Source organism: Streptomyces sp. NPDC043876 (genome assembly GCF_056435825.1).
Genome location: NZ_JBWKDV010000005.1, coordinates 1 through 114,311, shown reverse-complemented (window position 1 = coordinate 114,311; position 114,311 = coordinate 1). Strand labels below are relative to the sequence as shown.

The following is a 114,311-nucleotide window of genomic DNA, read 5'->3' as shown; positions in this document are numbered from 1 at the left end:
ACCGTGGCCCTCGCGGTGTGCGCGGCCGGCCTGGTCGGATGACCGGGCTTCCGCGCACCGCGGGACGTCACTGACCGGCTCCGACGAGCGGCGCGGCACCCCCGCCCGCCCCCGCCCTCCCCGGGTCCCGCGCCGGCTGGCAGGATGCTGCCCGCCCGTCAACGCGACCCGGGGAGAGCGCAGATGACCGCAGAGAAGCCCTACCTCGTCCAGCCGGCGCCCGGCGTCTTCGCCTACATACAGCCGGACGGCGGCTGGTGTCTGAACAACGCCGGGCTCGTGACCGGCGGCGGCCGGAGCCTGCTGGTCGACACCGCCGCCACCGAGCGCCGGGCGCTGGCGCTGCGGGACGCCGTCCTGTCGACCGGGTCACCGCTGCCGCGCACGGTGGTCAACACCCACCACCACGGCGACCACACCTACGGCAACGCCGTGTTCACCCCCGAGGCCCTCGTCCTCGGCCACGACCTGTGCCGCTCGGAGCAGCTCGACGCGGGCCGCCAGCTCGAACTGATCTGGCCGGAGACCGACTTCGGGGCCCTTCCGCTGACCGCTCCCGACCTCACCTACAGCGAGCGCGTCACCGTGTACGTGGGCGACACCGAGGTGGAGGTGATGCACCCGGGCGTCGCGCACACCGTCGGCGACTCCGTGGTGTGGCTGCCCCGGCAGCGGACCGTCTTCACCGGGGACCTGGTCTTCGCCGAGGGCACGCCGTTCCTGGCGATGGGTTCGCTGGCGGGCTCGCTGCGGGCGCTGGAGCTGCTGCGGGCCCTGGACGCGGAGACCGTCGTACCGGGGCACGGGCCGCTGACGGACCCGTCGGCGTACGGGGCCACCGAACGCTACCTGCGCTACGTCGACCACCTCGCCCGGGAGGGCCGCGAGCGCGGGGACACCCCGCTGGAGACCGCGCGCCGGGCGGACCTCGGGGAGTTCGCGCACTGGAGGGAGAGCGAGCGGCTGGTGGCGAACCTGCACCGGGCGTACGCGGAGCTGGACGGGGGCGTCCTCGGGGAGCCGCTGGACATCATGGCGGTGCTGCGGGACATGACGGTGATGAACGGCGGGGTGCCGGTCGCCTGCCACGCGTGACGGCGGAGTGCGCACCGGGCCGCGGCCTCGGGGGCGAAGTTCCGGTCCGCACCCTGGACGGCATACCGACTGGTCGGCATGATGGCTCCGAGACACCTGCCCCCGGCCGACCGGCACCCGCCCACCCTTCACGGAGGTCCGCACCATGACCACACCACCGGCCGACCCCCGGGGTCTCGACCTGGAGCGGCTGCGCGGCCACCTCGACCGCGCGCGGCCCGGACTGGTGACCGGGCCACTGAGCGGCCGGCTGATCGAGGGCGGCCGGTCGAACCTCACCTACGAGATCACCGACGGCGCCGGCCGCTGGGTGGTCCGCCGCCCGCCGCTCGGGCACGTCCTGGCCACCGCGCACGACATGCGCCGCGAGCACCGGGTGATCGCGGCGCTGGCGGGCACGGCCGTGCCGGTGCCCGGAGCGCTGCTGCTCTGCGAGGACGAGTCGGTGCTCGGCGCCCCGTTCTACGTCATGGAGTACGTGGAGGGGGTGCCCTACCGCACGGCGGACCAGCTCGCCGCGCTCGGCCCCGACCGGACCCGGCGCGCGGTGCTCGGCCTGGTGGACACCCTGGTCGACCTGCACGCGGTGGACCCGGAGGCGGTGGGCCTCGGCGACTTCGGCCGCCCCGAGGGCTTCCTCGACCGGCAGCTGCGCCGCTGGGGCAAGCAGCTCGCGGCCTCCCGGGGGCGCGAGCTGGCCGGGATCGACGAGCTGCACGGAGCGCTCGGCCGGGCCCTGCCCCGCTCCCCCGCGCCGACCGTCGTGCACGGCGACTTCCGGCTCGACAACGTGCTGATCGGCGGTCCTGACGACACCATCCGCGCGGTGCTGGACTGGGAGATGTCCACCCTCGGCGATCCGCTGACCGACCTCGGGCTGCTGGTCATGTACAGCTCCGACCTGGGGCTGACCGAGTCCCCGGTGAGCACGACGAGCGGCGCGCCCGGCCACCCGGCGCCCGCCGAGCTGATCGAGCGGTACGCGGCCCGCTCGGGCCGGGACACCGGGGCGATCTCCTGGTACACGGCCTTCGCCTGGTTCAAACTCGCGGTGATCCTCGAAGGCATCCACTACCGCTTCACCCTCGGCCAGACCGTGGGAGCGGGTTTCGACCGGATCGGCGAACTGGTCCCGGTCTTCATCGCACACGGTCTGACGACCCTCCAGGAAGGCTGAGGCACGCGCTCATGGACTTCGCATTCGACGCCCGGACCGAGGAACTCCGCGAGCGGCTGCTCGCGTTCATGGACGAGTACGTCTATCCGGCGGAGGCGGTGGCGGCCGAGCAGCGGGCGCTGCTCGCCTCGCCCTGGGACACTCCGGCGGTCTTCGGCGAGCTCAAGGCCGAGGCCCGCCGCCAGGGCCTGTGGAACCTCTTCTTCGTGGACGGGCACGGCGCCGGCGGACAGGGCGCCGACGGCGAGCGGTACGGCGCCGGGCTGACCAACCTCCAGTACGCGCCGCTCGCCGAGATCACCGGCCGCAGCCCGCACCTGGCCCCCATGGCCACCAACTGCGCGGCCCCGGACACCGGGAACATGGAGCTGCTGGCCCAGTTCGGCGACGACGAGCAGAAGAAGCGGTGGCTGGAGCCGCTGCTGGCCGGGGAGATCCGGTCCGCGTTCGCGATGACCGAGCCGGAGGTGGCGTCCTCGGACGCCACCAACGTCGAGACGCGGATCGAGCGGTCCGCCGACGGCGCGAGCTACGTGGTCACCGGCCGCAAGTGGTACATCTCCGGAGCCATGAACCCGGACTGCGCCGTGTTCATCGTGATGGGCAAGACCGACCCGGACCACGCCGATCCGCGCCGCCAGCAGTCGATGATCCTGGTGCCGCGCGACGCCCCGGGCGTCGAGATCCGGCGGGCGATGAGCGTGTACGGCTACCAGGACCACGACCACGGCGGCCATGCCGAGGTGGTCTTCGACGGCGTACGGGTCCCCGCCTCGCACCTGATCGGCGAGGAGGGCGGCGGCTTCGCGATCGCCCAGGCCCGGCTCGGCCCGGGCCGCATCCACCACTGCATGCGGCTGATCGGGATGGCGGAGCGCGCCATCGAGCTGATGTGCCGGCGCGCTCTGGCGCGGACCGCCTTCGGCAAGGAGCTGGCCGCGCAGGGCGTGGTGCAGAACTGGATCGCGGACGCGCGGGTGACCGTGGAGCAGCTGCGGCTGCTGGTGCTGAAGACGGCCTGGCTGATGGACACGGTGGGCAACCGGGGCGCGCACACCGAGATCCAGGCCATCAAGATCGCGACCCCGCGCGCGGTGGTCGGGATCCTGGACCAGGCGGTGCAGCTGCACGGGGCGGGCGGGGTCAGCCAGGACTTCCCGCTCGCGGAGCTGTGGGCGGCGGCGCGGACGCTGCGCCTCGCGGACGGCCCGGACGAGGTGCACCAGCGCTCGCTGGCCCGGCGGGAGCTCAAGCGCTACCGCTGACCCGCCGGGCGCACACCCGGTGCCCCCGGCCCGCCGGCCGGGGGCACCGGGGTCACCGGGCGTCAGGGGCGCAGGGCGCGCAGCAGCAGGTCGGCGAGGTGGTCGGCGACCTGCTGCGGGGTGAGCGGGCCGTCCTCGCGGTACCAGGTGGACAGGTGGTGGACCGACCCGAAGTGGTAGTCCACGATCAGGTCGGCGGGGGTGGCGGTGGCGAAGACCCCGGCGAGCTGGCCCTCTTCGACCAGGGCCCGGAAGCGCTCGTGGTAGCGCCGGCGCTCGGCCCGTACCTGCTTGTACTTCTCCGGGCTGAGCTGGTGCATCGACCGGAAGAAGATCATCGCGTCGTCGAGGTTCTCGATCGTGGTGACCACCACGTCGGCCGCGGCCGCGCGCAGCCGCTCCTCGACCGGGGCCGGCGAGTCGGCGATCGCGTCGAGCCGCTGCTGCTGGAGACGCAGCATGCGCGCGTACACCTCGTGGAGCAGGTCGTCCTTGGAGCCGAAGTAGTGGTAGAGCGCGCCCTTGGTGACCCCGGCCGCCTCCACGATCTCCTGGACCGAGGTGCGGTCGTAGCCCCGCTCGGCGAAGAGCCGGGTGGCGACGGCCAGCAGCCGCTGCGGGACCGGCGCGTCCTGCGCGGCGGCGGACTCCTTCGGCCGTGCGGCCCCCTCGGGCGGCCGGTTGGACTCCTGCGGGCGTGCGGACTCCTGCGACCGCGCGGGCTCCCTGGTTTCCATGGCCTTCGCCTTCCCTTCGGCTTCACCTACGACATGACGCGCGCACCGCTGGTTTTCAGCCGCGCTCGCGCAGTTCCCGTCGCAGGATCTTGCCACTGGTCGTCTTCGGGAGAACAGGCAGGATCTCGACCTGGCGCGGGTACTTGTACGCGGCGATCCGCTCGGCGCAGTACGCGGACAGCTCGGCGGGCTCCACGGACATACCGGGGCGAAGACTGACGTACGCCTTCACACTCTCCCCCCTGTACGGGTCCGGAACGCCCACGACGGCCGCTTCGCGGACCGCCGGATGGGTGTAGAGCAGGTCCTCGACCTCGCGCGGCCAGACCTTGAAACCGGAGGCGTTGATCATGTCCTTCTTGCGGTCGACCACATAGAGCCAGCCATCCGCGTCCATGAACCCCACGTCGCCGGTGCGCAGCTCGCCGTCCGGGAAGGCCGTCGCGGTGGCGTCGGGCAGCCGCCAGTAGCCCGGCACCACCTGGGGGCCGCGGACGGCGATCTCGCCGCTCTCGCCGAGCGGCACCTCGGCGCCCCGCTCGTCGAGGATCCGGACGAGCGTCTCCGCGCCCGGCAGCCCGACGGAGAGGGTGCCGGAGGCGGGGTCGACCGGCGCTTCGAGGTGCGGGGGCACCGAGGCGCAGGGGGCGGTGCACTCGGTCAGCCCGTAGCCGTTGCGGAGGTAGCAGCCGAAGGCGGCGCGCAGCCGCTCGACCAGCGCGGGCGGCAGCGGGGCCCCGCCGGAGGAGACCACCAGGAAGGAGGCGAAGTGGTCGCGGGTCACGTCCGGGTGGGCGGCCAGGGCCATGAAGGCGGTGGCCGGGCCGACGGTGTAGGCCGGGCGGTGTTCGAGGAAGGCGTCCAGGACCACGCCGGCGTCGAAGCGGTGGGCCAGGGCGAGGGTGCCCGCGTTGCGGAAGCAGGCGGCGAGTTCGCAGACCAGGCCGGTGATGTGGAAGAGCGGGGCGAGGGCGAAGTAGGTGGCGCCCTCGGGGACGGGGTGCCCGGTGACCTGCCGCTCGGCGTTGTAGGTGACCGCACCGTGCGGGTTCATGGCGCCCTTGGGGGTGCCGCTGGTGCCGGAGGTGTAGCTGATCAGGGCGGTGTCGGCGGGTCCGGTGCCGGGGAGGGCGGGCGCCGGGTGACCGCGGCGGGCCACGGTCAGGAAGTCCTCGGCCGGGGCGCCGGGGGGCGGCGGCTCGTGCTCCGGCTCCGGTGCCAGGACCCGCGTGTCGCCGCGGCTCTGGAAGTCCAGGTCACTGGCGGTGAGCACGGTCCGCACGTCCGTGCCCGCGGTCGCCGCGGCGAGGTACGCCGACCAGGCGCGGGGCTCGCACACCAGCGCGGCGGCGCCGGAGTCGCGCAGGATGTGGCCCACCTCGGCGGACTTGTACATGGGGTTGAGCGGGACCACGACGGCCCCGGCCTTCCAGACGGCCAGGGCGGCGAGCGCGAAGTGGGGGGTGTTCTGGAGCATCACCGCGACCCGGTCCCCGGCCCGCACCCCGCGCTCCGCGAGGTACCCGGCGACGGAGTCGGAGAGCGCGTCGGCCTCGGCGTAGCCGATCCGCCCGTCGAAGTAGGCGAGCGCGGTGCGGCCCGGGGCCCGGGCCACTGCGGCGCGGAAGGCGTGCAGCACGGTGGGCGGCGGATCCACCGGGGCCCGCTGCGCGGCGGTGAGCCGGCCGAGCCAGGGGCGCGCGGCGTACGGCGAGGCGGGCGCGGGGGGCTGCGTCGGGCGGGCACCGGAGGGCGCGTCCGGGGCCGGGTGCGCGTCCGGGTGTGCGTCCGGGGTCGGGGCCGGGCGCGTGTCCCGGGTCGGGTGGGCGTCCGTAGGCGGCTGCGCGTCCGGGGTCACTCCGTCTCCCACTTCTGCTGGAGGTGGTTCATCCCGGCGAGCCAGCGGTCGGGATCGGCGGCGCGGGCGGCGGCGTACCCGGCGACCTCGGGGTGCGGGAGGATCAGGAACCGGTCCCGCGCCATGCCCTCGAAAAGGGCGTCCGCGACCGCCTCGGGCTCGATGGCGGTCGGCGCGAGCACCAGCTCACCGGCGGACCCCGCGGCCGTCAGCATGTCGGTGCGCACTCCTTGCGGGCAGATGGCGTGGACCCGGATCCCGCGGTGGCGGTAGGTCAGCGACAGCCATTCGGCGAAGGCGAGTGCACCGTGCTTGGTGACACTGTACGGCGCGGCCCCGATCATGGTCAGGAGCCCGGCGGCCGAGACGGTGGAGACGAACCGGCCGCTCCCGCGCTCCAGCCAGTGCGGCAGCAGCGCGCGGGCCGCACGGACGTGGGCCATCACGTTCGTCTGCCAGGCCGCGTCCCAGACCGCCTCGTCGGCGAAGGCGTCGCCGCCCGAGGCCAGCCCGGCGTTCGCGCAGTAGACGTCCACCGTCCCGCCGAGCGCCTCGCGGGCCGCCTCCGCGACGGCCGAGGCGTCACCGGCCAGCGCGGTCGCCCGGGGGCCGATCTCCGCCGCGACGGCCGCGGCCTTGACCGGGTCGAGGTCGTTGACCACGACGGTCGCGCCCTCGGCGGCGAACCGGCGCGCGAGGGCGGCGCCGATCCCGCCGCCCGCGCCGGTGACGACGACGCGCGCCCCCTCGTGGGCGTTCCGGACGCCGCCGCCCCGGGTGTCCTCCCGCTCCTGCGCCTGCCCGCGCTCCCCTCGGCCGTCGTCCCCGTGTCCGTCGTGCCGGCCGTACTGGTCCGTGCCCACTGGATCGCTCCTCGTCGCCTGCCGCGGCCCGCGCCGGATCGCGCCGGTCGACGGCAGACTAACCAGTCGGTATGCCGGGACGGAAGAGTGCCGACGCCCAGGGGGTGTCTGGTGGGTCTGCGTGGGGAAGGAGCGGCGTCCGGTGCGTGCTCTCGGTGTGCCGGCCGGAAGCCTGCGTACTGGGCGTACTTGGCTTTCGGCCGGTGCGGCGAGAGCGCGTGTCGGGCGTCGCGACGCCGCGGAGACCCACCAGACACCCGCTAGCGTGGGCCGATGGAACTGTCGCGGCGGGGACTGCTGGGAGTGGCCGGAGCACTGGGCGCCGCCGGGGTGGTGGGAGCCGCGCCGCCCGCGCGGGCGGGCTCGGAGCAGTCCCCGGAGCAGGTGGTGACCGGGCTGGAGCGGCTGATGGCCGACGGGTACGCGGAACTCGCCGGTCAGCGGGTCGGCGTGCTCACCAACCCCACCGGGATCACCGCCGACGCGCGCCACCTGGTGGACGTACTGCACGCGGACGAACGGGTGCGCCTGGTCGCGGTGTTCGGGCCGGAGCACGGGTTCCGCGGGACCGCGCAGGCGGGCGGGTCGGAGGGGACCGCGCGCGATCCGGCGACCGGGCTGCCCGTGTACGACGTCTACGGCAAGAGCGGCCAGGCACTGGCGGACGTCTTCACCGCGGCCGGGGTGGACACGGTGGTCTTCGACGTCCAGGACGTGGGGGCGCGGTTCTACACCTACATCTGGACGCTCTACGACTGCATGCGGGCGGCGGCCCTGGCGGACAAGGCCGTGGTGGTGCTGGACCGGCCCAATCCGGTCGGCGGGGCGCGGGCCGCCGGTCCGGTGCTGGAGCGGGCGTACGCGAGCGGGGTGGGCCGGGAGCCGATCGCGCTCGCGCACGGGATGACCGCGGCCGAGCTGGCGCTGCTGTTCAACGGCGAGTTCCTGGCGGCGCGCCCGGCCCGGCTGCGCACGGTCCAGATGTCCGGCTGGCGGCGCGGGGCGCGGTTCGGGGCGACGGGGCTGCCGTGGGTGCCGCCGAGCCCCAACGTGCCGACCCCGGAGACGGCGCTCGCGTATGCCGGGACCTGCCTGTTCGAGGGGACGAACCTGTCCGAGGGGCGGGGCACCACCACCCCCTTCCAGCTGCTGGGCGCGGAGGGCGTGGACCGGCGGTGGGCGCGGGAGGCGGAGGCGCTGGGGCTGGCGGGGGTGTGGTTCCGGGAGGCCTGGTTCACGCCGTCCTTCTCCAAGCACGCGGGCCGCGTGTGCGGCGGGGTGCGGCTGCTGGTGCACGATCCGGAGGCGTTCGACCCGGTGCGGACCGGGGTCGGGCTGCTGGTGAGCGCGCGCCGCGCCTGGAGCGGGTTCGCGTGGCGGGAGGACCACTGGATCGACCGGCTGACCGGCTCGGACCGGGTGCGGCGGATGGTGGACGCGGGGGCCGGGGTCGCGGAGATCGCGGCGGACTGGGAGGCGGGGCTGGCGCGGTTCGCGGCGGTGCGGGAGGGGTACCTGCTCTACCGCTGAGCCCGGCCGCGCGCGGGGCGCGTACGGCGGTCCGGCCGGGGGTCTGGCCGGACGGGGGCGGCCGCAGGATGCTGTCGGCACCGGCCGCGCGGCGGCCCGGCGGTGCGACGCGGAGGGGGACGTCATGGCGGGTGCGGGGATGGCGGGCGCGGGGGTCGCGGGGATGGGCGTACGGCCGTACGCGGAGCTGGTCTTCGACGCGGACGGGGACGTGGATCCGGCGAGCCGGGACGCGGTGGCCGGGCTGGACGTGACCGACCTGCTGGTCTTCGCGCACGGCTGGAACAGCTCCCGGGCCACCTCGACCCGGCTCTACGACCGCTTCTTCGCGCCGTTCCCCGGACTGCTGGGGCCGGGGGTGCGGCCCGGGTACGTGGGGGTGTTCTGGCCGTCGACGGCCTTCTCCGACGAGCCGGCACCGGACTTCGAGCACCAGGGAGCGGCCGTCGGCGCCGGCTACGCGATACGGCTGGATCCGCCGACGCGGCGGGCGCTCGGGGAGTTCTGGCCGGGCCGGGACGCCGAGCTGGACCGGGTGGCGGAGCTCCTGGACGAGCAGCCGGAATCGACCGCCGCCTTCGTCGAGTTCGGTGCGTTGATACGGGAGTTGAGCGGCACGGACGGAGCGCCGGGCCAGGATGCCGCCGTATCCGGTGGGGTGCCCCTGATGTTCACGGCGGACGTGCTGGAGGTGTGCCGGGCCTTTACGGACGCCCTCGCGGAGACCGGGGCGCTGGACGGCGCGCCGCCGGAGCCGGGGGCGCGGGGGCTGTCGCCCGGCAGCGCCGCGCACTCGCTCTGGAACGGGGCCAAGGAGCTGCTGCGGCAGGCCGCCTACTACCGGATGAAGAAGCGCGCGGGGGCCGTCGGGGAGCACGGGCTCGGCCCGGTCCTGGCGGGTCTGGCCCGGACCGCGGGCGGCGGGACCGGCCCGCGGGTGCACCTGATCGGGCACAGCTTCGGGGCGCGGGTGGTGGCGTTCGCACTGCGCGCGATGCCCGAGGGCGGCCCGCTGCCCGTGCGCTCGGTGACCCTGCTCCAAGCCGCCTTCTCCCACTACGCGTTCGCCGCGCGGCTGCCGTTCGGCCGGGGCGCGGGGGACCTGCGCGGCCTGCAGGCGCGGGTGGACGGTCCGGTGGTGGCCTGCCATTCGGACTTCGACACGGCGCTGAAGGTGTTCTACCCGCTGGCCTCCCGGCTGGCCGGGGACGCGACCGGTTTCGCGGGTTTCGACAGCCGGTGGGGCGCGCTGGGGCACGACGGCATCCAGGAGGTCCCGGGAGCGGCGCGGCTGACCCTGGAGGCGGCTCTGCGCGGCGGGCTGCCGGCGGCCGGATGCGTCAGCGTGGACGCGGCGTCCGTGGTGCGCCGCGGAGGGGCGCCTTCCGGGGCGCACAGCGACGTCTGCCACGAGGAACTGGCCCGTCTGGTCACCCTGGCGGGGCGCGTGGGGCGCTGATTTCCGGCCATGTGCCACCCACACGCATCGACCGCCCCCGCATGCGCCTGCGGATGGGCGGGCATGTTGGGCACATCAACGACATGTGACGTCACTCGATGCCCTATGCGAGCACGAGCGCGACGGAGGTGCAGGTGAGATGGCGGGTTTCCGTAGTCTGGCGTACCAGGTGCGCGACGCGGCCAACGACCGGGCCCTGCGGCGCCATTCCCTGCGCCGCTGCCTGGAGCGGTTCGCCCCGTACGGGCACCGGGCGACCTGGTCGCACCTGTGCGACCGGCACGGGATCGGGCCCGACGACCGGGGCGCGGACCCGCTCCGGCTGGTCGCGGCGCTGGAGGAGCTGGAGGACGCCCGGGCGGTGTGGCTGGAGTACGAGCGGCACTTCGCCGAGCGCAGGCGGCGGGAGAAGCACGACGGGCTGCGCCGGCCGGAGTGGGCGTGGAGCGGCGAGGCGGTGGTGCGGTGCGCCGACCCGGACGTCCGTCCCGACGGCGCGCTGGGCGAGGTGCTGCGGCGGCTGGTGAAGGCGCTGGAGTCGGAACCAAGCACGGGGTGCCCGGTGTGCGGGGACGAGGAGCTGCGCTGGCAGGCCCCGGCCGGGCCGGGGCACTGGGTCGGGCCGGTGTGCGCGGGCTGCGGAATCGTGGTGCCGAGACCCGCGCTCGCGGAGACGGCGTGAGGGGCTGCCCGTAGGTTGCCGCGTTGTGCGGACGGGGCTGCCCGTACGGGGTTACCGGGGCGTGACGTAGAGGCGGGAGCCGGTGATGCGGTCGCCGAAGACGTCGCCCGGGTTGGACAGCACGCAGGTCTCCAGGGAGAGGCAGCCGCAGCCGATGCAGTCGCTCAAGTGGTCGCGCAGGCGGCTGAGCTGCTCGATCCGCTGATCGAGTTCGGCGCGCCAGTTCTCGGACAGCCGGGCCCAGTCCTCGTGGGTGGGGGTGCGCTCCTCCGGCAGCTGGGCCAGGGCTTCGCGGATGGTGACCAGCGGGATGCCGACGCGCTGGGCGGCGCGGACGAAGGCGACCCGGCGCAGGGCGTCACGGGTGTAGCGGCGCTGGTTGCCCGCGGTGCGGCGGCTGCTGATCAGGCCCTTGGTCTCGTAGAAGTGGAGCGCGGAGACCGCCGCGCCGCTGCGCGCGGACAGCTGGCCGACGGTGAGTTCGTGGACGTTTTCGGGAATCTGCGGCACCCGGCCGAGCGTAGTCGGTGCCGTCGGGGGTGCGGTGGGGGTGCCGGAGGCCGTGGGGGGCGGTGGGCCCGGGCGTCCGTTGACAGAGCCTTGCGGCCCCAGCATGCTGAGCAAGCGCTTATTCCGTTGATCGACAGCTGTTGAGAGGCAGGGGCACCCGCATGGCCGAGCCCAGGATCTTCACGTCCGCCGAGGAGCTGCGCGCAGGGGTCGGTGAGCCGCTCGGGCCGAGCGAGTGGCTGGAGATCGACCAGAAGCGCATCGACCTCTTCGCGGACGCCACCGGCGATCACCAGTGGATCCACGTCGACCCGGAGCGGGCCGCGTCGGGGCCCTTCGGGACGACCATCGCGCACGGCTACCTGACGCTGGCGCTGCTGCCGACGCTGGTGCCGCAGACCATGCGGGTCGAGGGCATGAAGATGGGCATCAACTACGGGGTGGACAAGGTGCGCTTCCCGGCGCCGGTGCCGGTCGGCTCGCGGCTGCGGTCCACCGCGGTGATCACCGCCGTCACGGAGGCGGGCGGCGGGGTACAGGTCGCCGCGACCGTGACGATCGAGCGCGAGGGCGGCGACAAGCCGGTGTGCGTGGCGGAGACGGTGTCGCGGTACTACTTCTAACGGCGGCCGGGGCGGGCGGCCGGCGCGGGCGGCCGGCGGTCGGCCGGCGCGGCGGATCAGGGAGGCGGAGGCGCAATGACCCGGGCGGCGCTACGGCGTCACGGGCGCGCCCCGACCATGCGGAGCACGAGGCCGGCATAGAGGGCGCCGACCTCCTCGGGCGTGCGCTGCCCGGACGCGCTGAACCAGCGGGCCACGTCGATGCACAGCGACAGCACGGCGAGGGTGGTGCCGGGCACGTCCGGGACGTCGAACTCCCCCGCGCGCACCCCGTCGGCGAGGATCCGGCGGACGGCGGCGTCGCTGCGGCGGCGCAGAGCCACGATCTCGGAGCGGTGCTCCGGAGCGAGAGCATCGAGCTCGTACTGGACCACCCGCGCGGTGGTGTGGTGCGCGGCGTGCCACAGCACGAAGGACCGGACGGCGGCGTCAAGCCGCTCGGCGGCGGTGCCGGCGCCGTCCGCGGCCGTCTCCAGGATCTCCAGGGCCTTGTCGTGGCCGATCCGGCTGATCCGGTGGAGCAGCTCTTCCTTGGTCTTGTAGTGGATGTACAGCGCGGCCGGGCTCATCCCGGCCCGGCCGGCGATGTCCCGCGTGGTGGTGGCGTGGTAGCCGCGCTCCGCAAAGGCCTCGACGGCCGCGAGCAGCAGCCGGCGCGCGGCGTCGGGGGTGACCTCCGACCACGGCCGGTAGCCGCCGGTCGTCGCCTGGTCCGCGATGTCCATCGCCCGCTCACCCTCTTCGCCCTGCTCGTCCCCGTGTGGAAGTGAACACCTTACCGGAGGGTGAGCAAGCGCTTAGGTCGTCCGGCGCCGGCACGGCGATGACGCTCCGCGGCCGGCGCCGCGCTCAGCGCTCCTGCGCGGGCTTCGGCGGCCGCGGCGTGAAGGGGTCGTACTCCGTCATGATCTTCTCCATCCGCGCCTGGTCGACCCGGGTGACGATCTGGGTCACCTCCTGGCGGTCGCGGACCACCTTGGCGAGCGTGAAGGCGGAGGTGGTGAGGTAGAGCACCGCGATGCCGAGGAAGGCCCGGACCCAGGCGTTCGCCTCCAGGTTGTAGATCCCCAGGGCGACGGCGCCCATCGCGACGCCGAAGGAGGCGACGGCCTGGCCGTAGTAGGCCCCCGTGTTCTGCTGCTTGACCGGTGTCTCGTTCATGGCTCCAGCATCGCGAGCCGGGGCGGCGGGGGTAATCCGCTCGCGTACTCATGTGCGTACTCAGGAACGGCTCGCGGGAGGCCGCGCGGCGGGCGCTCAGAAGGCCGAGACACCGGTGAGGGCGCGGCCGATGAGCAGCTTCTGGATCTGGCTGGTGCCTTCGTAGAGGGTCATCACGCGGGCGTCGCGCAGGAGCTTGCCCGCCGGGTACTCGTCGATGTAGCCGTAACCGCCGTGCACCTGGAGGGCGTTGCTCGCGGCGCGGACGGCGGCCTCCGAGGCGAAGAGCTTGGCGGTGGAGGACTCGGCCGCGAAGGGGAGCCCGCGGTCGATGAGGTCGGCGACGCGCCAGGTGAGCAGCCGGGCGGCGTCCACGTCCACGGAGATGTCCGCGATCAGCTCCTGGACGAGCTGGTGACCGGCGATCGGCTTGCCGAACTGCTCGCGCTCGGCGGCGTACGCGAGGGCGGCGTCCAGCGCGGCCTGCGCGATGCCGACGCAGCCCGCGGCGACCGACATCCGGCCCTTGGCCAGCGCGGACATCGCTACGGAGAAGCCCTTGCCCTCGGGGCCGAGCATGGCGGTGGCGGGCACGCGCACGTCCTCGAAGGCGAGTTCGGCGGTGGCCTGGCCGCGCAGGCCGAGTTTGCCGTGGATCTCGCGGCGGGTCAGGCCGGGGGCGTCGGCCGGGACGAGGAAGGCGGAGACGCCGCGGTGGCCCGGCTCGTCGTTGGTGCGGGCGAAAAGGAGGACGACGTCGGCCCAGGTGCCGTTGGTGATGAACTGCTTGGCGCCGTTGACGGTGTACGTGCCGGTGGCCGGGTCGAGGACGGCGCGGGTGGTGAGGTTCCCCGCGTCGGAGCCGGTGCCGGGCTCGGTGAGGCCGAAGCAGCCGAGGGCGTCGCCGGAGCACAGCCGCGGCAGCCAGGACCGCTTCTGCTCCTCGTCGCCCCAGGCCGCGATGGTCTTGGCGACCAGGCCGAGGGAGACGGAGACGATGCCGCGCACGGCGGAGTCGGCGCGGCCGAGTTCCTCGGTCACCAGGACGTAGGAGAGGTGGTCGCCGCCGGAGCCGCCGTACTCCTCGGGGACGGTCAGGCCGAGGAAGCCGACGGAGCCGAGCTTCTCGACGATCCCCCGGTCCACGCTCTCGGCGCGGTCCCACGCGGCGGCGTACGGGGCGATCTCGCGGTCGGCGAAGTCGCGCGCGAGCCGGCGGACCGCCGTCTGCTCCTCGCTGAGTTCCAGGTTCATGGCCACCCCTCGCACGTCGCTCGGACGCATGGGACGACGCCTTAAATTAGCGCCGCTAGTTTAATTCGGGCAGGCCCTACTATGTGGCGCATGGCCAGACCGCGCAAGCCCCTCCTGAGCAGAGAACGCATCGTCGAGGCGGCGGGCGCGCTCGTGGACGCGGAGGGACTGGAGGCGGTCTCGACCCGGCGGCTGGCCGCGGCCCTGGGGGTCAGCGGCCCCTCCCTCTACAACCACTTCCGCACCAAGGACCAGATCCTGGAGGCGGTGGCGGACGCGGTGAGCGCGCGGGTCGACCTGTCGATGTTCGAGGCCGGAGACCCCCGCGACTGGCGCACGGCGCTGGCCGACTGGGCGCACTCCTACCGGGACGCACTGGCCGACCACCCCCACATCGTGCCGGTATTGGCCCGGGGGCCGGGGCGGCGGCCGGCCGGCCTGCGGGTCGCCGACGCGGTGTTCGGCGCGATGACGCAAGCGGGCTGGCCGCCCGCCCAGGCGACCCGCATCGGCGCCCTGATGCGCTACTTCATCCTGGGCTCGGCCGTCGCCTCCTTCGCCCGAGGTTTCGTGGACGACGAGGCGGCGTACGACCCGGCGGACTACCCCCACCTCGGCCAGGCCCACCTCCTGGCGGACCGCCAGCGCGAAGTCGACCAAGGCGCCTTCGAAACCGGCCTGACGGCCCTCCTGGACGGCCTGACCCTCCAGTACGAGGCCTTGCGGGGCGAGTAGACCAGCCCCGCCGGCGTACGAGGGACCACGGAGGCAGCACCGGCCCGGCACCTACGCGCAGGCGCACGCACCGGGCCAGGGCCAGCCAAATCCAGCCCCGCCGGCGTTTGAGGCGCCGCCGGAGGCAGCACCAGCCCAGGACCCACGCGCAGGCACACACACCGGACCGGGGCCAGCCAAATCCAGCCCCGCCGGCGTTTGAGGCGCCGCCGGAGGCAGCACCAGCCCGGCACCCACGCGCAGGCACACACACCGGGCCAGGGCCAGCCAAATCCAGCCCCGCCGGCGTTTGAGGCGCCGCCGGAGGCAGCACCAGCCCGGCACCCACGCGCAGGCACACACACCGGGCCGGGACCCCTCGCCCGAGACCGGGGCCCGGGCCGGGGGGCGGGCCCGGGGTCGGCTAGAAGACGACCAGGGACCGGCCCCCCTTGCCCGCCAGCATCGCCTCGAAGGCGGCCGGAATCCCGTCGAGCCCGATCCGGTCGGTGACCAGCCCCGAAAGATCCAGCCGCCCACCCCGCACGTGCGCCGCCAGCACCGGCAGATCCCGGGCCGGATCACTGTTGCCGTAGACGCAGCCGGTCAGGGTACGGGCGAAGTGGAAGATCTCCAGGGCGTGGAAGGAGACCTGCTGCTCCTTGCCCCCGATCCCGACGACCGTCGTGCGCCCACCCCGCCGGGTGGAGTCCCAGGCCCCCCGGATCGTCTCGGCCCGCCCCACGCACTCGACGGCGACGTCCACCCCCCGGCCCCCGGTGAGGCCGCGGATCTCCTTGGCGGTGGTGTCGGAGGCCAGCACGAACTCCGTGGCCCCGGCCGCCCGGGCCAGTTCCTCCTTGGCCGGGGAGACGTCCACGGCCACGATCGGCCCCGCCATCGCGATCCGCGCCGCCTGGAGCGCGGCCAGGCCGACCCCGCCGACGCCGAAGACGGCGACGGACTCCCCCGGCCGGACCTGGGCGCTGTGGTGGACGGCCCCGTACCCGGTGAGGACGGCGCAGCCCAGCAGCGCGGCCTCCGCGAGCGGGACCCCGGCCGGCGCCGGCAGCACGCAGCGGGCCGCGACGACCGTCTCCTCCGCGAAGGCGGCCACGTTGAGCCCGGGATGCAGTTCGGTGCCCCGCGCGTCGTGGGCGTAGACCGCGCCGACGCCCGCGAGGGCGTTGACGCAGAGCCAGACCTCGCCGATCGAGCAGTGGTGGCACTGCCCGCAGGACGGGGCCCAGTTGAGGACCACCCCGTCGCCGGGCGCGACGTGGGTGACGCCCTCCCCGACGGAGAGGACGGTCCCGGACCCCTCGTGGCCGAGGACGGCGGGTACGGGCACCCGCATGGTGCCGTTGGTGAGGGAGAGGTCCGAGTGGCAGACCCCGGCGGCAGTGAGCTTGACCCGGACCTGCCCGGGTCCGGGGTCGGGGAGCACGATCTCCCGGATCTCCAGGGGTGCTCCGATGGCGGGCAGAATGGCGGCGCGGACCATGATCGTCGTCTCCGTGTTCGCGGGGCTCAGAACTGCAGGGACTTGGTCTGGAGGTACTCGGCCAGGCCGTGCGGGCCCAGCTCGCGGCCGACGCCGGACTGCTTGTACCCGCCGAAGGGGGCGCGCGGGTTGAACCGGCCGCCGTTGATGTCCACCTGGCCGGTGTCCATGCGGCGCGCGAAGGCGACCGCGCTCTCCTCGTCGGCCGCCCACACGGCTCCGCCCAGCCCGTAGACGGTGCCGTTGGCGATGCGCAGTGCCTCGTCCTCGTCGGCGTAGGCCAGGATCGACAGGACGGGGCCGAAGATCTCCTCCTGCGCGATGGTCATCTCCGGCGTGACGTCGGCGAAGACGGTGGGCGCGACGAAGTAGCCGCGTTCGGCGGGCGCGTCGGGGCCGCCCGCGACCAGGCGGGCGCCCTCCTCGACGCCCCGGGCGATGTAGCCGCGGACGCGCTCGTGCTGCTTGGCGTTGACGACCGGGCCGAGGCGGGTGGCCGGGTCGCGCGGATCGCCGATGGCGTACTTGGCCACCGCGGCGGCGGCGAGGGTGACGGCTTCCTCGTAGTCGTCGCGGTGGACGAGCATCCGGGTCAGGGCGTTGCAGCTCTGGCCGGCGTTGTTCATGACGTGGCCCACTCCGGCCGCGACCGCCTTGGCGAGGTCGGCCCCGGGCAGGATGACATTGGCCGATTTGCCGCCCAGTTCGAGGGCGACGCGCTTGACGGCCGCGCCCGCGGTGGCGCCGATCTGCTTGCCGACGGCGGTCGAGCCGGTGAAGGAGACCAGGTCCACCCCGGGGTGCGCGGCGAGTGCCTGCCCGGCGACCGGGCCGGTCCCGGTCACCAGATTGAAGACGCCGGCGGGAATGCCCGCCTCGTGCACGGCTTCGGCGAAGAGCTGTGCGGTGAGCGGGGTGTCCTCGGCGGGCTTGAGGACGACGGTGCAGCCGGCGGCGAGAGCGGGTGCCACCTTGGCAACGACCTGGTGCAGGGGATAGTTCCAGGGGGTGATGGCCCCGACCACGCCGACCGGTTCGAGCAGGACGGTGGAGTTGCCGATGCGCTCCTCGAAGGCGTACGTCGCACCCAGTTCGGCGTAGGAGTCGGCCACGGCGATGGGCGCCCCGACGTGGACCATCTCGGAGAAGCCGAGCGGGGAGCCGAGCTCCGCGGTGATGGTCTGCGCGATCTCGCCCTTGCGGGCGATCAGGACGTCCCGCAGGGCCGCTATCCGTGCGGCCCGCTCCGCGGGCGGGGTGGCCGCCCAGCCGGGGAAGGCGGTCCTGGCCGCCCGGACCGCCGCGTCCACGTCCTCCCCGGTCCCGGCCGGGACGGTGGCGATGACCTGCTCGTCGGCCGGGTTGACGACCTCGATCCGGTCCTGTCCGGCGGCGGGCCGCCATTCCCCGCCGATGTACATCCCGTCGTGGGCCTTCATCGCATTCCTCCCGAGCACGAGCGCGTGAACCACATGGACCGCTTGGACCGCATGGACGTCGCGGCCACCCTACAAACTAGCGTCGGTAGTTTTCTGTGCGCCAGGGTCAGACGGTGCCGAAAAGCATCCCCGCCGCGAGGACGACGAGCGACGTGAGGGCCGCCCACTTCACGGTGAAGCGGGTGTGGTCGCCGAACTCGACCTTGGCCATGCCCACGAGGACGTAGACGGCCGGGACCAGCGGGCTGGACATGTGCAGGGCCTGACCGGCCAGGGAGGCGCGGGCGATCGCGAGCGGCGAGACCCCGTGGGCGGCCCCCGCCTCCGCCAGCACGGGCAGGACGCCGAAGTAGAAGCCGTCGTTCGACATGAAGTAGGTGAGCGGCAGGCTGAGCAGTCCCGTGACCAGCGCCATGTGCGGGCCCATGCCGTCCGGGATCGCCCCGACCAGCCAGGCCGCCATGTCCTTGACCATGCCGGTGCCGGTGAGGACACCGGTGAAGACGGCGGCGGCGAAGACCATGCCCGCGACGTTGAGGACGTTGTCGGCGTGCGCGGCGATACGGGCCTTCTGGTCGGCCATCTTCGGGTAGTTCACGGTGAGGGCGAGGGCAGCGCCGAGGAGGAACAGCACCGGGATGGGCAGCAACTCCATGATCATGGCGGTGAGCAGGACGACGGTGAGGGCGGCGTTGAACCAGTAGAGCCGGGGCCGCAGGGTGGCCCGCGCGGTATCCAGCCCCTGGAAGGCGTCGTCGTCGGGCGCGCCGGGACCGGCGGCCGCGGCATCGACAGCCCCCGCCTCCGCTCCGGCTCCGGATCCGGCTCCGGCTCCGGCTCCGGCTCCGGCTCCGGCTCCGGCTCCGGCTCCGGCGTGAGCCTGTCCCGCGGGTGCGGTGGCGCCCGTACCGGCCGCCACCAGCCGCCCTGCTTCGACGTGCGAGCCGACCTCGGCGTCGGAGTCGGAATCGGAGTGGGCGTCGGAGTGGGCGTCGGAGTGGGCGTCGGCCGCGCCGGGGAGCGACAGCGCGCCCACCCGGCGGCGCTCGCGCAGCCCGAGGACGTACGCCAGGACGAAGACGCACAGCAGGCCGACCGCCAGGGCCGGGATCATCGGTACGAAGATGTCCGACGCGTCGAGCTTGAGCGCGGTCGCGGCGCGGGCGGTCGGGCCGCCCCACGGGAGGGTGTTCATGACCCCGTTCGCGGTGGCGGCGACCCCGGTCATGACGACCAGGCTGAGGCCGAGCCGCTTGTAGAGCGGGTACATCGCCGACACCGTGATCATGAAGGTGGTCGAGCCGTCCCCGTCGAGCGAGACGATCGCGGCCAGCACCGCCGTACCGACCACCACCCGCATCGGATCGGCCTTGCAGAAGCGCAGGATGCCGCGGACGACCGGGTCGAAGAGGCCCACGTCGATCATCACGCCGAAGTAGACGATGGCGAACATGAGCATGGCGGCGGTCGGCGCGAGTTTGCCGACGCCGTCGATGACGTAGTCGCCCAGGTGCGCGCCCTTGCCGGCGAACACGCAGAAGAGCGCGGGAATGAGGACGAGCGCCGCGATCGGCGACATTTTCTTCATCATGATCAGGACCAGGAAGGTCGCGATCATGGCGAAGCCGAGGAAGGTCAGCATGCTGGGAAGGTAGGTGTCCCCCGGTCACCCCAACAAGACGTCGGCGCGTGAGCAATACGAGCAAAACCCCAGCTCAGGGCAGGGGCGCCAGCTCCACGGGAAAGCCGTTGAGCACGGCGGTCCCCGACAGCGGGTCGAGCCGGGAGCCGTCGAGGAGCTGGTTGACGTTGGCTCCCGGCACCTTCGCCGCCGCTCCCGTGCGGGTACCGGGCCGGTCATGGCCCCAGCCGTGCGGCAGGCTGACCACCCCGGCGCGGACGGTGTCGGTGACCTCGACCGGGACCTCCAGGCTGCCGCCGTCGGCGGTGATCCTGGCCCGGCCGCCGTCGGCGAGGCCGAGGCGGCCGGCGTCGTCGGGGTGGACGTGCAGGGTGCAGCGGTTGGAACCGCCGGTCAGGGCGGGGACGTTGTGGAGCCAGCTGTTGTTGGACCGCAGGTGGCGCCGGCCCACGAGGACGAGGGCGGTAGGACGGTCGGCGAGCGCGGCGCGCAGCCGGGGCAGGTCGGCGGCGATCGGCTCCGGCAGCAGCTCGATCCTGCCGCTGCGGGTCTTCAGCGGGCCCGGCAGCCGGGAGCCGAGGGGGCCGAGGTCCACGCCGTGCGGAGCGCGGCGCAGGTCGTCGAGGGTGAGGTCGTAGGGGCCCAGCCGCAGCATCATGTCGAGCCGCCGCTCGGGGCCGGTCCCGCCCGCGAGGGTCCGCGCCCATGCCTGCGGGTCCGCGCCGGCTAGCGGTGAGCGCGGATCTGCGGCGGCCCGCGCCGCGGTGTCGGCGATGACCAGGTCGTCGACGGCGCCGGGGTCCGCGCCGTGCTGCCCGGAGACGGCGAGGATCAGCCGGGCGTGGATCTCGCACTCGTCCATCCGCCCCTCCTCCAGCGGGATGGCGGGGGGCGAGTAGCGGGCCTGGTTGTGGACGGCGAAACCGTTGAACGCGAAGTCGAAGTGGGCGCTCTGGGCGGGCGGCGGCGGGGGCAGCACGACATGGGCGTGGCGCGAGGTCTCGTTGAGGTAGGGGTCCACCGAGACCATGAAGTCGAGCCCGGACAGGGCGCGGTCGAGCCGGTCCCCGTCGGGCGCGGACAGCACCGGGTTGGCGGCGACGGCGATCACCACCCGGACCTGCCCCTCCCCCGGGGTCTCGATCTCCTCCGCGAGGGCGGTCATGGGCAGTTCGCCCTTGGCCTCGGGGTGGCCGGAGACCCGGCTGGCCCAGCGGCCCAGCGCGAACCCCCGGCCGGGACCGGCCGGACGGGGCGCCGCGGCGGTCGCGGAGAGCGGGAACAGCGCGCCGCCGGGGCGGTCGAGGTTGCCGGTGAGCACGTTCAGTACGTCGACCAGCCAGCTGGCCAGGGTGCCGTGGGCGACGGTGCAGCTGCCGATGCGGGCGTAGACGGCGGCGGTCGGGGCGGCGGCCAGGTCGCGGGCCAGCTGCCGGATCTCCTCGGCGGTCAGGTCGCAGGCGGGGGCGACCTCTTCCGGGGTGAACGCGCGGAGGGCTTCGGAGAGTTCCTCGAGTCCGTCGAGGTGTTCGGCGAGCGCTCCGGGGTCGGTGAGCTTCTCGCCGAGCAGGGTGTGCGCGAGCGCCGCGAGCAGCAGGGCGTCGCTGCCGGGGCGGGGCGCGAGGTGGCGGTCCGCCAGGCGCGCGGTGCGCGTGCGGCGCGGGTCGACGACGACGAGGGTGCCGCCGCGGGCGCGCAGGGCCTTGAGCCGCCCGGGGAAGTCGGGGGCGGTGCACAGGGAGCCGTTGGATTCGACCGGGTTGGCGCCGATGAGCAGCAGGAAGTCGGTGCGGTCGAGGTCCGGCACGGGGATCGCGAAGGGGTCGCCGAAGAGCAGGCCGCTGGAGACGTGCTTGGGCATCTGGTCGAGGGTGCTGGCGGTGAAGAGGTTGCGGGTGGCGAGCGTCTTGAGGAGCACGGGCGGGTAGAGGGCGCCGGCCATGGTGTGGGTGTTGGGGTTGCCCAGGACGACGCCCACGGACTGGGGCCCGTAGCGTCCGGTGATCGCGGGGACGGCGGCGGCGATGGCGTCGAACGCCTCGTCCCAGGTGGCCTCCCGGAGTTCGCCGTCGCGGCGGACGAGGGGGGTGCGCAGCCGGTCGGGGTCGGCGTCGACGGCGCCGAAGGCGGCGCCCTTGGGGCAGATGAACCCGCGGCTGAAGATGTCGTCCCGGTCCCCGCGGGCGCCGGTGACGGCCGTTCCCTCGATGGTCAGGGTGAGGCCGCAGGTGGCCTCGCACAGGGGGCAGATGCGCAGGGCGGTACGGGGCATGGGCCCTCCAGGGGCGGCAGGCTGCGGCGGCACGCGGGCGGCCCGAGCATACCGACCGGTACGGAGGCTGGGGAGACCCTGGTGCGCGCGGACCGGAGGGGGCGGGGCGCGCGTGTCCCGTCGGCCGGGTCGCGGGGCCCTGCCGGCCGGGTCGCAGGGCCCCGCCGAACCCGCCGCGAGCGGTTCCGCCGGCGGGTCAGGGGGCCCGGTCCCCTCAGTCCAGGACCCGGGCGAGATAGGCGTGCATCATCGCGCGGATCTCGTCGATGATGGCGGGATCACCGGCGGGGGCGGCCCGGAAGGCGAGGTGGACGAGGGCGTCGGTGGCCTCGACGGCGACGAGGACCGTACGCCGCAGGGCCGGGTCGGCGGTGCGCCCGAGGTGGAGGCAGAGCAGGTCGGTGAGGCGGCCGGCGACCATGCCGTTCGGGTCGGCGGGGTCGGCGGCTTCGCTAGGCGGCGGCGGGGGCACGCCGAAATCGACCAGGGCGAAGCCGGGAACGGTGCGCTTCATCACCAGGTACTCGTCGAGGACGGCGTCGACCACGGGCCGCCAGTCGGCGTCCGGGAGCGCGGCGAGCCGGGCGGTGATGCCTTCGGCGTAGCGGTCGAGGTTGCGCTCGGCCAGGGCGTAGGCCATGGCGCGTTTGTTGCCGAAGAAGCGGTAGACGGAGCCGATCGGGACCCCGGCCCGGAGGGCGACGGCCCGGGTGCTGAGGTTCTCGTACCCCGTCTCGTCGAGGAGTTCGGCGCAGGCGTCGAGGATCCGGGCGAGCCGGTCGGCGCTGCGCTGCTGGATCGGGGCGCGGCGCAGGGGGTGGGCTGGAGGCACGGGGTCCATCATGCCGGTCCGCGGTCCTCAGTTCAGCAGGAGGCTCAGCCCTCCGACGGTGTACGTGATCATCAGGGCGAGCAGGGGCAGTTGTCCGGCCACGGCCCGGGCGGGCGGAAAGAGGCGCACGGACCGGTCGTGCGCGGCGACCACCCCGAGGACGTGGCCGGTGACGACGGCGATGACCTGCAGGGCAGCCAGCCCGCCGGGCTCCAGGGGCGGCGCGGGAGCCGGAACGGAGGCGTTGTCAGTGCCGCCTGCCATCATGACTGTGCGTGCCGATTCAGTCGCGAAGAGCGAGAAGTAGTGGGCCACGAGATACCCGACGGCGATCGGGAGGAGGGAGGGGGCAAAGGCGGTCAGCGGACGCGGCAGCGGGCCGGCGACCAGGCGGGTGGCCCCGGCACAGAGGCAGTAGAGGAGGGCGACGAGGGTGACGGACCCGAGGAGCCCGAGCGTGGCCGCGGGGGTGCGGCCGAGGGGGGAGGTCTGTACGACGTTGATCCACCAGGGGTGGTCGGAGAAGCCGTCGTAGGCGGTGGAACCGAGCAGGACGCAGACGACGGCGACGAGTCCGGGCCGCTCGGGCGTCGCGTCGAGTCCGTGGAAGGGGTTACGGAGGACCAGGCGGCCGTCGTCGCGGCGGCCGAGGGGGGAGAAGCGGGCCAGGAGGGTCGAGTACGCCTCGAAGGGGTCTCCTTCGGCGAACCACGATGCGCCGAAGCGGGCCGCGAGTCCGAGTTGGACGGTGGCGAAGACGATGAGGGCGGTCAGGAGGGTGGTGCGCGAGGCGGGGCTACGGGACACGAGTTCGAGCCAGGTGAAGCAGAAGAGGCCGATGGCGGCGGGCCAGAGGCCGAGCCGTGGCGGGAGGGGGTGCGGGGGCCGGACCGGGCCGCGACGGGCGGGCCGCAGGCGGCTCCGCAGCCGGGTCAGCAACCGGTGCAGGGTGCGCAGCGGGTTGAGCAGGCTCCAGACGGGGCCGAGGAGAAGGGAGGCGGGGACGAGCCCGACCCAGAGCAGGACATAGACGGCGCCGGGAGCGGGGTTGCGCGCGGGGTCGTCGGGACCGAGGAGGAGGTGCACGAGGAAGAAGAAGGCGGCCGCGAGTCCGAGGACCCGCAGCGCGGTCCGGGTGGCCGGCGCGTCGGCCACCCGCTGGACGGCGGCGGGCAGCGGGCGGCCGGAGCGGTTGCCGCGGAAGCGGGAGGCGGACCAGAGGAGGCCGAGCGCGAGGAAGGAGACGAAGAGCGCGGTGAAGGCACCGGCGAAGGCGTAGAAGGGCGAGATGGGGAGGTCGTGCTGGGAACCGATGCCGTGGGCGAGGGGGGTGGGCGCCGGGGTCACCGGACGAGGAGTTGGGTCAGGACCAGGTCGGACTCGTGGGTCTCGACCTCGAAGAGGCCCGGGCGGTCGACCGTCAGGACCAGGGTGGCCTCCTGGCCGGCGGGGAGCGTCAGTTCCTTGTCGTAGCCGTGGACGTGGAGGGTGTCCGCGCGGTCGCTGGTGACGCGCAGTGCGACCCGTTCGCCGCGCTTCAGCTCCGTCCGGCCGGGGGCGGGGGTGACCTTGCCGTCGTGGACGGTGAGGGTGACGGTCCGGTCGGCGGTGGCGGCCGGGTCCGGGGACGGGGCCTGAGCGCTGGGCGGGGACGTGGACGGGGCTCCGGGGGTGGCGTGGTCGTGGCCCGCCGCGCCCGGGGCGGGCGCGATCAGCGGGACCGCGGCCTCCACCGGCTTGCCGTCGACCGCCCAGGCGGTGTGGTCGTCCGCGTACAGGCGGGCGGTCAGGGTGTGCGCGCCCTGGGGCACCTGGGTGGCGGACAGGTGGAACCAAGGGCCGTACAGCCGGGCCACCTTGCGGCCGTCGAGCAGCAGGTGGGCGTGGCCGCCGCCGGCGAGGGCGGCGCCGCCCACGCTGTCGGGGGTGAAGCGGAAGTTGCCCACCTCCAGCTGGAGGTTCCAGCCGTCCTCGCTGTCGGGGCGGAAGGCGAGCTTCACCTCGGGCGCACCCTTGGCCGGAACTTGGCGCAGCCGGTGGCCGGCCTCGTCCCGGGCGTCCAGGAGGGTGCCGACGGAGCCGGAGGCCTGCTGGTGAGTGGTGCCGGGCTTGTGGTGGGTGGTGGCCCGCCCGCCGCAGCCGGCCGTACCGGCCGCGGCAAGCAGGAGCAGCACCGCGCAGACCGCCGCCCGCCGCCCCCGCCCGACCCGGGGGCGGGGGCGGCGGCGCGCGCTGATGCTCGGGCTCGGGCTGGTGCTCGGGCTCGGGCTCGGGCTCGGGCTCGGGCGGGAACCCTGCCGCCCGGGCAGCGTCGCCCGCTCCCCGGCGCTCACGCGGCACCGCCGGGGGCGAAGGCGGCGGCGCCGCCCTGCGCCTGGGCCGGGGCGTCACCGTGCCCCGGAGCGGGGGCACCGCCCTGCGCCGAACCCGGGGCACCACCGCGCCCCGAAGCCGGAGTCTCCCCCGGCCCGGACGCCCCGCCAGCCGGTCCGGACGCCCCGGCACCGGCCGCGGATGCCCCGGCACCCGGCGCGGACGCCTCGGCACCGGGAGCGGGCGCCTCGGCACCGCCCCCATCCGAGTCGTCGGCCGTCCCCGGCCCTGGTTCCCGGGCCGGGCCCGGGCGAGCGGAGGCGGTGACGGCCCACAGGCACCACACGACCGCCACCAGGGCGCGGATCCAGGCGGGGCTCAGCGGGATCCAGGGGATCATCAGCACCGCCTTGTCGAAGGCGTCGAGCAGGGTCAGGGCGCCGAGCAGCAGGGTCAGCCGCGCCAGCCAGGGGCGGGTGGGCCGCAGTGCGATCCCCGTGCCCGTCCACCACAGCCCGAGCAGGAACAGCGCGAGCGCCGGTACGAAGGTGCTGGTCAGCGCCATGGTGGAGCCGGCGACGTCCAGGGCGAGTCCGGCCAAGCCGAGCAGCGCCGACACCGTGCCCAGCCGTGATCCGCGCAGCCTGCGCCACCACAGCACCCCGCCGACCAGGGCCAGTACCACCGCGACCGCCAGCGCGATCTGGGTCTCCACCCGTTCCAGACCCCGGGCGCCGTACCAGTCGCAGCCGGCCGGGAGTTTGCGCGCCTGGACGCTGTAGTCGGCGCAGACGAGGAGTTGGGCCAGCTTGACCGGTTCTCCCGCCAGCCGGGCCGAGCCGCCCGACACCGCGCCGCGCGCCGCTCCGCACTGCGGGAGCGTGCCGGGGGTGGAGCCGTCGGGTCCGTCCTGCCAGCAGTTGCCCGTGCCCTGGCCGTCCCACCACACGTCCGCGCCGTTGGGGCGGGAGGCTCCGCTCTTGTCCTTGCCCAGGACGTTCCCGGCGTACCGGTTGTGGTGCGAGGTGTCGGTCTGCTTGCCCCAGGCCGACTCGCCGCGGATGAAGGCGGGGACCGCGCTCAGGAAGAATCCGGCGCGCCGGTGTCCGTAGACCCAGTTGTTCTCGTAGATGTTCCAATTGCCGCCCGCGGTGATGATGCCGGTGCCCGGCGGCATGGAGATCTGCGGGCAGACGACGCCCTGCTCGTAGCCGCGGTCGACGGGGGCCTTGGCGCAGGTGCCGTCGGCGACGTAGGGGTAGAAGTCCGCGTTGTTGTCGTGGATCAGGTTCCGCTCGAACAGGGCGTGGTTCTGCGGGAGTCCGGGGTGGCCGGGGAAGGCGCTGTCCATCGAGGCGCCGCCCATGTTGGCGTCGAACTCGTTGTCGTGCACCCACACCGAGTCGCCCGCGGTGCCCGAGTACCCGACCATGTTGTGGTGGCTGCGGCAGCCGGTGATCTCGATGGAGTGGCGCGGGACGTCGTAGCCGCGGCCGTCGTTGATGTCGGAGGCGCTGCCGGGGTAGATGCCGGAGTCGCCGTTGCCGTAGGACTCGCAGTTCTTGTACAGGCCGTGGTCGCTGGCGAAGGTGAGGAAGCCGTATTCGTCGTTCCACCGGGTCAGGACGTCGTCGATGACGAAGCCGTCGCCCGCGAGCACGTACAGCGAGTTGAAGGTGGTGCGCTGGGCGGTGAAGTTCCGGAAGTAGATCCCGTCGGACTTGTCGGCCCGGATGGCGTTCAGCTTCTGGTACTTCGCGTCGATGACGACGTCCTGGCGGGACGCTCCGGTGCCCTCGATCTGCAGGTTCTTCTTGCCGAGGATGGCGACGAGGTTCTGGTTGTGGCGGCACGCCACCTGCTGCTCGTAGGACAGGATCTGGTAGCCGAGCGAGGAGTTGGGGGCTTTCAGCGCCGCGCACGCGCCCGTGGGCTTGGGCAGCGAGGGCTCCTCCTCGTACAGGCCGGGCAGGATCGCGATGTTCATCCCGGGCCGGTCGACGGCGTCGACGGCGGCCTGGAGGTCGCGGAAGCCGTTCTTCTCGCACCGGTCGTACAGGGCGAGGTTGCGCTGCCTGAGCGGCTCGGGGAAGCCCGCGGTCCGGCGCTCGAAGTCGGGGCGGCCGGTCTTGCAGACGAGGAGGTCGGGTTCGCCCGCGCGGTACTGCGGCACGCTGCCGGAGCCGTCGGGGAGGGTGATCGGGCGCTCCTCGTGCGCCTGCGCGGCGGGCGCGGCGGCGAAAAGGACCACGAGGGAGAGGAGGGCGGCTGGGAGAGCCGCCGGAACGGCTGGGAACCTGCGGATCCACGACATGCGCGGAAGAGTAGAGCAATGTTCATGTTTTGGGATCCCCGCGCGCAGGAATCGTTGATCGGCAGTGCCCGTTGACGGCGGCGGCGCGGAATCCTACTGTCAGCCATAGGATTCCTTCGACGGAGCGGGAGCAGCGATGAGCGAGCAGGCCAGGAAGACGGCGGAGGGGCTGGAGTACCTCACCGGCTTCGGCAACGAGCACAGCTCGGAGGCGGTTCCCGGCGCCCTGCCGGTCGGCCGGAACTCGCCCCAGCGGGCCGGGCTCGGGCTCTACGCCGAGCAGCTCAGCGGCAGCGCCTTCACCGAGCCGCGCCCGCACAACCACCGCTCCTGGCTCTACCGCATCCGCCCTTCCGCCGCGCACCCGCCCTTCACGCGCACCGGCAACGGCGCCCTGCGCACGGCTCCCTTCACCGAATCCGTCCCGGACCCCAACCGGCTGCGCTGGAACCCGCTGCCGGACCCGGCGCCCGGCACCGACTTCGTGTCCGGCCTGTGGACCCTCGGCGGCAACGGCGACGCCACCCAGCGCACCGGCATGGCCATCCACCTCTACGCCGCCGACACCTCCATGACCGACCGGGTGTTCAGCGACTCCGACGGCGAGCTGCTGATCGTCCCCGAGCGGGGCGCTCTGCTGCTGCGCACCGAATTCGGCCTGCTCGGCGTCCGCCCCGGCGAGATCGCCCTCATCCCGCGCGGGATCCGGTTCCGCGTGGAGCTGCTCGACGCCACCGCCCGCGGTTACGTCTGCGAGAACTACGGCCGCCCCTTCGAGCTGCCCCACCTGGGCCCGATCGGGGCCAACGGGCTGGCCGCGGCCCGGGACTTCCAGGCCCCGGTGGCGGCCTACGAGGACGAGGACCGGCCGGTCGAGGTGGTCAACAAGTTCTGCGGCAACCTCTGGTCCGCCACCTACGACCACTCCCCGCTCGACGTGGTCGCCTGGCACGGCTCGCACGTCCCCTACGTCTACGACCTGCGGCGCTTCAACGTCCTGGGCAGCATCAGCTACGACCACCCGGACCCCTCGATCTTCACGGTCCTCACCGCGCCGTCCGACACCCCGGGCCTCGCGGGCGTCGACTTCGTGGTCTTCGCCCCGCGCTGGCTGGTCGGCGAGGACACCTTCCGGCCGCCCTACTTCCACCGGAACGTGATGAGCGAGTACATGGGCCTGATCGAGGGGGCCTACGACGCCAAGGCGGAGGGGTTCGTTCCGGGCGGCGGGTCCCTGCACAACATGATGTCCGCGCACGGCCCGGACCGGGAGACCTTCGACCGCGCCAGCGCCGCCGAACTCAAGCCGCAGAAGATCGAGGACGGCCTGGCCTTCATGTTCGAGACCCGCTGGCCGGTCACCGCCACCGCGCAGGCGGCCGGCGCCGGTCACCTCCAGCGCGCCTACGACGACGTCTGGCAGGGGCTCGAACGCCACTTCCGCGCCTAACATCGCAGCACGCCGCCCCTGCCCGACCCGTACGGAGACCCGCCGTGACCGCCTTCGCCCCCGATTCCCTGGTGCTGAACCGGAAGCTCCCGCTCTGGTACCAGGTGTCGCAGTCACTGCGCGCGTCGATACTCGGCCGCACCCCGGACGCGACGCTGCGCCTGCCGACGGAGGAACAGCTCGCCGGGCACTACGGGGTGAGCGTGCTGACCATGCGCCAGGCGCTCAAGGAGCTGGAGCAGGAGGGCCTGATCAGCAGGCACCGGCGGCGCGGCACCTTCATCGAGCCGGGGGCGCGGCGCGGGGCGCCGGTGCGGCTGCTGGGCTCGGTCGACGCGATCGTGGCCCAGCAGTCGGGCGAACGTACGACGATTCTCGGCCATACGCGGACGCCGGTGCCCGGGGAGCTGCTGGAGTACTTCCCCGGCCTCGCCGAGGTGGTGACGTACCGGCGGCTGCGGCACGACGGGGAGACCGGTGAGCCGACGAACTGGGCCGAGAACGCGGTCCGCCCGGAGCTCGCCGACGCGGTGGACCTGGCCGATCTGGAACGGTGGCCGATGACCAAGGTGCTGCGCGACGTGGTGGGCGTGCGGATCAGCCGGATCACGGACACCGTCGAGGCGCGGCTCGCCGACCCGGCCACCGCGGAGCTGCTCCAGGTGCCGCTGCTGAGCCCGATCCTGCACTACACCGGGGTGACCTACGACGAGGACGGCCGGGTGGTGGACGTGGCCCGGATCCGCTACCGCGGCGACCGCTTCTCCTTCACGGTGACGATGGACGCGCATTAGGCAGACCCGCACCCCCTGGGCGGGCCCGCAGCCCTAGCATCGGGTGCTGTGAGCGAAGACGTACCTGAGCCCGCCGCGCCCCTGCTGGACGAGCTGATGCCCTGGTCGGTGGCCGGCCTGCGGCTCGGGCGGGACTGGGTGGCCGCGCCCGATCCCGGCGCGCTGCGGGCCCGCTGGGCGGCGCTGACCGCCGCCGAAGGCGCCGAGCGGGAGCGGCTGTTCCGGCCGAGCCGCTCGCGCGGGCCCGCCGCCGGGGCGGCCGCGCTGCCCGGGCAGCGCACGGCCACGGGCCGGTTCGGGCGGGAGCCCGGCGCTTGCCCGGACCCGGTCCGGGTGCTGTACGAGCCCTTCGACGAGCAGTGGCTGCTGCCCGACCAGCGGCTCATCGACGCGGCCCGGCCGGAGCTGTGGCGGGTCCTGGACGACCGGCAGCTGTTCCTCCTGGAACCGCCCGGCCTGCCGACCCCACTGGTCACCGCGCACCTCCCGGCGGGGCGGCTCGGCCGGATCCGGCCGCTGCACCGCCGCCCCGGGGGCGCCGAGCCCAATCTGGCGCCGGGGCTGCTGCCGCTGCTGGGCGAGTGGCACCGCGGGCGGGTGGCCCCCGAGGACGTCCTGTGCTGGATCCTCGCCGCGGCCCGCCCCGGCCCGCGGGGGTGCGAGGTACCGCTCCCGGCCGACCCGGAGCGCTGGCGGTCCGGGCTGGAGCTGGGGCAGCGACTGCTGGCCGTCCAGGTGCGCGGGGCCCGCGGGGGCGGGGCGCCACGGCTGCCGGGCGGGCGCCGCCCGTACGTCCGCTCGGCGGTCGCGGGGTGGCCGGCCGGGCTGTCGTACGACGCGGAGGGCGAGAGCCTGCTGCTGGGCGACGGGAGCATCGCGCCGGTCCCGGCGACGGCGTGGACGTACGAGGTGAACGGGGTGCGCGTGCTGGAGCGGTGGTTCGCCGCCCGCGGCGCGCACCGGACGCCGGAGGCGGCGGGCCTGGCCGCGCTGGGCCCCGCCGCGTGGCCGCAGACCTGGACCTCGGAGCTGCTGGCCCTGGTCTCCGCCCTCGCCCTGCTGGCCGATCTGGCGCCGGAGCGGGCCGCGTTCGAGCCGGGGCCCGCGCTCCCGGCGGAGCGGCTGCGCGCGGCCGGGGTGCTGCCGCCGCCGCGCTGGTCCCGCCGGCCGGCCTCGGTGCTGAGCCACCAGGAGGAGGGCCCGGGCGGCCAGTTCGCGCTCCCGTTCTAGGGCCGTGAGCGGCGCCGGGCGTACGGGCTTCAGGGGGCCGGGGGTGACAGGGCGCGGACGGGACGGTAGGACCGGGGCATGAACACCGCACCCGAACCAGCACGCGCACCCGAACCCGCGCCCCCTGCGCCCCCGCTCCCCCTCCCCCTCGACGGGATCACCGTCGTCGCCGTCGAGCAGGCCGTCTCCGCCCCCTTCGCCACCCGGCAGCTCGCCGACCTCGGGGCCCGGGTGATCAAGGTCGAGCGGCCCGACGGAGGGGACTTCGCGCGCGGCTACGACACCGCCGCGCACGGGCTCGCCTCCCACTTCGTGTGGGCCAACCGCGGCAAGGAGTCCGTCGCGCTCGACCTGAAGGACCCGCGCGGCCGGGAGGCCCTGCACGGGCTGCTCGCCGGCGCGGACGTCTTCGTGCAGAACCTCGCGCAGGGGGCCGCCGCGCGGCTCGGGCTGGACGCCGCCGCGCTGTGCGCGCGCTACCCGCGGCTGGTCGCCGTCGACATCTCGGGGTACGGGGCGGAGGGACCGTACGCGCACAAGCGGGCCTACGACATGCTCGTGCAGTGCGAGGCGGGCCTGGTCTCGGTCACCGGTACGCCCGGCCGGCCGGTCAAGGCGGGCATCCCGGCCGCCGACATCGCCGCGGCCATGTACGCCTTCTCGGGGGTCCTCGCGGCGTTGCTGCGGCGCGGCACGACCGGGCGCGGGGGTCCGGTCGAGGTCTCGATGCTGGACGCGCTGGCCGAGTGGATGGGGCATCCGCTGCACCTGGTCCTGCACGGCGGCGCGGAACCCGCCCGGACCGGTCTGGCGCACGCCGTGATCGCGCCCTACGACGCCTACCCGACGGCCGACGGGGACCGGGTCCTGCTGTCGGTGCAGAACGACCGCGAGTGGCGGCGCCTCGCCGAACAGGTTCTGGAGCGGCCGGAGTTGGCGGATGACCCGGCGTACGCGACGAACGCGGCACGGACCGCGAACCGGGAGAAGACCGATGCGGTGGTGGCCGAGGCGCTGGGCCGCCACGGGGCGGCCGAGGCGCTCGCGCTGCTGGAGGCGGCCGGGATCGCCTGTGCGCGGCTGAACTCGGTGGCCGGGCTGGCCGGGCATCCCCAGCTGGCGGCCCGGGACCGCTGGCGGGAGATCGGTTCACCGGTGGGCCCGCTGCGGGCGCTGCTGCCGCCGATCGGGCTGCCGGGGGGCGCGGAACCGCGGATGGGTGCGGTTCCCGCGCTCGGCGAGCACACCGACTGCGTGCTGCGCGCCCTGGGGATGACGGACGCGCAGCTCACGGAACTGCGCCGGGACGGTGTGATCGCCTGAGGCCGGGGGTTACGGGACCGGATCCGGCAGCCGTCGCAACTGCCCCGGATCCGGAGGAGGTTACGAGCGGCGGCTGCCGAAGAGCGTGCGACGCAGCCGTCGCAGCGGTGCGAAGAGCGAGACGCGCGCGCTCCGGCTCCGCAGTACGTGCGTGTGGTCGCGCGACGTCAGCTCACGCATCAGCAGCGTGGCCTCGGCCGCGTCACCGTGCGGGACGGCGGGTCCGCCGAGCACCGCGAGGTGACGGTCGAGGCGCGAACTGGTCGCGCCGCTTCCGCAGGTGATGGCAGGCACGCGGGGCGGCCTGCTGCGCATTGCTATCTGTTCCATGTCTCTCCCCACCCGTACGAGGGCACCCGGCCCGGGCAGGTTAACCCTATCCCCCCCGGGCGGCAGCCGGGTATCCCGGTCGTGTGAATTACCCCTGCGCACAGCGGCAGTTGACGGTTACTCAGCGCAGTTGACGGTTACTCTCCGAAGTGATCGCGCGTCAAGGGGCCGGTCGCCCGCGGCCGCTGGGGCGAGAGGGGAAGCGACGACGCGACAGGGGTCACACCGGCCGACGTCGGTTAACTTGGAGTGATCGACCCGTTACGCGGATGAGGGGGGCTCGCGTGAGTGGAGGACCGGGCGGCGACGCACGGATGATCGCGGGACGGTACCGGCTGCTGGGCCCGCTGGGCCGCGGCGGCATGGGGATCGTCTGGCGGGCCCGGGACGAGGTCCTGGGCCGCGAGGTCGCCGTGAAGGAGGTCCGGGCCCCGGCCGGCCTGGACGAGGCCGACGTGCGGCGGATGTACGCGCGCCTGGAGCGCGAGGCGTGGGCCTCGGCCCGGGTCACGCACCGCGGGGTGGTCACCGTCTACGACGTGGCCACCGACGGCGGGCGGCCCTGGATCGTGATGGAGCTGGTGCGCGGCCTCTCGCTCGCGGAGGTACTGGAGGCCGACGGCCCGCTGCCCCCGCAGCGGGCCGCGCACATCGGCGAACAGGTGCTGTCGGCGCTGCGCGCCGCGCACGCGGCGGGCGTGCTGCACCGCGACGTGAAACCCGCCAACGTGATGATCGCCAACGACGGCCGGGTCCTGCTGGGCGACTTCGGGATCGCCCGGCTGGAGGGCTCCTCGGCGCTCACGATGACGGGCGAGGTGGTCGGCTCCCCCGAGTACCTGGCGCCGGAGGCCGCGCTGGGCGCCGCGCCCGGGCCCGCGTCGGACCTGTGGTCGCTGGGCGTGACGCTCTACGCGGCGGTCGAGGGGCACACCCCCTTCCGCCAGGACACTCCGGTCGCCACCCTGCAGGCCGTGGTGGAGCGGGACGCGCCGCCCGCGCGCCGCGCCGGGGCGCTGGGGCCCGTACTCGAAGGCCTGCTGCGCAAGGACCCGGACCTGCGCATCGGTGCGCAGGAAGCGGCGCGGATGCTGCGGGTGGTGGGCGCGGGCGGGACCGTACGGGCGGAGGGCGGACCGGCGTCGGGTCCCGGCGCGCCGACCGCCGCGGGCCCGTACGGAACACCCGCGCCCACGCTGCCGCTCCCCGCTCCCCCGCCCCGCACCCCGGGCGGGCCCGCGCCCCGCACGGGGTACGGACCGGCCGCGGAGTCGCCCCGTACCGGGCGGGCGGGCCTGGTCCTGGTCCTGGGGATCGCGGTCCTGCTGCTGGCACTGGCGCTGCTGGGCTGGCTGCTGGCCAGGGACCGCGCGGACGGCGCCGGCGGCAGCGGGGCGGCGGGCCCGGGCGGTCCGACGGGCGCCTCCGCCTCCTCCCCCGCCTCCTCCGCGCCGACGCCGTCGGCCACCGCGTCGGACAGTCCCTCGCCGAGCGGTTCCTCTCCGGCCGCCCAGAACGTCACCGTGGCCGTGCACGCGGTGCGCGACCGCTACGTGGGCCCGTGCCCGCCGCCGGAGGCGTCCGCGCCCGCCTTCACCGCGGCCCTGGAGGTGGTCCGTACGCCGGTGGTCGTGGAGTACCGCTGGGCCACGCGCAGCGGGATCAGTTCGGCGCCGGACTGGCAGGCCGTCACCTTCGGGGCGGGCGGGCCCGCGCTCCGGGAGGCGGCCTTCACCGAGCTGAGCCACCGGCCGGACGGAACGCTGGACGACGCGGTCCGGCTGGAGGTGCGGCGGCCCGTTGCGGTGAACACCGATTGGGTGAACTTCTCTGTCAGGTGCGAGCGGGGGACCCCGTCGGGCGGGGCCCCCTCCCCGGGCGCGTCCGGCACGTCCGGTACGTCCGCGACGCCGGGCCCGTCGTCCGGCACGGGCCCGGCGCCGTGAGCGGGGCGCTCGGGACGGTCAGACCGCGCCGGTGAAGACGGGCAGGTAACCGCCGGACTGTCCGGCGGCGGTCGGGTGGTAGGACTCGCCGATGTTGGCCCAGTTGAGGCTGTGCAGCCACTCGTTGCCGGAGCAGATCTCGTGCCCGGTGAAGGCGCCGGTGACGGAGGCGAAGGCGAAGCCGTGGTTGGCGGCCCGCTTGGCGAGGGCGGCGTTCAGGTAGTCGGCGGCGCCGTCGATCGCCGAGCGCTTGCCCTCGGACAGGCCGGCGACGCAGCCGCCGCCCAGCTTGTAGAAGCGCGGGTAGCCGAGGACGACCACGCGCGCGTTCGGTGCCCGCGATCCCACCGCGTTGTAGAGGGCGTCGAGTTTGCCGGGGAGGGTGGAGTCGACGTACGCCCTGGCCTGGTTGACGCGGTTGATGCAGGTGGTCTCGGACTGGAGCACACAGGTCGTCATGACGTCGGAGAACCCGGCGTCGTTGCCCCCGGCGGTGAGGCTGACGAGGTCGGTCCCCGTGTTGAGCGGAGCGAGCTGGCCCGAGAGGACGTCGTCCGTCCGGGCGCCGGAGCATGCGGTGAACGAGAAGGTCTGGGGCGCGTGCGCGGCGGCCCAGAGGGCTGGGTAGGCCCGGCTGGACCGCTTGCAATTGCCGCTGGCGCTGTCGTAGTTCCCGGATCCGACGCCCGAGGAGTAGGAGTCGCCGAGCGCGACGTAGCCGAAGTCGGCTTGGGCGGCGGAGGCCTGCCCGGCGCCGAACAGCGCGGCGCCCGCGGCGAGGAGGAGTGACGAGGTTAATGCGGCAAACCGTGACAATCTCATGTACGGCTCCTTGTGGGGGTTTCCTGTCCGTTCTGTGGTACAAGGAGCGGAGGCCTTCTGGAAGTGTTCATGCCAAGAATGTTCGGGGTGGACTTCCGGTCCGAATCTTCACCGCGGATGCGTTTGAAGAGGGAACTCACCCACCCGTTCCGGCGAAACACGGGTGCACGGGGGCACTTCGTGCCGGATCATGGGCGCCATGCCAGCCAACCCTCATGACGCGCTGCCGATCCGGCTCAACGTCGACGACAGCGACTCGCCGTCGGACGTCGTCGACGCCCTGTTCCTCGGCCGGTTCGCGTCGGGCGAGCAGCCGTTCTCGCACAGCGTGTCCATCGAGCGGGTGAAGGCGGGGGCCGAACTCGTCCCGGCCGCCGCCACCGTGCTGCGCGCGGCCCGCGACTCCGACCGCAGCGCCACGCTCGCCGAGGGCGAGGGGTGGACCATGCTCGTCTCGCGCTGGAGCCGGGGCGCGGACGTCACCGTGACGGCCGTCAGCGACGAACTGGCCGCCAGCGTCCTCGGCGAGGCGACCGAAGGCGTCCAGGACGAGCCCGAACCGCAGCCCGAGAACGTCACCATGGGGTTCTGGTACGTCTCCCCGCGCCGCGGCCCGTACCGCACGACCCGCCAGATCGCGGCCGGCACCTGGGCCGAGGTGCGGCCCAACTACACCGCGCCCGTGGCGGCCTCGCTGGACCGCCTCATGAAGGTGACCCCCGATGACATCGCGGGGCGGCTGCTGCTGCTCCACGGGCCGCCCGGGACCGGCAAGACCTCGGCGCTGCGCACCCTCGCCCGCTCCTGGCGGGACTGGTGCCAGGTGGACTGCGTCCTCGACCCGGAGCGGCTGTTCAACGACGTCGGCTACCTGATGGACATCGCCATCGGCGAGGACGAGGGCACGGCCAAGGGCCGCTGGCGGCTGCTGCTGCTGGAGGACTGTGACGAGCTGATCCGCGGCGAGGCCCGGCACACCGCCGGACAGGCGCTGTCACGGCTGCTGAACCTGACGGACGGCCTGCTGGGCCAGGGCCGCAACGTCCTGGTCGGCGTCACCACCAACGAGGACCTGGAGCGGCTGCACCCCGCCGTGGTCCGGCCCGGGCGCTGCCTGGCCCGGATCGAGGTGGACCGGCTGACGCACCGGGAGGCGGTGGACTGGCTCGGCACCGACGAGGGGGTGCCGCGCGAGGGGGCGACCCTGGCCGAGCTGTTCGCGCTGCGGCGCGGCGCGGGCCCGGCGTCCCTGCTGCCGCCCCAGGGGCACGGGGCGGACGCGGGGCTGTACCTGTAAGTACCTGTAAGGGCGGGCGCCGCCCCCGGGAGCTGTCAGCCGCCGTAGCGGGCCCGGAGCGCGGCCACGGCGGCCGCCTCGGCGGCCTGCCGGGTCAGGCCCAGGCGGTGGGCGCGCTCCGCGTACGCCTGGGCGGCCGCGGCGGCCTCGCGGTCCGCGGCGCCGCCCTCGGCGGCGACGAAGGTGCCGCCCCGGCCTCGGGTCTCGATCACCCCGTCCGTCTCCAGCGCCCGGTAGGCCTTGGCGACGGTGTTCGCGGCCAAGCCCAGCTCCTGCGCCAGCCCGCGCACCGTCGGCAGTTTGAAACCGGCCGGGAGGCGCCCGGAGCGCGCCTGCGCGGAGATCTGCGCGCGCACCTGTTCGTAGGGGGCGGGCGCACCGGCCGAGTCGTCGAGGGCGAGCTTCAGGTTCGTCGAGGTCACGGGCCCGATTGTCGCCCATGCGCCGCCCGTCGGCGGGAAATCGGGAGGCGGACCGGGCGGGGCCGCCCGTAGCGTCGCCGTATGACCGTAACGATTCGTGACCTGCGTCCCGGTGACGCGGCAGACGCCGAAGCCGTCGTCCGCGTCCGCCGGGCCGCGCTCCCCTACATGATCACGACCCCCGAGGGCGTCGCCTACGAGCTGGCCGGCGCCCACCCCGACCGGCACTACCGCCTCCTGGTCGCGGAGGCGCCCGACGGCACGGTGGTGGGCAGCGCCCAGGTGGGCATCGCCCATGACAGCCCCGAGCCGGGTCAGGGATTCCTGAACGCGTACGTCGACCCCGCCCACCGGGGTCTGGGAGCGGGCGGCCCCCTCGTGCGCGCGGCGGAGCGGCACCTCGCGGAGCAGGGTGCCACCGACGTCTTCGCATGGGTCATGGACCGGCCCGCCGACCGCGCCTTCGCCGAGCGGCGCGGGTACGCGGCCCGGCGCAGCGCCCATTTCCTGCGTCTGGACCTGACCGGCGCGGCCCTGCCGGAGCTGCCCGCCGTCCTCCCGGACGGGATCGGACTGCGGACCGCCGTTGACTTCGCGGACGACCCGCGGCCCCTGTTCGAGGCCGACGCGGAGGTCGCCGCCGACGAACCGGGCGACGTGCCGACCGACCTGGACGACTACGAGGACTGGCTGGCGCACGTGTGGCGCGCCCCCGCCCTGGACCGGGAGCTGACCACGGTCGTCCTCGTCGACGGCGAGGTGGCGGCCTTCACCGCCGCCCACACCGACGGCTCCACGCGCTACGCCTCGGCGATGACCGGCACCCGGCGCCCCTTCCGCGGCCGGGGACTGGCCACGCTCGCCAAGACCGCCTCCCTGCACCGGGCGCGGGCGGCGGGCTACACGGAGGCGTTCACGGGCAACGACAGCGGGAACGCCCCGATGCTCGCCGTCAACAAAGGCTTCGGCTACCAGATCTGCGCCTCGGAGGTCCGCTACACGAAGACCCTGTCCGAGCGGCGGCCGGGATGCTGACCGTGACCCTGCTCAAGGGCGGCGCGACCAAGATCCGCTATCCGGCCGAGCTGCTGAGCGACGACGGCGTGCGCGTCTGCGTACGGGCCCCCTGGGCGGCCCCGGGCGTCCGCGACTTCGGCTTCGTCCGCTTCGAGCCGGGCGACGTGTTCACCGAGTACTTCTGGCGGGACCGCTGGTACGCGGTCAAGGAGGTCAGAAGCGGCGCGGGCGTCCTCAAGGGCTGGTACTGCGACATCACCCGGCCCGCGGCCGTCCGGGACGGCGAGGTCGTCGTGGAGGACCTCGACCTGGACCTGTGGGTCTCGGCGGACGGGTCGCGGGTCCTGCGGCTGGACGAGGACGAGTTCGCGGCCGGCGGCCTGGCGGAGCGCGACCCCCGGGCCGCGGCGCGCGCCGTGGAGGCCCTGGACGCGCTGGAGCACCAGGCCAACTCGGCGGCCGGCCTGACCGCTTTGCTCGGCTGAGGGGTCCCGCACGGAGCCGTTCCTGAGGGGGTGCTTACCGGCGCCTTAAGCGGGCCCTAAGGATCGGCTCCAGGGCGGCCGAGGCCCCGGAACCGCGGGTTCCGGTGGCTAGCTTGGGCGGGCCGGAGCGGGTCGGAGGCGGCGTCGCCACCCACACGGGGGGGGTGACGCCGCCTCCGGCCCGCAGCACCGGTCCGTACGCCCGTACGCCCCGCCCAGAGGAGTTCCGCCCATGTCCGCATCCCGCTCCCACGCCGCCCCGCGCACCGCCGTCCGGGCCGCCGCCCGGATCGCCGCCCTGGGCCTCGCCCCGCTCGCGGTGGCCGCGTACGCCGCCGCGCCGGCCGCCGCGCACGGTTCGATGACGGACCCGGTCAGCCGGGTGGCGGCGTGCTACGCGGAGGGGCCGGAGTCGCCCGCGTCGGCGGCGTGCAAGGCGGCCGTCGCCGCGAGCGGCGCGCAGGCGTTCTACGACTGGAACGCGGTGAACATCGCCAACGCGGCGGGCCAGAGCAAGGCGCTGATCCCGGACGGGCAGCTGTGCTCGGCGGGCAACGGCAAGTACAAGGGCCTGGACCTGCCGCGCGCGGACTGGCCGGCCAGTCCGATGACGTCCGGCGCGCACACCTTCCGCTACAAGGGCACCGCCCCGCACAAGGGTTCGTTCGAGCTGTACGTCACGAAGGACTCGTACGACCCGACGAAGCCGCTGAAGTGGTCGGACCTGGAGGCCGCGCCCTTCGCGAAGGTGAGCGACCCGGGCATGCAGAACGGCGACTACGTCTTCTCCGCCGCCGTTCCGAAGAAGACCGGCCGCCACCTGATCTACAGCGTCTGGCAGCGGTCGGACAGCCCGGAGGCCTTCTACACCTGCTCCGACGTGGTCTTCGGCAAGGACGGCGGGGGCAACGGGAACCAGCCCGCCCCGCGGCCCACCACCCGGCCCACCACCGCCCCGGCGGCTTCGGCGGACCCCGCCGCGGGCTCGTCCGCCGCGCCCGGCGGCGCCGCGCCGACGGCCGGCCCGAAGGCGCCCACGGACCAGCAGATCGCGGACGGCGCGGGCAGGTCCACGGTCGAGCACAGCGGCCACGGCGACAACGACCCGAAGACGAACGGCTCTTCGCCCGCCCCCGTCGCGGCGGCCGCCCCGGCGACCTCCCCGGCGGAGGGCGGCCTCGCCCAGACCGGCGGCGACGGCGCGACCCCGATGATCGCGATCACCGGGGCGGCCGTCCTCGCACTGGGCGCGGCCGTGCTCTTCGCAGTGGCCCGTCGCCGGACCACCGCCGGCCGGCACGGCCGCTGACGGTCACCCGTCCGCGGCGGACCGCCCGCGCGTCAGGAGAAGACCGACGCGCAGGTGGTCCGCTGCGCGTGCTGCGGGTCGAGCGCGTTGGCCGCCTCGTGCCAGGCGATCCTGTCGGTCAGGCCGATCGCGACGTGCTCGGAGACGTCGACCGCGCACAGGTCCTGGAGCAGCACGTTGTGTACGTTCGGCCCGTCGAGGAACTGGGTGCGGTAGGGGGTGACCACCTCGTCGAACCGGGTCGCGATGACGGTGTAGTTGACTCCCGGCACGGTGTCGCCGCCCGCGTTCAGCTTGGTCACGAAGGGCGATCCCGCGACCTGGTCGGCCAGCCCCGGGGTCGCCGAGTTGATCAGGTCCCCGGCGCCGGGAAAGTAGGGCAGGAGCTTGGTCAGGCCGAGCAGGGTGGTTCCGTGGTTGTCGGGGGCGAGGCCGACCAGGGCGTTGGTCTTGGCGGCGCCGCCGAGGAACTTCAGGTAGTAGTTCGGCATCATGCCGCCCTGCGAGTGCCCGACGATGTCGGTCTTCGCGGCGCCGGTGGAGGCGAGCACCTTGTCGACGAAGACGTCGAGCTGGCCCGCGGACTTGTCGATCGGGCCGAGCCCGTTGAAGAGGGGCACGCCGGGCAGCTGCCCGTAGTCGAGGGAGTAGACGCAGTACCCGCGGTTCACGAGGTACGGGGCGAAGCCGAGCCAGTTGTCGACGGAGTTGCCGAAGGTGCCGTGGACCAGCACGACGGGGCGCGGGTGCGCGGCGGAGGGCTTGCAGGACCAGTTGTTCCATCCGCTGTGGGGGGCGGTGTCCGCCTGGGCCGGTCCCGTGGGGGCCAGGGCGGCGGCGGCGAGGGCGAGGACGGCCAGCGGGCGGAGCAGGCGTCGTCTCCAGGGCAGCATCGAGTGATCTCCTTGCGGGTCAAGGGGAACGTGCGGGGGGGAAGGGCGTGGGGAGTCCCGTGATCCGGATCACATGGGGGTGCTGCTGCCGCCAAATTACGGGCGAGTAGCAAGACTTGGAAGTTACGCGTCAGTAAAGAATGCGTGTCGTAGGCCGAATGGGCTCACACGGCGTGTACGGGCGCCCCCGCGCGCGGCCTTGGGACGGTGCGGCGGTCGCGGACCACGCTCACGCGGCCAGGCTGCCGCGGGCGATGGCGGACGGGCCGAAGCGGGCCCGGATCCGGTCCGTGACCGCCTCCAGCCGGCGGGCCTTCTCGTCCTCGGGGTCGAAGGTCAGCTGGTGGGCGGCCCGGTCGGCCGGGGTCAGGTCCTCGGCCCGCAGGGAGAGCGCGCGGACCCGGGCCCGCTGGAGCCCGAGGGCCGCGTGGACGGCGTAGGCCGTGGCGGTCAGGGTGGCCGAGTGGGCGGTGGGCTCGGGCAGCACCCGGGTCCGGGTCAGGGTCGTGCGGTCCGCGCAGCGCACGGTGAGGGAGAGCGCGCGGCAGACCTGGTCCCCCGCGCGCAGCCGGGCGCCGAGCTCCTCGGCGAGGGAGAGCAGGGCGCGGCGGTGGCGTACGGGGTCCAGCTCGTCCCGGTCGAAGGGGCGCTCGGCGGCCAGTGACCGCGCGGCCGCGCCGGGCAGCACCGGGGTGCGGTCGATGCCGTGGGCCCGCTCGTGCACCTCGCGCCCGGTCCGGGGTCCCAGGAGCCGCCGCAGGGTCGCGGGCGGGGCGGCGGCGACCCGGCCGACGGTGTCGAGGCCGTAGGAGCAGAGCACCCGGGCGGCCTTGGGGCCCACCCCGGCCAGGGTCACGACGGGCCGGGCGGCCAGGAACTCCCGTACGGCGGCGGGCTCGTCCGGGACCAGCACGGTGTGCCCGGGTCCGGCCGCGCGGGCCGCCATCGTGGCCAGCATCGGGTTCCCGGCGGCGCCGATGGCGCACTCGGCGCCGTACAGGGCGAGGGCGCGCACCCGGATCACCGCGGCGAGGTCCGCCGCGTCCCGCCCGAAGTAGCGCAGGGCGCCCCGGACATCGGCGAGGGCCCCGTCGGGCGGCAGCGGCTGGACCACCGGGGTGAGGGCGCCGAGCAGGGCGAGCAGCCCGGCGTGGGTGGGTGCGTCGAGCGGGGTTCCGTCGGCCCGCCGGAAGCGCAGGCACAGGACCGGCGCCCCGCGCGCGGCCGTTCCCGGGCCCGGTGCCGCGTTCATCCCGCGCTCCCGGGGCTGGAGTGCCAGAGCTTGCGGCCCGTGGCGGGGCCGGTGCCCGGGGGCTGGAGGTCGGCCCAGGGGTTCAGCTCGTACCCGGTCGGCAGCTGGATCGTCCGGCGCGGGCGGGTGGGCGCGGCGGACTCTTCCGGCGGTTCTTCCGGCAGTCCTTCCGGCTCCGCGGGACCTTCCGGTCCGACCGGTTCCGCCGGTTCCGCCGGTTCCGCCAGGCGGGCCGCGACCGCCTCCAGGCCGCCCGTGGCCCGCAGTTCGGCCAGTTCGGCCAGGTTCCAGGCGGCCGAGCCGACCACGCTCAGGCTCTGCGGGCCGCGCCGCTGGACCACTCCGCGCACCAGCAGCAGGAAGGAGTGGAAGACGGTGTGGGCGCACGTCGCGTGGCTGTCGTCGAAGAAGGCGAGGTCGACCAGGCCGCTGCCGTCGTCGAGGGTGGTGAAGATGACCCGCCTCCCGGAGCGGATCGGCGGGGTCTGGGTGGCCGCCTTGGCGCCCGCGACCAGGACGCTCTGGCCGTGGGCGGCGGTGCGCAGGGCGCGGGCCGGGACCACTCCCAGCTCGGCCAGGAAGGCCTGGCGGTCCCCCATCAGGTGGCGGGAGGCGTCCATGCCGAGCACGCCGAGTTCGGCGCTGAGCCGTTCGGCGTCGTCCAGGTCGGGCAGCCCGGCGGATGCCGTGGACCGGCCTCCGTCCAGCGGGAGTTGGGGTCCGTGGCCGCCTTTCGACCGCTGGGCGCCGTGCAGTTCGGACAGGTGCAGCAGCAGGTCGCGGCGGTTGGCGCCGAAGGCGTCCAACGCGCCGACCTGGGCGAGCCGTTCGGCGACCGGCCGGCCCGGCCGGGCCCGCTCCCAGAAGTCGCGCAGGGAGCCGTAGGGCTGTCCGGCCTCGATCCGCGCGGACTCGGCCTCGCTGATGCCGTGGACGTCGCAGAGCGCGAGCCGCAGCCCCCAGCGCCCCGCGCCTCCCTCCCCATCGGACACCAGTTCGATCCGGTGGGCGGCGCCCGACCGGTTCACGTCCAGCGGCAGCACGGGCACCCCGCGCCGCCGCGCGTCCGCGAGCAGCAGCCGCTTGGGGTACATGCCGGGGTCGTGGGTGAGCAGCCCGGCGTAGAAGGCGGCCGGGTGGTGCGCCTTGAGCCAGGCGGACTGGTAGGTCGGCACCGCGAAGGCCACCGCGTGCGCCTTGCAGAAGCCGTACGAGCCGAAGGCCTCGACGATTTCCCAGGTACGGGCGATCACCTCGGGCGCGTAGCCGTGTCCGGCGGCCCGGGCCGCGAACCAGAGCTTGATCCGGGCCTGCGAATCCGGGTCGGACAGCCCGCGCCGCACCCGGTCGGCCTCGTCCCGCCCGCAGCGGGTCATGATGTCGACGATCTCGATGATCTGCTCGTGGAAGACGACGACCCCGTAGGTCTCGCGCAGCGGCCGCGCCAGGTCCTCGTGCGGGAAGCGGACCGGCGCCCGCCCGTGCCGGGCCTCGATGAAGGGGCGCACCATGTCGGCCGCGACCGGGCCCGGCCGGAAGAGCGAGATGTCCACGACGAGGTCGTGGAAGGTGGCGGGCTGGAGCCGTCCCACCAGGTCGCGCTGGCCGGGCGATTCGATCTGGAAGCAGCCCAGCGTCTCGGCGGACCGGATCAGCTCGTACGTCGCCCGGTCGCCCGGCGGGACCTGCGCCGGGTCGTCCAGGTCCAGCTCCCGCCCGGTGCCGCGCCGGATCTCGGCGACGGCGTGCGCCATCGCCGACTGCATCCGCACCCCGAGCACGTCGAGCTTGAGCAGCCCGAGGTCCTCGACGTCGTCCTTGTCGAACTGGGACATGGGGAAGCCCTCGCCGCTGGTGGGGACCACCGGCGTACGGGCGAGCAGCGAGGCGTCGGAGAGCAGCACCCCGCACGGGTGCATGGCGACCCCGCGCGGCAGCGCGTCCAGCGCCTCGACCAGGTCCCACAGCCGCCCGTGCAGCTCGCCCCGCTCCTGCCGTTCGCGCACCTCGCGCAGCTCGGGCAGTTCGGCGAGGGCCGCGCGGGCGTCGCGGGCCCGGATGTGCGGGAAGGCCTTGGCGAGCCGGTCGGTCTCGGCGGGGTCCAGGGACAGCGCGGCGCCCACGTCGCGGATGGCGTGGCGGACCCGATAGGTCTCGGGCATGGCGACGGTGGCGACCCGTTCGCCGCCGAAGCGGTCGAGGATGCGGCGGTAGACCTCCAGGCGGCGCGCGGACTCCACGTCGATGTCGATGTCGGGCAGGACCCGCCGGCGCTTGGACAGGAAGCGCTCCATCAGCAGCCCGTGCTCGACCGGGTCGGCGTGCGCGATGCCGAGGAGGTGGTTGACCAGGGAGCCGGCGCCGGAGCCGCGGGCGGCCACCCGGATGCCCATGTCCCGGATGTCGTCCACCACGTGGGCGACCGTCAGGAAGTACGAGGCGAAGCCGTGGTAGGCGATGATGTCCAGCTCGTGCCGCATCCGCTCGCCGTACACGGGGTCGTCCGCGTGCCCGCGCAGCACCAGGCCCGCCGCGCAGCGGGAGGCGAGCACCCGCTGGGCGGTGCGGTGGGCGGCGCCGACGAGCCGGGGCTCGGGGAAGTGCACCTCGCCGATGCCGAGGTCGTCCGCGGGGTCGACCACGCAGGCCTCGGCGGTGGCGCGGGTCTCGGCCAGCAGGGCCCGGGCTCCGGAGGGGCCCAGACCGGCCGCGAGCGCGATGCGGTCGGCGGCCTCGGCCATGGCGGCGGGGCCCTTGAGCCAGCGCTCGCCGCTGTCGAGGCCGCGCCGGGGGTCGACGGGGACGAGCCGGCGGGCCGCGTCCAGGACGTCGGCGACCGGGCCCTGGCCCTGGTCGGCGTACCGCACGGCGTTGCTGAGCACGGCCCGTACGCCCTGGTCGGCGGCGAAGCCGACGGTGCGGGCGGCGAGGCGCAGCGAGCCGGGGCCGGTGCCCGCCCGGGCGCCGGTGCGGCCGTGGTCGACGGCCTCCAGGCGCAGGTCGTCGCCGTAGACCTCCCGCCAGGGGGCGAGCAGCCGGGCGGCCCGGTCGGGGCGGCCCGCGGCGAGCGCGCGGCCGACCTCGGAGTCGGGGCCGAGCAGGACGGACACGCCGCTCGCGCCGCGCAGGGCGTCCCAGGGCAGCAGCGGGGAGCCCGCGCCGCCCCGGACGCGGGTGTGGGCGGCGGTGATCATCCGGCAGAGTTCGGCCCAGCCCGCGGCGCCGTCCCGGGCGAGGAAGAGCGCCCGGGTGGCGGATTCGTCGATGAAGGCGCCCCCTTTGACGGGGGTGACGGGGCTGCGGAGCCGGTGGGAGGCCTCTCCGCGCGCGGCGGCTGCCGGGGCGGCGGGGACGGGGGCCGGGGCCACCGCCAGGCCGACGCCGAACAGGGGGCGGATCCCGGCCTTCTCGCACGCCTTCAGGAAGCGGACCGCGCCCGCGAGGGTGTCGCGGTCGGTGAGCGCGAGGGCGTCCATGCCGCGCTCCGCGGCGCGCTCGGCCAGCCGTTCGGGGTGCGAGGCGCCGTAGCGCACGGAGAACCCCGAAACGGTGTGCAGATGCGTAAAGCCCGGCATCCGCGGCCTCCTGCTGATCTCGATGCGCCCGACACTCCTTCGCCCTCCCCCGCTCTCCACCATAGAGCAATTCGAATGTCCGTGCGAAACACATGTTCGACCGCCCGGGTTCGCGCACCGGACGTCCGGTCATCCGTTCGGCCCACCCCTGCTGCGCCCGGACCCCGTCCGGTCGAGCGTGAAGGCATGAACCGGCCCACCGATACCGCAGCAGGCCCCTCGGGCAGCACCGCCCGCCCGTCCGGCGGCTTCCTCACCGAGGTCAAGGACGCCGTGACCACCCGGGCAGCCCTGCTCGTCCTGGGGGTGCTGGCGCTCCAGCTCGCCTTCATCACCTCCTACATCGGCGCCTTCCACCACCCGAAGCCGAGCGAGATCCCGCTGGCGGTCACCGCCCCCGCCGCCCGGCTCACCGAGCGGTCCGTGCAGCAGCTCGGCGCGCTGCCCGGCACGCCCCTCGACCCCCGCGCGGTCAAGGACGAGGCCACCGCCCTGCGCCAGATCCGCAACCGGGACGTGGACGGCGCACTGATCATCGACCCCGGCGGCACCACCGACCGGCTGCTCGTCGCGGGCGGCGCCGGCGCCTCGCTCTCCCAGGCACTCGAAGAGGTCGTCGGCCGGGCCGAGAAGGCCCAGGGCCGCACGGTCGCGGTCACCGACGTGGCGCCCTCCGCCGCGGGCGACGGGCGCGGCCTCAGCTCCTTCTACCTCGTCGTCGGCTGGTGCGTGGGCGGCTACCTGTGCGCCGCGATCCTCGCGATCAGCGCGGGGGCCCGGCCCGCCAACTCCGCCCGCGCCGTCATCCGGCTCGGCGCGCTGCTGGTGTACTCCCTGGCCGCCGGGCTGCTCGGCGCGGTGATCGCGGGCCCGGTGCTGGACGCGCTGCCCGGCAGCATCCCCGCCCTGTGGGGCCTCGGCACCCTGGTCGTCTTCGCGGTCGGCGCGATCACCCTGGCCCTCCAGGGGCTGGCCGGCGTGGTCGGCATCGGCCTGGCCATCCTGCTGGTGGTCGTCTTCGGCAACCCGAGCGCGGGCGGCGCCTACCCCTACCCGCTGCTGCCGCCGTTCTGGAAGACCATCGGTCCCGTCCTGCCGCCGGGCGCGGGCACCTACGCCGCCCGCTCCATCGCCTACTTCAAGGGCAACGGCACCGGCCCCCCGATGCTGATCCTGGCGGGCTGGGCCCTCCTCGGCTCCGCGGTGACCCTGGCCTGCGCCCTCGCCCACCGGGGGCGCCCGGGACCGGCCGTGGGCAGCGGCCTGCCCGGGTCGGACGCCGCCGACGAGAGCGCCGTGTGAGCACCCCCGTACGGGCCCGCCCACCCTCGCGCGGGCCCGTACGGAGGACGGCCCCGCGCCACCCGGAAGAGCCGCCCGGAAGCGGAAGCGCGGGCGCCGGAAAGGCCCCGCGAGTGCGCCCTACCGCGCTCCTCCCCCAGCGCGCACAATCACCTGGACGGCTTCACCGTCGACCGTGAGGGAGGGACGCGTGCACAACCGGGTGCGCACCGCGGACGGACGGCATCTGATGGTGGAGCGCTTCGGCGACCCGCGCGGCAGACCCGTCTTCCTGCTGCACGGCACTCCGGGCAGCAGGCTCGGCCCCGCCCCCCGGGGGATGGTCCTCTACCAGCGCAGGATGCAGGTCATCGCCTACGACCGCCCCGGCTACGGCGACTCCGACCGGCTGCGCGGCCGCACGGTCGCCGACGCCGTCCAGGACGTGGCCGCCATCGCCGACGCCCTCGGGCTGGAGCGGTTCGCCGTGGCCGGCCGCTCCGGCGGCGCCCCGCACGCCCTGGCCTGCGCGGCGCTGCTGCCCGAGCGGGTCACCCGGACGGCGGCCCTGGTCGGCCTCGCGCCGTGGGACGCGGACGGGCTCGACTGGTTCGACGGCATGACCGCCTCGAACGTGCGCGAGTACACCACCGCCTCGGTGGACCCCGAGGAACTGGCCGCCCGGCTGACCCCGCGGGCCGCCGCCATCGGCAAGGACCCGGGGCGACTGCTGGACGAACTGCGCATCGAACTCACCGACAACGACCGGATGATCGTCGCGGACGCCGGGCTGCGCTCGATGCTTCTGCGCAACTTCCGCGAGGGGCTGCGCAATTCGGCGGACGGCTGGATCGACGACGCCCTCGCCCTGTGCAGCCCCTGGGGGTTCGACCCGGCCGGCATCCGCTGCCCGGTGATGATCTGGCACGGCGAACAGGACGTGTTCTCCCCGGTCGGCCACTCGCGCTGGCTGGCCGAGCGGATCCCCGGCGCGACCGCCACCATCGACCCCGGCGCGGCCCACTTCGCGGCCCTGCGCGCCCTGCCGGAGATCCTCACCTGGCTGCTGCGCGACCTCCCCGGCCCGCCCGAACAGCACCGGCGGCCCGCCTGACGGCGACCGCGCGGGGACCCGCGGGTGACCGGAAAAGGAAATGCGTCACTCTTTCCCTAGAACGCTTGACCATGCGTCATGTCCCGGTTGCCAATAGGGCGTGGACGAGTAAAGTCCACGCATGACACGAGCGTGACGCTCTTGTCAATCCCCCGCCCATTCACATGGCCCCCTCAAGGACGGTGTCGTGAACACTTCCGCAACCCCCGCGACCAGCACGGTCAAGACCCACCGGGTCCCGCTCGCCCAGATCGACGTCCGCAGCGCGTCTTCCGCCGTCGCGCTCGGACGAGTGCTGCGCGCGGAATCCGGCCGACCGGTTCAGGCACCCATCTTCAACTCTGCGCTCTGACCCCGAAGCAGGCGCTCTAGACTGGTGGAATGACCGGCCTGATCGCTTTTCGCGAGATCGTCCTGAAGGTTCACAGCAGATGCGATCTCGCTTGTGATCATTGCTATGTCTATGAACACGCAGATCAGAGCTGGCGAGCCCGGCCGAAGGTGATCTCCCCCGAGGTCATTTCGCACACCGCGTCGCGGCTCGCCGAACATGCCCGTGATCATGCACTCCCCTCCGTCACGGTGATTCTTCACGGAGGGGAACCCCTGCTGGCGGGACCGGACCGGCTCCGGCTGGTGTGCGAGGAGTTCACCCGGGCCCTCGCCGGAACCGCCGCGCTGGACCTGCGCATCCACACCAACGGCCTCCAGCTGAGCCCGCGCTACCTCGACCTCTTCGCCGCCTTCGGCGTCCGGGTCGGCATCTCCCTCGACGGGGACCGCGCCGCCAACGACCGCCACCGCCGCTTCGCGGACGGCCGCACCAGCCACCCGCAGGTCCTCGCCGCCGTGGCGCTGCTCCGTTCGGCCCCCTACCGCCACCTCTACCAGGGCCTGTTGTGCACCGTGGACGTGGCCAACGACCCGGTCGCCGTGCTCGACGCCCTCGTCGCCCTCGAACCCCCGCGCGTGGACTTCCTGCTCCCGCACGCCACGTGGGAGAGCCCGCCGCCACGCCCGGACGGCGCCCCCGACGCCTACGCCCGCTGGCTGCTGCGCGTCTTCGACCACTGGGACCGGATCGGCCGTCCCGTGCCCGTACGGATCTTCGAATCGCTGGCCAGCACCCTGCGCGGCGGCCCCAGCCTGACCGAGTCCCTGGGGCTGGCACCGACCGACCTCGTGGTCGTGGAGACGGACGGGACCCTGGAGCAGGTCGACTCGCTCAAGAGCGCCTACGAGGGCGCCGCCGCCACCGGCTTCGACGTCTTCTCCCACACCTTCGACCAGGTCGCGGCCCATCCGGGGGTGCGCGCCCGGCAGCTCGGGCTGGCGGGCGTCAGCGGGGAATGCCGCCGCTGCCCCGTCGTACGCTCGTGCGGCGGCGGCCTCTACACCCACCGCTACCGCGCCGCGAACGGCTTCGCCAACCCCTCCGTCTACTGCGCCGACCTGCGCGAACTGGTCGACGGGGTCGAGGGCCGGACCGCCGCCGAGGCGACCGCCGCCGAGCTGACCGATCCGGCCGAACTGGGCGCCTCCCAGCACCAGTTGACCCGGGTCCTGCTCGCCCGGCTGCACGCGGAGTTGACCGAGTTCGCCCCCCGCGCGGAGGGCGGGGCCGCCTGGGCGCGGGCCTGGGAGCTGCTGGGGGCGGTGGAGGACGCGGGCGGTGCGGGGGCGGACGCGCTGGACGCCGTACTGGCGCACCCCTACACCCGGACCTGGGTGCTGGCCGCCCTGGACGCGGCCGGGGAAGGGCGCCCCGACGGGCCGGAGGCGGCGCTGCGGCTGGCGGCGCTGGCCGCCGCCGCCGTGCTGCGCGGCGGCCTGGACCTGCCGGCCGAGGTGGCCTACCGGGACGGCGAGGTGTACCTGCCCACGCTGGGGCTGCTGCGGCTCGGGGAGCCCGGCACCGACGGCCGGGCCACGCTGCGGGCCGCCGGGGAGGGCTACACGGCCCACGACGGCCGCTCCGCGCACCGCTTCGGCCGGGCCGCCGGGGACGCGCGCTGGCAGCCCGTACGGTCCTGGTCGCCGGGACCGCGGGGCCCGGCGGTGGCGCTGGACGACCTCGACCCGTACCGCACCTGCTTCGCCCGCCCCCCGCGGCTGCGGCTCGGCGCGGGCGAGGCCGAGGAGTGGCGCGAGCGCCTCGGCGCGGCCTGGGCGCTGCTGCACCGGGCGGTACCGGAGTTCGCGCGGGCGGCGGCGGGCAGCGTGAGCACCCTGACCCCGCTGGCGGGCGGCCCGCGGGCGGTCGGCTGGGGCGAGGCGGGCCGCCACGGCCCCGGCGCGCTCGGCCTGCCGTACGCGGCGGGGGTCGGGGAGACCGCCCTGGCGCTGCTGACCGGGCAGCGGCGGGCCCGGCTGCGGGCGCTGACGGAGGTGACCGACCTGTACGCGCTGGACGGGGCCTGGGAGCACCCCTCGCCCTGGCGGGAGCGGCCGGTTCCGGTGTCCCGGCTGCTGGCGGACGTGCACGAGCGGGTCGCCGTGGAGGCGTACCGGCGGGCCACCGAGCCGCACTACCCGGCGGGCACGGACCGGATCCACCGGGCGCTGGACCGGCTCGCCGGGGCGGCCGAACTGACCAGCACCGGCAAGCGGCTGGTGGAGGAGCTGCGCTGGGAGGCCAAGGCGGTCGACGCGTGAGCGGCCGCACGCCCGCCGCGCCCCCGGCCCCTCCCCCCGCCACCCCGTCGGCCCCGCTCCCCGCCACCCGCCCGGCCGCGGCCGTCCCGAGCGTGCCGGCCCTCGCCGCCCAGCTGCGGCTGCTCGGGGTGCGCCCCGGGGCGCGGCTCCTGGTGCACGCCTCGCTGCGCGGCACCGGACTGCGCGCCGAGCGGCTGCGCGAGGCCCTGCTCGGGGTGCTGGGCCCCCGCGGCACGCTGGTGGTCCCCGCCTTCACCGCGGCCAACTCCCGCACCTCCAGCGCCCACCTGGCCCGGACGGCGGTCCTCAGCGACGCCGAGGCGGCGGCCTTCCGGGAGCGGATGCCCGCCTTCGATCCGGCGCGCACCCCGAGCGAGGACATGGGCGTCTTCGCGGAGGCGGTGCGCACCGCGCCGGGGGCCGTGCGCAGCGGCCATCCGCAGACCTCCTTCGCGGTGCTGGGCGCGGACGCGGGGCGGTTCGCCGCCGGGCACCGGCTGACCTGCCATCTGGGTGAGGATTCGCCGTTGGGAACGCTGTGCCGGGAGGGGGGGCAGGTACTGATGATCAATGTGGGATTTTCCGTCTGTACCGCTTTCCATCTCGCGGAGTATCGAATTCCGAAGCCGCCCTTGCGCATGTACGCGTGTGTGGTGAAGGTGAACCATCCGGGGCGGCGGCAGGGGGAGGAGTGGACGGCGTACGAGGACGTCGCGCTCGACGACGGTGATTTCGCGGAGATCGGCCGGGCCTTTCCGCCGCACAAGGTGCGCGACGGGCGGCTGGGAGGGGCGTCGGCCACGATCTTCGGTATTCCTGATGCCGTTGATCACGCCGTTACCTGGATGACCGAAAACAGACGCTGATTGACTGAACCATGAGGCGATGTGGCGAAGCAGCTCCGGAATGATGTTTCTTCGCTTCACATCTTCGGGACGGGGGTCGTGTGCCCGCATCAGTGCAGCCGTACTTTTTTCTCAGTTATGCGCATACGCCGAGGTTCGGGGCCGGGGGGCCCGACCCGGACATGTGGGTGGAGCGGCTTTTCCGTGATCTCTCCGGACACGTCATGGCGCTCACCGATCTGCCCGCCGGAGCCGACGCCGGTTTCATGGACCGGGAGATACGCAGCGGTGAAGGCTGGTCGGAACGGCTCGGCACGGCGCTGGCCACCTGCCGGGTCTTCGTCCCGCTGTTCTCGCCGCGGTACTTCGCCAGTGAGATGTGCGGAAAGGAATGGTTCGCCTTCGCGCACCGCACCATCCAGCGGACCGCCGTCAGCGGCGAACCCGCCGAGGCCATCGTGCCCGCCCTGTGGGTGCCGGTGCCGCCCGCGCAGCTGCCCGGTCCCGCCGAGCGGCTCCAGTTCAACCACAACACCTTCGGCGAGCGCTACGTCACCGACGGGCTCTACGGTCTGATCAAACTGCGCGGGTACGCGGAGCAGTACGAGCGGGCCGTCTACGAACTGGCCAAGCGCATCGTGCGCGTCGCCGAGTCCGTGCGCCTGGAGATCAGCCGCCCGATGGACTACCGGGTGGTGCCCAGCGCCTTCGGCGGTCCCGGAGCCGCGGGCGGTACCGGGACCGCGGCCCGCACCCTGCACGTCACGGTGGCCGCAGCCACCCGGCACGACCTGCCCGAGGGCCGCAGCCCCGAGTACTACGGCGACAGCGCCCTGGACTGGAACCCCTACCACCCGGCGGCCCAGCGGCCCGTGGCCTACGTCGCGGAGGACCTGGTGCGCTCCCTCAACTACCAGACCACCCTGGCCTCCTTCGACGACGACGCCGGGCACTTCGACACCAAGCAGCCGCCGACCCGCCCGGAGATCCTGATCGTCGACCGCTGGGCCGTCGCCGACGACCTGCGCCGCCAGCGCCTGGCCGCCTTCGACCAGGACCCGCGGCCCTGGGTGAGCGTGGTCGTGCCGTGGAACCGCTACGACCACCAGAGCCGGGCCAGGGAAGCCGAGTTGACCGGCCGGCTGGAGGACACCATGCCGGTCAAGATGAGCCAGGGCCGGATCGCCTGCCGGGCCGCCGCCAACGGGGTGGCGAACATGGAGACGCTCGGGCAGATCCTGCCGCAGGTGGTCGAGGCGGCCGCGCAGCAGTTCCTCAGACACGCCCAGGTCTATCCGCCCGCGGGCGGCGCGCACTCCGAACGGCCCCGGCTGCTCGGGCCGATGGGCATGACCGGACCACCGGCGCCGCCGCCCGCGCCGTTCCCGCCCGACACCGAAGGGCACCACACCCGCACCAGCGGGCAGCACCCGGACGCCGACGGACCGACCAACGAAGCGGGGGACGCGGATGACAGCCAGTCGTGACGGACGGATCGTCACCTTCTACTCGTACAAGGGCGGCACCGGCCGCACCATGGCACTGGCCAACACCGCCTGGATCCTCGCCGCCAACGGCAAGCGGGTCCTCGCCGTGGACTGGGACCTGGAGGCCCCGGGGCTGCACCGCTTCTTCCACCCGTTCCTGGACCCCTCCACCCTCGGGGCCACCACCGGGATCATCGACCTGATCAGCGAGTACGCCTGGGCGGCGACCAGCCCGGCGCAGCGCTCCGACGACTGGCACAAGGACTACGCGCGGATCCAGCCGCACGCGGTCTCCCTCACGCCCGAGACCCTCGGCTGGGAGTTCCCCGACGGCGGCACCCTCGACTTCGTCTCCGCGGGCCGGCAGAACCGCGAGTACTCCGCCACCGTCTCCACCTTCGACTGGGACAACTTCTACGACCGGCTCGGCGGCGGCCACTTCTTCGACGCCCTGCGCGAGGACATGAAGCGAAACTACGATTACGTCCTCATCGACAGCCGGACCGGGCTCAGCGACATCGCCGACATCTGCACGGTCCACCTCCCCGACATCCTGGTCGACTGCTTCACCCTCTCCGACCAGTCCATCGACGGCGCCGCCTCGGTGGCGCGGCAGATCGACGAGCGGTTCAACGACCGCGGCATCAAGATCTACCCGGTCCCGATGCGCATCGACGAGGGCGAGAAGGAGAAGGCCGACGCGGGCCGCGCGCTGGCCCGGATCAAGTTCGACCGCTTCCCCAGCGGCCTGGGCGGCGACGAACTCACCGCCTACTGGGGCGCTGTGGAGATCCCCTACCGGCCCTACTACGCCTACGAGGAGACGCTGGCCACCTTCGGCGACGAGGCCGGGCTCACCAACTCCCTGCTCTCCGCCTTCGAACGGCTCACCACGGTGGTCACCGAGGGCGAGATCACCTCCATGCCCGCCATCGGCGAGGAGGTGCGGCTGCGCATCCGCGACGCCTTCACCCGGCGCCGCCCCGCCCTGCCCGCCGACCTCTTCCTCTCCTACGTCGCCGAGAACCGGATGTGGGCCGACTGGATCGAGTCGGTGCTCACCCGGGCCGGCTTCCGGGTCGTGCCGAAGGACGTCTCCGCGGAACGCCCGCCCGAGGCCACCCCCGGGGACACCCTCGGCGGCGCGGGGATCAGCATCGACACCGCCGCCCGGACCGTCGTGCTGCTCTCCAGCGCCTACCTCAAGTCCGCCCGGGCGGTGAACGTCTGGGAGCGGGCCGCGGCCGAGGACCCGACCGGCGGGCGCCGCCAGCTGGTGCCGCTGCGCGTGGGCGACGTACGCCTGAGCACCCCGTACATCGACCGCAATCCGGTGGACCTCTTCCGCCTCGACGAAGCGCACGCGACCACGGCCCTGCTGCGGGCGGTCGAGCGGCCGATGGCCCTCAACGACGGCGTCAACAGCGCCACGGCGCCCGGCCCGCGCTTCCCCGGCACCGTGCCGAAGATCTGGAACGCGCCGCCCCGCAACCCCGGGTTCACCGGGCGCTCCATCGTGCTGGAGCGCATGCGCGACCAGCTCGGCGGCGGCATGGCCGTGGTCCTGCCGCAGCCGCAGACCCTCTACGGGCTCGGCGGGGTCGGCAAGACGCAGGTCGCGCTGGAGTACGTCCACCGGTTCATGGCCGACTACGACCTGGTGTGGTGGATCTCCTCCGAGCAGACGGACGACGTGGTCGCGGCCCTCGCGGAGCTGGCCGTCCGGCTCGGGGCGCAGACCGGCGAGGACATGGCGGCGGCCTCGCAGGAGGCGATCGACCTGCTGCGGCGCGGGGTGCCCTCCTCGCGCTGGCTGCTCGTCTTCGACAACGCGGACGACCCGGAGACCCTCAAGCGGTTCTTCCCGCCGGGCGGCCCCGGGCACGTCCTGGTCACCTCCCGCAACCAGAGCTGGTCGCAGTACGGGGACGCGCTGCCGGTGGACGTCTTCCTGCGCGAGGAGTCCATCGAGCACCTCCAGCGGCGGGCCCCCGGGCTCACCAAGGACGACGCCGAGCAGGTCGCGATCGCGGTCGGCGACCTGCCGCTCGCCGTCGAACAGGCCGGTGCCTGGATCGCGGAGACCGCGACGCCCGTCTCGGCCTACCTGGAGCAGCTCGCCCAGCAGGCGGCAAGGGTGCTGGCGCTGAACCAGCCGCCCGGCTACCCGGAGCCGGTCGCGGCCACCTGGAACGTCTCCATAGAACGCCTGCAGAGCCGCTCCCCCGCCGCGGTGCGGCTGCTCCAGCTCTGCGCGTTCTTCGCACCCGAGCCGATCTCGGCGAACCTCCTCTACAGCAAGGAGATGATCGACGCCCTCAAGCCCTACGACTCCTCGCTCCAGGAGAAGCTGGTCCTGGGCCGGGTGATCCGGGAGATCGGCCGCTTCGCGATGGCCAAGGTCGACCAGGTCAGCAACAGCATCCAGGTGCACCGCCTCGTACAGGCCGTGATCCGGGCGCAGTTGAGCGAGGAGGAGCAGCGCGAGGCCCGGCACGCGGTGCACCGGATCCTGGCGGGCGCCCGGCCGGACGACGACGAGCCGATAGACAACCCGGAGACCTGGCCCCGCTTCAACACCATCTGGCCGCACCTGACCCCGTCCGAGGCCCGGTTCTGCAAGGAGCCGGAGACCCGGCGGCTGCTGATCGACCGGGTCCGCTACCTGTGGAAGCGCGGCGACTTCAAGGCGGCCTACCAGCTCGGCGAGGAGCTGCGCGAAACCTGGAAGGAGACGCTCGGCGGCGACGACCTCCAGTACCTCTACCTGCGCTTCCACCTGTCCAACATCCTGCGCTCGCAGGGGCGGTTCGTGGAGGCCAAGGAGCTGGACGAGGTCACCCTGGAGCGCCAGCGCACGGCGCTGGGCCCCTCGCACCCGCACACCTACATGACCACCAGCGGCCTGGCGATGGACCTGGGCACCCTCGGCCGCTACGGCGAGGCGATGGAACTGGCGACGGCCGCCCACGAGGGGTTCAGCCAGATCTTCCACGAGTCGCACCCCCGGACCCTGGCGGCCGCGAACAACCTGGCGCTGAACCTGCGGATGGTCGGGCAGTACGCCCGGGCCCGCGAGATCGACCAGGAGGTCTTCGACCGGCGCACCGAAGTGCTCGGCCCGGACCACCCGTACACCCTGTCCTCGGCCCAGAGCCTGGCCCGCGACCTGCGGGAGGTCGGCCGCTACGACGACTCGGTGCAGCTGTTGAGCCGGACCTACGAGATCTACAAGCGGCAGCTGGGCCGCGCCTTCCCGGGCACCCTGGCCGCCGCCAAGTCCCTCGCCGTCTCGCTGCGCCGGGCGGGCGAACTGGAGGACGCGCGGCGGCTGACCACCGCGACCCGCAACCGCTACCGGGCCAAGTACACCTCGGTCAACCCGGACCTGCTGGCCTGCGAACTCAACCTGGCCGCCGACCTGTTCGCCATCGGCGACGCGGCCGGGGCGCGGGACCTGGCGCAGGAGGTCGTCGACGAGTACGTGAAGGTGCCCGGCGAGCGCCACCCGTACACGCTGGCCGCGATCAACAACCTCGCGGTGTTCCACTGGGGTTCGGGCGCCGCGGAGACCGCCGAGACCATGCTGCGCCAGGTGATCGGGCACCTGCGCGAGGTCCTCGGCGACAACCACCCGCACACCATCTTCGCCAACCTGAACCTGGCGAACACCCTGGCCGACCTCGGGGATCCGGAGGGCGCGCTGGAGCTGGAGCGGATGGCGGTGATGCGGCTGCGCGAGGCGCTCGGCGCGCACCACCCCGAAACCCTGGCGAGCGCCTCGAACATGGCGGTCAGCCTGGACTCGATGGGCCGCAAGGAGGAGGCCGCGCGGGTCCGCGCGGAGGCGGTGAACGAGCTGACCCGGCTCCTCGGCGAGGACCACGGCCTGACCCGCTACGCACGCGACGAGCGCCGGGTCCACCGCGACCTGGAGCCGCTGGCGGTGTGACCGCCCGCGAGCGGGGCGGCGGCCGGGGACCGGGCAGGTCCCGGCGGCCGCCCCGCGCACCACTGGACCGCAGACTGGGGGGTTCGCCGTGACCGACAGCATGACCTTTCGCAACGAAGACCTGCCGGCCCTCTTCCACCACACCGACCAGGCGGCGATCTCCCGGCAGCGGGAGTCCACGCAGGCCGTCCGTGCGCAGCTGCTGCTGCTCGTGGCGGCCGCGGTGGCCGGCGCGCTGCCGTCCTCGGCCCGTCTCGGGTCGCTGCACGTGTTCGGGATGCTGAGCGCGCTCGCATACGCCGGGGTGCTCGGCGTGGGGGTGCGGGCCACCCGGCGCCGGGCCCGCCCGCAGTGGCAGCTCAACCGCAGCGCCGCGGAGTTCGTCAAGTCGCTGGCCTGGCGGTACGCCGTGCACGGCGCGCCGTTCGGCAGCGACGTGCCCGATGCCGCGCAGCTGTACGGGACCCGGCTGGAGGCGGGTCTGGACGAGCTGCGCAAGATGGGCTGGGAGGACCCGCGGACCGCCGGGGCGGTGCCGACGGGCGGGGAGATCACCGGGGCGATGCACCGGCTGCGCGGGCTCGGCTACCAGGTGCGGCGCGAGACGTACGTACGGGACCGGCTGATCGAGCAGCGCAAGTGGTACCGGCGCAAGACGGAGGTCTCGCGGCGGGCGACCGCCGTGTGGTCGTGGTCGATCGTGCTGCTGACCTGCGTGGCCCTGCTGGTCGCGCTGCTGGGTGCCTTCGGCTCGGGGCCGGGCACGCGGCTGACGGGACTGCTGAGCGCCGCCGCCGCGGCCGGGATCGCCTGGAACGAGATGCGCCGCCACCATCCGCTGATCGAGGCGCACACGCTGATCGAGCAGGACCTGTCCGCGATGATGGTGGTGATGCAGACGACGATCACGGAGTCGCAGTGGCCCTCCGCGGTCTACGAGACGGAGCGGTACGTCTCCCCGCAGCACACCGACTGGCTGGCCCGCCACAGCAGTTGAGTCCGGGGCGCGCGGTCGTCCGCGGTGCGGTCAGTCCCGTACGACGCCCGCGCGCCACAGGACGGTGACCGGTTTGCCGAGCGCGCGGGCGTAGGCGACGATCTCGCCCGTGCCGCCGTGCCCGCGGGCCGGCAGGCCGTCCCAGACGGCGACGAGCCGGTCGCAGCTGTCGGCGATGAAGGTGCCCGCCGCGTAGTACGCCTCGTCGGTGGAGCGGGCGAAGTCCAGCCGGACCTCCTGGGCGGCGAGGCGCCGCAGCCGGTGGTAGCCGGCCAGCGGGGCGCCGTCGGCGAAGGTGGCCTCGTAGTCGGCGCTGGGGATCACCACGGTGAGGTCGGCGCCGCATTCCAGGGCGATGTCGGCGAAGAGCTGGTCGGCTCCCTCCGCGAGGCTGGACAGCGCCTCCAGCGGGCCGTCGTGTCCGCCGAGCACGGCCCTTAGCCCGTCCTCGACGTGGGGGAGCACTGCGGCGGGAAGGATCCGGTGACCGGTCACTCCGATGCGTTTCATCCACGCGCCTCCCCCGTGCTGCCCGGACACCCTGGACATCCTCCCAGAAGGCGGGAGGACGTCCAGGGTGCGGACCGGAGCGCGCCCGGCGCGGGTGGGGCGGATCACCGCCGGGCGGTGCGGTCAGTAGACGCTGACCCCGTAGGCCGCCAGGGCCTCGGTGACCGGCTGGAAGAACGTGGTGCCGCCGCTGGAGCAGTTGCCGCTGCCGCCGGAGGTCAGGCCGATCGCCCGGGTGCCGGAGTAGAGCGGGCCGCCGCTGTCACCGGGCTCGGCGCAGACGTTGGTGCGGATCAGGCCGGAAACGATGTCGCCGTTGCCGTAGTTGACGGTGGCGTTGAGGGCCTGCACCGTGCCGCTGTGGATGCCGGTGGTGGAGCCGCGCCGGGTGACGGACATCCCGACGGTGGCGTTGGCCGCGCTGGTGATGTCCTGGCTGCCGACGGTGCCCTCGTGGGCCAGCGAGGTGTTGTCGTAGCGGACCAGGCCGTAGTCGTTGCCCGGGAAGCTGGATCCGACGGTGGCGCCGATCGTCGTGGTGTGCGCGCTGTTCGTCCACCAGGTGCCCGCGCCGTCGGTGCAGTGGCCGGCGGTGAGCAGGTAGTACGTGGTGCCGCTGCGGACGTTGAAGCCGAGCGAGCAGCGCCAGTTGGAGGCGTAGATCGCGTCGCCGCCCTTGATGAGCTTGCGCAGCGTGCCGGCGGTGCGCTCGACGCGCAGGGCCCCGGCGTCGGCCCCGGCCTCGCGCTTGATTCTGGCGAGGTCGGAGGCGGAGACCCTGGAGTCGGCGGTCACCACGAGGGTGCCGGTGGCCGGGTCGGTGTACCAGGCGGTGCCCGCGACGTCGGCGCGCTGGACCGAGGCGCCGACGGCGGCGAGCCGGTCGGCGCTGAGGCCCCGCGCGTCGGTGTCGGAGCTGGCGCTGGCCGTCCCGGGGACGGTGAAGGCGGCGACGGCGGCGAGACCCGCCGCGAGCACCGCGAGCCGGGTGCGGGCGCGGGCCCGGACGCGGGTGGGGCCGGGGGTGGGGGTGTGGGGGGTGTGGGGGATGTGCCTGAAGCTCATTTCTCGTCCTCCCGGAGGGGATCGGGGCGCGGCGGACGCGTGGGCCTGGCCGTGCACCTGACAAGCACTGACCGGGAGTGTGGTGGCGTCAGATACCGGTAGCAAGGGCTGGTTTCAGCCGCCGTTCACCCGCCGCGATCTCGAACGGCAGGGTGTTCCCGGGCGGCGGGAAGGGACAGATGAAGTGGTCCGCGAAGGCGCAGGGCGGCAGCAGCGCCCGGTTGAAGTCGACCGTGACGGAGCCGTCCCCGGCCGGGACGCCGGGCCGCAGGAAACGGAAGCGGTAGCTGCTGCGCCCGCCGGTGGCATCGCCGAAGACCGCCCACAGGCTGCCGTCGTCCTCGTCCACGGCCACCTGGAGGGTGTGCGGGGCGCCCTGGAAGTCGAAGGACAGCTCGCCGCCGAGACCGAGCCCCCGGGCGCGCCCGTCGGCGTTCTCGACCTGTACGGTCCGGTCCTCGCCGTACGCCCGGAAGCGGCCGGGGAGGGCGTACGCCGGGTCGTACGGGGTGGCTTCGATCGTCCCGAAGGCGGCGCGGGCCGGGGAGCGCGGGTCGTAGGACCGCACCGCCCAGGCCCCTTCGGGCCGGATCAGCACGAGGCGTACGTCCCCCGCGGCGACCCGGGAACGGGACGCCGGCCCGTCGTCGGGGCCGAGCACCGCCTCCCCCGCGAAGGGCTCCCCGTCGAGGGTGAGCGCGTCGGCGGGGGCGGCGGTGAGCTGGACCGCGCCGGCGCTCTCGCGCCACTGCCCGGGAACGTCCGGAATTCGACCCTCCGGGGCGTCGGCCAGCCAGTGGGTACCGGTGAGGGCCAGGGGGCCGTAGGGGGCGGACACCGCCTCCACCCGGCGCTCGTGCCAGTGCGTCCAGGCGGTGGGGGCGTCCGCCGCGTCAGGGGTCATGCGGTCACGTTTCCACACGCGTCCCCCGCGCGGGCGCGACCGGCCGGACACGCTCCCCCGTACGGACCTGATCCGACGCGGTATCAGCAGCCGCAGTCGCACCCGCAGTCGCAGCAGTCACAGCCATCGCAGCAGCCGCCGTCACCGCAGCACCCGCAGTCGCAGTTGTCGCACCAGGCCTCCCGCTTCTGGCGCGACCAGGGCCCCTCGTGTTCGGTGCAGCACAGCTGGCAGGTGCAGAAGAGTCCGATCGACACCGCGCAGCCCGCGAGCAGCCCCCGGCGCGGCTTCTGCGGCGGCAGGCCGCCGAAGCCGCCGCCGCTCCCGCCCCCGGGCCCGCCCGGGCCCCTCGGCGGGGGCGCGACGGGGCCGCCGGGCGCGGTCGGCCCGTAGGGGTTGGCGCCGTACTGCTGCGCGTGCGGGGCGCCGTACGGGCCCCCGCTCCCGGCGTCCCAGGCGGGCGGCGCCGCGCCGAAGCCCGGGGCGCCCTGGCCGTGGCCGTGGTTCTGGCCGTGGCCGTGTGCGGGGGATCCGGCGGCGGCGCCGGCGCCGGTGTGCCCGCAGGAGCCGGTGCCGAAGGCGCGGTCCACCGAGGTCCGCAGCTCGTGGACCAGCAGCCGGTGCGCGAGCCCCGCGTCCACGAATTCGGCCTCGCGCAGGGCCAGCCGTATCCCGTGCAGCGCGTCGTCGCAGAGCCGCCGCGCCTCGGCGAGCGTGGTCCCGGTGGCCGTCAGCGGGTTCCAGGCGCCTGCCGCGGCGTCCGCGGCCTGGTCCTCCACCGCGTCCAGCAGGTGCGCGAGCCGCCCGAAGTACCGGCCGGCCTCGGCGAGCGCGGGGGCGTTGCCTGGACGCCCGGCCAAGGTCGCGGTATGCGCGAAGGCGGCGGCCGTGGCGGTCTCGGTCGGCTCGGTCACCCGCAGCACCGGGGTGCCGGGGCCGGCCAGTGCCTCGATGGCGCCCTGCCGGTCCACCGCGTCCACGAGCACCGCGGTGTCGAAGCCCAGGGAGGCCCCGGTGCGGGCCCCGGCACGGTCCCAGCGCCGGGCCACGGTGCGCGCGGCGGCGGCCAGCGGAGCCCGCGCCAACAGGCCGTCCCGGTCGGCCACGTGGTCCCGTACCTTCGCCGAGGCGAGGACCAGGGAGACGGCGGCGGCGAGCCGCGCGCCCTCGCCGTTGGCCACCGGGGCGGTGCGCATCCCGCGCAGCGGGCAGGGGCCCGCCGTGCGCCGGGCGCCCGGGGCCGGTCCGGACTGAGCCTCCGTCAGAACGGAGACGAGCAGCCCGTCGTAGTTGGTGACGATCCGCGCGAACTGCCCGTGGTCCCCCCGAAGTGCCAGGCACAGTCCGCAGAGATGGGCCGTCCACTCCGTCTTGAACCGGTCTCCGAGCCGGTGCGTGCAGGGTCTGACGATGCCGAACAAGTGGTTCCCCCGTGTGTCAAGCGCGTGCGTGCGGGGCATCGTATCGAGCCCGGCCCTTCACCCGTACGCCCCCTGCGGTCACCTGAACGGATGCAGCGATCGTATTTTCACTCAGTCAGCAGTGGGTAGACGCTGGGAACCTTGGCCCGCACCGGATGTTGTGCACCAGTACCGTCACGAAACCCCTGCGCGGCGACTATCCACTTGGCGCGTTGTCAGCATCATGGTCGACCATAGGGACGCGGAGAAGAAGACAGACAGACACCGGTGAAAGGAGGCGTCCATGGGTTCGGTACGCAAGGCGAGTGCCTGGCTGGGTCTCGTCGAGGACAGCGGCGACGAGCGGTACTACGACGACGAGTACGCGGAGGCCGCGGCACAGAGCAACCACTCGGGCGGTGTCGAGCGCGAGCAGTGGGTCACCGACCCCCGGATCCAGGTGGCGTCCGAGTCGGCCGTCGAGCAGGGGCGGCGGATCGCCACGGTGACGCCCGACGGCTTCCGCGACGCGCGGGGCATCGGCGAGCTGTTCCGCGAGGGCGTTCCGGTGATCGTGAACCTGTCGTCGATGGACCCGGGCGACGCCAAGCGCGTGGTCGACTTCGCGGCGGGGCTGACCTTCGGCCTGCGCGGCTCGATCGAGCGGGTGGCGACCAGAGTCTTCCTGCTGACCCCGGCCGACACCCAGATCGTCAGCGGCGAGCCCGGCGGGCGCACGCGCGACTTCTTCAACCAGAGCTGAGCGGGGTGCTCACCGGAAGGCGTCGAGGCCGGTGAGTGCCTTGCCCAGGACCAGCTGGTGCATCTCGACGGTGCCCTCGTAGGTGAGCACCGATTCGAGGTTGGTGGCGTGCCGCATGACGGGGTACTCCAGGGAGATCCCGTTGGCGCCGAGCACGGTCCGCGCGGTGCGGCAGATCTCGATCGCCTCGCGGACGTTGTTGAGCTTGCCGAAGCTGATCTGCTCCGGCCGCAGGGTGCCCGCGTCCATGCGGCGGCCCAGGTGGTGGGCGAGCAGGATCCCCTTGTGGAGTTCCAGTGCCATGTCCGCGAGCTTGGCCTGGGTGAGCTGGAAGCCGCCGATCGGCTTCCCGAACTGCTCCCGCGTCTTCGCGTAGTCGAGCGCCGACTCGAAGCTGGCGCGCGCCGCGCCCATGGAACCCCAGACGATGCCGTACCGCGCGTGGCTGAGGCAGCCGAGCGGTCCCTTGAGACCGGTGACGCCCGGCAGCACCGCGTCGGCGGGCAGCCGTACGTCGTCCAGGACCAGCTCGCTGGTCACCGACGCGCGCAGCGACCACTTGTGCTTGATCTCGGGCGCCGAGAAGCCGGCGCTGTCCGTCGGCACGGCGAAGCCGCGGATCCCCTCGTCGGTCTGCGCCCACACCACGGCGACGGCCGCGACGCTGCCGTTGGTGATCCACATCTTGCGGCCGCTCAGCACCCAGTCGCTGCCGTCGCGCTTGGCCTGGGTCCGCATCGCGGCCGGGTCCGAGCCGACATCGGGCTCGGTCAGCCCGAAGCAGCCGATCAACTCGCCGGCGGCCATGCCGGGCAGCCAGCGCTGCTTCTGCTCCTCGGATCCGTACTTCCAGATCGCGTACATGGCGAGCGAGCCCTGTACGGAGACCAGGGAGCGGATCCCGGAGTCGGCGGCCTCCAGCTCCAGGCAGGCCAGTCCGTACTGCACAGCGCTGGCGCCCGCGCACCCGTACCCGGTCAGGGACATCCCGAGCGCGCCGATGGCCCCCAGCTCGCGGGCCAGTTCCCGGATCCCGGGCAGCTCGCCCTTCTCGTACCAGTCCGCGACGTACGGCAGCACGCGGTCGGCGGCCCAGTCCCGGACGGTGTCCCGCACGGCGAGGTCCTCGGGGCTGAGCAGCTCGTCGAGCCCGAGGGGGTCGGTGGGGACGAAGGGCGTTTTCGACGCGGACACGGGGGCCTCCCGGCGGGCCTGAGACAAAACCTAGCGCTGCAAGTTATCCCCCGCCCGTGCCCGTGGTCCACCCCTCCCGAGCCGGGGGCGGGGGATCGCCCGCCGGTGCGGGCCGGACGTGCTCGCCCTGATCCGCCGGGCACGCGTCAAAGCTGCCCTCAAACGCCGGGCGGGCTGAATTGCCCTCCGGGCAACTCAGCCCGCCGGCGTTTGAGGCGCGGGGTCCGGGGCGGAGCCCCGTGTCCACCACCCGCACCCCCAGCCCCGCCGGCGTTTGAGGCGCGGGGTCTGGGGCGGAGCCCCAGGGAACGGGGAAGGGTGGGGAGGGGCAGGCTCCGCGCAGCGGATACCGGCCGGGCACCCGGCCGCCGGCCCCGGTCACGACTGACGCGACCGGTCCCGCGCCCGGGTCGGGGCCGAGGCAGGGTGGCCGCCCCCGGTCGGGAGCGGGTGGCTGCCGCCGGCCGGGGCCGGGCGGGTGCCCGGGGTCGGTTGGGGCGGGAGCCATGGTGGGGCGGCGGGTTCCGCGCACGGCAGACCCGGCCCCCCGACCGGCTCGGGCTCCAGCCCCCGCGGCAGCCGTAGCCCCAGCACGGCCCCCAGGAACAGCAGCCCCGCACTCACCCCCAAGGTCACATGCAGCCCGTGCACGAAGGCGTGCCGCGCCGCGGAGTACAGCGCCTCCCCCGCCGGCCCCCCGAGCCCCCGCGCGATCTGGTACGCCTCGCCGAGCGAATTCCCGGCCCGCCCCGCATCGGCCGCCGACACCCCCGGCACCTCCCGCAGCCCGGGTATGTACGCCGCGTTCATGACGCTGCCGAGCAGCGCGATGCCCATGCCCGCACCCAGCTGGTAGGAGGTCTCGCCGATCGCCGCCGCACCCCCCGCCTTGCTGGCCGGAGCCTCGCTCAGCATGGACTCGTACGCCGCGAAGAGCGTCGTCTGGAGCCCGAACCCGAGCACCACGAAGCCGCAGGCCAGCAGCCAGGGCCGGTCATCCAGGCCCATCAGCGTCAGCAGCAGCACCGCGCAGGCGGTGAGCGTGAAACCGAACGAGACCATCGTGCGCGGCCCGACCCGCTGGAGGGTGTACGAGCCGGTGGCACCGGCCGCCATCGCCGCGAAGGTGAGCGGCAGCAGCCGCAGACCGGTCTCCAGCGGGGTGAGGTGCAGCACCAGCTGGAGGTACTGGACGGCGATCAGCTCCAGGCCGACCAGCGCCAGCATGGCGAGCACGATGCAGGCCACCGAGGTGGAGAAGGCCGGCCGGGAGAACATCCCGATGTCGATCAGGGGGTAGCGGCGGCGTTTCTGCCGCCGTACGAAGAGCACCAGCAGCACGATCCCGGCCAGCAGCGGCAGCACCGCCCCGGCCTCCATGACGCTCCGGTCGGCGCCCACCCGCTTGACCCCGAGCACGGCGGCGAGCACGCCCCCGGCTGCCATCAGCGCGCCGAGGACGTCCCAGGGACCGTCGTTCGCCCCCTTCGACTCGGGCAGCAGCCAGCGGCCCAGCGGCAGGATGAGCGCCATCAGCGGAATGTTGATCAAGAAGACGGAACCCCACCAGAAGTGCTGGACGAGGAAGCCGCCGATGACCGGCCCGCCGGCCGCGCCGACGGCGGCCACGGCGGTCCATATGCCGATGGCGAGGGCCCGCTCGCGCCGGTCGGGGAAGACCGCGCGCAGGATGGACAGGGTCGCGGGCATGATCATGGCGCCGCCGATGCCGAGCAGCGCGCGGGCGGTGATCAGCAGCTGCGCGTTGCCGGCGAGGGCGGCGATCGCGGAGGCGACGCCGAAGAGCGCGTAGCCGAGCAGCAGGATCCGGCGGCGGCCGACCCGGTCGCCCAGGGTGCCGAAGAGGATCAGCAGCGCGGCGCACACGAGGGGGTAGGCGTCGACGATCCACAGCAGTTCGACCGCGCCGGGGCGCAGGTCCTCGGTGACCGAGGGGACCGCGACGTGCAGGATCGTGGAGTCGAGCGCGACGAGGAGCAGGCTGACGCAGAGGACGGCGAGCACGGCCCAGCGGTTGGCGCCGCCGGTGAGCGCGCCCAGCCGCTGCCGGAGGGTGTTCGTCTCCGACATGCATCTACCTCCCAGGTGAGCCCTCGCCTCGGCGGAGCAGCGTCCGACGGCCGCGGACGGCGGCGTTCCACGGGGCCCGGCATCGACGGCGAGTGAACGGACAGCGTACGCGAGTTCGAGCCACCGCCGACGTGGCCAAGCTCTCATCACGGTCACGGTCGCACGGCCCCCCGCGAGCCCGGCGCAGCACCCCCCTTCCCCGTCCCTCACGGGCGTACGCACCAGGTCACCGGCCGGGTCCCGGCCCGCGGGCCCCGATAATCGATCCCGTGAACGACCACGCCCCGCACGCCCCGACCGCCCCGCCGCCCCCGCGGAACCGGCCTGCGCACCGCCCCTCGGGCCGCGTCGCGGTCCGCCGCGCGGGAGCCCTCGTACCGGCCGCCCTGCGCCGCGCGGCGCCCGCGCTCGCCGCCTTCGCCGCGGTCCGGGCGCTGGGGCTGCTCGCGCTGTGGCTGTGGGGAAGGGCCGCGGACAGCAGCGCGCACACGCTGCTCGGCGCCCGCTGGGACTCCCTCTGGTACGCGCGGGTCGCGGCCGAGGGGTACGGGTACGAGGTGGTGCTCGCCAACGGCGACGTCCACTCGAACCTGGCCTTCTTCCCGCTGCTGCCGTGGCTGGAGCGGGCCGTGGCCGCGCCGACCGGGCTCCCGTACGGGGACGCCGGCCTCGTGGTGGCGTGGGCCGCGTCCCTGGCCGCGGCCTGGGGGATCTTCGCGGTCGCCGACCTCCTGTACGGGCGGCGGGCCGGGGTGGCGGCGGTGGCGCTGTGGGCCGCACTGCCGGTCGGCGTCGTGCAGTCCATGGCGTACAGCGAGGCGCTCTTCACGGCGCTGGCCGCCTGGGCGCTGTACGGGGTACTGCGCGGCCACTGGCTGACGGCCGGCGCGGCGGCCTCGCTGGCGGGACTGACCCGGCCGGTCGGAGCCGCGGTGGTGGTCGCGGTCTGGGTGGCCGCCGTACGGGCCTGGCGGCGCGGCGAGGGTTCGTGGCGCACGGCGGCCGGGGCGGTGCTGGCCCCGGTGGGCGCGGCGGGGTACGTCCTCTGGGTCGGCGCCCGCACCGGGGGCGGGTTGTTCGGGTACCTGGACGTGCAGGGCGGCTGGGGCAACGGCTTCGACGGGGGCTGGGCCTTCGCCCGCTTCCTCGCCGGCCGGCTCGGCTCGGGGACGCCCGCGGGCGTCCTCGCCGGGGTGGGGCTGATCGCGGGGGTCGCGCTGGTGCTGTGGCTGTGCGCGCTGTGCGCGCGGGGGCGCCAGCCGGTGGCGCTGCTGGTCTACGGCGGGATCGTGGTGGCCCTGGCACTGTGTGCCTCCGGGTACTTCGGGTCCAAACCGCGGCTGCTGCTGCCCGCCTTCCCGCTGCTGCTGCCGATCGCGGTGGTCCTGGCCCGGTGGCGGACGGGCCAGTCGGCGGCGGTGCTGGGGGCGCTCGCCCTGGTGTCGGCGGTCTACGGCGCCTGGTGGCTGAACGGTTCGGGGCCGCCGTAGCGGCTCCTCGCGCACCGGTGCGCCGTAGCGGCCCCGCGGTATCGGATGCGCCGTCACGGAAGGGGGAATTCCGATCAATCTTTGCGCAAAACAATTCCTTCTCGCCGCCATAAAGTCCCGATAAGCGCATCCCCTTATTCGGGACACCTGTGGATCACGCCCCGGCGGCCGTGGCACGGGCCAATGCCGGATTCCAGTGAATAAAGACCCGAACGAGACCAACTCCACATCACATGGTCATCACAAAGCCCGGGATTCGACCGGGCGGCCCATCGGCGCGCGGTAACGTCGATTGGGTGCGTACCGACCAAATTTTCACCCGTCTGGAGCGGGTGTTCGCCCGCCTCGACCGGGAACCCGAACGACCGGCTCATCTGCAAGTGCCGCAGATGAGCCGGCACCGTGTCGTGCTCTTCGGCGCGACGCTCGTGTTCTACCTGTCGATCGTGATCGGGGTACTGACCACCTCGTGGCTGGTCCGGCTCGACTGGCAGCTCATGTTCTTCCGGCCGTACGAGCAGTGGCCGCAGGTGCACGCCTTCCTCGACTACCTCGTGGTGCTGGGCCAGCGCGGCCCCACCTCGATGATGGTCATGGCCTGGCTCGGCTGGCGCTGCTGGCGCCAGCACACCCTGCGCCCGCTGATCACCCTGGGCGTGGCGCTCCTCGCGCTCAACGTGACCGTGGGCTCGGTGAAGATCGGCCTCGGGCGCCTCGGTCCGCACTACGCGACCCGGATCGGCTCCGCCGAGATGTTCGGCGGCGGCGATATATTTCCTTCCGGCCACACCGCCAACGCCGTGGTGACCTGGGGGATCCTGGCCTACCTGGCCTCCACCGGAGTCACCCGTCGGGTGCTGTCGACGCTGTCCGCGATCGTCGCGCTGAGCGTCGGTGCCACGACCGTCTACCTCGGTACGCACTGGGTCAGCGACGTGCTGCTCGGCTGGGCCGCCGGGCTGCTGGTGCTGCTGGCCCTGCCGTGGTTCGAGCCGTTCATCGCGCGGGCCGAGGCCTTCATCATGGAGCAGCGCGTCGCCTGGCGGCTGCGCCGCGAGAACGGCCGGGGCGTGGTCCCGGTGCCCGTGGCGCCGCTCTCCGCGCAGGCCAAGGTGTTCGTGCAGCGGGCGGCCAGTGCGCTTCCCGCCGCCGAGGACGTCACCGCGGTGCCGGCGGGTGCGGCGGCCGGGCACGCCGCCGCGGCCCGTACGGCCGCCCCGCACGTGGCCGCCCGGCCGCACCTCATCCGCTCGGAACGGACCCCGGTCACGCCGGTCGGCAGCCGCCGGCCGCCGCACACCGACCGGGACCGGACCGGGCGCAATCCGGCGGCCCGTCCGGTGACCGGAGGCTGATCCTTCCGCGCGGGCGGGGACCCGGTACGCACAGTCCGAACCCGCCCCTCGCCCCGCCCCTCGACGCTCCGCCACGACTGCCGCGAGCCGGATCTCCCTCCGGGCCGCGGCAGTCGTGCGTCAGCCGGACGCCCAGGTGTTCGTCCAAACCGGGTCACGCTTGTGTCACGGATTGTCGACAGCCGCCGCCCCGCGGAGTTCGGCCGGGCAATTGTTTACCGCCCCCGCCGCGGCCCCATTCGCATTCCCCGAAGCCAAGAATTCCCACCCCCCATTCTCCGAACCCCTTCCCCCTTTCCTTGCCCCGGGGCCCCCGAACTGACACCGGCCCGGCCCCTGAGTCCCCACCCGAGCCCGGCGGTTCCACGGCCCGGACGGCCCCGCCACCACGCGCCCTCAAACGCCGGGCGGGCTGACCCGCCCGAGGCGCCTCCGGCGGGGGCCCTCAAACGCCGGGCGGGCTGAAGTTGCCCAGCGGCCACCGAGCTGACCCGAGGCGCCTCCAGGTCGGCCCTCAAATGCCGGGCGGGCCGAGACGGCCCCGCCAGCACGCCGCGTTGCCCGGCGGACGACCACGCACACCACCCCAGCCCCGCCGGCGTTTGAGGCGCCGCCGGAGGCAAGGTCAGCCCGCCCGGCGATTGAGGGCGCCACCGGCCCTCACCGGACCGTCAGCGCCCGCGCCCACCCGGCACGCCCGCCGCCGGACTCGGCACCGGCACCGGAACAGGGGCCGAGGCAACCGGGCCCGCAGGGCCCCCTACCGGACCAGGAGCCGCCGGCGTCGGCGCCGCCCCCGCCGGGGCCGCCGGATCCGCCGCGGGGAGGGCCAGGAGCGTGCCCACCACCAGGGCATCCGGCCGCCCCCCGATCACGACCCGGTTCGCTTCGTACAGCGCCCGCCACCCGCCCCGCACCCGGTGCCTCCGCGCGATCGAGTCCAACGAGTCCCCGCCCCGCACCACGTGCATCCGCCCCGCCAGCCCGTACCGCTTCGAGCAGACCGGCCACGCCTCCCACCCCTGCGTGCCCAGCACGTCCTCCGCCACCCGGATCTGCTGGTCCCGCGCCGCCAGGTCCGCGCGCGGCGCGTAGCCGAGCCCGCCGTGCTCCTCCCAGGTCGGCTGCCAGAACTGCAGGCCCCCGTAGAAGCCGTTGCCGGTGTTCACGTTCCAGCGCCCGCCGCTCTCGCAGTCGGCGACGCAGTCCCAGGGCCACTCGCCGCCCGGCCCGCAGTCCCCGGGCCCGCTGCCGATCACCCCCGGCGCGCCGACGGCCGCCACCCCGCCGGGGCCGGGCGCGGGCGGGGGCGGCGCGGAGGCGTACCCGCGGGAGGCCGCCGACGGCAGGAACACCAGCGCGGCGGCCGTCACCACGGCCGCCCGGATCCGGAAGGTGGGCATCTGGTCACGCTACGCAGCCCCGCGCGCGCCCCCGCCCCGGCGCGCGGCCGCCCCCGCCCCGCCACCCGTAAGGCCGACGCCCGAGGCGCCGCCCCGCTCGCGAAATTCGCGCATTCGGCGCTGCCAACTGAGCACAAAAGGAAAAGAGTTGGTCCGAACACGAAGCTCCGGTCAGCCCGTTCACTCGTCCGGGGGGCAGGTTCGATTCCGTTCCCTCTTTCGGCGTGACCACGGACACCGCTCCCCCGTTGATCCCGGCGAGCCGGGAACCGCCCGGCCCCGCACGCCGAGACGGAACGGCCCACCGGTCCGTCGTAGTCCGAGGAGTCACTCCGTGCCGCGCATGCTCGAGGTCAGTGATGACGTACGCGCCGAGATCGGCGACGAAGAAGCCAACCGGCTGCTCGCCGGTGACCAGGCCCCGAGCAGTTACGACTGCACCTCGTGCCGCACCCCGGGAGACTCGGAGCGCGAGCAGACCAGCACCGTGCTGTTCGTCGGCGAGGAGACGGCCGTCCTCGCCTTCGCCCACGCCCTGTGCATCCCCTCCCAGGTGGTCAACGTCTCGGAGGCCCAGCTCCAGGGCGCCGTCCGCAGCATCACCGGCACCGACCCGGCCGCCGAGGCGCCCCGCGACGCCTTCGCCGCCCCCGAGGTCCCCCAGGCCGTACCGGGCGGCCAGGCCGTCCTCGGGATCACCAGCGGACTGGTCCTGATCGGCGGCGAGCTGCACCCCGCGCTGGTCGTCGAGCCGACCGCGCCGATCGCCCGCCCCGGCACCGACGGCCCCGGCGACGACTTCCTGCCGCTCCTGATCGAGCAGGGCTTCATCCCGGTCACCGACACCTCCACCCTGCCCTCGCAGCTGTCCGGCTGGTCGGTCCTGCTCGCCGCGGGCCTGCTGCACGCCGTGCTCCAGCCCGGCGTCGACGGCGGCGCCCCCACCTCCTGGTGGCAGGCGCACAAGGCGCTCTCGGTCACCGACGGCTGGCGGGCCGCCGTCAACAAGACCCAGCGCGTCCTCGTCTACGCCGCCCCCGCCGGCTCGATCGGCCAGCAGCCCCGCGAGGACCTGCTGCGCGACGCGCTCGACAAGGCCGCGGCCGCGGGCAAGCTCGTGGCCGCCTCCATGCCGCTCGCGGGCACCTGAGCCCCGCCGCACCCCCACCGGACTGCCGTCGTCCGGTCCCGCCGCCGGACCCTTCCGGCGCCGGGACCGCGCGGCGGCGTGCGCCGGGGGTGCGCGGTCCGTCCCGCACACCCCCGGCGATCTGCGATTTCTCCCCGGCGCCCCGCATCCGCGGGGCGCCGGTTTCGTTGGCAGATACGTGCATTCATACGATCCCTCCCGCGCCCCGTCCTATCCGAGCACCGTCCCCCCGATGCGCCCCGCCTGGACGCGGGAGGGGGCGCACGCCGCGTCGCACGCCATCTCGCCCACCCCGATCTTCGACGCGCTGTACTCGGAGTACCTGCGCTCCTTCCGGGCCCTGCCCGGCGACCGCAGCGGCGAGGAGGACCTCGGGTTCACCGCGTTCGGGACGGCCCAGGCCGCCCACGGGGGCGCGCTGGCCACCACCGGCTACGGGAGCACGTACGGCAGCGGCCAGACCAGCACCAGCGGCTGGAACGGCTCCGCCTGGCAGACCGACCCGTGGCAGTCCTCGTACGTCCCGCAGTCCTCGTACGTCCCCCAGCCGTCCTACGCCGCCCAGGGCGCCCAGGCCTCCTCGGGTACGTCCTCGTCCCACGGGTACGCCGCCATCGCCACCGCCCCCGGACACGCGAACGGGCGGCAGCACCAGACCGGGATGCAGCACATCCCGGCGGCCCTGCCGCCCGCTCCGCGCCGGGGCTACTGACCCCCGGCGGACCTTCCGGTCACTTCTTGGCCTTGCTCTTGTTGAAGCCGCGCTTCTCGCGCACCCGCACCGAGATGTGGATCGGGGTGCCCTCGAAGCCGAACTCCTCGCGCAGGCGGCGCTCGATGAAGCGCCGGTAGCCGTGCTCCAGGAAGCCGGAGGCGAAGAGCACGAACCGCGGCGGCTTGGTGCCCGCCTGGGTGCCGAACAGGATGCGGGGCTGCTTGCCGCCGCGCACCGGGTGCGGGTGGGAGGCGACGATCTCGCCGAGGAACGCGTTCAGGCGGCCCGTCGGGACGCGCGTCTCCCAGCCCGCCAGGGCCGTCTCGATCGCCGGGACCAGCTTCTCCATGTGGCGGCCGGTGAGGGCGGAGACGTTGACGCGGGGGGCCCAGGCCACCTGCTGCATCTCGGTCTCGATCTCGCGTTCGAGGTAGTAGCGGCGCTCCTCGTCCAGCTCGTCCCACTTGTTGTAGGCGATGACGATGGCGCGCCCGGACTCCACGGCCATGGTGATGATGCGCTGGTCCTGGACGCTGATCGACTCGGTGGTGTCGATCAGGATGACCGCGACCTCCGCCTTCTCGACGGCGGCGGCGGTGCGCAGGGAGGCGTAGTAGTCGGCGCCCTGCTGGAGGTGGACCTTCTTGCGGATGCCCGCGGTGTCCACGAACTTCCAGGTGATGCCGCCGAGCTCGATCAGTTCGTCGACCGGGTCGCGGGTGGTGCCGGCCATCTCGTTGACGACGACCCGGTCCTCCCTGGCGACCTTGTTCAGGAGCGAGGACTTGCCGACGTTCGGGCGGCCGATCAGCGCGATCCGGCGCGGACCGCCGGGGGCGGCGGTGCCGAAGGTCTGCGGCGGGGCCTCAGGGAGCGCCTCCAGGACGGCGTCGAGCATGTCGCCCGTGCCGCGGCCGTGCAGCGAGGAGACCGGGTGCGGCATGCCGAGGCCGAGCGACCACAGGGCGCTCGCGTCCGCTTCGCCGCTCTGGCCGTCCACCTTGTTGGCGCAGAGCACGACGGGCTTGCCCGCCCTGCGCAGCAGCTTGACGACGGCCTCGTCGGTGTCGGTGGCGCCGACCTTGGCGTCCACGACGAAGACGACCGCGTCGGCGGTCTCGATCGCGTACTCGGCCTGGGCGGCGACGGACGCGTCGATGCCGAGGACGTCCTGCTCCCAGCCACCGGTGTCCATGACCTTGAACCGGCGGCCGGCCCATTCGGCGTCGTACGAGACGCGGTCGCGGGTGACGCCCGGCTTGTCCTCGACCACCGCTTCGCGGCGACCGATGATGCGGTTCACCAGGGTCGACTTGCCGACGTTCGGGCGGCCGACGACGGCGAGGACGGGGAGCGGGCCGGCGCCCGCCTCCTCGATCGCGCCTTCGACGTCCTCGATGTCGAAGCCTTCTTCCGCGGCGAGCTCCATGAACTCCGCGTACTCGGCGTCTCCGAGTGCTCCGTGGTCGTGCTGGTCGTTCATGAAGTCCGTTCCTCGTCGTTCGTGGTGATCGGTGGCACCCGCAGCGTGCGGATCCACTACTGAGTTCAAGTCTCGCCTAGCGGCCGGTGAGCCGCTTGGCGTCGGCCAGGTGGCGGGTCAGCCGGTCCTGGATGCGTACGGTGGCCTCGTCGAGCGCGGTGCGCGTGCGGCGGCCGCTGCCGTCGCCCGCGTCGAAGGCGTCGCCGAAGACGACGTCGACGCGGCCCCTGAAGGGCGGCAGTGCCGTGACCAGCCTGCCACGGCGCTCGGTGCTGCCGAGCACCGCGACGGGCACTATGGGCGCCCCGCCGCGGAGCGCGAAGTACGCCAGGCCCGCGCGCAGCGAGGCGAAGTCGCCGTCGCCGCGGGTGCCCTCGGGGAAGATGCCGAGCACGCCGCCGCCGCCCAGGACGTCCAGGGCGCGGGTCACGGCTCCCCGGTCGGTGCCGGAGCGGTCGACCTTGACCTGTCCGATCCCTTCCAGGAAGGGGCCGAGCGGGCCGATGAACGCTTCCTTCTTGACCAGGAAGTGCACGGGCCGCGGCGCGGTGCCCATGACCATGGGGCCGTCGACGTTGTGGGAGTGGTTGACGGCCAGGATGAGCGGCCCGGAGGCCGGCACCTTCCACGCGCCGAGCACCCGGGGCTTCCAGAGCCCGTACATGAGCCCGATCCCGATCCGCCGGCCTGCCGCCGCACCCCGCGGGGAGGGCGCTTCGCTCACCGGCCGCCGCCCGCCCGCTGGTCCTCCACGAGGGTCACGACGCACTCGATGACCTGGTCGAGGGTGAGGTCGGTGGTGTCGACCTCGACCGCGTCCGCCGCCTTGGCGAGCGGGGAGGTCTTGCGGCCGGAGTCGGCCGCGTCGCGCTTGATGAGCGCCGCCTTCGTGGCCGCGAGGTCCTGGGCCTGGGGGCCCTTCAGCTCGCCGCTGCGGCGGGCGGCGCGCGCCTCGGCCGAAGCGGTGAGGAACACCTTGAGGTCGGCGTCGGGCAGGACGGTGGTGCCGATGTCCCGGCCCTCGACGACGATCCCGGCGGCGCTCTGGGCCGCGTCGGCGGCGATCGAGCGCTGGAGGTCGGTGATCAGGGTGCGCACCTCGGGCACCGCGCTGACCGCACTGACCTTGGAGGTGACCTCCTGGGTGCGGATCGGCCCGGCGGCGTCGAGGCCGTCCACGCTGATGGTGGGGGCGCAGGGGTCCGTACCGGAGACGATGACGGGCTTGCCCGCCGCGAGCGCGATGGCCTGCGGGTCGTCGAGGTCGACGCCGTTGGTGATCATCCACCAGGTGATGGCCCGGTACTGCGCACCGGTGTCCAGGTACCGCAGCCCGAGCTTGGCGGCGACGGCCTTGGAGGTGCTGGACTTGCCCGTGCCGGAGGGACCGTCGATGGCGACGATCACGGCGGACTGAGCGGCGGTTTCCACGGGGCGAGCACCTTCCTGGTTGCGCGTACGTGTCCGGGCGCGCGAAAACGCCCCTCCTTAAGGGTAACGACTCGCCGGGGCCCTTGACGCCGGTCGCTCCGGGGGCTGCCCGGAGGGCGGCGGATCCGGGCCGCGGGCCTACTGGCGCAGGGCCCAGCCGCGCTCGCGCAGCTCGGCGGTGAGGCCCGCCGCCGCCCTCGGTTCCACGCTCAGCTGGACCAGGCCGGCCTGCTGCCCGTTGGCGTGCTCGATCCGTACGTCCTCGATGTTGACCCCGGCCCGCCCGGCGTCGGCGAAGATCCGCGCCAGCTCGCCCGGCTGGTCGCTGATCAGCACGGTCACCGTCTCGTACACGGTCGGCGCGGAGCCGTGCTTGCCCGGCACCCGGACCCGGCCCGCGTTGCCGCGGCGCAGCACGTCCTCGATGCCCTCGGCGCCGCCGCGCCGCTTCTCCTCGTCCGCGGACTGCAGTCCGCGCAGTGCCTGCACAGTCTCCTCCAGGTCGGCGGCGATCCCGGCGAGCACGTCGGCGACCGGTCCGGGGTTGGCGGAGAGGATCTCCACCCACATCCGGGGGTCGGAGGCGGCGATCCGGGTGACGTCGCGGATGCCCTGCCCGCACAGCCGTACGGCGCTCTCGTCGGCCTCCTCCAGCCGCGCGGCGACCATGCTGGACACGAGCTGCGGGGTGTGCGAGACCAGCGCGACCGCCCGGTCGTGGGCGTCGGCGTCCATCACGACGGGCACGGCCCGGCAGAGCGCGACCAGCTCCAGCGCCAGGTTCAGCACCTCGTGGTCGCTGTCCCGGGTCGGCGTCAGCACCCAGGGGCGCCCCTCGAACAGGTCGGCGGTCCCGGCGAGCGGGCCGGAGCGCTCCTTGCCCGCCATCGGGTGCGTCCCGATGTACGCCGTCAGGTCCACGCCCAGGGCCTCCAGCTCGCGCCGCGGGCCCCCCTTGACGCTCGCCACGTCGACGTAGGCCCGGCCGAGGCCCCGCTCGATCGCGTCGGCCAGGGTCGCGGCGACGTGGGCGGGCGGTACGGCGACGATCACCAGGTCGACCCTGCCCTCGGCGGGCTCGTCCGTACCGGCGCCGAAGGAGGCGGCCGTACGGGCCTGGGCGGGGTCGTGGTCGGTGAGGTGGACGGTGATCCCGCGGGCGGTCAGGGCGAGGGCCGCCGAGGTGCCGATGAGGCCGGTTCCGATGACGGCGGCGGTTCTCACGGGGGCTCCTCGGGTGGATCGTGCGGCGGGTGCGCCGGTGGGCCGGTGGACCGCTGGGCCGGTGCGCTCCCAGGGTAGCCAGGCGCGGGCACCGCGGGGGCCCGGCGGTCCGCCCCGGGGGACGGCCCGCCGGGCCCGGCCGGCCGGTGGGCCCGGGCGGCGACCCCGTACCGCACCGGCCGGGCCTGCGGTAGAACGACGGCATGATCTTCCACATCGTCCCGCTCGCCGACTGGTCCGCCGCGCCGGAGCGCCCGTACGCCCCGCCCTCGCTCGACTCGGAGGGCTTCGTGCACTGTTCGGGGGACGCGGCCACCGCGCTGGCCATCGCCGACGCCCACTTCGGCGGGGTCGGCGGGCCGCTGCTCGCGCTCGAACTCGACGAAGGAGCCCTGACCGCGCCGGTGCGCCGGGAGGGTGAATCCGGCGGCCGCTACCCGCACGTGCACGGTCCGTTGAACCGGGACGCGGTGGTCCGCGTGTGGGAGGTCGTACGGACACCGGGGCGACCGGCGGAACTGGTTCCGCGGGCACCCGGCCACTGACCGGGGACCGGCCGGGCGGAGCGGACGACGGCGCGGCGGGCTTCTCACGCGGCCCGTGAGGCGCCAGGATGCTGCTGCCCCACCGGTCACCCAGCGAGGAGAAGTCATGAGCGAGCCCACCCGCACCGCCCGGCGCACGGTACTGGCGGCAGGAGCGGTGGCCCTGGCGGGCGGCGCGCTCACCGCGTGCGGCGGTGACGAGAAGCCGGCGGGTGGTTCCGGGGCCGCCACGAGCCCCGGCGCGGTCCCGAGCGGGCCGGACGGCGCGTCGGCCGCGCCCTCCGCGGCACCCTCGGCGGCGGCCTCCACCGGCGGGACGGCCGGCAAGGCGCTGCTGAAGGCCTCGGCCGTACCGGTGGGCGGCGGCACGGTCCTCAAGGACGAGAAGCTCGTGGTCACCCAGCCGTCGGCGGGCTCCTACCGGTGCTTCACGGCGGTCTGCACCCACCAGGGCTGCCTCGTGAACAAGGTGGCGGACGGCACCATCGACTGCCCGTGCCACGGCAGCAAGTTCAACGTCATGGACGGCGCCGTGGCCCACGGCCCGGCCACCCGCCCGCTCGCGGAGAAGAAGATCGTGGTGTCCCCGGCGGGCGACATCACCCTCGCCTGACCCGCGGGCCACTCCCCGAAATCGCGTCGCGTGGCGGGCCGCCACCCGCCTACGCTGCGGCGATGGACAGGGACGACGAGCTGACGCTGGTGAGCGAACACACGGTCTACTCGTGCGTGACGGGTTCGCGGGCGTTCGGGCTGGCGACGGAGACGAGCGACACCGACCGGCGCGGTGTCTACCTCGCCCCCACCCCGCTGTTCTGGCGGTTCGACAAGCCGCCCACGCATGTGGAGGGGCCCCGGGAGGAGGAGTTCTCCTGGGAGCTGGAACGCTTCTGCGAGCTGGCCCTGCGCGCCAACCCCAACATCCTGGAGTGCCTGCACTCCCCCCTGGTGGAACGGCTGACCCCGGTGGGCGAGGAACTCCTCGCGCTCCGCGGGGCGTTCCTCTCCCGGCGCGCCCACACCACCTTCACCCGCTATGCGACCTCGCAGCGCGCCAAACTCGACGCGGACGTCCGGATCCACGGCGCCCCGCGCTGGAAGCACGCGATGCACCTGCTGCGCCTGCTGGAGTCGTGCCTGCACCTCCTGCGCACGGGCCGCCTGTCCGTCGACGTCGGCCCCCTGCGCGAGGGCCTGCTGGCCGTCAAGCGCGGCGAGGTCCCCTGGCCCGAGGTGGAGACCCGCATGACCCGCCTGGCGGCCGACTGCGAGAGCGCCCTCCTGACCACCCCCCTACCGCCGACCCCCGACCTGCCCCGCGTAGAAGCCTTCCTCCACCACACCCGCCGCACCTCGGCCCGCTGAGGGGGCGGCCTCCGTACGCGTACGGACCACGAAGGCGTCCAGGGCCGCGTACGCCGTCGGTCCGACCGGCAGCGCACTGGCCGCCTGCGCCTCGTCCAGGTCTCCGTGCAGCGCCTCGAAGTCCCGCAGCATCCGCCCGGTGTCCGGCCCGGTGTACGGCCCGTGCTCGGCGGCCACCTTGGCGGCGATCAGCTCGGTCAGGTACCCGGGCGCCCCGGCCACCTCGGCCACGAGCACCGGCAGGTTCGCCTGCACCCCGCCCCCGCGCATCAGCCGGATGCCGGTCAGCAGCGTCCGGAACGCGTAGAGCAGCGGCTTGAGTTCGCCGCTCTTCTCGAAGAGCCGCCACTGGGTGTTCGCGAAGCCGCGGTAGTGATGGGCGTGGTGGGAGGTCAGCACGCCCGGCGCGAGGGAGACGAGCTCTTCGTGCGCGGCCGTCGTGTGGACGACCAGCGGGGAGAGCAACTGTTCCAGCACATACCCGTTGGGCCGCAGCATCAGTCGGACGAACTTGCGCAGGTCGTGGGTGACCAGGTCCATCTCGGTCCCGTCACGGTCCCACATGCGCGTCCGGGTCTCCTCGGGCGCACCGAGACCGAAGAGCGCCTCGGGCGGGAGCAGATGGACCCCGCGCAGGTCGACGTCCGAGTCCCGGGAGGGAAATCCGTACAGGTGGGCGCCCGACACCGCGGCGAAGAGCAGCGGGTCGGGCTGCTCTGCCACGACCGGGGTGAGGTCGGTGCTCAGTGCGTCCAGCACGGCTCACGCGTCCCAGAGGGTGCCGAAGGCGAGGAGTTCGTCGCGGTATTCGATGCGGCCCTCCCACTCGCGGGGCCAGACGGCCGCCCCGAGGTGGGCGCCCGCGAAGGCGCCGGTCAGGCAGGCGATCGAGTCCGAGTCGCCGGCCGTGCAGGTGGCGCGGCGCAGGGCGGTCAGCGGGTCTTCGGGGAAGAGCAGGAAGCAGTGCAGGGCGGTGGCCAGGGCCTCCTCGGCGATCCAGCCGTCGCCGGTGGCCAGGCAGGGGTCGGTCTCCGGGGAGGGGGCGCGCAGGGCGGCCGCGAGGCGGTCCAGGACGGCCAGGCAGTCGTCCCAGCCGCGCGCCATGTACGACTCGGGCGAGGCGTCCGCGGTGGTGCGCCGCCAGAGGTCGCCGAGCCAGCGCTCGTGGTAGCGGGTCCGGTTGTCGAGGGCGTAGGAGCGCAGCTGCCCGACCAGGCCCGTCACCTCGGTGCCGTGCGCGAGGAGGTGCACGGCCCGGGCGGTGAGGTCGGAGGCCGCCAGCGCCGTCGGATGGCCGTGGGTGAGGGCCGACTGGAGCTGGGCGGCGCCCGCCCGTTCCTCCTCGGTCCAGCCGGGTACGAGCCCCACCGGCACCACCCGCATGTTGGCCCCGCAGCCCTTCGAGCCGACCTGGCTGGCGTCGCGCCAGTCGCGCTCCGGCTCCTTCAGCAGCGAGCAGGCGACCATGCAGGTGCGGCCGGGGGCGCGGTTGTTCTCGGGCGAGCGCCACCATTCGACGAACTCCTCGCGGACCGGGCGGGCGAGCCGCAGCGGAGCGACCGGGCCGCGTCCGGCGGCCTCCCGCATGCCGCGGGCCAGGGCGAGGGTCATCTGGGTGTCGTCGGTGACGATCGCCGGGCGCGGCAGCCCCATCTCCCGCCAGGGGCCGGTCTTGGCGAGGATGGAGGGGACGTCGTTGAACTCCGTCGGGAAGCCGAGGGCGTCGCCCAGGGCCAGGCCGATCATGGCTCCCGTCGCCGCCCGCTTGCCGGTCGTGGTCATCGTGAGGGTCCTTCCGAAGGGCGGAGCAGGGGCGGGTGGAGGGCGGTGGCCGGGCCGGCCCGGTAGAGCGCGGCCGGTTTGCCGCGCCCGCCGGTCAACCGGGCGGCTCCCGGCACCGCGTCGACGAAGCCGGGGGTGGCGAGCACCTTGCGGCGGAAGTTGGGGCGGTCCAGGGAGGTGTCCCAGACGGTCTCGTAGACGCCCTGGAGTTCCCCGAGGGTGAACTCCGGCGGGCAGAAGGCGGTGGCCAGGCAGGTGTATTCGAGCTTCGCGCCGACCCGTTCCCGCGCGTCGGCCAGGATCACCGCGTGGTCGAAGGCGAGACCGAGGCCCGGTTCCCGCGCCTCCTCCACCGGCACCCAGCGCGCGTGCTCGGCGTCGCCGCCGCCCGCCGGGGCCGGTTCCGGCATGTCCGGGACCAGCGCGGTGAAGGCGACCGAGACGACCCGCATGCGGGGGTCCCGGCCGGGGTCGCTGTACGTGCGCAGCTGCTCCAGGTGGAGGTCCGCGACCACGGGCCCGGGCAGCCCGGTCTCCTCGGCGAGTTCACGGCGGGCGGCGTCCTCGGCGGACTCGCGGGGCAGCACGAACCCGCCGGGCAGCGCCCAGGCCCCGGCGTACGGTTCCTGGCCGCGCCGGATCAGCAGGACGTGCAGCCGCCCGTCCCGCACGGTGAACACGGCGAGGTCGGCGGTGACGGCGAACGGCTCGAAGGCGGCCGGGTCGTACCCCTCGGGGCGCCGGGCGCTCACCGGCGCTCCGCCGTCATGGAGGTGCCCCCGCGCTTGTTCTCCGGCAGCGGGTCGGCGAAGTGCCAGCCCTCGGCCAGCAGCGCGTCCACCGCCCGGACGGCCGTCTCCAGCCGCTCGCGCCGGTCCCCGCCGACGACCAGGAAACGCTTCCCGGTGCGCGTGAGTTCCTCCCGGAACCGCCCGGTCATCCAGGGCCGCAGCCCGGGCCCGTCCCGCAGCCCGTCGTCCTCGAAGGGGACGCCCTCGTGGTCGGTGAGCAGGTACAGGTCCCGCCGCGGCCCGCAAGCGGCGATCTCCTCGACCTCCGCGCTGCGGGCGCCGAGGTAGCGCTCGTGCCAGATGCCGGTGGCGAAGGAGTCGGTGTCGCAGAACAGCACCGGCGAGCCGAGCCGGGCCGCCGCCTCCTCGTCCGCGTCCTGGCGGCGCGCGATCACCGGGAACTCGGCGGAGGCGAACTCCGCGTCGGCCCAGTCCGCCGCCGGGTCGGCGGCGCGCAGGGCCGCCAGTTTCTCCTCGCTGTAGCGGCGCCCGTACTCGGCGACCCAACCGGTCCGCGCCCAAATACCGCCCCGACTCCGGTAGTGCGCGGCGAGGGCCCGCGAGAGGGTGGTGGTGCCGGTGGACTCGGCGCCGAGGACGACGACCCGCCGGGTGAGGGCGGCCCGTACGCCCGGGCCGAGGAACTCCCAGGTCCCGACGGGGTCCGCGCGCACGGCCCTCCCCGAGACCGGGAAGAGCGAGCGGGCGGGGTCGACGAGGACCTCCTCGGCGCCGAAGCGCCGGGCCAGCTCGCTCCCGTACTCCTCCGAGGTGAAGACGGCGTCCACCGGCTCGCCGACGGCGCCCCGGAAGACGGCCATGTGGGCCTCCCACACCGCCGGGTCGTACAGGTCGACCGGGATGTCGTCCACCGCGCCGACGACCCGCGCCCCCGGGTGCGCCTCGCGCATCCAGGCGACCCGGTCGGCGAGCGGCACCGACTCCACGGAGGCGGCGCAGACCAGGACGGTCAGCCGCTCGCACCGCTCCTGCGCGGTCCGCACGAGGTGGTGGTGGCCGGCGTGCGGCGGGTAGAACTTCCCGAGCACGAGCCCGTGCCCGTGGCGCCGCCCGGAGCCCGCCGGGTACGCCGTCATGCCGTCGCTCCCGCGGCCGGTGTACGGGCGGCGGGCGTGGCCAGGGACCGCAGCCAGCCGACCAGGCCCGCCACGCACAGGGCGAGGAAGCCGACGTACAGGGCGGAGGTCAGGTACAGCCCCTTGTAGGCGTACAGCGGGACGTAGACCAGGTCGGCCGCGATCCACAGCCACCAGGACTCGACGAGCTTGCGGCACTGCCCGTAGGTGGCCATGAGCGAGAGGGCGGTGGTGAGCGCGTCCCAGAACGGGACGGTGGAGTCGCTGACCCGGGCGAGCAGCAGGGTGAGCCCGAGGGTACCCACCACCCCCGCCGCGGCGAGCCAGGCCCATTCGGCGCGCGTGGTGCGGCGCACCGGCAGGGCTTCGGCGGCGCCCGGTCCACCCCCGTGGGTCCAGGACCACCAGCCGTAGGCGGCGAGGGCGATGAAGACGATCTGGAGCCCGGCGTCGGCGTAGAGGCCGGTCCGGGCGAAGAGCACGATGAAGAAGATGTTGTTGGCGATGCCGATCGGCCAGTTGGCGATGTGCTGCCGGGCCACCAGCCAGACGCACAGGGCGCCGGTGGCGAAGCCGAGTACCTCGGTCCAGTCCACGTCGGACCCCCCGCTCTCTTTATAGTCATCCTGACTATAAAGGCGAAGGGCCGGTCGGGGCAAGGGAAAAGCCCGCGGCGCCAAGGGCGCCGCGGGCTCTCCGGGTGGTGCGGGCGGGACTACAGGCCGACCTCGCGCATCAGCATGCCGACCTCGGTGTTGGTCAGGCGGCGCAGCCAGCCGGACTTCTGGTCGCCCAGCTCGATCGGACCGAAGGCGGTCCGCACGAGCTTCTCGACGGGGAAGCCCGCCTCGGCCATCATGCGGCGCACGATGTGCTTGCGGCCCTCGTGGAGGGTCACCTCGACCAGGTAGTTCTTGCCGAGCTGGTCGACGACGCGGAAGTGGTCGGCGCGGGCGTAGCCGTCCTCCAGCTCGATGCCGTCCTTGAGTCGCTTGCCGATCTCGCGCGGCAGCGGGCCCGTGATGGCCGCGACGTACGTCTTCTTCACGCCGTACTTCGGGTGCGTGAGGCGGTGGGCCAGCTCACCGTGGTTGGTGAGCAGGATGATGCCCTCGGTCTCGGTGTCGAGCCGGCCGACGTGGAAGAGACGCGTCTCACGGTTGGTGACGTAGTCGCCGAGGCACTGGCGGCCGTCCGGGTCCTCCATGGTGGAGACGACCCCGGCGGGCTTGTTCAGCGCGAAGAAGAGGTACGACTGGGTGGCGACGGTCAGGCCGTCCACCTTGATCTCGTCCGAGGGCAGGACGCGCTTGCCCTGCTCCAGCACGATCTGGCCGTTGACCTCGACGCGCGACTGCTCGATGAGCTCCTCGCACGCGCGGCGCGAACCCATGCCGGCGCGGGCGAGCACCTTCTGCAGGCGCTCACCCTCCTCCTCGGCACCCGGGAAGGTCTTCGGGGTCTTGATCACGGGCTTGTCGGCGTACCGGTCGCGCACGCGCTCCTCGATCCGCGCGTCCAGCTCGCGCGGACGGGACTGGCCGCTGCGGCTGCCGGGACCGCTGCGCGGGCCGCCCGCCTGGCCGATGCCCGGGGTCCTGGAGGTCTTGGGACCGCCCTTGGCGCCACCGCGGGCCGCCGCGCCGCGGGCACCGCCGCGGTTGCCGTCGGCCGCGCCACGGGCACCGCCGCCGCCCGCCTTGGCACCGCCGCGGCCGTTGCGCTCGCCCTCGGGGCCGACGTCGTAGCGGCGCTCCTCGGGACGGGGGTTGCGGATCCGGGGCGCGGGCGCCTGGTCGCGGTCACGGGAGTCCGAGCCGCCGCCCTGGTAGCCGCTGCCGCCCTGGTAGCCACCGCCCTGGTAGCCGCCGGAGGACGAGCCGCCACGGGAGCCGCCGCCCTGGTAGCCGCCGCCGGAGGAGGAACCACCGCGGGAGGCGCCGCCGCCCTGGTAGCCGCCACCGGACGAACCGCCGCGCGAGCCGCCCTGGTAGCCGCCGCCGGAGGACGAGCCCCCGCGGGAGCCGCCGCCCTGGTAGCCGCCGCCGGAGGACGAGCCCCCGCGGGAGGCGCCGCCACCCTGGTAGCCACCGCCGGAGGAGCCGCCGCGCGAGCCGCCGCCGCCCTGGTAGCCACCCGAGGAGGAGCCGCCGCGCGAGCCGCCGCCGGAGGAGCCCCCGCGGGAGCCGCCGCCCTGGTAGCCGCCGCCGGAGGACGAGCCGCCGCGGGAGCCACCGCGCCCGCCTCCACCGCCGCCGCTGCTGTTCCTGTTGCCGCCGCCGTTGCCGTTACCGCTGCTTCGCATCAAAGTTCCGTCGTCTTGTCGTCATTCAGGAGAATCCGGCGCATACGGTGCGTCCGGATCGAACGACGGCACACCCTCCAGCGTCTCGGCTTCGATCGCGTCCGCCTCGGGGAGGAAGGGCGCGAGCTCCGGGAGCTCGTCCAGGCCGCGCAGGCCCATCCGCTCCAGAAAGTAGTTCGTCGTCCTGTACAGGATCGCACCTGTTTCGGGTTCCGTCCCCGCCTCGGCCACCAGACCGCGCTGCAGGAGGGTCCGCATGACCCCGTCGCAGTTGACTCCGCGCACCGCCGAGACCCGCGAGCGGCTCACCGGCTGGCGGTAGGCGACCACGGCCAGCGTCTCCAGCGCGGCCTGCGTCAGCCGGGCCTGCTGGCCGTCCAGGACGAAGGCCTCCACCGCCGCCGCGTACCGGGGCCGCGTGTAGAAGCGCCAGCCCCCGGCGATCAGCCGGAGCTCGAAACCGCGGCCCTGGCGGGTGTACTCGTCGGCCAGCTCCCGCAGGGCCACCGCGACCTCGCGCGGGGTCCGCTCCAGCACCTTGGCGAGGTGCGCCTCGGTCGCGGGTTCGTCGACGACCATGAGTACGGCCTCCAGCGCGGGCCCCAGCGGCAGCCCGCCCGGGCCCCCCTGGCCGCCGCCGTCCGCCTCGTCCCTCTCGTCCACGTCACTCATCCCGTACGCCTTCCCCGGTCCGGTCGAACTCGTCACTCACGGCCGCCGCGCCCGCCGCGCGGTCCTCGCCGCCGCTCCAGCGGACGGTGAGCGTCCGCAGGGCCTCCTCCTGGTCCAGGACGACCGCCTTCTCCCGGTACAGCTCCAGCAGCGCCAGGAAGCGCGCCACCACGGTGAGGGTGTCGGCGGTGTCCTCGGTCAGCTCCTGGAAGGTCGCCTCGCCGCGGGCGCGCAGGATCCGTACGACGACCTCCGCCTGCTCCCGGACGCTGACCAGCGGTGCGTGGATGTGGTCGACGTACACCTCGGGCTTCGCCCGGGGCCGCATCGCGTTGACGGCGATCCGGGCGAAGCCCTCGGGGCCGATGCTGATGACGACGTCGGGCAGCAGTTCCGCGTGGTGCGGCTCCAGCCCGACGGTGCGGGGGTAGCGGCGGCCCTCGCTCTCGGCCCGCTCTTCGAAGATCGCGGCGATGCGCTTGTAGGCGCGGTACTGGAGCAGCCGGGCGAACAGCAGGTCCCGGGCCTCCAACAGCGCCAGGTCGGCCTCGTCCTCCACCTCGGCCGCCGGGAGCAGCCGGGCGGCCTTGAGGTCGATGAGGGTCGCGGCGACGACGAGGAACTCGGTGGTCTGGTCGAGGTCCCAGTCCGGTCCCATGGCACGGATGTGCGCCATGAACTCGTCGGTCACCTTCGAGAGGGCCACCTCGGTGACGTCGAGCTTGTGCCGCGAGATCAACTGGAGCAGAAGGTCGAAGGGCCCCTCGAAGTTCGCCAGCCGCAGCGTGAACCGGCCGTCGCCGGGGGCGAGGGCTGCCGGGGCGGCCGCGCCGGGGCCGTGGCCCTCCTGCTCACCGGGGGTGGGAACGGCCGGGCGGGGGCCGTGATACTCCGGCTCACCGGCGGCGAGGGCGGCCGGGCGAGGGCCGTGGCCCTCCTGCTCACCGGGGGTGGGAACGGCCGGTCGGGGGCCGTGATACTCCGGCTCACCGGCGGCGAGGGCGGCCGGGCGGGGGCCGGGGTCCTCCGGCTCACCGGGGGCCGGGGCGGCCGGGCGGGGGCCAGACCCGCCCGTGGGCTCCCCCGACGCACCGACAAGGCCCTGTACGGGCGCAGGAGGCTCTCCTGCCGCCTGCGGGCCCTCCGCGGCCGCCCGGGCCTCCACGGGGCCCACGGGGCTCTCTACGGCCGTTCGCGGCGGCTCGGGAGCGGCGGCCCCGCCCGGGCCGAGGCTGCGACGGGCGCGGCGGCCAGGACGGCCGGGGTCGGCATCCGCGGCGGCGTCTGGTGTCGAGGGGGGCATGGCGGTCCAGGGAGTACGGAACGGGAAACGGGATACGGAACGGGGAACGGGATCTCGGCCCCATGCTGCCCCCTGCGCCCCCGGCAGCCGGTGAGGCCCCGCGCGAGCGGCGGTTCGCCGCGCGCACCGCCCCGACCCCTGACAGGTCGCCGCCACGTCGGGGGCGCGAAACCCCGCGGGGGCGGCCCGAGAGCGGACGCAGGCCCGCGGACCTCGGACCACGGGGCGGCCCGCAGCACGGAGCCGGTGCGGTGGGCTTGGCACGGAGCGGGGGCGGGACGCGAGCGGCGCAACCGGCTCGGAGCGGCACTCTTGGCGCGGAGCGGTGCTCTCGGTAGCGAGCAGGGCACCCGGCTCGGAGCGGCGCTCTTGATACGGAGCGCTGCGCCAGGGTCACGAGCGGTGCACCCGGCACAAAGCTGAGCACCGACCGACACGGAGCGGTGCTCTCGGTACGGAGCGGCGCGCCCGGACGCGAGCGGTGCACTCCGGCACGGAGCGGCGCTCTTGGTACGGAGCGGTGGGCCTGGACGCGAACAGCGCCTCTGGCACGGAGCGGCACGCCCGACACGGAGCGGTGCTCTCGCTACGGAGCGGTGCGCCCGGCACGAGAGCCTTGCCGGTTCGGCCCCGTACGCGCGCCCCGGAGGCCTCCGGGGCGACCTCGGCCCACCGGCACCCTCGCGTCGGATGCGCCCAGCGGGGGGCAGCGATGCCGAGGGTCAGCGGCCGCACAGAACCGGCGACCGCACAGGGTCAGCTACCGCACGGCACCGGCGGCCCCGCCGCGTCAGCCGCCCCGCAGGACCAGCGACCCCGCAGACTCAGCCGCCCCGCAGCACCAGCGACCCCTCAGACTCTCAGCAGCCCCGCAAGCTCTCAGCGACCCCGCAGCCGGCGGACCAGGATGCTCGCGTCGCCGCGGGACTCCAGGTCGGCCAGGACGACCGCCACGGCCTCCCGGACGATCCGCCCGCGGTCCACCGCGAGGCCGTGCTCGCCGCGCAGCACCAGCCGCGCGTGCTCCAGGTCCATCAGTTCCTCGGCGGAGACGTAGACCGTGATCTTCTCGTCGTGCCGCTCGCGGCCGCTCGGCCGCCGGTTCGCCCCGCGGCCCTTGCCGCGCCGCGGCTCACCGCCACCGCCGCCGGCCCCGTTCACGGAGCCGGCAGAACCTTCCTGCGACCTGCGCGGAGCGCCCACGGCGCCCACGGCGTCGCCCTCCCGGCTGCGCCCCTCCGCCCCCGCGTCCTCCGCGGCGGCGGTGTGCTCCGACCGGGCCGACGCACCGCCCGCGGCCGAGGCCGCGTCCTCGCCCGAGCGCCGCGGCGAGGACGACTGGAGGGCCATCCCCCCGGTCGTGCGGAACAGTTCGTCGGCTCCGGGCAGACTCACTCGGCGGGACACCGGGCGAGCACCTCCCTGGCCAACTGGCGGTAGGCGGCGGCGCCGACGGAGTTGGAGGCGTACGTGGTGATCGGTTCACCGGCGACCGTGGTCTCCGGGAAGCGCACCGTACGGCCGATGACGGTGTGGTAGACGTGGTCGTCGAAGGCCTCGACGACGCGCGCCAGCACCTCGCGGCTGTGCACCGTACGGGAGTCGTACATCGTGGCGAGGATGCCGTCGAGCTCCAGCTCGGGGTTGAGCCGCTCCTGCACCTTCTCGATGGTCTCGGTCAGCAGCGCCACGCCGCGCAGCGCGAAGAACTCGCACTCCAGCGGGACGATGACCTTGTGAGCCGCCGTCAGGGCGTTCACGGTCAGCAGACCGAGCGAGGGCTGGCAGTCGATCACGATGTAGTCGTAGTCGGCCATCAGCGGCTTGAGCGCCCGCTGGAGCGTCGACTCGCGCGCGACCTCGCTGACCAACTGCACTTCGGCGGCGGACAGGTCGATGTTGCTCGGCAGCAGGTCCATGTTCGGGACCGCCGTCTTCAGCAGCACCTCGTCGGCCGACATCCCGCGCTCCATGAGCAGGTTGTAGACCGTCAGGTCGAGTTCCATCGGGTTCACGCCGAGTCCCACGGACAGCGCGCCCTGCGGGTCGAAGTCGACGAGCAGCACGCGGCGCCCGTACTCGGCGAGCGCCGCACCCAGATTGATGGTCGACGTGGTCTTGCCCACGCCGCCCTTCTGGTTGCACATCGCGATGATCTTCGCCGGACCGTGGTCCGTCAGCGGACCCGGGATCGGGAAGTACGGCAGCGGCCGTCCGGTCGGGCCGATCCGCTCCCGGCGCTGGCGTGCAGCGTCGGGCGCGAGGGTGGCCGCGTACTCGGGGTCGGGCTCGTACTCGGCGTCGGGGTCGTAGAAGTGCCCTTCGGGCACCACGTCATAGTCGGCGAAACCAGTGGGCTTTTCGCCGCTCAGGTCGCCGGCCCTGGAGTTCACGTCTAGGCCGTCCATGCTCTTTTGGGGCGTCGTCAGGTGCTGGTGGTTTGCGAAGGTGCGTACCGCGACGGAGCCGACTGCCTCGAGTCCGACCGGACCCTGGCCCCGCGCAGGCGTCCCTGCTTGACCACCTCCAGGAGCAAATGTCGACTCATTCACAAGTCGTCTTACCTCCTTGGACGTGACCAGGACACTTATCGATAGGTCAGCGTGGCACCATGCCGACGGTTGGCGACTCTATGGCGTGTCACCGCTCCGCAGCAACACAATCCGCCGGACCCGCCGCGTTGTGTCGGCAACCGAACACCACTCTGTCAAGGGCGTGCGAGCTGTCACTGCGAAGTTTCACGGGTGCGCGAATCGGTTAAAGGGTTACGTTCGAGGCGAGTTGAGCGGGGTCGCCGCGGGCCTCGAAACACGTCCGGCCGGACCTTGTCAGCAAGGTCCGGCCGGATACGTGAGATTGACGTCAGTCGTTGACGCAGGAGCCGTCGGCCGGTGTCGGCCGCGCGGTTCGGATCAGCCGAGGAGCGACTTGAGCTCCAGCGTCGGCAGGCCGTGCGCCTCGGCGACGGGGCCGTAAACGACCTGCCCGTCATGGGTGTTGAGACCCAGGGCGAGCGCGGCGTCGCGGCGCAGCGCCTCGACCCAGCCGTTGTTCGCCAGCGACACGATGTACGGCAGCGTGGCGTTGGTGAGGGCGTAGGTGGAGGTGTTCGGGACCGCGCCCGGCATGTTCGCGACGCAGTAGAAGACCGAGTTGTGGACCTGGAAGGTCGGCTCGGCGTGGGTGGTCGGGCGGGAGTCCTCGAAGCAGCCGCCCTGGTCGATCGCAATGTCGACAAGGACACTTCCGGGCTTCATCCGGGAGACCAGCTCGTTGGTGACCAGCTTCGGGGCCTTCGCACCCGGGATGAGCACCGCGCCGATGACGAGGTCGGCCTCCAGGACCGCCTTCTCCAGCTCGAAGGCGTTGGAGACGATCGTCTGGATCTTCGTGCCGAAGATCTTGTCGGCCTCGCGCAGCTTGTTGATGTCGCGGTCGAGCAGGGTCACGTGGAAGCCCATGCCGATGGCGATCTGCGCGGCGTTCCAGCCGGAGACGCCGCCGCCGATGACGACCGCCTTCGCGGCCTGGGTGCCGGGGACGCCGCCCGGGAGGATGCCGCGGCCGCCGACGGAGCGCATCAGGTGGTAGGCGCCGACCTGCGGGGCCAGCCGGCCCGCGACCTCGGACATGGGGGCGAGCAGCGGGAGCGCGCGGTTGGCCAGCTCGACCGTCTCGTACGCGATCGCGGTGGTGCCGGACTCCAGCAGCGCGTCCGTGCACTCGCGGGAGGCCGCGAGGTGCAGGTACGTGAAGAGGGTCTGGTCCTTGCGGAGGCGGTGGTACTCCTCCGCGATGGGCTCCTTGACCTTCAGCAGCAGGTCGGCGGTGGCCCAGACCTCGTCGGCGGTGCCGAGGATCTCGGCGCCGGCCGAGACGTACTCGGCGTCCGTGATCGAGGAGCCGACACCGGCGTTCTGCTCGACGAAGACCTGGTGGCCGTTACGGACCAGCTCATGCACGCCGGCGGGCGTGATGGCGACCCGGAACTCGTTGTTCTTGACCTCGCGGGGGATGCCGACCTTCATCGTCGATCACGGTCCTTGGCTCAGGGGAAATTACTGGGTACTTCCATACATACCCGCCCACAAGAACGCGCAACGGGATGCACCACGGACTGCCGCGGTGAACCCAGTCTAATGAAGGATGAGTCGCTGTCTAGCCTTGCAAACGAATAATCTCAGTCGGAACTACTACGGATTTCGCAGGCTGCGGGGTCGTCTCCGAGCAATCTGTCGGCCACAGCCCGGTGCAGCCTGGCGGCCGCGGGGTCGCCGAGCCGGTCCAGCGTGTCGGCGAGCCGCACCTGGAGCGCGGCCTGCAGGCGCACGTCACCGGCCTTGCGCGCCAGCTCGATCGCCTCGCGGCAGGTGTGCAGCGATTCCTCCGGCCGCCCGGCGTACTCGCGCACCCGTGCCATCTCGCTCAACGCCTTTGCCTGGCCCGGTACATCGGCCAGCTTCCGGTAGCCCGCCGAGGCCGCCCGCCAGCTGCGCAGCGCGTCCCCGTAGCGGCCCGCGTAGGTGTGCACGTTGCCGAGCCGCCCGTACAGCCTCGCCTCGTCCGCTCGCTCCCCCCTCGCGAGGGCCTGGGACAGCGCTCGACCGAACCAGTCGGCGGCCCGGTGCCAGTCCCCCAGCTCCTGGTACGCGCCGCCTACGGATTCCATCGCGCGGCCGGTCGCGTAGGGGTCGTTCGCGGCCCGTCCCGCGTCCAGCGCGGCGCGGTACCGCTCCAGCGCGTCGTACGTACGTCCGGTTTCGGCGTCCAGGTCGGCCAGGTTCAGCAGGGCCGCGGCCTGCTCGCGGTGGAGTCCGCGGCGCTCGGCGACGTCCAGGACGAGGCGGTGCAGCCCGTACAGCTCGGGCGCGGCCTCCGCCGTACCGCGGTGGTCGGCCAGGGCCCGGACGAGCCCGGCGACCAGGCGGCGGGCCAGGGTGTCCAGGTCGCCGTCGGCCACGGCCAGCGCGGCGGCGGCGGTCAGTGCGGGCAGCCGGCTGTCCAGCCAGCGCGCGGCGGCCCTGCGGTCCGGGAAGCGCAGGGTGCGCGGCAGGCCGTCGAGCAGCTCGCGGACCGTGTCCTCGTCGTCCTCGGCCATGGCCCGGCAGGAGTGCAGCAGCCGGACCGTGCGCTCCAGCATCCGGGCCCGGGCCAGCTGGACCTCGGCGGTACGTTCCTTCGCTTCCAGGAGCGCCTGGAGCAGCGGGGCGAGGCAGCCGGGCAGCAGGTACTGGCCGTCCGCGGCCGGGCGCAGCAGCGCCAGCCCGGTGAAGTCCTCCAGCGTGGACTGGGCCGCCGCTACGGAGCAGCCCGCCAGGGCGGAGGCGATGTGCGAGTCGACCATCCCGGCCGGGGCCAGTGGGAGCAGCCGCAGGCTGCGCTGGGCGGGCTGCGGCAGGGATTCGTAGACCAGCCGGAAGGCGCGGGCCAGCGGTCCGGCGGTGCCGGCGGGCATCTCGTGGAGCTGCTTGGCCACGTCGGCGACGGCGGCCTTGGGATGGGCGGCGAGGTAGCCGCCGGCCAGGGCCAGCGCGGCGGGCTGGCCCCCGCAGGCCTCGGCGAGCGCCTCGGCGGCGCGGGGGTCGGCGGTGACGCGGGTGGTGCCCATGCGCTGGGCCAGCAGATCGACGGCGGAGGGGGTGTCGAGCCCGCCGAGGGTGCAGGGGCGGACGTCCGGGATCCCGGTGAGGGGGCCCTCGGCGGTCACCACGACCAGGCACTCGGGGGTGTCGGGCAGGAGGGCGTCCACCTGGTGCGGGTCGGCGGCGTCGTCGACGAGGAGGATCACCCGCTTGCCGGTGAGCGCCTCGCGCAGGGCGGAACTCAGCTCGTCCTCGGCGGCGCCGGGCGGGGTGGTCCGGCCGAGCGCCTCCAGCAGGCCCCTGACGGCCCGTTCGGTGGCGACCGGGTCCCCGCCGGGGGTGGTGAGGCGGGTCCGGAACACCCCGTCGGGGTACTCGCCGGCCACCTCGGCCACGAAGGCCTCGGCGAGCGCGGTGCGGCCGGAGCCGGGGCGCCCGGCGACGAGTAGCACCCGCGCCCGGGGCGCCTTGGCCTTGCGGCCGGAGAGGGTGTCGAGCCCGGTCCTGGCGATGTCCTCGCGCAGCTCCTTGAGCTCGCGCCTCCGCCCGACGAAATCCGTCACGGATCCGCTCCTCTCCCTGCCCTCGGGGATGCTGAGCGTAGTTCACACAGAGCGACGAACCGGGTGGAGCGCGGCGGACAAATCGCCCGATCGGATCAGCGGATGGTCACACCACCCTGTCCTTCCCGGGCCGCCCCTTGCCTCCGGCGGCCCCTCAAACGCCGGGGAGGCTGATCTTGCCGCCGCCCGCCCGGTGCGGCGCTCGGCCGAAGCCCCCGCGGGCCGGGCGGCCCGCTCTCCTCGCCTGCGATGTCCGTGCCTCCGGCGGCCCCTCAAACGCCGGGGAGGCTGGTGTGTGCCCCGCTGGATTCCCCTGCGGCCCCGCCTCCAGCCCCGCCGGCGTTTGAGGCGCCGCCGGAGGCAGGGCCGGGGGCGGCGGGCCCTGCCCACGGCGCGCAGCGGCGGCGCGGCCCCGGGCCCGGGGCCGGGCGCGGGACCCGGGGGAAGGCCCCCGGCGGCCTACGCCTGGTACGGCCGGGCCGGCCAAGGGGCGTCGGCCGGGCGGAGGGCCGCGACCCCGTCACCGGCCAGCGCCGCGCTGAGCGCGAGGACGCCGGTGACCAGCCCGGCGTTCGCCAGCTCCCCCGCCAGCACCCCCCGCACCAGCTCCCCCAACGGCACCCGCGCCAGCTCCATGTCCGCCTCCTCGTCCGAGACGGCGAACCGGTCCCCCTCCGCCTCCGCGAGGTCCCGCGCAAGGAAGATCCGGATCGCCTCGTCCGACCCGCCGGGCGAGGCGAAGAAGTCGGCGAGCACCCACCAGGACTCCGCCTGGACGTGGGTCTCCTCGTACAGCTCCCGCCGCGCCGCGTGCAGCGGGTTCTCCCCCGGTACGTCGAGCAGCCCGGCCGGCAGCTCCCACAGCCGGTGCCGCACCGGGTGCCGGTACTGCCGCAGCACCAGGACCCGGTCCTCCTCGTCCAGCGCCAGTACGCACACCGATCCCGGGTGCACCTGGTAGTCGCGCCGCACGACGGCTCCGTCCGGCATCCGGACCTGGTCCGACCGGACCGCCGTCTTCGCGCCCTCGAACGGGGTCCGCGCGGCGACGACCTCCCACGACTCCGCCGTGTCAGTGATGCCCATGGCCATACCCTCCCGGGAAACGCGACAGCCGGGACACGGTTCGTGCCCCGGCTGCCTACCGTATCGACCGTAGGGCGGTCGGCTCCGCGCCTACGCGCCCTGCTGGCGCGCCACGGCCGCCTTGACCAGCCCCGCGAAGAGCGGGTGCGGGCGGGTCGGACGCGAGCGCAGCTCCGGGTGGGCCTGGGTGGCCACCAGGTAGGGGTGCACCTCGCGCGGGTACTCGACGTACTCGACGAGCTTGTTGTCGGGGGAGGTGCCGGAGAAGACGAGGCCCGCCTTCTTCTCCAGCTCGCCGCGGTAGGCGTTGTTCACCTCGTAGCGGTGGCGGTGGCGCTCCTCGACGTACGGCTGGTCGTCGTAGACCTCGCGCACGATCGAGCCCTCGGCGAGCTTCGCCGGGTACATGCCCAGGCGCATGGTGCCGCCCAGGTCGCCCGCGCCCTCGACGAAGGCCAGCTGCTCCTCCATCGTGGAGATCACCGGGTGGGGGGTGGAGGCGTCGAACTCGGTGGAGTTGGCGTCCTCGATGCCCGCCAGGTTGCGCGCGGCCTCGATGACCACGCACTGCAGGCCCAGGCACAGGCCGAGCAGCGGGATCTTGTTCTCGCGGGCGTAGGTGATCGCGCCGACCTTGCCGTTGACGCCACGGTCGCCGAAGCCGCCGGGCACGCAGATCGCGTCCACGTCGGACAGCTGCGCGGCGGCGCCGGCCGGGGTCTTGCAGTCGTCGGAGGTGACCCACTTGATCTGGACGCGGGCCTTGTTGGCGAAACCGCCGGCGCGCAGCGCCTCGGTCACCGACAAGTAGGCGTCGGGCAGGTCGATGTACTTGCCGACCAGCGCGACCTTGACCTCGTGGTCGGGGTTGTGGACCCGGTCCAGCAGGTCCTCCCAGACGCGCCAGTCGACGTCGCGGAAGGGCAGGTCGAGCTTGCGCACGACATAGGCGTCCAGGCCCTCGGTGTGCAGGACCTTCGGGATGTCATAGATCGACTTGGCGTCGATCGCGGCGACGACCGCGGTCTCGTCGACGTCGCACATCAGCGAGATCTTGCGCTTGATGGAGGTCGGGACCTCGCGGTCGGCGCGCAGCACGATCGCGTCGGGCTGGATGCCGATGTTGCGCAGGGCCGCGACCGAGTGCTGGGTCGGCTTGGTCTTCAGCTCGCCGGAGGGGCCGATGTAGGGCAGCAGCGAGATGTGCACGACGAAGACGTTGTCGCGGCCGACCTCGTGGCGGACCTGGCGGACGGTCTCCAGGAACGGCAGGGACTCGATGTCGCCGACCGTGCCGCCGACCTCGGTGATGACGACGTCGACGTCGTCGGTCGCCATCCGCCGGATGCGGTGCTTGATCTCGTTGGTGATGTGCGGGATGACCTGCACCGTGTCGCCGAGGTACTCGCCGCGCCGCTCCTTGGCGATGACCTGCGAGTAGACCTGGCCGGTGGTGACGTTGGCCGAGCCGTCGAGGTCGACGTCGAGGAAGCGCTCGTAGTGCCCGATGTCCAGGTCGGTCTCGGCGCCGTCGTTGGTGACGAACACCTCACCGTGCTGGAACGGGTTCATGGTGCCCGGGTCGACGTTGAGGTAGGGGTCGAGCTTCTGCATCGTGACCCGCAGGCCGCGCGCCTTCAGCAGCGCACCCAGGCTGGAGGCCGTGAGGCCCTTGCCGAGGGACGAAGCGACACCCCCGGTGACGAAGATGTGCTTGGTCGTCATGGCTGTGCTGTTTCGAAAAGCAGCGGGCGGCGTCGCCAAGAGGGGGCTCCCGTGGTCGCGAGGTGAGTGAGTCCGACACCTTCCCCGGGGTCCGTGAAGGAGTATCCGGGGGCGTCGAAGCTGCGGTTTCGGGGTTCCTGATTCGCACAGGCAGACCACCGGTCCACGGGGTACCAGCCTATCAGCGACCCGGAGAGTCCGCCTCCGGCCGCGTCCGCGGCGCGCCCCGCGGGCATCCGCCGAGCGGGTCGGCCGGCGCCACCCCCGTACCCGTTGGCAACGCCAACACCGTCACCCGTTTGGCTCAGGCATATTCTTCCAAGACTTAAGGAGATCACTAGGGTGCCGTCATATCCTGCTCGGATATCACTCAGCGGGAATCGCACAACGCAAGCGCCCCTCGGGGCGGACGTGGCCGTTCGACTGGAGTTGCAAGTGTCCGGGCGCATCGAGGATTACGCACTGATCGGGGACATGCAGACCGCCGCACTGGTCTGCCGGGACGGCTCGGTGGACTGGTTGTGTCTGCCACGTTTCGATTCCCATGCCGTCTTCGCGGCCCTCCTCGGGACCGAGGACCACGGTTTCTGGCGCATCGGCCCCGCCTTCGCGCCGGGCGCCGCCGCGCCCCGGGCCGACCGGCGCCGGTACAACGGCGATTCCCTGGTCCTGGAGTCCGAGTGGGACACGCCGCGCGGCACGGTGCGCGTGACGGACTTCATGCCGCCGCGCGAGGACCACGCCCCGCAGCTGATCCGGATCGTGGAGGGCGTCAGCGGCCGGGTGCCGATGCGGTCCGCCCTGCGCATGCGGTTCAGCTACGGCCGGGTGGTGCCCTGGGTGCACAAGGTGGACGCCCGTACGGTCGCCGTCGCGGGTCCGGACTCGGTGTGGCTGGACACCGAGGCGGAGACCTACGGCAAGGACCTCACCACCTACTCCGACTTCACGGTCGCTCCCGGTGAGCGGATCGCCTTCTGCATCAGCTGGCAGCCCTCGCACAAGGAGCCCCCGGAGGCGCCCGACGCCGAGGCGGCGCTGGAGGCCACCACCCTGTTCTGGCGCGAGTGGGTCGAGCAGTGCACCTACCACGGCCCCTACCGCGAGGCCGTCGTCCGTTCCCTGATCACCCTCAAGGCGCTGACGTACGGGCCCACGGGCGGCATCGTGGCCGCGCCGACCACCTCCCTGCCGGAGGAGATCGGCGGCGTCCGGAACTGGGACTACCGCTACACCTGGCTGCGCGACGCGGCGATCACCCTGTCCTCGCTGCTGCGCACCGGCTACCGCGCGGAGGCCGCGGCCTGGCGCGAGTGGCTGCTGCGGGCGGTGGCGGGCGACCCGGAGAACCTGCAGATCATGTACGGGATCGCGGGCGAGCGGGAGCTCGGCGAGACCGAGCTGGACTGGCTGCCCGGGTACGAGAACTCCACGCCCGTGCGCGTCGGCAACGGCGCGGCGCACCAGCTCCAGCTCGACGTCTACGGCGAGGTCACCGAGGCCCTGCACCTGGGCCACATGACGGGCCTGGCGCGCAACGACTACGCGTCGCTGCTCCAGCTCAAACTGATCCGCTACCTGGAAACGCACTGGAACGAGCCGGACGAGGGCATCTGGGAGGTGCGCGGACCGCGCCGCCACTTCGTGCACTCGAAGGTCATGGCGTGGGTCGCCGTGGACCGCACGATCAAGCTGATCGAGAGCGGCGACGCGGACGGCCCGCTGGAGCGCTGGCGCGAGCTGCGCGACGAGATCCACCAGGACGTGTGCGAGAAGGGGTACGACAAGGAGCGCAACACCTTCACCCAGTCCTACGGGTCGAAGGAACTGGACGCCTCTCTGCTGCTCATCCCGCAGATGGGCTTCCTGCCGCCGGACGACAAGCGGGTCATCGGCACGATCGAGGCGATCCAGCGCGAACTGTCGACCCCGGACGGCTTCATCCTGCGCTACCCGACGGCCGGCGAGGAGGCCGGCGTGGACGGCCTGGAGGGCGACGAGGGGGCCTTCCTCGCGTGTTCCTTCTGGATGGCCGACGACCTGGCGATGATCGGCCGCGTGGACGAGGCCCGGCGCCTCTTCGAGAAGCTGCTCTCGCTGCGCAACGACCTCGGTCTGCTGGCGGAGGAGTGGGACCCGGTCCTCCAGCGCCAGGTGGGCAACTTCCCGCAGGCGTTCAGCCACGTCCCCCTGATCGACACCGCCCTGCGGCTGACGGCGAGCGGCGCGTACGGAGGGTAGGCGCGCCGCGGTCGCGCCCGGGGCCCGCGCCCCCGGCGCGCCGCGCGCGGGCCCGCCTCCTACGCTGGAGGGGTCCCCACGCCCCTGCGAGGAAGGGGGCGGCCATGGCTCCCCTCTCGAAGGCGGGCACGGCTCTCGCCGAGCTCCGCGACGATCTCTGCGGTGAGGTCCTCGCTCCGGGGGACCCGGGGTACGACGACGCCCGCAGCGTGTTCAACGCCATGGTGGACCGGCGTCCCGCCGTCATCGCCCGGTGCGAGAGCGAGGCCGACGTCGTCACCGCCGTCCGCTTCGCCCGCGAGCTGGACCTGAAGGTCGCGGTGCGCGGCGGCGGTCACAGCGTGGCGGGCGACGGGCTCGGGGACGGCGCCCTCGTGGTCGACCTGCGCCGGATGAACGAGGTGACGGTCCACCCGGCCGCCGGGGCCGTCCGGGTCGGCGGCGGCGCCCTGATGGGCGACCTCGACCGGGCCTGCGCGCCGTACGCGGTGGCCACCACGGGCGGGCGCGTCTCCACCACCGGAGTCGGCGGACTCGTCCTGGGCGGCGGTTCGGGCTGGCTGGACCGCGCCTTCGGCCTGTCCGTGGACAACCTCCTCGGCGTGGACCTGGTCACCGCCGACGGCGAGACCCTGACCGCGACCGCCGAGGACCGTCCCGAGCTGTTCTGGGCCCTGCACGGCGGCGGCGGGAACTTCGGCGTCGCGACCTCCCTGACCCTGCGCACCCACCCGCTGCCCGCCTTCGCCGTGGCGCTGCTGCTGTATCCGCCCGGGGCGGGGCCCGAGGTGGCCCGCGTCTACCGCGACGTCCTGGAGGCGGCGCCGCCCGAGGCCGGGGGCGGGCTGATCTTCATGACCGGGCCGCCCGCCCCCTTCGTACCGCCCGAGCTGGTCGGGACCCCGCTGTGCGGCGCGCTGGTCACCTTCGCGGGCACGGAGGAGGAGCTGCGGAAGATGGCGGCGCCGCTGCTGGCGCTCGCGCACCCGGCGGAACTGGTCACGGCCCTGCCCTACGCCGACTTCCAGTGCATGCTCGACGACCCGCCGGGGCTGCGTAACCACTGGTCGGCGGAGTACCTGACCGGCGCCCCGGACGAGCTGCTCGACGTCTTCTGCGCCCGCGCCGCCTCGATGCCCGCCCCGACGCCCACCCAGCACGTGCTGTTCCCACTGGGCGGCGCGGTCGCGGACGGCCCGACGGGCTACCCGGTGCCGTACCGGGAGGCGCCCTGGGCGGTGCACCCCTTCGCCGTGTGGGAGGACCCGGCCGACGACGCCCGCTGCCGGCAGTGGGTGAAGGACGTACGGGCCGACGTGCAGCCCTGGAGCACGGGGGCCGTGTACCTCAACTTCACCGGCGACGAGGGACCCGAGCGGGTCGCGGCCGGGCTGGGCGCCGCGAACCTGCGGCGCCTCGCCGAGGTGAAGGCGCGGTACGACCCCGACAACGTCTTCCGTTTCAACCACAACATCAAACCGGCCTGATCACGGCCCCGCGGACCCCTGATAGCGTCCCGCGACATGGACAACCAGGGCGGTATCACCGTTCAGCGGGCACTGGAGCTGCCGGGACTGCGCAGCGGGCTGCCGGAGGTCATGGCGGGCGCGGACCGCCTCGGGCGCACCGTGCGCTGGGTGCACGCGGGCGAGGTGCCCAACATCGCCTCACTGCTCAAGGGCGGTGAGCTGCTGCTGACCACGGGCCTCGGGCTGGGCACCCGGCCGAGCGAGCAGCGCGCCTTCGTGCGCCGCCTCGCCGACCGGGGGATCGCCGCGCTCGTCGTCGAGCTGGGGCCGCGCTTCACCAAGCTGCCCGCGACGATCGTGGAGACGGCGCGCGCGGCCGGGCTGCCGCTGGTCCAGCTGCACCGCGAGGTGCCCTTCGTCGCGGTGACGGAGGAGGTCCACACCGAGATCGTCAACGGGCACTACGCCCTGCTCCAGCGCGCCGAGGAGGTCCACCGGCGCTGTACGCAGGCGCTCCTGGGCGGCGGCGGGATCCCCCAGGTCCTGCGCATCCTCGCCGACTTCACCGCCAACCCGGTGTTCCTGGAGACCCCCGACGGACAGCTGCTCTACGCGGCCGCCAGCACGGCGGGCGAGGCCGCGGCCGACCCCCTCCAGGTCTGGGAGGGGCTGCGCGGCCAGCGGGAGGCCGGCCCCTCCGCGCACACCGTGGTCGTCGACGTACCGGGCGGCGGACCCGGCACCGGGTCGGTCCGGGCGCGCCTCGTCCTGCTGGGGGTCGGCGCGCCGCTGCTGCCCGTGCACCGGATGGCGGCGGAGCGGACCGCGGGGGTGCTGGCGGTGGTCCTGATGCAGGCCCGCCAGGAGGACGAGCTGGCGGCGCGGGGGCGCGGGGACTTTCTGACCGACCTGGCGGAGGGCCGGATCAGCGCGGAGGACGCTCCGGCGCAGGCGCGCGTCCTCGGCTTCAAACCGGGCGCCGGGCCGCTGCTGCCGATCGTCATGCGGCTGGCCTCCGACCTCGGGGCGTCGGGGAACTGGGCGGTGCTCGCCCGCGCCGTGCTGGAGGAGCTCGCGGCGGTCGGCGTGCCGGTGCTGCTGGGCGTGCGGCCGGTGGAGGGGCGGGTGCCGCTGCTGGTGTCGCTGCGGGCGGAGTCGGAGCGTACGGCGGTCGCCGACCGGGTCGCGGCGGCGCTGCGGGCCGGGGTGGAGCGGGCCGGCCTGGACCGGGCGGGCGCCCCGCCCGCGGTGGTGGTCGGCGTCGCGGGCGGCTGGGCGGCGGCCTCCGCGGGCCTGCGGCACGCGGCCGAGACGGCGACGGCCGCGCAGGGGCTGCCCGCGCGGCCGTGGTACGACGCGCGCCGGCTGGACATCGACCTGCTGCTGTGGCGGCTGCGGGAACAGCCGGACCTGGCCGCCTTCGTGGAGCGGGCCATCGGGGCGCTGCGCACGCACGACCTGACCTCCAAGCCGCCGCTGCTGCCCACGCTGGAGACGTACCTGGCGCACGCGGGCCGCAAGGCGGAGACGGCCCGGGAGCTGCACCTGAACCGCCAGACGCTGTACAACCGGCTGGCCCGCATCGCGGAGCTGCTGGGCACGGACCTGGACGACCCGGAGACGGTCCTGTCGCTGAGCCTGGCCCTGCGGGCCCGCCGGCACGTGAGCGCCGCCTCCCCGTCCTGACGGGGGCGGGCCCGCCGGCGGCCGGTCAGCGCCCCCAGCGCTCCATCAGCTCGTCGTACACGGACAGCACCTGCGCCACCGTGTCGTCCTCCGAGGGCCACGTACGGGCCTGGGCGTGCCCGGCCCCGGCCAGTGCGGCGCGCCGGTCCGGGGACGACAGGAGGCCGCCCACCGCGCGGGCCAGCGCCTCGGCGTCGCCGTACGGGACCAGGACCGCCGCGTCCCCCACCAGCTCCGGTACGCCGCCGACGTCCGTGGCCACGAGCGCCACCCCGGCCCGCAGGGCCTCCTGGGCCAGCAGCGAGCGCGCCTCCCAGCGGCTCGGCAGCACCGCCACGTCCGCCGCGGCGAGCAGTTCGGCCGCGTCGGAGCGCCGCCCGAGCAGCCGTACGGGCAGGTCCTCGTCCATGATCCGCCGGGTCAGCTCGGCCCGTAGCGGCCCCTCCCCCGCGATCACCAGCAGCGGTACGGGGTCCAGCTCCCGCCAGGCGCGCGCCGCGTCCAGCAGCACCCCGTAGCCGCGGTGCGCCACCAGGCTGCCGACCGCGATCAGCAACGGCCGTTCCACCGCGCCCAGTTCCGCCCGCACCTTCTCCAGGTCACCGCGTGTCCGCGCCCCCGGCACCGTCACCGGCGCGAGCCGCGCGTCCCGGGCCCCCCGCAGCCGGGCCAGGTCCACCTGGTCCGAGGACGCGCCCAGGACCACCGCCGCCGACCGCGCCACCCGGCGCTCCATCAGCCGGGAGATGCGCCCGAGCGCGCCCCCGGCCGCGGGGCCGCCGCCGTGCCAGGTCACCACCAGGGGCACCCGGTGCCCGCGCAGGGCCAGCGCGGCCCGCATCGCGGCCCGCACCCCGTGCGCGTGGACCACGTCGGCGCCCGCGCAGACGGCCCGCAGGGCGCTCACCGCGTCGGGGGCGAACTGTGCGCCGGCGCCGGTGAAGTCGTACTCCCCCTCGGCCTCGACGGGCGCGCACACCGTCACCCGCAGCCCGCGCGCGGCGAGTCCGGTGGCGAGCGAGCGCACGTGCGCGCTGCTGCCCGCGCCGGCGCCGCCGAGGACCTGGACGGTGCGCAGGGGCGGCCGCCCGTACGGCTGGGCGGGGGCGGGTACCGCGGAGCTGCTCACGGGCGGGGCTCCTGGAGGAGGGAGTCAGAGACGTCGCCCAGGATGCCAGCCCGCACGCGCGTACCGGGACCATACGGGTGCGGATCCCGTACGGGAGCGGCTGATATTCACCTGACCATCACCCACATGGGTGAGGGTCAGGGGCCGTTCGTTCACGGCACGGCCACCCGCACGGGTGGGGGCCGGGCACCGACAGGACTCGGGCCCGGCACCGGCACCGGCACCGGCTAAGCGTCCGCGCGCGCCGTGGCGAGCAGTTCCTCCGCGTGCGCCCGGGCCGTCTCGGAGTCCTCCTGGCCGGCCAGCATCCGCGACAGCTCGCGGATCCGGTCCTCGCCCTCCAGGACGGTGACCCCGCTGCGGGTCACGGACCCGTCGTGCGTCTTCTCCACCAGCAGCTGCCGGTCCGCGAAGGCCGCCACCTGCGGGAGGTGCGTGACGACGACGACCTGCGCGGTCTTCGCCAGCTTGGCGAGGCGGCGGCCGACCTCGACGGCCGCCTTGCCGCCCACGCCCGCGTCGACCTCGTCGAAGAGGTACGTCGGCACCGGGTCCGACCCCGCGAAGACCACCTCGACCGCCAGCATCACCCGGGAGAGTTCACCGCCCGAGGCGCCCTTGGTGATCGGCCGCGGCTGCGCGCCCGGGTGCGGGGCCAGCAGCAGCTCCACCTCATCGGCTCCCGACGGCCCGTAGGCCACCACGCGGCCGTTGACCTCGACGCCTTCGCCCGAGGGGTCCTCGGTCTGCCGGATGTCGATGCTCACGCGGGCGTGCGGCATGGCCAGGGAGGCCAGCTCGGCGGTCACGGCGGAAGCGAAGCGCGCGGCGGCCTCCGTCCGCGCGTCGGTCAACGCCTGCGCGAGGCCCGACAGTTCGGAGCGCAGCGCGTCCCGCTCGGCGGTCAGCTCCGCGATCCGCTCGTCGTCGCCGTCGAGTTCCAGCAGCCGCTCGGCGCCCCGCTCGGCCCACTCCAGTACGGAGTCCACGGTCGCCCCGGCGGCCCCGGCGGACCCGTACTTGCGGGTCAGCTGGGTCAGCGCGGCGCGCCGCTCCTCGACGGCGGCCAGCCGCAGCGGATCGACGTCGAGCCCGTCGGCGTAACCGGCCAGCTCCCCCGCCACGTCGGCGAGCAGGATCCCCAGCTCCCCGATCCGTTCGGCGAGGACGCCGAGCGCCGGGTCGTAGGCGCGTACGGCCTCCAGCGCCCGGTGGGCGCCCGCGACCATGGTGTTCGCGTCGACGCCCTCCGGGTCCTCCGGATTGCCCGCGAGCGCGGCGTGCGCGGCGGCGGCCGCCGAGGCCAGGGACTCGGCGTGGCCGAGCCGCTCGGCCTCCGCCGCCAGCTCCACGTCCTCGCCGGGAAGCGGCTCCACGGCCGCGATCTCGTCGAGGCCGAAGCGCAGCAGGTCCGCCTCCTGGGCCCGCTCCCGGGCCCGGGTGGTGATCGTGTCCAGTTCACCGGCCACGGCCCGCAGCCGCCGGTGGGCGGCCGCGTACTTCTCCAGCGGGACCGCGACGGCGTCCCCGGCGTACCGGTCGAGCGCCTGGCGCTGCCGCGCCGGCCGCATCAGGCCCTGCTGGTCGGTCTGCCCGTGGACGGCGACCAGGTCGTCCGCCAGCTCGGCGAGCAGCCCCACGGGCACCGAGCGGCCGCCCACGTGGGCGCGCGAGCGCCCCTCCGCGGACACCGTGCGGCTGATCAGCAGGGCGCCGTCGTCCAGCTCGGCCCCGGCCTCTTCGGCGCGCAGGGCGGCGGGCGCGCCGGGGCGCAGCACGATCCGGCCCTCGACGACCGCGGCCTTGGCCCCGATCCGTACGAGCGCCGGGTCGGCCCGGCCACCGAGCAGCAGCCCGAGGCTCGTGACGACCATCGTCTTGCCCGCTCCGGTCTCGCCCGTCACCGCGGTGAAACCGGGCGACAGCTCGACCACCGCGTCGTCGATGACTCCGAGCGACCGTATCCGCATCTCCTCAAGCACGTCCCAGACCATACCGAGGTTTCCCGCGCGTCACGCGCGGCGCCCTCGGGCGCGCCCCCGGCGAGACCCCGGAACGATCAGTGCGGCGCGCCGCGCCAGCCGGAGACGGGAAGCGCGAACTTCGCGACGAGGCGGTCCGTGAAGGAGGCGTGGTGCAGCCGGGCGAGCCGGACCGGCACGGCGCCCCTGCGGACCTCCACCCGGGCCCCGGCGGGCAGCTCCAGCATCCGGCGGCCGTCGCACCACAGGACGCCGTGCGGGGTGCCGGGCTGGACCTCCACCGCGAGCACCGAGTCCGGCGAGGTCACCAGCGGCTTGGCGAACAGCGCGTGCGCGCTGATCGGGACCATGAGCAGCGCCTCGACCTCCGGCCAGACCACCGGTCCGCCCGCGGAGAACGCGTACGCCGTGGAGCCGGTGGGGGTCGCGCAGACGATCCCGTCGCAGCCGAAGCCGGTCACCGGCCGGCCGTCGATCTCCAGGACCACTTCGAGCATCCGCTCCGGCGACACCTTCTGGACGGCCGCCTCGTTGAGCGCCCAGTCCCGGTGGACGACGTCGCCGTTGGTGTGGACGGACACGTCGAGGGTCATCCGCTCCTCGACCTCGTACGCCTTGGTGACGACCCGGTCGACCACCTTGTCCAGGTCGTCGCGCTCGGCCTCGGCGAGGAACCCCACCCGGCCGAGGTTGACGCCCAGCATCGGCACCCCGGAGCCGCGCGCGAACTCGGCGCCGCGCAGCAGCGTCCCGTCCCCGCCGAGCACGATCAGCAGCTCGCAGCCGTCGAGCACGCCGGGCGTGCAGTCGGTGACGAGTTCCACCTCGGGCGGCAGCGGCAGGTCGGCCGCCTCCTGCCGCAGGACGCGCACCCCCAGCCCGCAGCGCAGCAGGCCCTGGACGACCAGCTCGGCGCTGCGGATGGCCGCGGGCCGGCCGGTGTGCGCGAGCAGGAAGACGGTACGTGGTGCGGGCAAACCTGAAGCTGAATCTGTCACTGCGGCCCCTCCGCCACTGCACGGTCAACATCCGCCGGGTCGAGCGCCGGTGCCCCCGCCCTCAGCCACAGAAAATACTCGACGTTCCCGGAGGGGCCGGGCAGCGGACTGGCGGTCACGCCCAGCACGCCCAGGCCCAGCTTCCCCGCCTGCCGGGCGACCTCGCGCACCGCCTCCGCGCGCAGCTCCGTACTGCGCACGACGCCGCCGCTGCCGAGCCGGTCCTTGCCCACTTCGAACTGCGGTTTGACCATGAGGACGAGGTCGGCGTCCGGCGCCGTGCACCGCACCAGAGCGGGCAGCACCAGGCCGATGGAGATGAAGGAGAGGTCGCCCACGACCAGGTCGGCGGGGATCCCGTCGATCTGCTCCAGGGTCAGCTCGCGGACGTTCGTCCGGTCCTTGACCGTGACCCGCTCGTCGCTCTGCAGCGACCAGGCGAGCTGCCCGTAGCCGACGTCGACGGCGACGACGTGCGCGACGCCGGAGCGCAGCAGCACGTCGGTGAACCCGCCGGTGGAGGCGCCCGCGTCCAGCGCCCGCCGGCCCTCGACGCGCAGCCCCAGCGGCCGGAAGGCGGCCAGCGCGCCGGCCAGTTTGTGGCCGCCCCGCGAGACGTAGTCGGGGTCGCTGTCGTCCTTGCGGACGACGAGCGCCGCGGCGGTCTCGACCTGGGTGGCGGCCTTGGTCGCGGTCGCCCCGCCCACGGTGACCCGGCCGGCGGCGATCAGCTGCGCGGCGTGCTCGCGCGAGCGGGCCATGTTGCGGCGCACCAGTTCGGCGTCCAGGCGGCGGCGTGCCACTCCTGCCACGTTCGGTTCAGCTCCTGAGGTCGTACGGCGTGGATGCGGGCGGCGGCGCGTCGAGCGCGGTCAGCTCGTCGCGCAGGACCCGGTGTACATCCTCGTACACCTGGACGTGCCCGTCCGCCGGAAGGTGGTCGGCGTCCGCCAGCCGTTCGAGTCCCGCGTCGACCGGGGCGTGGCCGGTGGGGGCGCGTACGACGCCCAGCGGGGCGGGAGCGCCGGGCTCGGGCTCGGCGTCGGACAGGGCCCCGGGCGCGGGCTGCGGCCCGGCCTCGGGCGCTTCGTCGGTCATGCCCCGACGCTACCCCGAAGCCGGCCGCCGCCACGCACGGCTCTGCGGTACCGTCGGGCTCACCATGGCGACGATCGAAGAGTGCCGCGCGGCACTCGACAAACTCTCCGACAACCTGGCCGGATCCACCGGGGACGTGCGCGGCGCCGCCGCGCTCGACCGCTCCCTGAGCTGCCACATCACCGATCTGGACCAGACGTTCACGGGCCGTCTCGACGGCGGCCGGATCCGGGTGGACGCGGACTCCCCGCATCCCGGACCGCCCCGCGCGAAGGCCGAGATCCGCCTGTCGATGACCGGCGCGGACCTGCTGGCGATGGTCGCGGGCGAGCTGAAGTTCGCGAAGGGCTGGGCCTCCGGCCGGGTCGGCCTGGAGGCCGGCTTCCGCGACCTGCTGCGGCTGCGCAGCATGCTTTAGGACCGGGCGGCCGCCTGCGCGGGGGCGCCGGGCACGGCCGCGGCGGCGGGGGTCTTCGTACGGGCCGCGCGCGCGGCCGGGATCACCAGCGGCGTCCCCGTCTGCGGGTCGTCGATGATCTGGCAGCGCAGCCCGAAGACCCGCTCCACCAGCTCCGCGGTGACGATCTCGGCGGGCGGCCCCTCGGCGACCACCTCGCCGTCGCGCATCGCGATCAGGTGCGTGGCGTAGCGGGCCGCGTGGTTGAGGTCGTGCAGCACCGCGACCAGCGTCCGCCCCCGCTCCTCGTGCAGGTGCGCGCACAGGTCCAGGACGTCGATCTGGTGCTGGATGTCCAGGTACGTCGTCGGCTCGTCCAGCAGCAGCAGCGGGGTCTGCTGGGCCAGGGCCATCGCGATCCACACGCGCTGGCGCTGGCCGCCCGAGAGTTCGTCCACGGCCCGGTCGGCGAGTTCGGCGACCCCGGTCGAGGCCATGGACTCGGCGACGATCCGCTCGTCCTCGGCCGACCACTGCCGCAGCAGGCCCTGGTGCGGGTAGCGGCCGCGCGAGACCAGGTCGGCGACGGTGATGCCGTCGGGGGCGATCGAGGACTGCGGCAGCAGACCGAGCGTCTTCGCCACCTTCTTCGCGGGCATCGAGGCGATCGCGTGCCCGTCCAGCAGCACCTGACCGGCCGTCGGCTTCAGCATCCGCGCCAGGGCGCGCAGCAGCGTGGACTTGCCGCAGGCGTTGGGTCCGACGATCACCGTGAAGGAGTGGTCGGGGATCTCCACCGACAGGTTCTCGGCGATGACCCGCTGGTCGTAGCCGAGGGTCACGTTCCGCGCGGTCAGCCGCTGCACTGGGGTACTCCTTGGGTTCCGGCCCGGTTCACCGGACGGTTCGGGGGGCGATGGGGCGGGGCCGCGGCGCGCGGGCCGCTCATATCCGCCCGGCCTTGCGTTCCGTGACGAGCAGCCACAGCAGGTAGACACCGCCGACCAGGCCCGTCACCACGCCCACCGGCAGCTGGTCGGAGCCGAAGACGCGCTGCGAGGTCCAGTCGGACGCCAGCAGCAGGGCGGCGCCCATCAGCGCGCCGGACAGCAGGTTGGCGCCGGGCGAGCGGGTCAGCCGGCGCGCCAGCTGGGGGGCGGCCAGCGCGACGAAGCTGATCGGCCCGGCGGCGGCGCTCGCCGCCGTGGTCAGCACGATCGCCGCGAACATCAGCAGGATCCGGGTGCGCTCCACCCGTACGCCGAGCGCGTACGCGGCGTCGTCGCCCATCTCCATCATCCGCAGCGCCCTGCCCTGCCCCAGGACCAGCGGGAAGACGACCAGGCAGGTCGCCAGCAGCGGCCACACCTGCGCCGAGTCGCGCCCGGCCAGCGACCCGGTCAGCCAGACCATCGCCCGGGCGGCGTCGACGAGCTGGGCCTTCGTCAGCAGGTACTGGATGACGGCGATCAGCATCGCGGAGGCTCCGATGCCGACGAGGACGAGGCGGTAGCCGTGGATGCCGCGCTTGTAGGCCAGCAGGTAGACCGCGACACCGGTCAGCACGCCTCCGACGACCGCGCCGGTCGCCACCTCCCCCGCGCCGCCCTTGAACAGGACGATCACGACGAGCGCGCCGACCGCGGACCCGTAGCCGAAGCCGAGCAGGTCCGGGGAGCCGAGCGGGTTGCGGGACACGGACTGGAAGATCCCGCCGGCCATCCCGAGGGCCGCGCCGACCAGGACGGCCACGAGCACGCGCGGCAGCCGCAGGTCGTTGATGACGAAGTCGTGGGCGGGGGTGCCGTCACCGACCAGGGTCCTGACGACGTCCGCCGGGGCGATCTCGAAGTCGCCGGTGCCGATGAGCAGGACGGCGAGCACCAGCACGGCGGCGAGCAGCAGCAGACCGACCGCCAGCGCGCGCGGCTCCACCCGCAGGGAGATCCCGCCGGGCCCGCGCAGCCCCCGGGAGGGCGCACCGCCGGACCTCTTGACGCCCTTCGCACCCGCGCCGCTCTTCACGGTCTTCGCGTTCACAGCTGGGCCATCCTCTTGCGCCGGACGAGGGTGATGAAGACGGGACCGCCGATGAGCGCGGTGACGATGCCGACCTGGAGCTCCGCCGGGCGCGTGATGACCCGGCCGATGACGTCGGCGGCGAGCAGCAGGGCCGGTGAGAGCACCGCCGAGTAGGCCAGCACCCAGCGCATGTCCGGGCCGGTGAAGAAGCGGACCAGGTGCGGGATCATCAGCCCGATGAAGACGATGGGACCGCAGGCGGCGGTCGCCGCACCGCAGAGCAGGGTGATCGCCGCCATCGCGGTGACCCGGGTCAGGGTGAGGTTCGCGCCGAGCGCCCGCGCGGTGTCGTCGCCCATCGCCATGGCGTTGAGCGGTCGCCCCAGGCACAGCGCGAGGACCGCGCCGACCAGGAGGAACGGCGCCACCTGGCGGACGGTGTCCATGTTCGCGGAGGCCAGCGAGCCGACGGTCCAGAAGCGCAGCTTCTCCAGCGCCTTGCTGTCCATGAGCTGCACGGCGTTGATGTAGCCGACCAGCGCCGCGCTGGCCGCCGTACCGGCGAGGGCGAGCCGCACCGGCGTCGCGCTGCGGCTGCCGCCGAGGACGTAGACGACCACCGAGACGACGGCTGCGCCGAGGAAGGCCCACCAGACGTACGCGCTCAGGGTGGACGCCCCGAAGAAGCTGATCGCGGAGACCACGGCCGCCGCGGCGCCCGCGTTGACGCCGAGGATGCCGGGTTCCGCCAGCGGATTGCGGGTCAGCGCCTGCATCACCGCGCCGGAGAGGCCGAGGCCGAGGCCGACCATCAGGCCGAGCACGGTCCGCGGCACCCGCAGGTCCCTGACCACCACGTCGGCGGGGGTTCCCGTGAAGTGGAACAGGCCGTGCCGGACCTGATCGAGCGGCATCTGCTTGGCGCCCACCGCGATGCTCGCCAGCGCGATCAGCACCAACACCGCGAGGGCGGCCGCCAGACCGGCGGCGCGCGCGGCGTGTCGCGGGCGGGGGGCGGCCGTCGCGGCCGCGCTCTGTTCGGGGGGACTCTCGACCAACACGAAAGTTAGGTTAGCCTACCCTCCGCGTTCTGCGAGTCCCCCCGCCCCCGGACCCTCTTCGACCGGCTACAGGCCGAGCCGGGCCAGCGCCTTGCCCGCGTCCAGCGTGCACGACCCGTCCCCGGCCTGCGTCCAGGCCGCCGCGCACAGCGCCCGCAGCCCGTCGAGCGGATCACCCCCGGCGTCCGCGTCCGCGGCATCCGTCTCCCGGCCGTCGCCGTCGCCGTCCCCGGCGCGCAGCTCCAGTACGCCGTCCCGCGCGAGCGCGGTCCACCCGCCGCAGCGGAAACCGTCCCCGGCGTCCTCCACCTCGGGCTGCCCGGTCAGCAGGCCCCGCAGGTCCCGGTCCACGTACGTCGGCCGGTGCTTCGGCTCGGCCCGCAGCAGCTGCGCCCCGTCCGTCACCCCGGTCAGCACGAGCAGCGAGTCCACCTCCCCGTGGAAGGCGCCCTCGATGTCGGTGTCCAGCCGGTCCCCGACCACCAGCGGCCGCTCGGCGCCGGTGCGCAGGATCGTTTCGCGGTGCATGGGCGGCAGCGGCTTGCCCGCCACCTGCGGCTCGGCGCCCGTGGCGATCCGTACGACCTCCACCGCGGCCCCGTTGCCCGGCGCGATCCCCCGCGCGCTCGGGATCGTCAGGTCCGTGTTCGACGCGAACCACGGCACCCCGCGCGCGATCGCGTACGAGGCCTCCGCGAAGCGCCCCCACGGGAGGTCCGGCCCGCCGAAGCCCTGGACCACCGCCGCCAGGTCCTCCTCGTCCGCCGACTCCACCGGCACGAGCCCGCGCTCGCGCAGCGCGACCCGCAGCCCCTCACCGCCGATGACCAGCACCTTGGATCCCGCCGGCACCTGATCGGCGATCAGCCGGGACACCGCCTGCGCCGAGGTGATCACCTCGGCCGCCTCGGACGGGATGCCCAGCTCGCTCAGGTGTCCCGCGACGGCGTCCGGCGTCCGCAGCGCGTTGTTCGTGACGTACGCGAGGTGCATCCCGTCGGCCCGCGCCGCCAGCAGCGAGTCCACCGCGTGCGCGATCGCCTCGCCCCCCGTGTACACCACCCCGTCCAGGTCCAGCAGGGCCGTGTCGTACGCCTGGTGCAGACTGCGCTCACTGCCCGCGGGCCTGGTCCTGCTCTGCCGGGTCATCCTGACCGCCCCTTCGTCTTCTGGCCGATTCCGTGCTCCACCCTGATCATCCCGCATCGCGAGACGGGACTTACCATGCACGAATGACCACACCAGGAACCGAGGACAACGGATCGCGCGACGGACTGCGCCTCGTGCCCTTCCCCGGGCTTCGCTACGTCCCGGAGCGCGTCGGCAGTCTCGCCGCCGTCACCTCGCCCCCCTACGACGTGGTCGTGCGACCTGACGGACTCCACCACCTGGAGTCCGCGGACCCGCACAACATCGTCCGGCTGATCCTCCCCCAGGCCGCCACCCCGGACGCGCGCAACGAACAGGCCGCCCGGACCCTCGACGACTGGCTCGCCGAGGGCATCCTCAGCGCTGACCCGGAGCCCGCGCTGTACGTGTACGAGCAGCGCAGGGGCGAGATGCTCCAGCGCGGGGTCATCGGCGCGCTCGCCCTGTCCGCGGCCGATGCCGGGGTCGTCCTGCCGCACGAGGACGTCATGCCGCCCGTGGTCACCGACCGGGCCGGTCTGATGCGCGCCACCTCGGCCAACCTCGAACCGCTGTTGCTGACCTACCGCAGCGACGACGGAGCCGGGGGCACCGGGGCGGCCGAGGTCGTCGAGGCCACCGCGTCCCGCCCGCCCCTGCTGTCGACCACCACCGAGGACGGTTTCTGCCACCGGCTGTGGGCCGTCACCGACCCCGCCGAAGTGGCCGCGGTCACCGAGGACCTCGGCCACCGCCAGGCCCTCATCGCCGACGGCCACCACCGCTGGGCGACGTACCTGCGCCTCCAGGAGGAGCACCCGGGCCCCACCCCCTGGGACTTCGGCCTGGTGCTGCTCGTGGACACCGCCCGCTATCCGCTCCAGGTCCGCGCCATCCACCGGATGCTGCGCCGCCTGCCGGTCTCCGACGCGCTGGCCGCGCTGGCGGGATCGTTCACGGTCCGCCGGGTCGACGGCCCGCTGCCGGCCGCGCTGGCCGCCCTCGGCGAGGCCTCCGCCCGGGGCAACGCGTTCCTGCTGACCGGTGACGGCGACTTCCACCTGGTGACCGACCCCGATCCGGAGCTGATCGAGCGCACGGTCCGGCACGACCGCCCGGAGGCCTGGCGCCGCCTGGACGCGACCGTGCTGCACGCGACCCTGCTGGACGCCCTGTGGCGGGTCCCGGACGCGGCCGACCACATCGTGTACATCCACGACGCCGAGGCCACCGTCGACATGGCCGAACGCAGCGGCGGCACGGCGGTACTGCTCCACCCGGTACGGGAGGACGTGGTCCGGGAGCTGGCCCGCCAGGGCGTCACCATGCCCCGCAAGTCGACCTCCTTCGGGCCCAAGCCGGCCACCGGACTCGTGCTGCGCAGCCTGGGCTGAGCGGCGTCCCCGCGCACGCCGGGCCGGGGAACGCGGCCCCGGAACGACAGAAGGGCGGCGCCCCCACGGGGGCACCGCCCTTCGTCATGCCGTGCGTCAGGCCTTGTCGCGGTCCTGGTCCTCGAACGCGGCATCGATCTCGTCGCGGTCGGGCTCGACCTCGTCGCGGTGGGGCTCGTCGTCGATCAGGTCGTCCTCGACCACGATCTCGTCCGCGACGTCGGAGTCCGCCTCGACGCGGGCGAGCAGCTCGTCCTCGTCGTCCTCGTCGTCGTCCATCTCGCGGGCGTCGGACGCCTCGTACGCGTCGTCCTCGTCGTCCTCGCGGGCCTCGGACGCCTCGTACACGTCGTCCTCGTCGTCCTCACGGGCGCCGGACGGCTCGTACTCCTCGTCGTCCTCGTCGTAGTACTCGGCGACACCCGAGTCGTCGGAGTCCTGGACCCGGCGGTCCTCGTCGCTGAGGGCCTCGCGGTCCTCGGCGCCCATCGCGTCGACGAACTCGACACCGTCCAGCTCGGCGAGCCGGTCGGAGGCGTCGGTCGAACCGTCCTTGTCGGACTCGATCGTCTTGGCGAACCACTCGCGTGCCTCGTCCTCGCGACCGTTGGCCAGCAGGGCGTCGGCGTAGGCGTACCGCAGGCGCGCGGTCCACGGCTGCACGGCGGAGGAGGCCAGCTCCGGGCTCTGCAGGGTCACGATGGCGGCGTCGAGCTGCCCCATGTCCCGGCGGGCACCGGCGGCGACCAGGCGCATCTCGACCTGGCCGGCCTTGTCCAGCTTCTGCACCTCGGGCTCGCCGGCCATCGCCAGCGCCCGCTCGGGGCGGCCGAGGCCGCGCTCGCAGTCGGCCATGACGGGCCACAGCTCGACCGAACCGGTCATCCGCTTCGCGGCGCGGAACTCGGCGAGCGCCTCGCTGTACTTCTGCGTGGCGTACGCGGCGAAACCGGCGGCCTCGCGGACGGCGGCGACGCGGGAGGCGAGCCGCAGCGCGATGCGGGCGTAGGCGTAGGCCTGCTCCGGGTCCTCGTCGATCAGCCGGGCCACCATGACCAGGTTGCGCGAGACCTCTTCGGCCAGACCCTTCGGCAGGCTCAGCAGCTCCTGGCGCACGTCCGGGTCGATCTCGTGACCGGTGATGTCGTCGTCGATCGGGAGTCGCTTGATCGGCTCGCGGTCGCGGTAGTCGTTGTCGCGGTCGTCACGGCCGCCACGGTACCCACCGCGGTCGCCACCCCGGTCGCCGCGGTCGTCACGGCGGGGGTAGCTCGGACGGTCGCCGCCACGGTCGTCGCGGCCGCGGAAACCGCCGCTCTGCGGACGGTCGCCACCCCGGTCGTCACGGCGGGGGTAGCTGGGACGGTCGCCAGCGCGGTCGTCGCGACCGCCGCGGAATCCGCCACGGTCGTCATCACGGCGGGGGTAGCTCGGACGGTCGCCGCCACGGTCGTCGCGGCCGCGGAAACCGCCGCTCTGCGGACGGTCGCCACCCCGGTCATCGCGACGCGGGAAGCTGGGACGGTCGCCACCCCGGTCGTCACGACGGGGGTAGCTGGGACGGTCGCCACCGCGGTCGTCACGGCCGCCGCGGAATCCGCCACGGTCGTCATCACGGCGCGGGAAGCTCGGACGGCTGCCCCGGTCGTCATCGCGACGGGGGTAGCTCGGACGGTCACCACCGCGGTCATCACGACGGAAACCGCCGCCACCGCCCTGGGGGCGCGCACCGCGGTCGTCATCACGACGCGGGTAGCTCGGGCGGTCGCCGCCACGGAAGCCGCCGCCCTGGGGACGGTCGCCACCGCGGTCATCGCGACGCGGGAAGCTCGGACGGTCGCCACCACGGTCGTCGCGACGGAAGCCACCGCTCTGCGGGCGGTCGCCGCCACGGTCGTCGCGACGCGGGAAGCTGGGACGGTCGCCACCGCGGTCGTCGCGACCGCCGCGGAATCCGCCACGGTCGTCATCACGGCGCGGGAAGCTCGGACGGCTGCCCCGGTCGTCATCGCGACGGGGGTAGCTCGGACGGTCGCCACCGCGGTCGTCACGACGGAAACCGCCGCCACCGCCCTGGGGGCGCGCACCGCGGTCGTCATCACGACGGGGGTAGCTCGGACGGTCGCCGCCACGGAAGCCACCGCCCTGGGGACGGTCGCCACCACGGTCGTCACGGCGCGGGAAGCTCGGACGGTCGCCACCGCGGTCGTCACGGCGGAAGCCACCGCTCTGCGGACGGTCGCCGCCACGGTCATCGCGACGCGGGAAGCTCGGACGGTCGCCACCCTGGGGGCGCCCACCGCGGTCGTCATCACGACGGGGGTAGCTCGGGCGGTCGCCGCCACGGAAGCCACCGCCCTGGGGACGGTCGCCACCACGGTCATCGCGACGCGGGAAGCTCGGACGGTCGCCGCCACGGTCGTCACGGCGGAAACCGCCGCTCTGCGGACGGTCGCCACCCTGGGGGCGGCCTCCACGGTCGTCATCACGACGGGGGTAGCTCGGGCGGTCGCCGCCACGGAAGCCACCGCTCTGGGGGCGGTCGCCACCACCGGCGGGACGGCCACCACGGTCATCGCGGCGGAAGCCGCCTCCGGTGCCGCCGCCGGCGGGACGCCCGCCGCGGTCGCCGCCACGGAAGCCGCCGCCCTGGGGACGGTCGCCACCGCGGTCGTCACGGCCCCCGCGGTAGCCGCCCCTGTCACCGCCGTCGTTACGACGAGGCTCGCGCTCCGGACGATCGTCGGGAGAGTTGGACATGGGTGTGACTCCTGTCTTCGGGGTACCGCTAGTCATTCTCGCGCAACCAACCCATGGCCGCGCTTCGGCGCAATTCGAATAAAATAAAAAAGACCCTTGGTCCAGCGTTGAACGCTGGACCAAGGGTCCCTTGAAAGATTGTTCGGCGGCGTCCTACTCTCCCACAGGGTCCCCCCTGCAGTACCATCGGCGCTGAAAGGCTTAGCTTCCGGGTTCGAAATGTAACCGGGCG

General features: G+C 74.2%; 95 protein-coding genes, 1 rRNA gene and 1 pseudogene (1 of these 97 running past the window's edge). 39 read left to right on the top strand and 58 right to left on the bottom strand.

What is annotated here, in order from left to right; translation table 11 throughout:
* The 4 genes from AC0693_RS17515 to AC0693_RS17500 all read left to right on the top strand — a co-directional run.
* Window positions 1-42: the end of a DUF202 domain-containing protein gene (locus AC0693_RS17515; RefSeq protein WP_356414397.1), read on the top strand. The gene continues 264 nt to the left of window position 1, outside the view; the window shows 42 of its 306 coding nt (coding positions 265-306); its start codon lies off the left edge, out of view; it ends in the stop codon at window positions 40-42.
* Window positions 43-183: 141 nt separating this feature from the next.
* Window positions 184-1,095, top strand: coding sequence for an MBL fold metallo-hydrolase (locus AC0693_RS17510; protein ID WP_478802298.1), 912 nt, complete (start codon window positions 184-186; stop codon window positions 1,093-1,095).
* Between the two features lie 145 nt (window positions 1,096-1,240).
* Complete coding sequence (locus AC0693_RS17505; RefSeq protein ID WP_478802297.1) at window positions 1,241-2,272, top strand: phosphotransferase family protein; 1,032 nt, start codon at window positions 1,241-1,243, stop codon at window positions 2,270-2,272.
* Between the two features lie 11 nt (window positions 2,273-2,283).
* Window positions 2,284-3,537: an acyl-CoA dehydrogenase family protein gene (locus AC0693_RS17500; protein ID WP_478802296.1), complete on the top strand. Its 1,254-nt coding sequence runs from the start codon at window positions 2,284-2,286 to the stop codon at window positions 3,535-3,537.
* Between the two features lie 62 nt (window positions 3,538-3,599).
* Here the strand turns inward: AC0693_RS17500 and AC0693_RS17495 are convergent, their stop codons facing one another.
* Genes AC0693_RS17495 through AC0693_RS17485 form a run of 3 tightly spaced genes read right to left on the bottom strand, consistent with a single transcriptional unit; the run spans window position 3,600 to window position 6,995 of the window.
* Window positions 3,600-4,274, bottom strand: a complete 675-nt coding sequence (locus AC0693_RS17495) for a TetR/AcrR family transcriptional regulator (protein ID WP_356414408.1) — start codon at window positions 4,272-4,274, stop codon at window positions 3,600-3,602.
* A 55-nt stretch (window positions 4,275-4,329) separates the two neighbouring features.
* Window positions 4,330-6,132 carry a class I adenylate-forming enzyme family protein gene (locus tag AC0693_RS17490; protein WP_478802295.1) on the bottom strand — a complete coding sequence of 601 codons (1,803 nt, stop codon included), beginning with the start codon at window positions 6,130-6,132 and terminating at the stop codon, window positions 4,330-4,332.
* Window positions 6,129-6,995 (bottom strand): SDR family oxidoreductase, encoded by an 867-nt coding sequence (locus tag AC0693_RS17485; protein WP_469318855.1) that lies wholly within the window; start codon window positions 6,993-6,995, stop codon window positions 6,129-6,131. Before AC0693_RS17485 ends, AC0693_RS17490 begins: the two co-directional genes overlap by 4 nt.
* A gap of 273 nt (window positions 6,996-7,268) precedes the next feature.
* On the opposite strand from AC0693_RS17485, the gene AC0693_RS17480 reads away from it, so the two are divergent.
* The 3 genes from AC0693_RS17480 to AC0693_RS17470 all read left to right on the top strand — a co-directional run bounded on the left by AC0693_RS17480 (window position 7,269) and on the right by AC0693_RS17470 (window position 10,666).
* On the top strand, window positions 7,269-8,525 hold the full coding sequence (locus AC0693_RS17480; protein ID WP_478802294.1) for an exo-beta-N-acetylmuramidase NamZ family protein: 1,257 nt from the start codon (window positions 7,269-7,271) through the stop codon (window positions 8,523-8,525).
* A 124-nt stretch (window positions 8,526-8,649) separates the two neighbouring features.
* Entirely contained in the window at window positions 8,650-9,984 is a 1,335-nt protein-coding gene (locus AC0693_RS17475; protein WP_478802293.1) for a serine-threonine protein kinase, read from the top strand.
* 139 nt (window positions 9,985-10,123) lie between these two features.
* Window positions 10,124-10,666: a hypothetical protein gene (locus AC0693_RS17470; RefSeq protein ID WP_356414422.1), complete on the top strand. Its 543-nt coding sequence runs from the start codon at window positions 10,124-10,126 to the stop codon at window positions 10,664-10,666.
* Between the two features lie 51 nt (window positions 10,667-10,717).
* On the opposite strand, the gene soxR is transcribed toward AC0693_RS17470, so the two are convergent.
* Entirely contained in the window at window positions 10,718-11,176 is a 459-nt protein-coding gene (soxR, locus tag AC0693_RS17465; protein WP_356414425.1) for a redox-sensitive transcriptional activator SoxR, read from the bottom strand.
* 161 nt (window positions 11,177-11,337) lie between these two features.
* Here soxR and AC0693_RS17460 point away from each other — a divergent pair, with 161 nt between their 5' ends.
* On the top strand, window positions 11,338-11,799 hold the full coding sequence (locus AC0693_RS17460; protein WP_356414428.1) for a MaoC family dehydratase: 462 nt from the start codon (window positions 11,338-11,340) through the stop codon (window positions 11,797-11,799).
* Window positions 11,800-11,897: 98 nt separating this feature from the next.
* Here the strand turns inward: AC0693_RS17460 and AC0693_RS17455 are convergent, their stop codons facing one another.
* The 3 genes from AC0693_RS17455 to AC0693_RS17445 all read right to left on the bottom strand — a co-directional run bounded on the left by AC0693_RS17455 (window position 11,898) and on the right by AC0693_RS17445 (window position 14,214).
* The gene (locus AC0693_RS17455; protein ID WP_468470930.1) at window positions 11,898-12,524 is read right to left on the bottom strand and encodes a TetR/AcrR family transcriptional regulator; all 627 of its coding nucleotides are present in this window, start codon (window positions 12,522-12,524) and stop codon (window positions 11,898-11,900) included.
* 124 nt (window positions 12,525-12,648) lie between these two features.
* The gene (locus AC0693_RS17450; protein ID WP_356414434.1) at window positions 12,649-12,960 is read right to left on the bottom strand and encodes a YiaA/YiaB family inner membrane protein; all 312 of its coding nucleotides are present in this window, start codon (window positions 12,958-12,960) and stop codon (window positions 12,649-12,651) included.
* Window positions 12,961-13,056: 96 nt separating this feature from the next.
* Entirely contained in the window at window positions 13,057-14,214 is a 1,158-nt protein-coding gene (locus tag AC0693_RS17445; RefSeq protein ID WP_478802292.1) for an acyl-CoA dehydrogenase family protein, read from the bottom strand.
* A 90-nt stretch (window positions 14,215-14,304) separates the two neighbouring features.
* Between AC0693_RS17445 and AC0693_RS17440 the strand changes: the two genes are divergently transcribed.
* Complete coding sequence (locus AC0693_RS17440) at window positions 14,305-14,949, top strand: TetR/AcrR family transcriptional regulator (protein ID WP_356414440.1); 645 nt, start codon at window positions 14,305-14,307, stop codon at window positions 14,947-14,949.
* A gap of 403 nt (window positions 14,950-15,352) precedes the next feature.
* On the opposite strand, the gene AC0693_RS17435 is transcribed toward AC0693_RS17440, so the two are convergent.
* From AC0693_RS17435 to AC0693_RS17400, 8 genes are all read right to left on the bottom strand, one after another.
* On the bottom strand, window positions 15,353-16,432 hold the full coding sequence (locus tag AC0693_RS17435) for a Zn-dependent alcohol dehydrogenase (protein WP_478802291.1): 1,080 nt from the start codon (window positions 16,430-16,432) through the stop codon (window positions 15,353-15,355).
* Between the two features lie 26 nt (window positions 16,433-16,458).
* Window positions 16,459-17,871: an aldehyde dehydrogenase family protein gene (locus AC0693_RS17430; protein ID WP_478802290.1), complete on the bottom strand. Its 1,413-nt coding sequence runs from the start codon at window positions 17,869-17,871 to the stop codon at window positions 16,459-16,461.
* A gap of 106 nt (window positions 17,872-17,977) precedes the next feature.
* Window positions 17,978-19,513, bottom strand: coding sequence for a CitMHS family transporter (locus AC0693_RS17425; RefSeq protein WP_478802289.1), 1,536 nt, complete (start codon window positions 19,511-19,513; stop codon window positions 17,978-17,980).
* 73 nt (window positions 19,514-19,586) lie between these two features.
* On the bottom strand, window positions 19,587-21,785 hold the full coding sequence (locus AC0693_RS17420) for a molybdopterin oxidoreductase family protein (RefSeq protein WP_478802288.1): 2,199 nt from the start codon (window positions 21,783-21,785) through the stop codon (window positions 19,587-19,589).
* Between the two features lie 214 nt (window positions 21,786-21,999).
* Window positions 22,000-22,626, bottom strand: a complete 627-nt coding sequence (locus AC0693_RS17415) for a TetR/AcrR family transcriptional regulator (protein ID WP_469318874.1) — start codon at window positions 22,624-22,626, stop codon at window positions 22,000-22,002.
* An 18-nt stretch (window positions 22,627-22,644) separates the two neighbouring features.
* The gene (locus AC0693_RS17410) at window positions 22,645-23,964 is read right to left on the bottom strand and encodes a hypothetical protein (protein ID WP_478741543.1); all 1,320 of its coding nucleotides are present in this window, start codon (window positions 23,962-23,964) and stop codon (window positions 22,645-22,647) included.
* Window positions 23,961-24,782: a hypothetical protein gene (locus AC0693_RS17405; protein ID WP_478741580.1), complete on the bottom strand. Its 822-nt coding sequence runs from the start codon at window positions 24,780-24,782 to the stop codon at window positions 23,961-23,963. The genes AC0693_RS17410 and AC0693_RS17405 overlap by 4 nt, the downstream gene beginning before the upstream one ends.
* Before the next feature lie 164 nt (window positions 24,783-24,946).
* Window positions 24,947-27,244, bottom strand: a complete 2,298-nt coding sequence (locus tag AC0693_RS17400) for a right-handed parallel beta-helix repeat-containing protein (RefSeq protein ID WP_478802287.1) — start codon at window positions 27,242-27,244, stop codon at window positions 24,947-24,949.
* 136 nt (window positions 27,245-27,380) lie between these two features.
* Between AC0693_RS17400 and hmgA the strand changes: the two genes are divergently transcribed.
* The 4 genes from hmgA (at window position 27,381) to AC0693_RS17380 (ending at window position 32,041) form a co-directional block, all read left to right on the top strand.
* The gene (gene hmgA, locus AC0693_RS17395) at window positions 27,381-28,694 is read left to right on the top strand and encodes a homogentisate 1,2-dioxygenase (protein WP_478802286.1); all 1,314 of its coding nucleotides are present in this window, start codon (window positions 27,381-27,383) and stop codon (window positions 28,692-28,694) included.
* A 44-nt stretch (window positions 28,695-28,738) separates the two neighbouring features.
* Window positions 28,739-29,488 carry a GntR family transcriptional regulator gene (locus AC0693_RS17390; RefSeq protein ID WP_469318842.1) on the top strand — a complete coding sequence of 250 codons (750 nt, stop codon included), beginning with the start codon at window positions 28,739-28,741 and terminating at the stop codon, window positions 29,486-29,488.
* 48 nt (window positions 29,489-29,536) lie between these two features.
* On the top strand, window positions 29,537-30,718 hold the full coding sequence (locus AC0693_RS17385) for a type ISP restriction/modification enzyme (protein ID WP_478802285.1): 1,182 nt from the start codon (window positions 29,537-29,539) through the stop codon (window positions 30,716-30,718).
* A gap of 78 nt (window positions 30,719-30,796) precedes the next feature.
* The gene (locus AC0693_RS17380; protein ID WP_478802284.1) at window positions 30,797-32,041 is read left to right on the top strand and encodes a CaiB/BaiF CoA transferase family protein; all 1,245 of its coding nucleotides are present in this window, start codon (window positions 30,797-30,799) and stop codon (window positions 32,039-32,041) included.
* Window positions 32,042-32,101: 60 nt separating this feature from the next.
* On the opposite strand, the gene AC0693_RS17375 is transcribed toward AC0693_RS17380, so the two are convergent.
* Window positions 32,102-32,371 (bottom strand): hypothetical protein, encoded by a 270-nt coding sequence (locus AC0693_RS17375; protein WP_356413675.1) that lies wholly within the window; start codon window positions 32,369-32,371, stop codon window positions 32,102-32,104.
* 314 nt (window positions 32,372-32,685) lie between these two features.
* Between AC0693_RS17375 and AC0693_RS17370 the strand changes: the two genes are divergently transcribed.
* Entirely contained in the window at window positions 32,686-34,317 is a 1,632-nt protein-coding gene (locus tag AC0693_RS17370) for a serine/threonine-protein kinase (protein ID WP_478802407.1), read from the top strand.
* An 18-nt stretch (window positions 34,318-34,335) separates the two neighbouring features.
* Here the strand turns inward: AC0693_RS17370 and AC0693_RS17365 are convergent, their stop codons facing one another.
* On the bottom strand, window positions 34,336-35,139 hold the full coding sequence (locus tag AC0693_RS17365; protein ID WP_356413679.1) for an SGNH/GDSL hydrolase family protein: 804 nt from the start codon (window positions 35,137-35,139) through the stop codon (window positions 34,336-34,338).
* Between the two features lie 199 nt (window positions 35,140-35,338).
* Here AC0693_RS17365 and AC0693_RS17360 point away from each other — a divergent pair, with 199 nt between their 5' ends.
* Window positions 35,339-36,436, top strand: a complete 1,098-nt coding sequence (locus tag AC0693_RS17360; protein ID WP_468470956.1) for a DUF5925 domain-containing protein — start codon at window positions 35,339-35,341, stop codon at window positions 36,434-36,436.
* 35 nt (window positions 36,437-36,471) lie between these two features.
* Here the strand turns inward: AC0693_RS17360 and AC0693_RS17355 are convergent, their stop codons facing one another.
* Window positions 36,472-36,858 (bottom strand): GntR family transcriptional regulator, encoded by a 387-nt coding sequence (locus AC0693_RS17355; protein WP_469318839.1) that lies wholly within the window; start codon window positions 36,856-36,858, stop codon window positions 36,472-36,474.
* Window positions 36,859-36,939: 81 nt separating this feature from the next.
* Here AC0693_RS17355 and AC0693_RS17350 point away from each other — a divergent pair, with 81 nt between their 5' ends.
* The 3 genes from AC0693_RS17350 (at window position 36,940) to AC0693_RS17340 (ending at window position 39,669) form a co-directional block, all read left to right on the top strand.
* On the top strand, window positions 36,940-37,893 hold the full coding sequence (locus tag AC0693_RS17350) for an N-acetyltransferase family protein (RefSeq protein ID WP_478802283.1): 954 nt from the start codon (window positions 36,940-36,942) through the stop codon (window positions 37,891-37,893).
* Window positions 37,887-38,360 (top strand): ribonuclease FAU-1 family protein, encoded by a 474-nt coding sequence (locus AC0693_RS17345; protein WP_478802282.1) that lies wholly within the window; start codon window positions 37,887-37,889, stop codon window positions 38,358-38,360. The genes AC0693_RS17350 and AC0693_RS17345 overlap by 7 nt, the downstream gene beginning before the upstream one ends.
* 232 nt (window positions 38,361-38,592) lie before the next feature.
* Window positions 38,593-39,669, top strand: coding sequence for a lytic polysaccharide monooxygenase auxiliary activity family 9 protein (locus AC0693_RS17340; RefSeq protein WP_478802281.1), 1,077 nt, complete (start codon window positions 38,593-38,595; stop codon window positions 39,667-39,669).
* A 32-nt stretch (window positions 39,670-39,701) separates the two neighbouring features.
* Here AC0693_RS17340 and AC0693_RS17335 read toward each other — a convergent pair whose 3' ends face one another.
* The 3 genes from AC0693_RS17335 to AC0693_RS17325 all read right to left on the bottom strand — a co-directional run bounded on the left by AC0693_RS17335 (window position 39,702) and on the right by AC0693_RS17325 (window position 45,389).
* Window positions 39,702-40,562, bottom strand: coding sequence for an esterase/lipase family protein (locus tag AC0693_RS17335; protein WP_468470963.1), 861 nt, complete (start codon window positions 40,560-40,562; stop codon window positions 39,702-39,704).
* 229 nt (window positions 40,563-40,791) lie between these two features.
* Window positions 40,792-41,814, bottom strand: a complete 1,023-nt coding sequence (locus tag AC0693_RS17330) for a DNA polymerase Y family protein (RefSeq protein WP_468470965.1) — start codon at window positions 41,812-41,814, stop codon at window positions 40,792-40,794.
* Entirely contained in the window at window positions 41,811-45,389 is a 3,579-nt protein-coding gene (locus AC0693_RS17325) for a DNA polymerase III subunit alpha (RefSeq protein WP_478802280.1), read from the bottom strand. The genes AC0693_RS17330 and AC0693_RS17325 overlap by 4 nt, the downstream gene beginning before the upstream one ends.
* Window positions 45,390-45,575: 186 nt before the next feature.
* Between AC0693_RS17325 and AC0693_RS17320 the strand changes: the two genes are divergently transcribed.
* The 8 genes from AC0693_RS17320 to AC0693_RS17285 all read left to right on the top strand — a co-directional run bounded on the left by AC0693_RS17320 (window position 45,576) and on the right by AC0693_RS17285 (window position 57,720).
* Window positions 45,576-46,691, top strand: a complete 1,116-nt coding sequence (locus AC0693_RS17320) for a DUF3533 domain-containing protein (protein WP_478802279.1) — start codon at window positions 45,576-45,578, stop codon at window positions 46,689-46,691.
* A 190-nt stretch (window positions 46,692-46,881) separates the two neighbouring features.
* Window positions 46,882-47,784 (top strand): alpha/beta fold hydrolase, encoded by a 903-nt coding sequence (locus AC0693_RS17315; protein ID WP_356413706.1) that lies wholly within the window; start codon window positions 46,882-46,884, stop codon window positions 47,782-47,784.
* 187 nt (window positions 47,785-47,971) lie between these two features.
* Entirely contained in the window at window positions 47,972-48,136 is a 165-nt protein-coding gene (locus tag AC0693_RS17310) for an FXSXX-COOH protein (protein ID WP_356413708.1), read from the top strand.
* A 29-nt stretch (window positions 48,137-48,165) separates the two neighbouring features.
* Entirely contained in the window at window positions 48,166-50,439 is a 2,274-nt protein-coding gene (gene fxsBH, locus AC0693_RS17305; protein ID WP_468470974.1) for a radical SAM/SPASM protein FxsBH, inactivated beta-hydroxylase extension form, read from the top strand.
* Complete coding sequence (locus tag AC0693_RS17300; RefSeq protein ID WP_478802278.1) at window positions 50,436-51,305, top strand: AAC(3) family N-acetyltransferase; 870 nt, start codon at window positions 50,436-50,438, stop codon at window positions 51,303-51,305. Before fxsBH ends, AC0693_RS17300 begins: the two co-directional genes overlap by 4 nt.
* Before the next feature lie 80 nt (window positions 51,306-51,385).
* Window positions 51,386-52,771, top strand: coding sequence for a TIR-like protein FxsC (locus tag AC0693_RS17295; RefSeq protein WP_469318830.1), 1,386 nt, complete (start codon window positions 51,386-51,388; stop codon window positions 52,769-52,771).
* Complete coding sequence (fxsT, locus tag AC0693_RS17290; RefSeq protein ID WP_478802277.1) at window positions 52,755-56,723, top strand: FxSxx-COOH system tetratricopeptide repeat protein; 3,969 nt, start codon at window positions 52,755-52,757, stop codon at window positions 56,721-56,723. Before AC0693_RS17295 ends, fxsT begins: the two co-directional genes overlap by 17 nt.
* A 100-nt stretch (window positions 56,724-56,823) precedes the next feature.
* Window positions 56,824-57,720, top strand: coding sequence for a DUF4231 domain-containing protein (locus AC0693_RS17285; protein ID WP_468471046.1), 897 nt, complete (start codon window positions 56,824-56,826; stop codon window positions 57,718-57,720).
* 30 nt (window positions 57,721-57,750) lie between these two features.
* On the opposite strand, the gene AC0693_RS17280 is transcribed toward AC0693_RS17285, so the two are convergent.
* From AC0693_RS17280 to AC0693_RS17265, 4 genes are all read right to left on the bottom strand, one after another.
* Window positions 57,751-58,230 (bottom strand): OTU domain-containing protein, encoded by a 480-nt coding sequence (locus AC0693_RS17280; RefSeq protein ID WP_469318828.1) that lies wholly within the window; start codon window positions 58,228-58,230, stop codon window positions 57,751-57,753.
* A gap of 123 nt (window positions 58,231-58,353) precedes the next feature.
* Window positions 58,354-59,295, bottom strand: a complete 942-nt coding sequence (locus AC0693_RS17275) for a S1 family peptidase (protein WP_469318827.1) — start codon at window positions 59,293-59,295, stop codon at window positions 58,354-58,356.
* Between the two features lie 88 nt (window positions 59,296-59,383).
* On the bottom strand, window positions 59,384-60,199 hold the full coding sequence (locus tag AC0693_RS17270) for a DUF1684 domain-containing protein (protein ID WP_478802276.1): 816 nt from the start codon (window positions 60,197-60,199) through the stop codon (window positions 59,384-59,386).
* A gap of 83 nt (window positions 60,200-60,282) precedes the next feature.
* On the bottom strand, window positions 60,283-61,620 hold the full coding sequence (locus AC0693_RS17265) for a DUF5685 family protein (protein ID WP_478802275.1): 1,338 nt from the start codon (window positions 61,618-61,620) through the stop codon (window positions 60,283-60,285).
* A 283-nt stretch (window positions 61,621-61,903) separates the two neighbouring features.
* On the opposite strand from AC0693_RS17265, the gene AC0693_RS17260 reads away from it, so the two are divergent.
* Entirely contained in the window at window positions 61,904-62,362 is a 459-nt protein-coding gene (locus AC0693_RS17260; RefSeq protein WP_356413729.1) for a cell division protein SepF, read from the top strand.
* Between the two features lie 9 nt (window positions 62,363-62,371).
* On the opposite strand, the gene AC0693_RS17255 is transcribed toward AC0693_RS17260, so the two are convergent.
* Together AC0693_RS17255 and AC0693_RS17250 are read right to left on the bottom strand one after the other, a co-directional pair.
* Entirely contained in the window at window positions 62,372-63,556 is a 1,185-nt protein-coding gene (locus AC0693_RS17255; RefSeq protein WP_478802274.1) for an acyl-CoA dehydrogenase family protein, read from the bottom strand.
* Window positions 63,557-63,934: 378 nt separating this feature from the next.
* Window positions 63,935-65,647, bottom strand: coding sequence for an MFS transporter (locus AC0693_RS17250; protein ID WP_478802273.1), 1,713 nt, complete (start codon window positions 65,645-65,647; stop codon window positions 63,935-63,937).
* Window positions 65,648-66,033: 386 nt separating this feature from the next.
* Between AC0693_RS17250 and AC0693_RS17245 the strand changes: the two genes are divergently transcribed.
* Entirely contained in the window at window positions 66,034-67,137 is a 1,104-nt protein-coding gene (locus AC0693_RS17245) for a hypothetical protein (protein WP_478802406.1), read from the top strand.
* A 296-nt stretch (window positions 67,138-67,433) separates the two neighbouring features.
* Complete coding sequence (locus tag AC0693_RS17240; protein WP_356413738.1) at window positions 67,434-68,492, top strand: phosphatase PAP2 family protein; 1,059 nt, start codon at window positions 67,434-67,436, stop codon at window positions 68,490-68,492.
* A 671-nt stretch (window positions 68,493-69,163) separates the two neighbouring features.
* On the opposite strand, the gene AC0693_RS17235 is transcribed toward AC0693_RS17240, so the two are convergent.
* A complete protein-coding gene (locus tag AC0693_RS17235) occupies window positions 69,164-69,895 on the bottom strand; it encodes a LysM peptidoglycan-binding domain-containing protein (RefSeq protein WP_478802272.1) in 732 nt (243 codons plus the stop codon).
* A 343-nt stretch (window positions 69,896-70,238) separates the two neighbouring features.
* Here AC0693_RS17235 and AC0693_RS17230 point away from each other — a divergent pair, with 343 nt between their 5' ends.
* Together AC0693_RS17230 and AC0693_RS17225 are read left to right on the top strand one after the other, a co-directional pair.
* Window positions 70,239-71,045: a hypothetical protein gene (locus tag AC0693_RS17230; RefSeq protein ID WP_356413804.1), complete on the top strand. Its 807-nt coding sequence runs from the start codon at window positions 70,239-70,241 to the stop codon at window positions 71,043-71,045.
* Window positions 71,046-71,277: 232 nt separating this feature from the next.
* Entirely contained in the window at window positions 71,278-71,757 is a 480-nt protein-coding gene (locus AC0693_RS17225) for a hypothetical protein (protein WP_478802271.1), read from the top strand.
* Window positions 71,758-71,776: 19 nt separating this feature from the next.
* Here the strand turns inward: AC0693_RS17225 and der are convergent, their stop codons facing one another.
* The 4 genes from der to AC0693_RS17205 all read right to left on the bottom strand — a co-directional run bounded on the left by der (window position 71,777) and on the right by AC0693_RS17205 (window position 75,898).
* Window positions 71,777-73,243 (bottom strand): ribosome biogenesis GTPase Der, encoded by a 1,467-nt coding sequence (gene der, locus AC0693_RS17220; protein WP_356413746.1) that lies wholly within the window; start codon window positions 73,241-73,243, stop codon window positions 71,777-71,779.
* 76 nt (window positions 73,244-73,319) lie between these two features.
* A complete protein-coding gene (locus AC0693_RS17215) occupies window positions 73,320-74,012 on the bottom strand; it encodes a lysophospholipid acyltransferase family protein (protein ID WP_468470994.1) in 693 nt (230 codons plus the stop codon).
* Entirely contained in the window at window positions 73,964-74,674 is a 711-nt protein-coding gene (gene cmk / locus AC0693_RS17210) for a (d)CMP kinase (RefSeq protein ID WP_356413752.1), read from the bottom strand. The genes AC0693_RS17215 and cmk overlap by 49 nt, the downstream gene beginning before the upstream one ends.
* A gap of 138 nt (window positions 74,675-74,812) precedes the next feature.
* Window positions 74,813-75,898 carry a prephenate dehydrogenase gene (locus tag AC0693_RS17205; protein ID WP_356413755.1) on the bottom strand — a complete coding sequence of 362 codons (1,086 nt, stop codon included), beginning with the start codon at window positions 75,896-75,898 and terminating at the stop codon, window positions 74,813-74,815.
* Between the two features lie 203 nt (window positions 75,899-76,101).
* Here AC0693_RS17205 and AC0693_RS17200 point away from each other — a divergent pair, with 203 nt between their 5' ends.
* The 3 genes from AC0693_RS17200 to AC0693_RS17190 all read left to right on the top strand — a co-directional run bounded on the left by AC0693_RS17200 (window position 76,102) and on the right by AC0693_RS17190 (window position 77,808).
* Window positions 76,102-76,443: a DUF952 domain-containing protein gene (locus AC0693_RS17200; RefSeq protein WP_469333725.1), complete on the top strand. Its 342-nt coding sequence runs from the start codon at window positions 76,102-76,104 to the stop codon at window positions 76,441-76,443.
* A gap of 106 nt (window positions 76,444-76,549) precedes the next feature.
* Entirely contained in the window at window positions 76,550-77,056 is a 507-nt protein-coding gene (locus AC0693_RS17195; protein ID WP_469318817.1) for a Rieske (2Fe-2S) protein, read from the top strand.
* Between the two features lie 62 nt (window positions 77,057-77,118).
* Window positions 77,119-77,808, top strand: coding sequence for a nucleotidyltransferase domain-containing protein (locus AC0693_RS17190; protein ID WP_478802270.1), 690 nt, complete (start codon window positions 77,119-77,121; stop codon window positions 77,806-77,808).
* On the opposite strand, the gene AC0693_RS17185 is transcribed toward AC0693_RS17190, so the two are convergent.
* From AC0693_RS17185 to AC0693_RS17120, 14 genes are all read right to left on the bottom strand, one after another.
* Complete coding sequence (locus tag AC0693_RS17185) at window positions 77,737-78,567, bottom strand: nucleotidyltransferase domain-containing protein (RefSeq protein WP_478802269.1); 831 nt, start codon at window positions 78,565-78,567, stop codon at window positions 77,737-77,739. The two genes, AC0693_RS17190 and AC0693_RS17185, sit on opposite strands and share 72 nt — an antisense overlap.
* Before the next feature lie 3 nt (window positions 78,568-78,570).
* On the bottom strand, window positions 78,571-79,590 hold the full coding sequence (locus tag AC0693_RS17180) for an ADP-ribosylglycohydrolase family protein (protein WP_478802268.1): 1,020 nt from the start codon (window positions 79,588-79,590) through the stop codon (window positions 78,571-78,573).
* Entirely contained in the window at window positions 79,587-80,342 is a 756-nt protein-coding gene (locus tag AC0693_RS17175) for an NUDIX hydrolase (RefSeq protein ID WP_478802267.1), read from the bottom strand. The genes AC0693_RS17180 and AC0693_RS17175 overlap by 4 nt, the downstream gene beginning before the upstream one ends.
* The gene (locus AC0693_RS17170; RefSeq protein WP_478802266.1) at window positions 80,339-81,478 is read right to left on the bottom strand and encodes an AAA family ATPase; all 1,140 of its coding nucleotides are present in this window, start codon (window positions 81,476-81,478) and stop codon (window positions 80,339-80,341) included. The genes AC0693_RS17175 and AC0693_RS17170 overlap by 4 nt, the downstream gene beginning before the upstream one ends.
* On the bottom strand, window positions 81,475-82,074 hold the full coding sequence (pnuC, locus tag AC0693_RS17165; RefSeq protein WP_356413774.1) for a nicotinamide riboside transporter PnuC: 600 nt from the start codon (window positions 82,072-82,074) through the stop codon (window positions 81,475-81,477). Before pnuC ends, AC0693_RS17170 begins: the two co-directional genes overlap by 4 nt.
* Window positions 82,075-82,193: 119 nt before the next feature.
* On the bottom strand, window positions 82,194-83,783 hold the full coding sequence (locus AC0693_RS17160; protein WP_478802265.1) for a pseudouridine synthase: 1,590 nt from the start codon (window positions 83,781-83,783) through the stop codon (window positions 82,194-82,196).
* 21 nt (window positions 83,784-83,804) lie between these two features.
* The gene (gene scpB, locus AC0693_RS17155) at window positions 83,805-84,455 is read right to left on the bottom strand and encodes an SMC-Scp complex subunit ScpB (RefSeq protein ID WP_478802264.1); all 651 of its coding nucleotides are present in this window, start codon (window positions 84,453-84,455) and stop codon (window positions 83,805-83,807) included.
* Entirely contained in the window at window positions 84,448-85,758 is a 1,311-nt protein-coding gene (locus AC0693_RS17150; protein WP_478802263.1) for a segregation and condensation protein A, read from the bottom strand. Before AC0693_RS17150 ends, scpB begins: the two co-directional genes overlap by 8 nt.
* A gap of 879 nt (window positions 85,759-86,637) precedes the next feature.
* Window positions 86,638-87,165 carry a hypothetical protein gene (locus AC0693_RS17145; RefSeq protein WP_356413786.1) on the bottom strand — a complete coding sequence of 176 codons (528 nt, stop codon included), beginning with the start codon at window positions 87,163-87,165 and terminating at the stop codon, window positions 86,638-86,640.
* Window positions 87,150-88,310 carry a ParA family protein gene (locus AC0693_RS17140; RefSeq protein ID WP_356413789.1) on the bottom strand — a complete coding sequence of 387 codons (1,161 nt, stop codon included), beginning with the start codon at window positions 88,308-88,310 and terminating at the stop codon, window positions 87,150-87,152. The genes AC0693_RS17145 and AC0693_RS17140 overlap by 16 nt, the downstream gene beginning before the upstream one ends.
* Window positions 88,311-88,670: 360 nt before the next feature.
* Complete coding sequence (ald, locus tag AC0693_RS17135) at window positions 88,671-89,786, bottom strand: alanine dehydrogenase (protein WP_356413792.1); 1,116 nt, start codon at window positions 89,784-89,786, stop codon at window positions 88,671-88,673.
* A gap of 152 nt (window positions 89,787-89,938) precedes the next feature.
* Complete coding sequence (locus AC0693_RS17130; RefSeq protein ID WP_469318808.1) at window positions 89,939-91,903, bottom strand: tetratricopeptide repeat protein; 1,965 nt, start codon at window positions 91,901-91,903, stop codon at window positions 89,939-89,941.
* Between the two features lie 459 nt (window positions 91,904-92,362).
* Window positions 92,363-92,989 carry an NUDIX hydrolase gene (locus AC0693_RS17125; protein ID WP_356416521.1) on the bottom strand — a complete coding sequence of 209 codons (627 nt, stop codon included), beginning with the start codon at window positions 92,987-92,989 and terminating at the stop codon, window positions 92,363-92,365.
* Window positions 92,990-93,079: 90 nt separating this feature from the next.
* Entirely contained in the window at window positions 93,080-94,714 is a 1,635-nt protein-coding gene (locus AC0693_RS17120) for a CTP synthase (protein WP_478802262.1), read from the bottom strand.
* A gap of 435 nt (window positions 94,715-95,149) precedes the next feature.
* Between AC0693_RS17120 and AC0693_RS17115 the strand changes: the two genes are divergently transcribed.
* From AC0693_RS17115 to AC0693_RS17105, 3 genes are all read left to right on the top strand, one after another.
* Window positions 95,150-96,955, top strand: coding sequence for a glycoside hydrolase family 15 protein (locus AC0693_RS17115; RefSeq protein ID WP_469318806.1), 1,806 nt, complete (start codon window positions 95,150-95,152; stop codon window positions 96,953-96,955).
* 104 nt (window positions 96,956-97,059) lie between these two features.
* Window positions 97,060-98,442 (top strand): FAD-binding oxidoreductase, encoded by a 1,383-nt coding sequence (locus AC0693_RS17110; protein ID WP_478802261.1) that lies wholly within the window; start codon window positions 97,060-97,062, stop codon window positions 98,440-98,442.
* A gap of 36 nt (window positions 98,443-98,478) precedes the next feature.
* Entirely contained in the window at window positions 98,479-100,110 is a 1,632-nt protein-coding gene (locus AC0693_RS17105) for a PucR family transcriptional regulator (protein ID WP_468471024.1), read from the top strand.
* Window positions 100,111-100,135: 25 nt separating this feature from the next.
* Here the strand turns inward: AC0693_RS17105 and AC0693_RS17100 are convergent, their stop codons facing one another.
* From AC0693_RS17100 to AC0693_RS17080, 5 genes are all read right to left on the bottom strand, one after another.
* Entirely contained in the window at window positions 100,136-101,239 is a 1,104-nt protein-coding gene (locus AC0693_RS17100; RefSeq protein ID WP_469318804.1) for a glycosyltransferase family 4 protein, read from the bottom strand.
* Between the two features lie 227 nt (window positions 101,240-101,466).
* Complete coding sequence (recN, locus tag AC0693_RS17095; RefSeq protein WP_478802260.1) at window positions 101,467-103,233, bottom strand: DNA repair protein RecN; 1,767 nt, start codon at window positions 103,231-103,233, stop codon at window positions 101,467-101,469.
* A gap of 65 nt (window positions 103,234-103,298) precedes the next feature.
* Window positions 103,299-104,198 (bottom strand): NAD kinase, encoded by a 900-nt coding sequence (locus tag AC0693_RS17090; RefSeq protein WP_356416538.1) that lies wholly within the window; start codon window positions 104,196-104,198, stop codon window positions 103,299-103,301.
* A gap of 17 nt (window positions 104,199-104,215) precedes the next feature.
* Window positions 104,216-105,031, bottom strand: a complete 816-nt coding sequence (locus AC0693_RS17085) for a TlyA family RNA methyltransferase (RefSeq protein WP_356416541.1) — start codon at window positions 105,029-105,031, stop codon at window positions 104,216-104,218.
* Between the two features lie 7 nt (window positions 105,032-105,038).
* Window positions 105,039-105,317 (bottom strand): hypothetical protein, encoded by a 279-nt coding sequence (locus AC0693_RS17080; protein WP_356416543.1) that lies wholly within the window; start codon window positions 105,315-105,317, stop codon window positions 105,039-105,041.
* 64 nt (window positions 105,318-105,381) lie between these two features.
* Between AC0693_RS17080 and AC0693_RS17075 the strand changes: the two genes are divergently transcribed.
* Entirely contained in the window at window positions 105,382-105,735 is a 354-nt protein-coding gene (locus AC0693_RS17075; protein ID WP_478802259.1) for a sterol-binding protein, read from the top strand.
* Here the strand turns inward: AC0693_RS17075 and AC0693_RS17070 are convergent.
* The 4 genes from AC0693_RS17070 to AC0693_RS17055 form a co-directional block, all read right to left on the bottom strand.
* Window positions 105,732-106,580 (bottom strand): ABC transporter ATP-binding protein, encoded by an 849-nt coding sequence (locus AC0693_RS17070; protein ID WP_356416549.1) that lies wholly within the window; start codon window positions 106,578-106,580, stop codon window positions 105,732-105,734. The two genes, AC0693_RS17075 and AC0693_RS17070, sit on opposite strands and share 4 nt — an antisense overlap.
* Window positions 106,581-106,659: 79 nt before the next feature.
* The gene (locus AC0693_RS17065) at window positions 106,660-107,739 is read right to left on the bottom strand and encodes a FecCD family ABC transporter permease (protein ID WP_478802405.1); all 1,080 of its coding nucleotides are present in this window, start codon (window positions 107,737-107,739) and stop codon (window positions 106,660-106,662) included.
* A gap of 11 nt (window positions 107,740-107,750) precedes the next feature.
* The gene (locus tag AC0693_RS17060; RefSeq protein ID WP_478802258.1) at window positions 107,751-108,797 is read right to left on the bottom strand and encodes a FecCD family ABC transporter permease; all 1,047 of its coding nucleotides are present in this window, start codon (window positions 108,795-108,797) and stop codon (window positions 107,751-107,753) included.
* Window positions 108,798-108,863: 66 nt separating this feature from the next.
* On the bottom strand, window positions 108,864-109,946 hold the full coding sequence (locus tag AC0693_RS17055; RefSeq protein ID WP_468471035.1) for an HAD hydrolase-like protein: 1,083 nt from the start codon (window positions 109,944-109,946) through the stop codon (window positions 108,864-108,866).
* Window positions 109,947-110,029: 83 nt separating this feature from the next.
* Here AC0693_RS17055 and AC0693_RS17050 point away from each other — a divergent pair, with 83 nt between their 5' ends.
* A complete protein-coding gene (locus tag AC0693_RS17050) occupies window positions 110,030-111,319 on the top strand; it encodes a DUF1015 family protein (protein ID WP_478802257.1) in 1,290 nt (429 codons plus the stop codon).
* Between the two features lie 96 nt (window positions 111,320-111,415).
* On the opposite strand, the gene AC0693_RS17045 is transcribed toward AC0693_RS17050, so the two are convergent.
* The 3 genes and pseudogenes from AC0693_RS17045 to rrf form a co-directional block, all read right to left on the bottom strand.
* A complete protein-coding gene (locus tag AC0693_RS17045; RefSeq protein WP_478802404.1) occupies window positions 111,416-112,435 on the bottom strand; it encodes a tetratricopeptide repeat protein in 1,020 nt (339 codons plus the stop codon).
* 468 nt (window positions 112,436-112,903) lie between these two features.
* Window positions 112,904-114,115, bottom strand: a pseudogene (locus AC0693_RS17040) (hypothetical protein); the annotation flags it as partial.
* 104 nt (window positions 114,116-114,219) lie between these two features.
* Window positions 114,220-114,311 (bottom strand): 5S ribosomal RNA (gene rrf / locus AC0693_RS17035); the annotation flags it as partial.

What these genes read in the sequence shown, in the direction of transcription:
- AC0693_RS17510 (WP_478802298.1), top strand. Translation starts at nt 184, where the DNA reads ATGACCGCAGAGAAGCCCTACCTCGTCCAGCCGGCGCCCGGCGTCTTC.
- AC0693_RS17505 (WP_478802297.1), top strand. Translation starts at nt 1,241, where the DNA reads ATGACCACACCACCGGCCGACCCCCGGGGTCTCGACCTGGAGCGGCTG.
- AC0693_RS17500 (WP_478802296.1), top strand. Translation starts at nt 2,284, where the DNA reads ATGGACTTCGCATTCGACGCCCGGACCGAGGAACTCCGCGAGCGGCTG.
- AC0693_RS17495 (WP_356414408.1), bottom strand. Translation starts at nt 4,274, where the DNA reads ATGGAAACCAGGGAGCCCGCGCGGTCGCAGGAGTCCGCACGCCCGCAG.
- AC0693_RS17480 (WP_478802294.1), top strand. Translation starts at nt 7,269, where the DNA reads ATGGAACTGTCGCGGCGGGGACTGCTGGGAGTGGCCGGAGCACTGGGC.
- AC0693_RS17475 (WP_478802293.1), top strand. Translation starts at nt 8,650, where the DNA reads ATGGCGGGTGCGGGGATGGCGGGCGCGGGGGTCGCGGGGATGGGCGTA.
- AC0693_RS17470 (WP_356414422.1), top strand. Translation starts at nt 10,124, where the DNA reads ATGGCGGGTTTCCGTAGTCTGGCGTACCAGGTGCGCGACGCGGCCAAC.
- AC0693_RS17460 (WP_356414428.1), top strand. Translation starts at nt 11,338, where the DNA reads ATGGCCGAGCCCAGGATCTTCACGTCCGCCGAGGAGCTGCGCGCAGGG.
- AC0693_RS17455 (WP_468470930.1), bottom strand. Translation starts at nt 12,524, where the DNA reads ATGGACATCGCGGACCAGGCGACGACCGGCGGCTACCGGCCGTGGTCG.
- AC0693_RS17450 (WP_356414434.1), bottom strand. Translation starts at nt 12,960, where the DNA reads ATGAACGAGACACCGGTCAAGCAGCAGAACACGGGGGCCTACTACGGC.
- AC0693_RS17445 (WP_478802292.1), bottom strand. Translation starts at nt 14,214, where the DNA reads ATGAACCTGGAACTCAGCGAGGAGCAGACGGCGGTCCGCCGGCTCGCG.
- AC0693_RS17440 (WP_356414440.1), top strand. Translation starts at nt 14,305, where the DNA reads ATGGCCAGACCGCGCAAGCCCCTCCTGAGCAGAGAACGCATCGTCGAG.
- AC0693_RS17435 (WP_478802291.1), bottom strand. Translation starts at nt 16,432, where the DNA reads ATGGTCCGCGCCGCCATTCTGCCCGCCATCGGAGCACCCCTGGAGATC.
- AC0693_RS17430 (WP_478802290.1), bottom strand. Translation starts at nt 17,871, where the DNA reads ATGAAGGCCCACGACGGGATGTACATCGGCGGGGAATGGCGGCCCGCC.
- AC0693_RS17425 (WP_478802289.1), bottom strand. Translation starts at nt 19,513, where the DNA reads ATGCTGACCTTCCTCGGCTTCGCCATGATCGCGACCTTCCTGGTCCTG.
- AC0693_RS17420 (WP_478802288.1), bottom strand. Translation starts at nt 21,785, where the DNA reads ATGCCCCGTACCGCCCTGCGCATCTGCCCCCTGTGCGAGGCCACCTGC.
- AC0693_RS17415 (WP_469318874.1), bottom strand. Translation starts at nt 22,626, where the DNA reads ATGGACCCCGTGCCTCCAGCCCACCCCCTGCGCCGCGCCCCGATCCAG.
- AC0693_RS17400 (WP_478802287.1), bottom strand. Translation starts at nt 27,244, where the DNA reads ATGTCGTGGATCCGCAGGTTCCCAGCCGTTCCGGCGGCTCTCCCAGCC.
- hmgA (WP_478802286.1), top strand. Translation starts at nt 27,381, where the DNA reads ATGAGCGAGCAGGCCAGGAAGACGGCGGAGGGGCTGGAGTACCTCACC.
- AC0693_RS17380 (WP_478802284.1), top strand. Translation starts at nt 30,797, where the DNA reads ATGAACACCGCACCCGAACCAGCACGCGCACCCGAACCCGCGCCCCCT.
- AC0693_RS17375 (WP_356413675.1), bottom strand. Translation starts at nt 32,371, where the DNA reads ATGGAACAGATAGCAATGCGCAGCAGGCCGCCCCGCGTGCCTGCCATC.
- AC0693_RS17370 (WP_478802407.1), top strand. Translation starts at nt 32,686, where the DNA reads ATGATCGCGGGACGGTACCGGCTGCTGGGCCCGCTGGGCCGCGGCGGC.
- AC0693_RS17365 (WP_356413679.1), bottom strand. Translation starts at nt 35,139, where the DNA reads ATGAGATTGTCACGGTTTGCCGCATTAACCTCGTCACTCCTCCTCGCC.
- AC0693_RS17360 (WP_468470956.1), top strand. Translation starts at nt 35,339, where the DNA reads ATGCCAGCCAACCCTCATGACGCGCTGCCGATCCGGCTCAACGTCGAC.
- AC0693_RS17350 (WP_478802283.1), top strand. Translation starts at nt 36,940, where the DNA reads ATGACCGTAACGATTCGTGACCTGCGTCCCGGTGACGCGGCAGACGCC.
- AC0693_RS17345 (WP_478802282.1), top strand. Translation starts at nt 37,887, where the DNA reads ATGCTGACCGTGACCCTGCTCAAGGGCGGCGCGACCAAGATCCGCTAT.
- AC0693_RS17340 (WP_478802281.1), top strand. Translation starts at nt 38,593, where the DNA reads ATGTCCGCATCCCGCTCCCACGCCGCCCCGCGCACCGCCGTCCGGGCC.
- AC0693_RS17335 (WP_468470963.1), bottom strand. Translation starts at nt 40,562, where the DNA reads ATGCTGCCCTGGAGACGACGCCTGCTCCGCCCGCTGGCCGTCCTCGCC.
- AC0693_RS17330 (WP_468470965.1), bottom strand. Translation starts at nt 41,814, where the DNA reads ATGAACGCGGCACCGGGCCCGGGAACGGCCGCGCGCGGGGCGCCGGTC.
- AC0693_RS17325 (WP_478802280.1), bottom strand. Translation starts at nt 45,389, where the DNA reads ATGCCGGGCTTTACGCATCTGCACACCGTTTCGGGGTTCTCCGTGCGC.
- AC0693_RS17320 (WP_478802279.1), top strand. Translation starts at nt 45,576, where the DNA reads ATGAACCGGCCCACCGATACCGCAGCAGGCCCCTCGGGCAGCACCGCC.
- fxsBH (WP_468470974.1), top strand. Translation starts at nt 48,166, where the DNA reads ATGACCGGCCTGATCGCTTTTCGCGAGATCGTCCTGAAGGTTCACAGC.
- fxsT (WP_478802277.1), top strand. Translation starts at nt 52,755, where the DNA reads ATGACAGCCAGTCGTGACGGACGGATCGTCACCTTCTACTCGTACAAG.
- AC0693_RS17285 (WP_468471046.1), top strand. Translation starts at nt 56,824, where the DNA reads ATGACCTTTCGCAACGAAGACCTGCCGGCCCTCTTCCACCACACCGAC.
- AC0693_RS17280 (WP_469318828.1), bottom strand. Translation starts at nt 58,230, where the DNA reads ATGAAACGCATCGGAGTGACCGGTCACCGGATCCTTCCCGCCGCAGTG.
- AC0693_RS17275 (WP_469318827.1), bottom strand. Translation starts at nt 59,295, where the DNA reads ATGAGCTTCAGGCACATCCCCCACACCCCCCACACCCCCACCCCCGGC.
- AC0693_RS17270 (WP_478802276.1), bottom strand. Translation starts at nt 60,199, where the DNA reads ATGACCCCTGACGCGGCGGACGCCCCCACCGCCTGGACGCACTGGCAC.
- AC0693_RS17260 (WP_356413729.1), top strand. Translation starts at nt 61,904, where the DNA reads ATGGGTTCGGTACGCAAGGCGAGTGCCTGGCTGGGTCTCGTCGAGGAC.
- AC0693_RS17250 (WP_478802273.1), bottom strand. Translation starts at nt 65,647, where the DNA reads ATGTCGGAGACGAACACCCTCCGGCAGCGGCTGGGCGCGCTCACCGGC.
- AC0693_RS17235 (WP_478802272.1), bottom strand. Translation starts at nt 69,895, where the DNA reads ATGCCCACCTTCCGGATCCGGGCGGCCGTGGTGACGGCCGCCGCGCTG.
- AC0693_RS17230 (WP_356413804.1), top strand. Translation starts at nt 70,239, where the DNA reads ATGCTCGAGGTCAGTGATGACGTACGCGCCGAGATCGGCGACGAAGAA.
- AC0693_RS17225 (WP_478802271.1), top strand. Translation starts at nt 71,278, where the DNA reads ATGCGCCCCGCCTGGACGCGGGAGGGGGCGCACGCCGCGTCGCACGCC.
- der (WP_356413746.1), bottom strand. Translation starts at nt 73,243, where the DNA reads ATGAACGACCAGCACGACCACGGAGCACTCGGAGACGCCGAGTACGCG.
- AC0693_RS17200 (WP_469333725.1), top strand. Translation starts at nt 76,102, where the DNA reads ATGATCTTCCACATCGTCCCGCTCGCCGACTGGTCCGCCGCGCCGGAG.
- AC0693_RS17195 (WP_469318817.1), top strand. Translation starts at nt 76,550, where the DNA reads ATGAGCGAGCCCACCCGCACCGCCCGGCGCACGGTACTGGCGGCAGGA.
- AC0693_RS17190 (WP_478802270.1), top strand. Translation starts at nt 77,119, where the DNA reads ATGGACAGGGACGACGAGCTGACGCTGGTGAGCGAACACACGGTCTAC.
- AC0693_RS17180 (WP_478802268.1), bottom strand. Translation starts at nt 79,590, where the DNA reads ATGACCACGACCGGCAAGCGGGCGGCGACGGGAGCCATGATCGGCCTG.
- AC0693_RS17170 (WP_478802266.1), bottom strand. Translation starts at nt 81,478, where the DNA reads ATGACGGCGTACCCGGCGGGCTCCGGGCGGCGCCACGGGCACGGGCTC.
- AC0693_RS17160 (WP_478802265.1), bottom strand. Translation starts at nt 83,783, where the DNA reads ATGCGAAGCAGCGGTAACGGCAACGGCGGCGGCAACAGGAACAGCAGC.
- scpB (WP_478802264.1), bottom strand. Translation starts at nt 84,455, where the DNA reads ATGAGTGACGTGGACGAGAGGGACGAGGCGGACGGCGGCGGCCAGGGG.
- AC0693_RS17150 (WP_478802263.1), bottom strand. Translation starts at nt 85,758, where the DNA reads ATGCCCCCCTCGACACCAGACGCCGCCGCGGATGCCGACCCCGGCCGT.
- ald (WP_356413792.1), bottom strand. Translation starts at nt 89,786, where the DNA reads ATGAAGGTCGGCATCCCCCGCGAGGTCAAGAACAACGAGTTCCGGGTC.
- AC0693_RS17125 (WP_356416521.1), bottom strand. Translation starts at nt 92,989, where the DNA reads ATGGGCATCACTGACACGGCGGAGTCGTGGGAGGTCGTCGCCGCGCGG.
- AC0693_RS17120 (WP_478802262.1), bottom strand. Translation starts at nt 94,714, where the DNA reads ATGACGACCAAGCACATCTTCGTCACCGGGGGTGTCGCTTCGTCCCTC.
- AC0693_RS17110 (WP_478802261.1), top strand. Translation starts at nt 97,060, where the DNA reads ATGGCTCCCCTCTCGAAGGCGGGCACGGCTCTCGCCGAGCTCCGCGAC.
- AC0693_RS17105 (WP_468471024.1), top strand. Translation starts at nt 98,479, where the DNA reads ATGGACAACCAGGGCGGTATCACCGTTCAGCGGGCACTGGAGCTGCCG.
- recN (WP_478802260.1), bottom strand. Translation starts at nt 103,233, where the DNA reads ATGGTCTGGGACGTGCTTGAGGAGATGCGGATACGGTCGCTCGGAGTC.
- AC0693_RS17080 (WP_356416543.1), bottom strand. Translation starts at nt 105,317, where the DNA reads ATGACCGACGAAGCGCCCGAGGCCGGGCCGCAGCCCGCGCCCGGGGCC.
- AC0693_RS17075 (WP_478802259.1), top strand. Translation starts at nt 105,382, where the DNA reads ATGGCGACGATCGAAGAGTGCCGCGCGGCACTCGACAAACTCTCCGAC.
- AC0693_RS17055 (WP_468471035.1), bottom strand. Translation starts at nt 109,946, where the DNA reads ATGACCCGGCAGAGCAGGACCAGGCCCGCGGGCAGTGAGCGCAGTCTG.
- AC0693_RS17050 (WP_478802257.1), top strand. Translation starts at nt 110,030, where the DNA reads ATGACCACACCAGGAACCGAGGACAACGGATCGCGCGACGGACTGCGC.